Origin of the sequence: Embleya sp. NPDC050154 (genome assembly GCF_044460165.1) — a bacterium.
Classification (GTDB): Bacteria; Actinomycetota; Actinomycetes; order Streptomycetales; family Streptomycetaceae; genus Embleya.
In genome coordinates, this window is the sequence record NZ_JBITJP010000008.1 from 149513 (window position 1) to 263790 (window position 114278).

At 71.1% G+C, this 114278-nt stretch carries 106 protein-coding genes, 1 tRNA gene and 1 riboswitch (1 of these 108 cut by a window edge); of the genes, 45 read left to right on the top strand and 62 right to left on the bottom strand.

Annotation, left to right across the window (positions count from 1 at the left end):
- Nucleotides 1-135: 135 nt before the first annotated feature.
- The 6 genes from ACIBSV_RS18875 to ACIBSV_RS18900 form a co-directional block, all read right to left on the bottom strand.
- Nucleotides 136-1392, bottom strand: coding sequence for a TQO small subunit DoxD (locus ACIBSV_RS18875; RefSeq protein ID WP_395864335.1), 1257 nt, complete (start codon nucleotides 1390-1392; stop codon nucleotides 136-138).
- Nucleotides 1393-1475: 83 nt separating this feature from the next.
- Nucleotides 1476-2453, bottom strand: coding sequence for a 23S rRNA (guanosine(2251)-2'-O)-methyltransferase RlmB (rlmB, locus tag ACIBSV_RS18880; RefSeq protein ID WP_395864337.1), 978 nt, complete (start codon nucleotides 2451-2453; stop codon nucleotides 1476-1478).
- 142 nt (nucleotides 2454-2595) lie between these two features.
- Complete coding sequence (gene cysS, locus ACIBSV_RS18885; RefSeq protein WP_395864339.1) at nucleotides 2596-4005, bottom strand: cysteine--tRNA ligase; 1410 nt, start codon at nucleotides 4003-4005, stop codon at nucleotides 2596-2598.
- 83 nt (nucleotides 4006-4088) lie between these two features.
- Nucleotides 4089-4562, bottom strand: a complete 474-nt coding sequence (gene ispF / locus ACIBSV_RS18890) for a 2-C-methyl-D-erythritol 2,4-cyclodiphosphate synthase (RefSeq protein WP_395864341.1) — start codon at nucleotides 4560-4562, stop codon at nucleotides 4089-4091.
- Between the two features lie 19 nt (nucleotides 4563-4581).
- Nucleotides 4582-5346, bottom strand: coding sequence for a 2-C-methyl-D-erythritol 4-phosphate cytidylyltransferase (ispD, locus tag ACIBSV_RS18895; RefSeq protein WP_395864343.1), 765 nt, complete (start codon nucleotides 5344-5346; stop codon nucleotides 4582-4584).
- A 93-nt stretch (nucleotides 5347-5439) separates the two neighbouring features.
- A complete protein-coding gene (locus tag ACIBSV_RS18900; protein WP_020552233.1) occupies nucleotides 5440-5922 on the bottom strand; it encodes a CarD family transcriptional regulator in 483 nt (160 codons plus the stop codon).
- Between the two features lie 386 nt (nucleotides 5923-6308).
- Here ACIBSV_RS18900 and ACIBSV_RS18905 point away from each other — a divergent pair, with 386 nt between their 5' ends.
- Complete coding sequence (locus ACIBSV_RS18905) at nucleotides 6309-7001, top strand: hypothetical protein (RefSeq protein WP_395864345.1); 693 nt, start codon at nucleotides 6309-6311, stop codon at nucleotides 6999-7001.
- Between the two features lie 107 nt (nucleotides 7002-7108).
- On the opposite strand, the gene ACIBSV_RS18910 is transcribed toward ACIBSV_RS18905, so the two are convergent.
- The 5 genes from ACIBSV_RS18910 to mshA all read right to left on the bottom strand — a co-directional run bounded on the left by ACIBSV_RS18910 (nucleotide 7109) and on the right by mshA (nucleotide 12020).
- Nucleotides 7109-7789 (bottom strand): response regulator transcription factor, encoded by a 681-nt coding sequence (locus ACIBSV_RS18910; RefSeq protein ID WP_020552235.1) that lies wholly within the window; start codon nucleotides 7787-7789, stop codon nucleotides 7109-7111.
- Complete coding sequence (locus ACIBSV_RS18915; protein WP_395864347.1) at nucleotides 7786-8976, bottom strand: sensor histidine kinase; 1191 nt, start codon at nucleotides 8974-8976, stop codon at nucleotides 7786-7788. The genes ACIBSV_RS18910 and ACIBSV_RS18915 overlap by 4 nt, the downstream gene beginning before the upstream one ends.
- Nucleotides 8977-9329: 353 nt before the next feature.
- Complete coding sequence (locus tag ACIBSV_RS18920) at nucleotides 9330-10088, bottom strand: phosphoglyceromutase (RefSeq protein WP_395864349.1); 759 nt, start codon at nucleotides 10086-10088, stop codon at nucleotides 9330-9332.
- 66 nt (nucleotides 10089-10154) lie between these two features.
- Nucleotides 10155-10673, bottom strand: a complete 519-nt coding sequence (locus tag ACIBSV_RS18925; RefSeq protein WP_395864350.1) for a YbjN domain-containing protein — start codon at nucleotides 10671-10673, stop codon at nucleotides 10155-10157.
- A gap of 27 nt (nucleotides 10674-10700) precedes the next feature.
- Complete coding sequence (mshA, locus tag ACIBSV_RS18930) at nucleotides 10701-12020, bottom strand: D-inositol-3-phosphate glycosyltransferase (protein WP_395864352.1); 1320 nt, start codon at nucleotides 12018-12020, stop codon at nucleotides 10701-10703.
- 228 nt (nucleotides 12021-12248) lie between these two features.
- Here mshA and ACIBSV_RS18935 point away from each other — a divergent pair, with 228 nt between their 5' ends.
- Both ACIBSV_RS18935 and ACIBSV_RS18940 read left to right on the top strand, forming a co-directional pair.
- A complete protein-coding gene (locus ACIBSV_RS18935) occupies nucleotides 12249-13133 on the top strand; it encodes a class I SAM-dependent methyltransferase (protein WP_395864354.1) in 885 nt (294 codons plus the stop codon).
- Between the two features lie 313 nt (nucleotides 13134-13446).
- Complete coding sequence (locus ACIBSV_RS18940) at nucleotides 13447-14829, top strand: NlpC/P60 family protein (RefSeq protein WP_395864356.1); 1383 nt, start codon at nucleotides 13447-13449, stop codon at nucleotides 14827-14829.
- 59 nt (nucleotides 14830-14888) lie between these two features.
- On the opposite strand, the gene ACIBSV_RS18945 is transcribed toward ACIBSV_RS18940, so the two are convergent.
- Complete coding sequence (locus ACIBSV_RS18945; RefSeq protein ID WP_395864358.1) at nucleotides 14889-15404, bottom strand: O-acetyl-ADP-ribose deacetylase; 516 nt, start codon at nucleotides 15402-15404, stop codon at nucleotides 14889-14891.
- A gap of 61 nt (nucleotides 15405-15465) precedes the next feature.
- Between ACIBSV_RS18945 and ACIBSV_RS18950 the strand changes: the two genes are divergently transcribed.
- The 4 genes from ACIBSV_RS18950 (at nucleotide 15466) to ACIBSV_RS18965 (ending at nucleotide 19469) form a co-directional block, all read left to right on the top strand.
- Complete coding sequence (locus tag ACIBSV_RS18950) at nucleotides 15466-15930, top strand: MarR family winged helix-turn-helix transcriptional regulator (protein ID WP_395864360.1); 465 nt, start codon at nucleotides 15466-15468, stop codon at nucleotides 15928-15930.
- Nucleotides 15931-16048: 118 nt separating this feature from the next.
- Nucleotides 16049-17377, top strand: a complete 1329-nt coding sequence (locus ACIBSV_RS18955) for a PP2C family protein-serine/threonine phosphatase (protein WP_395864362.1) — start codon at nucleotides 16049-16051, stop codon at nucleotides 17375-17377.
- Nucleotides 17378-17421: 44 nt separating this feature from the next.
- Nucleotides 17422-19029, top strand: coding sequence for an ATP-binding protein (locus ACIBSV_RS18960; protein WP_395864364.1), 1608 nt, complete (start codon nucleotides 17422-17424; stop codon nucleotides 19027-19029).
- Entirely contained in the window at nucleotides 19026-19469 is a 444-nt protein-coding gene (locus tag ACIBSV_RS18965; RefSeq protein ID WP_395864366.1) for a response regulator, read from the top strand. The genes ACIBSV_RS18960 and ACIBSV_RS18965 overlap by 4 nt, the downstream gene beginning before the upstream one ends.
- 43 nt (nucleotides 19470-19512) lie before the next feature.
- Here the strand turns inward: ACIBSV_RS18965 and ACIBSV_RS18970 are convergent, their stop codons facing one another.
- The 4 genes from ACIBSV_RS18970 to ACIBSV_RS18985 all read right to left on the bottom strand — a co-directional run bounded on the left by ACIBSV_RS18970 (nucleotide 19513) and on the right by ACIBSV_RS18985 (nucleotide 21547).
- Entirely contained in the window at nucleotides 19513-19833 is a 321-nt protein-coding gene (locus ACIBSV_RS18970; protein WP_395864717.1) for a DUF2516 family protein, read from the bottom strand.
- A gap of 150 nt (nucleotides 19834-19983) precedes the next feature.
- Nucleotides 19984-20481: a hypothetical protein gene (locus ACIBSV_RS18975; protein ID WP_395864368.1), complete on the bottom strand. Its 498-nt coding sequence runs from the start codon at nucleotides 20479-20481 to the stop codon at nucleotides 19984-19986.
- 8 nt (nucleotides 20482-20489) lie between these two features.
- The gene (locus ACIBSV_RS18980; protein ID WP_395864370.1) at nucleotides 20490-20930 is read right to left on the bottom strand and encodes a helix-turn-helix domain-containing protein; all 441 of its coding nucleotides are present in this window, start codon (nucleotides 20928-20930) and stop codon (nucleotides 20490-20492) included.
- Nucleotides 20931-21025: 95 nt separating this feature from the next.
- Nucleotides 21026-21547, bottom strand: a complete 522-nt coding sequence (locus ACIBSV_RS18985; RefSeq protein ID WP_395864372.1) for an ABC transporter substrate-binding protein — start codon at nucleotides 21545-21547, stop codon at nucleotides 21026-21028.
- Between the two features lie 82 nt (nucleotides 21548-21629).
- Here ACIBSV_RS18985 and dtd point away from each other — a divergent pair, with 82 nt between their 5' ends.
- Nucleotides 21630-22055, top strand: coding sequence for a D-aminoacyl-tRNA deacylase (dtd, locus tag ACIBSV_RS18990; protein ID WP_395864374.1), 426 nt, complete (start codon nucleotides 21630-21632; stop codon nucleotides 22053-22055).
- Between the two features lie 145 nt (nucleotides 22056-22200).
- Nucleotides 22201-22389 (top strand): hypothetical protein, encoded by a 189-nt coding sequence (locus tag ACIBSV_RS18995; RefSeq protein ID WP_395864376.1) that lies wholly within the window; start codon nucleotides 22201-22203, stop codon nucleotides 22387-22389.
- Nucleotides 22390-22417: 28 nt separating this feature from the next.
- On the opposite strand, the gene ACIBSV_RS19000 is transcribed toward ACIBSV_RS18995, so the two are convergent.
- The 3 genes from ACIBSV_RS19000 to ACIBSV_RS19010 form a co-directional block, all read right to left on the bottom strand.
- The gene (locus tag ACIBSV_RS19000; RefSeq protein ID WP_395864378.1) at nucleotides 22418-23368 is read right to left on the bottom strand and encodes a YgfZ/GcvT domain-containing protein; all 951 of its coding nucleotides are present in this window, start codon (nucleotides 23366-23368) and stop codon (nucleotides 22418-22420) included.
- A 46-nt stretch (nucleotides 23369-23414) separates the two neighbouring features.
- A complete protein-coding gene (locus ACIBSV_RS19005) occupies nucleotides 23415-23840 on the bottom strand; it encodes a Fur family transcriptional regulator (RefSeq protein WP_395864380.1) in 426 nt (141 codons plus the stop codon).
- Between the two features lie 75 nt (nucleotides 23841-23915).
- Nucleotides 23916-24431: an FABP family protein gene (locus ACIBSV_RS19010; protein ID WP_395864382.1), complete on the bottom strand. Its 516-nt coding sequence runs from the start codon at nucleotides 24429-24431 to the stop codon at nucleotides 23916-23918.
- Between the two features lie 241 nt (nucleotides 24432-24672).
- Between ACIBSV_RS19010 and ACIBSV_RS19015 the strand changes: the two genes are divergently transcribed.
- Nucleotides 24673-25035 carry a DsrE family protein gene (locus ACIBSV_RS19015; RefSeq protein WP_360319300.1) on the top strand — a complete coding sequence of 121 codons (363 nt, stop codon included), beginning with the start codon at nucleotides 24673-24675 and terminating at the stop codon, nucleotides 25033-25035.
- Between the two features lie 24 nt (nucleotides 25036-25059).
- On the opposite strand, the gene ACIBSV_RS19020 is transcribed toward ACIBSV_RS19015, so the two are convergent.
- From ACIBSV_RS19020 to ACIBSV_RS19060, 9 genes are all read right to left on the bottom strand, one after another.
- Complete coding sequence (locus ACIBSV_RS19020; protein ID WP_395864384.1) at nucleotides 25060-25383, bottom strand: DMT family transporter; 324 nt, start codon at nucleotides 25381-25383, stop codon at nucleotides 25060-25062.
- Nucleotides 25384-25613: 230 nt separating this feature from the next.
- The gene (locus ACIBSV_RS19025; protein WP_020552259.1) at nucleotides 25614-25907 is read right to left on the bottom strand and encodes a DUF1416 domain-containing protein; all 294 of its coding nucleotides are present in this window, start codon (nucleotides 25905-25907) and stop codon (nucleotides 25614-25616) included.
- Nucleotides 25908-25949: 42 nt separating this feature from the next.
- Nucleotides 25950-26789: a sulfurtransferase gene (locus ACIBSV_RS19030; protein ID WP_395864386.1), complete on the bottom strand. Its 840-nt coding sequence runs from the start codon at nucleotides 26787-26789 to the stop codon at nucleotides 25950-25952.
- A gap of 228 nt (nucleotides 26790-27017) precedes the next feature.
- Nucleotides 27018-27101 (bottom strand): putative leader peptide, encoded by an 84-nt coding sequence (locus ACIBSV_RS19035; protein ID WP_360319360.1) that lies wholly within the window; start codon nucleotides 27099-27101, stop codon nucleotides 27018-27020.
- 104 nt (nucleotides 27102-27205) lie between these two features.
- Nucleotides 27206-28051 carry an anti-sigma factor family protein gene (locus ACIBSV_RS19040; RefSeq protein ID WP_395864388.1) on the bottom strand — a complete coding sequence of 282 codons (846 nt, stop codon included), beginning with the start codon at nucleotides 28049-28051 and terminating at the stop codon, nucleotides 27206-27208.
- A complete protein-coding gene (locus ACIBSV_RS19045; protein ID WP_395864389.1) occupies nucleotides 28048-28698 on the bottom strand; it encodes a sigma-70 family RNA polymerase sigma factor in 651 nt (216 codons plus the stop codon). Before ACIBSV_RS19045 ends, ACIBSV_RS19040 begins: the two co-directional genes overlap by 4 nt.
- A 116-nt stretch (nucleotides 28699-28814) precedes the next feature.
- On the bottom strand, nucleotides 28815-30416 hold the full coding sequence (locus ACIBSV_RS19050) for a hypothetical protein (RefSeq protein ID WP_395864391.1): 1602 nt from the start codon (nucleotides 30414-30416) through the stop codon (nucleotides 28815-28817).
- Nucleotides 30413-30673 (bottom strand): MoaD/ThiS family protein, encoded by a 261-nt coding sequence (locus tag ACIBSV_RS19055; RefSeq protein WP_395864393.1) that lies wholly within the window; start codon nucleotides 30671-30673, stop codon nucleotides 30413-30415. The genes ACIBSV_RS19050 and ACIBSV_RS19055 overlap by 4 nt, the downstream gene beginning before the upstream one ends.
- A 119-nt stretch (nucleotides 30674-30792) precedes the next feature.
- Nucleotides 30793-31551 carry an alpha/beta hydrolase gene (locus ACIBSV_RS19060; protein ID WP_395864394.1) on the bottom strand — a complete coding sequence of 253 codons (759 nt, stop codon included), beginning with the start codon at nucleotides 31549-31551 and terminating at the stop codon, nucleotides 30793-30795.
- A 244-nt stretch (nucleotides 31552-31795) separates the two neighbouring features.
- On the opposite strand from ACIBSV_RS19060, the gene ACIBSV_RS19065 reads away from it, so the two are divergent.
- The 10 genes from ACIBSV_RS19065 to pstB all read left to right on the top strand — a co-directional run bounded on the left by ACIBSV_RS19065 (nucleotide 31796) and on the right by pstB (nucleotide 43127).
- Entirely contained in the window at nucleotides 31796-32509 is a 714-nt protein-coding gene (locus ACIBSV_RS19065) for a winged helix-turn-helix domain-containing protein (RefSeq protein WP_395864396.1), read from the top strand.
- Nucleotides 32510-32675: 166 nt separating this feature from the next.
- Entirely contained in the window at nucleotides 32676-33695 is a 1020-nt protein-coding gene (locus ACIBSV_RS19070) for a LacI family DNA-binding transcriptional regulator (RefSeq protein ID WP_395864397.1), read from the top strand.
- 44 nt (nucleotides 33696-33739) lie between these two features.
- Nucleotides 33740-34681, top strand: coding sequence for a mycothiol synthase (gene mshD / locus ACIBSV_RS19075; protein ID WP_395864399.1), 942 nt, complete (start codon nucleotides 33740-33742; stop codon nucleotides 34679-34681).
- Between the two features lie 84 nt (nucleotides 34682-34765).
- Nucleotides 34766-36943: an RNA degradosome polyphosphate kinase gene (locus ACIBSV_RS19080; protein WP_395864401.1), complete on the top strand. Its 2178-nt coding sequence runs from the start codon at nucleotides 34766-34768 to the stop codon at nucleotides 36941-36943.
- Nucleotides 36930-37913 (top strand): CHAD domain-containing protein, encoded by a 984-nt coding sequence (locus ACIBSV_RS19085; protein WP_395864403.1) that lies wholly within the window; start codon nucleotides 36930-36932, stop codon nucleotides 37911-37913. The genes ACIBSV_RS19080 and ACIBSV_RS19085 overlap by 14 nt, the downstream gene beginning before the upstream one ends.
- Entirely contained in the window at nucleotides 37906-38718 is an 813-nt protein-coding gene (locus ACIBSV_RS19090; RefSeq protein WP_395864405.1) for an NUDIX hydrolase, read from the top strand. The genes ACIBSV_RS19085 and ACIBSV_RS19090 overlap by 8 nt, the downstream gene beginning before the upstream one ends.
- 288 nt (nucleotides 38719-39006) lie before the next feature.
- Nucleotides 39007-40152, top strand: a complete 1146-nt coding sequence (gene pstS, locus ACIBSV_RS19095) for a phosphate ABC transporter substrate-binding protein PstS (RefSeq protein ID WP_395864407.1) — start codon at nucleotides 39007-39009, stop codon at nucleotides 40150-40152.
- A gap of 37 nt (nucleotides 40153-40189) precedes the next feature.
- Nucleotides 40190-41185, top strand: a complete 996-nt coding sequence (gene pstC, locus ACIBSV_RS19100; protein ID WP_395864409.1) for a phosphate ABC transporter permease subunit PstC — start codon at nucleotides 40190-40192, stop codon at nucleotides 41183-41185.
- On the top strand, nucleotides 41182-42288 hold the full coding sequence (gene pstA, locus ACIBSV_RS19105) for a phosphate ABC transporter permease PstA (protein WP_395864410.1): 1107 nt from the start codon (nucleotides 41182-41184) through the stop codon (nucleotides 42286-42288). Before pstC ends, pstA begins: the two co-directional genes overlap by 4 nt.
- 62 nt (nucleotides 42289-42350) lie before the next feature.
- Complete coding sequence (pstB, locus tag ACIBSV_RS19110; protein WP_395864719.1) at nucleotides 42351-43127, top strand: phosphate ABC transporter ATP-binding protein PstB; 777 nt, start codon at nucleotides 42351-42353, stop codon at nucleotides 43125-43127.
- A 143-nt stretch (nucleotides 43128-43270) separates the two neighbouring features.
- On the opposite strand, the gene ACIBSV_RS19115 is transcribed toward pstB, so the two are convergent.
- Both ACIBSV_RS19115 and ACIBSV_RS19120 read right to left on the bottom strand, forming a co-directional pair.
- Nucleotides 43271-44266, bottom strand: coding sequence for an anion permease (locus ACIBSV_RS19115; RefSeq protein WP_395864412.1), 996 nt, complete (start codon nucleotides 44264-44266; stop codon nucleotides 43271-43273).
- Nucleotides 44267-44270: 4 nt separating this feature from the next.
- Entirely contained in the window at nucleotides 44271-44891 is a 621-nt protein-coding gene (locus ACIBSV_RS19120) for a DUF47 domain-containing protein (protein WP_020552276.1), read from the bottom strand.
- A 395-nt stretch (nucleotides 44892-45286) separates the two neighbouring features.
- Between ACIBSV_RS19120 and ACIBSV_RS19125 the strand changes: the two genes are divergently transcribed.
- Complete coding sequence (locus tag ACIBSV_RS19125) at nucleotides 45287-45667, top strand: metal-sensitive transcriptional regulator (protein WP_395864414.1); 381 nt, start codon at nucleotides 45287-45289, stop codon at nucleotides 45665-45667.
- A gap of 320 nt (nucleotides 45668-45987) precedes the next feature.
- Here the strand turns inward: ACIBSV_RS19125 and ACIBSV_RS19130 are convergent, their stop codons facing one another.
- The 10 genes from ACIBSV_RS19130 to ACIBSV_RS19175 form a co-directional block, all read right to left on the bottom strand.
- Complete coding sequence (locus tag ACIBSV_RS19130; protein ID WP_395864416.1) at nucleotides 45988-46863, bottom strand: hypothetical protein; 876 nt, start codon at nucleotides 46861-46863, stop codon at nucleotides 45988-45990.
- An 88-nt stretch (nucleotides 46864-46951) separates the two neighbouring features.
- Entirely contained in the window at nucleotides 46952-47671 is a 720-nt protein-coding gene (locus ACIBSV_RS19135; protein WP_395864418.1) for a GntR family transcriptional regulator, read from the bottom strand.
- 31 nt (nucleotides 47672-47702) lie between these two features.
- A complete protein-coding gene (locus ACIBSV_RS19140) occupies nucleotides 47703-48338 on the bottom strand; it encodes a phosphatase PAP2 family protein (protein ID WP_395864420.1) in 636 nt (211 codons plus the stop codon).
- A gap of 90 nt (nucleotides 48339-48428) precedes the next feature.
- Nucleotides 48429-49265, bottom strand: a complete 837-nt coding sequence (locus tag ACIBSV_RS19145) for an ABC transporter ATP-binding protein (protein ID WP_395864721.1) — start codon at nucleotides 49263-49265, stop codon at nucleotides 48429-48431.
- A gap of 13 nt (nucleotides 49266-49278) precedes the next feature.
- Nucleotides 49279-50199: an ABC transporter permease gene (locus tag ACIBSV_RS19150; protein ID WP_395864422.1), complete on the bottom strand. Its 921-nt coding sequence runs from the start codon at nucleotides 50197-50199 to the stop codon at nucleotides 49279-49281.
- A 57-nt stretch (nucleotides 50200-50256) separates the two neighbouring features.
- Nucleotides 50257-51093, bottom strand: coding sequence for a glycosyltransferase family 2 protein (locus ACIBSV_RS19155; protein WP_395864723.1), 837 nt, complete (start codon nucleotides 51091-51093; stop codon nucleotides 50257-50259).
- A gap of 77 nt (nucleotides 51094-51170) precedes the next feature.
- On the bottom strand, nucleotides 51171-51953 hold the full coding sequence (locus ACIBSV_RS19160) for a CDP-alcohol phosphatidyltransferase family protein (RefSeq protein WP_395864423.1): 783 nt from the start codon (nucleotides 51951-51953) through the stop codon (nucleotides 51171-51173).
- Nucleotides 51931-53001 (bottom strand): iron-containing alcohol dehydrogenase family protein, encoded by a 1071-nt coding sequence (locus ACIBSV_RS19165; protein ID WP_395864425.1) that lies wholly within the window; start codon nucleotides 52999-53001, stop codon nucleotides 51931-51933. The genes ACIBSV_RS19160 and ACIBSV_RS19165 overlap by 23 nt, the downstream gene beginning before the upstream one ends.
- Nucleotides 52989-53768, bottom strand: coding sequence for an NTP transferase domain-containing protein (locus ACIBSV_RS19170; RefSeq protein WP_395864427.1), 780 nt, complete (start codon nucleotides 53766-53768; stop codon nucleotides 52989-52991). The genes ACIBSV_RS19165 and ACIBSV_RS19170 overlap by 13 nt, the downstream gene beginning before the upstream one ends.
- Nucleotides 53765-55540: a DUF5941 domain-containing protein gene (locus ACIBSV_RS19175; RefSeq protein ID WP_395864429.1), complete on the bottom strand. Its 1776-nt coding sequence runs from the start codon at nucleotides 55538-55540 to the stop codon at nucleotides 53765-53767. Before ACIBSV_RS19175 ends, ACIBSV_RS19170 begins: the two co-directional genes overlap by 4 nt.
- 473 nt (nucleotides 55541-56013) lie before the next feature.
- Here ACIBSV_RS19175 and ACIBSV_RS19180 point away from each other — a divergent pair, with 473 nt between their 5' ends.
- Both ACIBSV_RS19180 and ACIBSV_RS19185 read left to right on the top strand, forming a co-directional pair.
- Nucleotides 56014-58857, top strand: a complete 2844-nt coding sequence (locus tag ACIBSV_RS19180) for a CDP-glycerol glycerophosphotransferase family protein (RefSeq protein WP_395864431.1) — start codon at nucleotides 56014-56016, stop codon at nucleotides 58855-58857.
- A gap of 11 nt (nucleotides 58858-58868) precedes the next feature.
- Nucleotides 58869-60035 carry a glycosyltransferase gene (locus ACIBSV_RS19185; protein ID WP_395864433.1) on the top strand — a complete coding sequence of 389 codons (1167 nt, stop codon included), beginning with the start codon at nucleotides 58869-58871 and terminating at the stop codon, nucleotides 60033-60035.
- Nucleotides 60036-60081: 46 nt separating this feature from the next.
- Here the strand turns inward: ACIBSV_RS19185 and ACIBSV_RS19190 are convergent, their stop codons facing one another.
- The 5 genes from ACIBSV_RS19190 to ACIBSV_RS19210 all read right to left on the bottom strand — a co-directional run bounded on the left by ACIBSV_RS19190 (nucleotide 60082) and on the right by ACIBSV_RS19210 (nucleotide 66456).
- Nucleotides 60082-61683 (bottom strand): glycosyltransferase family 2 protein, encoded by a 1602-nt coding sequence (locus tag ACIBSV_RS19190; protein WP_395864434.1) that lies wholly within the window; start codon nucleotides 61681-61683, stop codon nucleotides 60082-60084.
- A gap of 1 nt (nucleotide 61684) precedes the next feature.
- Entirely contained in the window at nucleotides 61685-63715 is a 2031-nt protein-coding gene (locus ACIBSV_RS19195; protein WP_395864436.1) for a hypothetical protein, read from the bottom strand.
- 168 nt (nucleotides 63716-63883) lie between these two features.
- On the bottom strand, nucleotides 63884-65107 hold the full coding sequence (locus ACIBSV_RS19200) for a hypothetical protein (protein ID WP_395864438.1): 1224 nt from the start codon (nucleotides 65105-65107) through the stop codon (nucleotides 63884-63886).
- Between the two features lie 226 nt (nucleotides 65108-65333).
- Nucleotides 65334-65765: a DUF2304 domain-containing protein gene (locus ACIBSV_RS19205; RefSeq protein ID WP_395864440.1), complete on the bottom strand. Its 432-nt coding sequence runs from the start codon at nucleotides 65763-65765 to the stop codon at nucleotides 65334-65336.
- A 4-nt stretch (nucleotides 65766-65769) separates the two neighbouring features.
- Nucleotides 65770-66456 carry a glycosyltransferase family 2 protein gene (locus tag ACIBSV_RS19210; protein ID WP_395864442.1) on the bottom strand — a complete coding sequence of 229 codons (687 nt, stop codon included), beginning with the start codon at nucleotides 66454-66456 and terminating at the stop codon, nucleotides 65770-65772.
- A 328-nt stretch (nucleotides 66457-66784) separates the two neighbouring features.
- Between ACIBSV_RS19210 and ACIBSV_RS19215 the strand changes: the two genes are divergently transcribed.
- Together ACIBSV_RS19215 and ACIBSV_RS19220 are read left to right on the top strand one after the other, a co-directional pair.
- Entirely contained in the window at nucleotides 66785-68116 is a 1332-nt protein-coding gene (locus tag ACIBSV_RS19215) for a lipopolysaccharide biosynthesis protein (RefSeq protein ID WP_395864443.1), read from the top strand.
- 33 nt (nucleotides 68117-68149) lie between these two features.
- On the top strand, nucleotides 68150-69055 hold the full coding sequence (locus ACIBSV_RS19220) for a glycosyltransferase family 2 protein (RefSeq protein WP_395864445.1): 906 nt from the start codon (nucleotides 68150-68152) through the stop codon (nucleotides 69053-69055).
- 118 nt (nucleotides 69056-69173) lie between these two features.
- On the opposite strand, the gene ACIBSV_RS19225 is transcribed toward ACIBSV_RS19220, so the two are convergent.
- The 3 genes from ACIBSV_RS19225 to rfbB all read right to left on the bottom strand — a co-directional run bounded on the left by ACIBSV_RS19225 (nucleotide 69174) and on the right by rfbB (nucleotide 72121).
- Nucleotides 69174-70136 (bottom strand): NAD-dependent epimerase/dehydratase family protein, encoded by a 963-nt coding sequence (locus tag ACIBSV_RS19225; RefSeq protein WP_395864447.1) that lies wholly within the window; start codon nucleotides 70134-70136, stop codon nucleotides 69174-69176.
- Nucleotides 70137-70175: 39 nt separating this feature from the next.
- Nucleotides 70176-71078, bottom strand: a complete 903-nt coding sequence (locus ACIBSV_RS19230; RefSeq protein ID WP_395864449.1) for a glycosyltransferase family 2 protein — start codon at nucleotides 71076-71078, stop codon at nucleotides 70176-70178.
- Nucleotides 71079-71143: 65 nt separating this feature from the next.
- Nucleotides 71144-72121: a dTDP-glucose 4,6-dehydratase gene (rfbB, locus tag ACIBSV_RS19235; protein ID WP_395864451.1), complete on the bottom strand. Its 978-nt coding sequence runs from the start codon at nucleotides 72119-72121 to the stop codon at nucleotides 71144-71146.
- Nucleotides 72122-72239: 118 nt separating this feature from the next.
- Between rfbB and rfbA the strand changes: the two genes are divergently transcribed.
- From rfbA to ACIBSV_RS19250, 3 genes are all read left to right on the top strand, one after another.
- Nucleotides 72240-73136 (top strand): glucose-1-phosphate thymidylyltransferase RfbA, encoded by an 897-nt coding sequence (rfbA, locus tag ACIBSV_RS19240; RefSeq protein WP_395864453.1) that lies wholly within the window; start codon nucleotides 72240-72242, stop codon nucleotides 73134-73136.
- Between the two features lie 13 nt (nucleotides 73137-73149).
- Entirely contained in the window at nucleotides 73150-73755 is a 606-nt protein-coding gene (locus tag ACIBSV_RS19245) for a dTDP-4-dehydrorhamnose 3,5-epimerase family protein (protein ID WP_395864455.1), read from the top strand.
- Nucleotides 73756-74020: 265 nt separating this feature from the next.
- Complete coding sequence (locus ACIBSV_RS19250) at nucleotides 74021-75610, top strand: hypothetical protein (protein WP_395864457.1); 1590 nt, start codon at nucleotides 74021-74023, stop codon at nucleotides 75608-75610.
- A 33-nt stretch (nucleotides 75611-75643) separates the two neighbouring features.
- On the opposite strand, the gene ACIBSV_RS19255 is transcribed toward ACIBSV_RS19250, so the two are convergent.
- A complete protein-coding gene (locus tag ACIBSV_RS19255) occupies nucleotides 75644-76927 on the bottom strand; it encodes an acyltransferase family protein (protein WP_395864459.1) in 1284 nt (427 codons plus the stop codon).
- Between the two features lie 205 nt (nucleotides 76928-77132).
- Between ACIBSV_RS19255 and galE the strand changes: the two genes are divergently transcribed.
- A complete protein-coding gene (gene galE, locus ACIBSV_RS19260; RefSeq protein ID WP_395864461.1) occupies nucleotides 77133-78101 on the top strand; it encodes a UDP-glucose 4-epimerase GalE in 969 nt (322 codons plus the stop codon).
- A 449-nt stretch (nucleotides 78102-78550) separates the two neighbouring features.
- A riboswitch (cyclic di-AMP (ydaO/yuaA leader) is annotated at nucleotides 78551-78772 on the top strand.
- Nucleotides 78773-78776: 4 nt separating this feature from the next.
- Nucleotides 78777-80132 (top strand): transglycosylase family protein, encoded by a 1356-nt coding sequence (locus ACIBSV_RS19265; protein ID WP_395864463.1) that lies wholly within the window; start codon nucleotides 78777-78779, stop codon nucleotides 80130-80132.
- 186 nt (nucleotides 80133-80318) lie between these two features.
- On the opposite strand, the gene ACIBSV_RS19270 is transcribed toward ACIBSV_RS19265, so the two are convergent.
- Complete coding sequence (locus tag ACIBSV_RS19270) at nucleotides 80319-82352, bottom strand: PIG-L family deacetylase (RefSeq protein WP_395864465.1); 2034 nt, start codon at nucleotides 82350-82352, stop codon at nucleotides 80319-80321.
- A gap of 119 nt (nucleotides 82353-82471) precedes the next feature.
- Complete coding sequence (locus ACIBSV_RS19275) at nucleotides 82472-83626, bottom strand: NlpC/P60 family protein (protein ID WP_395864467.1); 1155 nt, start codon at nucleotides 83624-83626, stop codon at nucleotides 82472-82474.
- 233 nt (nucleotides 83627-83859) lie between these two features.
- Here ACIBSV_RS19275 and ACIBSV_RS19280 point away from each other — a divergent pair, with 233 nt between their 5' ends.
- From ACIBSV_RS19280 to ACIBSV_RS19305, 6 genes are all read left to right on the top strand, one after another.
- On the top strand, nucleotides 83860-84168 hold the full coding sequence (locus tag ACIBSV_RS19280) for a hypothetical protein (protein ID WP_395864725.1): 309 nt from the start codon (nucleotides 83860-83862) through the stop codon (nucleotides 84166-84168).
- Nucleotides 84169-84482: 314 nt separating this feature from the next.
- Nucleotides 84483-85289: a hypothetical protein gene (locus tag ACIBSV_RS19285; RefSeq protein WP_395864469.1), complete on the top strand. Its 807-nt coding sequence runs from the start codon at nucleotides 84483-84485 to the stop codon at nucleotides 85287-85289.
- Complete coding sequence (locus ACIBSV_RS19290; RefSeq protein ID WP_395864471.1) at nucleotides 85279-86592, top strand: hypothetical protein; 1314 nt, start codon at nucleotides 85279-85281, stop codon at nucleotides 86590-86592. Before ACIBSV_RS19285 ends, ACIBSV_RS19290 begins: the two co-directional genes overlap by 11 nt.
- Nucleotides 86592-88103: an SCO6880 family protein gene (locus ACIBSV_RS19295; protein ID WP_395864472.1), complete on the top strand. Its 1512-nt coding sequence runs from the start codon at nucleotides 86592-86594 to the stop codon at nucleotides 88101-88103. Before ACIBSV_RS19290 ends, ACIBSV_RS19295 begins: the two co-directional genes overlap by 1 nt.
- Nucleotides 88104-88163: 60 nt before the next feature.
- Entirely contained in the window at nucleotides 88164-89507 is a 1344-nt protein-coding gene (locus tag ACIBSV_RS19300) for an ATP-binding protein (RefSeq protein ID WP_395864727.1), read from the top strand.
- Nucleotides 89508-89573: 66 nt separating this feature from the next.
- Entirely contained in the window at nucleotides 89574-89990 is a 417-nt protein-coding gene (locus ACIBSV_RS19305) for a hypothetical protein (protein ID WP_395864474.1), read from the top strand.
- A 212-nt stretch (nucleotides 89991-90202) separates the two neighbouring features.
- On the opposite strand, the gene ACIBSV_RS19310 is transcribed toward ACIBSV_RS19305, so the two are convergent.
- Complete coding sequence (locus ACIBSV_RS19310) at nucleotides 90203-90469, bottom strand: hypothetical protein (RefSeq protein WP_395864476.1); 267 nt, start codon at nucleotides 90467-90469, stop codon at nucleotides 90203-90205.
- A gap of 98 nt (nucleotides 90470-90567) precedes the next feature.
- Entirely contained in the window at nucleotides 90568-91488 is a 921-nt protein-coding gene (locus tag ACIBSV_RS19315) for a DMT family transporter (protein ID WP_395864478.1), read from the bottom strand.
- A gap of 254 nt (nucleotides 91489-91742) precedes the next feature.
- On the opposite strand from ACIBSV_RS19315, the gene ACIBSV_RS19320 reads away from it, so the two are divergent.
- On the top strand, nucleotides 91743-92210 hold the full coding sequence (locus tag ACIBSV_RS19320; RefSeq protein ID WP_395864480.1) for a DUF6328 family protein: 468 nt from the start codon (nucleotides 91743-91745) through the stop codon (nucleotides 92208-92210).
- Nucleotides 92211-92259: 49 nt separating this feature from the next.
- Here the strand turns inward: ACIBSV_RS19320 and ACIBSV_RS19325 are convergent, their stop codons facing one another.
- A complete protein-coding gene (locus tag ACIBSV_RS19325) occupies nucleotides 92260-92529 on the bottom strand; it encodes a hypothetical protein (protein ID WP_395864481.1) in 270 nt (89 codons plus the stop codon).
- Between the two features lie 74 nt (nucleotides 92530-92603).
- Entirely contained in the window at nucleotides 92604-93158 is a 555-nt protein-coding gene (locus ACIBSV_RS19330) for a MarR family winged helix-turn-helix transcriptional regulator (RefSeq protein ID WP_395864483.1), read from the bottom strand.
- Between the two features lie 382 nt (nucleotides 93159-93540).
- Between ACIBSV_RS19330 and ACIBSV_RS19335 the strand changes: the two genes are divergently transcribed.
- Nucleotides 93541-94800 (top strand): MFS transporter, encoded by a 1260-nt coding sequence (locus ACIBSV_RS19335; protein ID WP_395864485.1) that lies wholly within the window; start codon nucleotides 93541-93543, stop codon nucleotides 94798-94800.
- A gap of 214 nt (nucleotides 94801-95014) precedes the next feature.
- Here ACIBSV_RS19335 and ACIBSV_RS19340 read toward each other — a convergent pair whose 3' ends face one another.
- Both ACIBSV_RS19340 and ACIBSV_RS19345 read right to left on the bottom strand, forming a co-directional pair.
- The gene (locus tag ACIBSV_RS19340; RefSeq protein ID WP_395864487.1) at nucleotides 95015-96631 is read right to left on the bottom strand and encodes a SpoIIE family protein phosphatase; all 1617 of its coding nucleotides are present in this window, start codon (nucleotides 96629-96631) and stop codon (nucleotides 95015-95017) included.
- Between the two features lie 223 nt (nucleotides 96632-96854).
- The gene (locus ACIBSV_RS19345) at nucleotides 96855-98186 is read right to left on the bottom strand and encodes an NAD(P)/FAD-dependent oxidoreductase (protein ID WP_395864488.1); all 1332 of its coding nucleotides are present in this window, start codon (nucleotides 98184-98186) and stop codon (nucleotides 96855-96857) included.
- 219 nt (nucleotides 98187-98405) lie between these two features.
- Here ACIBSV_RS19345 and ACIBSV_RS19350 point away from each other — a divergent pair, with 219 nt between their 5' ends.
- Complete coding sequence (locus ACIBSV_RS19350; protein ID WP_395864490.1) at nucleotides 98406-99146, top strand: TetR/AcrR family transcriptional regulator; 741 nt, start codon at nucleotides 98406-98408, stop codon at nucleotides 99144-99146.
- A gap of 90 nt (nucleotides 99147-99236) precedes the next feature.
- Here the strand turns inward: ACIBSV_RS19350 and ACIBSV_RS19355 are convergent, their stop codons facing one another.
- The 4 genes from ACIBSV_RS19355 to ACIBSV_RS19370 all read right to left on the bottom strand — a co-directional run bounded on the left by ACIBSV_RS19355 (nucleotide 99237) and on the right by ACIBSV_RS19370 (nucleotide 105220).
- Nucleotides 99237-99689, bottom strand: a complete 453-nt coding sequence (locus tag ACIBSV_RS19355; protein ID WP_395864491.1) for a universal stress protein — start codon at nucleotides 99687-99689, stop codon at nucleotides 99237-99239.
- 95 nt (nucleotides 99690-99784) lie between these two features.
- Complete coding sequence (locus ACIBSV_RS19360; RefSeq protein WP_395864493.1) at nucleotides 99785-100825, bottom strand: phosphotransferase family protein; 1041 nt, start codon at nucleotides 100823-100825, stop codon at nucleotides 99785-99787.
- Between the two features lie 14 nt (nucleotides 100826-100839).
- Nucleotides 100840-101985 (bottom strand): acyl-CoA dehydrogenase family protein, encoded by a 1146-nt coding sequence (locus ACIBSV_RS19365; RefSeq protein WP_395864495.1) that lies wholly within the window; start codon nucleotides 101983-101985, stop codon nucleotides 100840-100842.
- A 1165-nt stretch (nucleotides 101986-103150) separates the two neighbouring features.
- On the bottom strand, nucleotides 103151-105220 hold the full coding sequence (locus ACIBSV_RS19370; RefSeq protein WP_395864496.1) for an albusnodin/ikarugamycin family macrolactam cyclase: 2070 nt from the start codon (nucleotides 105218-105220) through the stop codon (nucleotides 103151-103153).
- 310 nt (nucleotides 105221-105530) lie between these two features.
- Here ACIBSV_RS19370 and ACIBSV_RS19375 point away from each other — a divergent pair, with 310 nt between their 5' ends.
- A complete protein-coding gene (locus ACIBSV_RS19375) occupies nucleotides 105531-107060 on the top strand; it encodes an MFS transporter (RefSeq protein WP_395864729.1) in 1530 nt (509 codons plus the stop codon).
- Nucleotides 107061-107161: 101 nt separating this feature from the next.
- Here ACIBSV_RS19375 and ACIBSV_RS19380 read toward each other — a convergent pair.
- Nucleotides 107162-107235: transfer RNA gene (locus tag ACIBSV_RS19380), tRNA-Met, on the bottom strand.
- Nucleotides 107236-107519: 284 nt separating this feature from the next.
- Here ACIBSV_RS19380 and ACIBSV_RS19385 point away from each other — a divergent pair.
- From ACIBSV_RS19385 to ACIBSV_RS19405, 5 genes are all read left to right on the top strand, one after another.
- A complete protein-coding gene (locus ACIBSV_RS19385; RefSeq protein WP_395864498.1) occupies nucleotides 107520-108920 on the top strand; it encodes a cytochrome P450 in 1401 nt (466 codons plus the stop codon).
- Nucleotides 108921-109006: 86 nt separating this feature from the next.
- The gene (gene lhgO, locus ACIBSV_RS19390; RefSeq protein ID WP_395864500.1) at nucleotides 109007-110224 is read left to right on the top strand and encodes an L-2-hydroxyglutarate oxidase; all 1218 of its coding nucleotides are present in this window, start codon (nucleotides 109007-109009) and stop codon (nucleotides 110222-110224) included.
- Nucleotides 110225-110328: 104 nt separating this feature from the next.
- Nucleotides 110329-112524 (top strand): FGLLP motif-containing membrane protein, encoded by a 2196-nt coding sequence (locus tag ACIBSV_RS19395; protein WP_395864501.1) that lies wholly within the window; start codon nucleotides 110329-110331, stop codon nucleotides 112522-112524.
- A 24-nt stretch (nucleotides 112525-112548) separates the two neighbouring features.
- Nucleotides 112549-113277 (top strand): tRNA (guanosine(46)-N7)-methyltransferase TrmB, encoded by a 729-nt coding sequence (gene trmB, locus ACIBSV_RS19400; RefSeq protein ID WP_395864503.1) that lies wholly within the window; start codon nucleotides 112549-112551, stop codon nucleotides 113275-113277.
- Between the two features lie 137 nt (nucleotides 113278-113414).
- Nucleotides 113415-114278, top strand: the 5' portion of a protein-coding gene (locus ACIBSV_RS19405; RefSeq protein WP_395864505.1) for a PrsW family glutamic-type intramembrane protease. The gene runs 837 nt beyond the window's last position; only the first 864 of its 1701 coding nucleotides appear in the window; its start codon is at nucleotides 113415-113417; the stop codon falls past the right edge of the window.

A 114278-nucleotide genomic window follows, 5' to 3' on the forward strand; every position in this document is an offset into this window, starting at 1 on the left:
AATGTTCAACCCCGGCAAAAACCCCCACGGGTGGGCCCCCCCCCACCCCCCCCCGGCGGGCCCCCCCCCCCCCCGGGGGGGGGCCCCCCCCCCGGGGGGGGGGGGCCCCCCGCCACGTCGTGTGCGTCCGGCCGGTCAGCCGAGCAGGCCGCCCAGCGGCTTGCTCGCGGTGGCACCGGTCTTGGGTGCGCTGCCGGAGGAACCGGTGGTCGAGCCTGCGGCCGGCGCGGAGGGCGGCGCCGACTTCTTCTCGGCCGTGTCGGTCGGGGACGACTTGGCCGCGCCCGTCCCGGTCCTGGGAACGGCGCTCGGCGTCGGGGTGTTCGCCGCGCGCGGCGTGGTCTGCGGCAGGGTGCTCGGGCGGCCCGGTCCGGTCGCCACCGAGGGTTCGGCCACCGGCGGGCGCGGCTGGCCGGCCACCGCGCCGCCCTGCGGCCCGGCCGCCGGGACGACGGGAACGGTCGCGGCGGGCCCCTGGTCGCCGACCCGGCCGGTGTCGGACTCGTCGAGGTGCCGGTGGCCGCCGCCCAGCAACGAGCCCGCGAGCAGCGTCGCGCCGACCCCCGCGAACGCCAGCATCGAACCGTAGCCGAGCTTGCGCCGCCGGGCCCGCACGGGAGTGATGATCGGGCCGCGCCAGGTGCGCAGCGACAACCACGCGTCCGCCGAGTACATCGGCGCGCCCGCCAGGGCCAGCGGGCTGAACGCGGCCAGGAAGACCACGTAGGGCGCGTGGTAGGGCGAGGAGCCGGTGCCCACCGCGATCAGTACGCCCAGCGAGAGCAACATCCCGAGCAGGCCCGCGAGCCGGGTCCACAACCCCAGCATGACCGCGAAGCCGACCACCACCTGCCCGAACGCGAACAGCAGGCCCGCCCCGATCGCGTGATCGGCGGCCAGGTCCATCACCGACGGCGACAAACTGCCCTCGCGCAGCACACCGATCCGGTGCCCGAAGGAATCGGTCGAGCTCGGATCCAGGAAGCCCGGCGCGTAGAGCTTGCGCAGCCCCTCGACCAGGAACGCCCCGCCCAGGAACAGCCGCAGCGGCAACAACACCGTGCCGCCCTGGAGCGTGGCCCGGCGCGCGTGCGTGGGCGCCGGGGCCGAGGTGCCGTCCCGCTCGCGGCCGGCCGCGAGATCGCGACGCACGGGTGGCACCCGCCGCCGCGGTGCCTCGTCCCGGATCACCGGCAGCCGCGTGGTGGCGTCGTCCGCCGGGCCACGCGCTCCGGGCACGGGTCTGCCGCCGACCCCGGGGCCGCCGATCACCACCCGCAGGGTCTTCGTGGGGGTGGCGACCGTCGCCGGATCGCCGGGATCGCGCACTGCCGAGGGCGAGGGCAACAGCCCGACAGCACCGCCGTAGCTGCCTTCAGATCTGGTGTCCACGCATCAATAACCGCGCGAGGGCACCAGAGGATGCGGCCCTTCGCGTATTACCCGATGCGGGCCCCACGGCCCCCGGCGCGGCGTTACACTGCGCGACGCCTGGCCACCTCGTAGAGCACGATGCTCGCCGCGACGCCGGCGTTCAGCGACTCGTTGCCGCCCGCCATCGGGATCCGCACGGTGATGTCGCAGGTCTCCTGGACCAGTCGGCCCAGGCCCTTGCCCTCGGAACCGACGACCACCACGATCGGGTCGGTCGCCGCAGCCAGTTCCTCCAGCGAGATGTCGCCGTCGGCGGCGAGGCCGACCACGGTCAGGCCCGCCTTCTTGTACGCCTCCAGCGCACGGGTGAGGTTGGCCGCCCGGGCCACCGGGACCCGCGTGGCCGCGCCCGCCGAGGACTTCCAGGCGCCCGCGGTCATCCCGGCCGCGCGCCGCTCCGGCACGACCACACCGTGGCCGCCGAACGCCGCCGCGGAACGGATCACCGCGCCGAGGTTGCGCGGGTCGGTGACGCTGTCGAGCGCGACGATGATCGGCGTCTCGCCGCGGTCGTGCGCCTCGACCACGAGGTCGTCCGGGTGCGCGTACTCGTACGGCGGCATCTGGAGCACCAGACCCTGGTGGATCGCGCCGTCGGTCATCCGGTCCAGCTCGGGACGCGGGATCTCCATCAGCGGGATGCCGCGCACGTTCGCGATCTTCATCGCCTCGCGCACCCGGTCGTCGCTGTCGATGTACTGCGCGATGAACAACGACGTGGCCGGCGCGTCGGCGCGCAGCACCTCGAGCACCGAGTTGCGGCCCGCGACCAGCTCGTTCGAGCTCTTGCCGCCGCGTCCGGGACGACCGCCGGCGGCGCGTCGAGCGGCCGGCGCCGCGGCCTTGCGCTTGGCGGCGGCGTTCGCGGCGCGCTGCTTGGCGTGCCCCTTGCGCATCTCCGCGGGCGGCGTCGGCCCCTTGCCCTTGAGCGCCCGGCGGCTGTGCCCACCAGTACCGACCGAGGGCCCCTTCTTGCTTCCCTCGTTGCGCTTGTTACGGCGCTCCGTGTTGCCGGCCATGACGGGTACATCCCTTCGATTGCTTCATCATCAGCTGCGATAACAGCTCACATGCTTGTACAACCGTACGGCCGGCCCGCCACCTCGTGGCGATCCGGCCGTACGGCACGTCTTCGTCGGGCCCGGGTGGGCCCGATTCCCGTCAGTCCCGGTGCAGCGTCCACCGGGGCCCGTTGGGCGTGTCCTCCACCACTATCCCGGCCGCCGTGAGGCTGTCCCGAACCGCGTCCGCCGCGGCGTAGTCCTTGCGGGCCCGCGCCGCCTCGCGCTGCTGGAGCGCGAGTTTGACCAGGTGGTCGACCACCCCGCGCAGTTCGTCGGAGCGACCGGCGGAGGTGCCCGCCGTCCACTGCTCCGACAGCGGGTCCATGCCGAGCACGCCCAGCATCGCCCGGATGTCCGCCGCGTGCCGCACGACGGCGTCCTTGTCGCCCGCCGCCAGCGCGGTGTTGCCGTCGCGCACGGTGTTGTGCACGACCGCCATCGCCTGCGGCACACCCAGGTCGTCGTCCATCGCCGCGGCGAACACCGCCGGCACCTCCGCCGCCGGTTCGATCGCCCCGGTCTGCTCGCCCGCGCGCTCGAGGAATCCCTCTATCCGCCCGAACGACACCTCGGCCTCGCGCAGGGCCTCCTCGCTGTACTCGATCATCGACCGGTAGTGCGGGGTGGCCAGGTAGTACCGCAGGACGAGCGGCGACCAGCGCTTGAGCATCTCCGATACGAGCACGGAGTTGCCGAGCGACTTGCTCATCTTCTCACCGCTGAGGGTGACCCAGGCGTTGTGCATCCAGTAGTTGGCGAACGCGTCGCCCGCCGCCTTGGATTGGGCGATCTCGTTCTCGTGGTGCGGGAAGACCAGGTCGAGCCCGCCGCCGTGGATGTCGAACGCTGGCCCCAGGTACTTGTGCGCCATCGCGGAGCACTCCAGGTGCCAGCCCGGACGGCCGTTGCCCCACGGGGTCTCCCATGAGGGCTCGCCGGGCTTGGCCGACTTCCACAGCGCGAAGTCGCGGCGATCCCGCTTGCCCGCCGCACCCGCACCCGCGTCCTCCGCCTCGCGCATCGCGTCCGGCTTCTGACCGGACAGCGCGCCGTACGCGGGGAACGAGGACACGTCGAAGTAGACGTCGCCGCCGGATGGATAGGCGTGCCCGGTCGCGATCAGCCGGTCCATCATCGCGATCATCTCGGGGATGTGCCCGGTCGCCCGGGGCTCCACCGTCGAGGGCAGGCAGCCGAGCGCGGTGTACGCGTCCGCGAAGGCGCGCTCGTTGGTCTGCGCCACCTGCCAGTACGGAATCCCCTCCGTGCAGGACTTCGCGATGATCTTGTCGTCGATGTCGGTGACGTTGCGGCAGAACACGACGTCGTTGCCGCGGTGGGCGAACCACCGGCGCAGCACGTCGAAGTTCAGCCCCGATCGGATGTGCCCGATGTGCGGCGGCGCCTGCACGGTGGCACCACACAAGTAGATCGAGACCTGTCCCTCGACAAGCGGCACGAAGTCCCGGACCGTGCGGGTGCTGGTGTCGTACAGGCGCATGCTCACACGCGCAAGCTTAGAGCGTCGGGACGGCCCGGCGTTCCCCTGTTATTTGCCTGTTCGCGACGATCACCCGGCCGTGCCGATGATCAGCTCGACGTCGCGACCACGAGCGCGGTGGCGATCGCGGCCACCCCCTCGGCCCGCCCGGTCAGCCCGAGTCCGTCGGTGGTGGTCCCGGACACCGACACCGGCGCACCGACCGCGGCCGACAACGCGGCCTCGGCCTCGGCCCGGCGCCGGCCCACCTTCGGCCGGATCCCGATCACCTGCACCGCGACGTTGCCGATCTCGAAGCCCGCCGCGCGCACCAATCGCGCCGCCTCGGTCAACAGCGTCACTCCCGACGCCCCCGACCACTGCGGCCGGGACGTGCCGAAGTGCGCGCCCAGATCGCCGATACCGGCCGCCGAGAACAACGCGTCGCACGCGGCGTGCGCGACCACGTCGGCGTCCGAGTGCCCGGCCAGCCCGGTCTCCCCGGGCCAGTGCAGACCGGCGACCCACAACTCGCGGCCCTCCTCGAAGGCGTGTACGTCCACCCCGATCCCGGTGCGGGGCAAAACGACACGAGAGGCGTGCTCACCGGACAACGTCGGTCTCCGTACTCTCCACACCGATCGCCGCCCCTTCGGCCGCCTGTTCCGCGCGCCGCGCCAACAGCGCGCCGGCGAGCAGCAGGTCGAACGGTCGGGTCACCTTGAACGCCTCTTCGGAACCGGGCACCACCACGACCGCTCCGCCGAGGCGTTCGACCATGCCCGCGTCGTCGGTCGCGCCCTCCCCGCCGAAGCCGCCGGCCTCGGCGTGCGCGCGTGCCAGAACGGCCCGCCGAAAGCCCTGGGGGGTCTGTACGGCGCGCAAAGACGACCGGTCGACCGTGCGAACCACGGTCTCGGCGCCGTCGATCGAGGCGACCTCCTTGACCGTGTCCACCACGGGCAACGCGGGCACCACGGCGTCGGCCCCGGCGGCGACGGCGGCGATCACCGCCTCCACCACCTCGGCCGGCACGAACGGACGCGCGGCGTCGTGCACGAGCACGACGTCGTGATCGGCGGGGACCGCGTCGAGCGCGAGCCGCACCGATTCCTGGCGTGTCGCACCGCCCGCGACCACCCGTAGGGGTGATTTCGCCGGCAAATGCGCACGCAAAAGTTTCCGGACACCGGCGACACCGTCCGGCGGTGCGGCGACCACGACCGCGGTTACCCCGCGGGCGGCCAACAGCGACCGGACGGCGTGCACCAGCATCGGGATGTCCCCAAGCTCACGCAACGCCTTGGGCGCACCGGGACCAAGCCGTTCACCACGCCCTGCAGCGGGCACAAGGACCGCAGCGTTCAACGAAGTCCCCTCAAACCACCCGGGCGCCGACGCGGAATCGCGCCGACACCGCACCGGCGGATCCGTCCGTCACCGACGGGCGGATCCTACGGCTCAGGAAGCCAGAACTTCGTCGAGGATGGCCTCGGCCTTGTCCTCGTTCGTGTTCTCGGCGAGCGCCAACTCGCTCACCAAGATCTGCCGAGCCTTTGCCAGCATGCGCTTCTCGCCTGCCGACAGGCCGCGGTCACGCTCGCGGCGCCATAGATCGCGCACGACCTCCGCGACCTTGATAACGTCACCGGAGGCGAGCTTTTCCAGGTTCGCCTTGTAACGTCGTGACCAGTTCGTCGGTTCTTCGGTGTGCGGAGCGCGCAGTACCTCGAAGACGCGGTCGAGCCCTTCCTGGCCCACCACGTCCCGGACACCGACGAATTCCGCGTTGTCCGCAGGCACGCGGACGGTCAAATCACCCTGGGCGACCTTCAACACCAGATAGGTCTTGTCCACACCCTTGATCGTGCGCTGCTCGATCGCCTCGATCAGCGCGGCCCCGTGATGGGGGTAGACCACGGTGTCGCCAACCTTGAACGTCATGTGACAGGTACCCCTTCCGTGGCTTTCTAGGGTAACACGGGACACGCCCCTACTGAATGACGTTTCCGCAGGTCAGGGCCTTAGTCGGGGCTTGACAACCGACCTCCGGCCGTGCTGGGACAGGGAACCCCACACCCGCAGGACTCGAACAAATAGGACAAACAACTCCTCCGGGTGGCGAGCCGAGCGCTCTCGCGCGACCCATATGTCACACGGGCCCCACCCATGTCGGTCCCGTGTTCGAGATCATTCCGCCGCCTCGACCGGGCCGAAGCCGGCTGTCGGCGCGGTGAGCCGCGTACAAGTCGTCCGTCCGGGCTGAGTACGCTGTCCCCGGTCGTCCTGACCGGTCCTCGATCCAAGATCTTCAAGGAGATGCCGCCGCCGTGAGCCGCAGCCTTCGACGCGGCGCCCTCGCCGCCACCGTCGCCGTCGTCCTTCCCCTGGCCGCGGGCTGCGCCAGTGGCAACGACGCCGAGACCAACAAGATCAAGCCCGACACGGCCAACACGGCGTTCGGCGCGCTCAAGATCCAGAACGTGCAGTTGGTGACGAGCGACCCGGGCAAGGACCTGGTCGCGCTCGGTGGCGCGTTGTTCAACGAGGGCACCACGCCCGAGACCATCACCAAGGTGACGGTCGACGGCGCCGGCCAGGCCCTGGGCGGCCCGCTGACCATCCCGGCGGGCGGCTCGCTGTACCTGGTCGACCGCCCGCAGGGAATGGCCGCGGAGAGCCCGCAGGGCAAGACCTACCTCGGCCCGCTGGTCTTCCCGAACGCGGCGAAGGTGCAGGCCGGTTCGTGGCGCAAGGTGACCTTCGCGTTCGGCACCGCCGGCGAGACCTCGCTGGACGTCTCGGTGCACGGGCCGTCCGGCTACTTCGCACAGCTCAAGCCGACCCCGGCGTTCACCCCGCCGCCGCCGGCTCCGCCGGCCGCGCCGCCCACCACCGCGGCACCCACCAACTCCGCGGGCGCGACCTCGCCGCCCGCGACGGGCGCGACCGGTGCTGCGACCACCACCAACGCGGCGAACTCGACGCCGCGCAACAGCTCGTCGGCCCCGGCCGGCGGCTGACGACCTCGCGCGCACCTACGACGGCGCCCGCGCCGCCCCCGGAGTTCCGGTGGGCGGCGCGGGCGCCGTCGTCGCGCTGGGGGGCGGTTGCCGGCGCCCCGGGCCGATCAGGGCTCGAACTTGTAGCCGAGACCGCGCACGGTGACCAGGTAGCGCGGGGCGCCCGGGTCCGGCTCGATCTTGGCGCGCAGCCGCTTCACGTGCACGTCGAGCGTCTTGGTGTCGCCGACGTAGCCGACGCCCCACACCCGGTCGATGAGCTGCATCCGGGTCAGCACCCGGCCCGCGTTGCGCAGCAGCACCTCGAGCAGGTCGAACTCCTTGAGCGGGAGGTCGATCCGCCGGCCCTCCACGGTGACCCGGTGCGCCTCGACGTCCAGCCGTACCGGCCCGGCCTCGATCGCCCGGGGCTCGTCCGTGGGTTCACCGCCCTGGCGCCGCAGCACGGCGCGGATCCGGGCGATCAGCTCGCGCGTGGAGTACGGCTTCGTGACGTAGTCGTCGGCGCCGATCTCCAACCCGACGACCTTGTCCACCTCACTGTCCTTGGCCGTCACCATGATGACCGGCACGTTGGACTTGGCCCTGAGCCCGCGGAACACCTCCGTGCCGGGCAGCCCGGGCAGCATCAGGTCGAGCAGCACCAGGTCGGCGCCGCCCTGGTCGAACAGCTCCAGGGCCTCGGGTCCGGTGGCGGCGACGGCCACCTCGAAGCCTTCCTTGCGAAGCATGTACGACAGCGCGTCGCTGAAGGACTCTTCATCTTCGACGACGAGCACACGGGTCATCGTGAAGCCTCCATGGATGGGGTCGACGATGTCATCGACATCGATTGAGAGGTACTGGACTTGAAGGGCAGCACCAGGGTGAAGGTGGATCCCACACCCTCCAGGCTGCGCACGGTTACCTCTCCCCCGTGGCCCGCCGCGATGTGCTTGACGATGGACAGGCCCAAGCCGGTACCGCCGGTGGCCCGCGAACGGGCCGGATCGACGCGGTAGAACCGCTCGAAAATTCGATCCAGGTCGCGCTGGGGGATGCCCAACCCCTGGTCGGAAACGGTGATGACGGCCATCCGTGCCTCGGCTCTGACCTCGATGTCGACCCTCGTCCTCGCGGGAGAGTAGTTGACCGCGTTCTCGACGAGGTTGCCCAGCGCCATCACCAGTTGATTGTGGTCCCCGGGCACGATCAGGTCACGGTCGCCGCCGATCTCCAGGGTGATCTGCTTCGACTCGGCGGCCTGCCGGCAACGGTCGGCGGCCTCGGCCACCAGTTCGTCCAGCGGCACCGGGCCGACGTGGTGCAGCGGGTGGTCGTTCTGCACCCGGGACAGGTCGATCAGCTCCTGCACCAGGTTGGTCAGCCGGGCCGACTCGATCTGCATGCGACCCGCGAAGCGGATGATCGCCTCGGGGTCGTCACTGGCGTCCATCACCGCCTCGGCCAGCAGCGACAGCGCGCCGACCGGGGTCTTGAGCTCGTGGCTCACGTTGGCCACGAAGTCGCGGCGCACCGCGTCCACCCGGCGGGCCTCGGTACGGTCCTCGACCAGCAGCAGCACCAGCCGGGAGCCCAGCGGCGCGACCCGGGCGGACACCTCGAACTCGTGCGCCTCGCCGTCGGCGCGGGCCAGCAGCAGGTCCCGCTGCCTTATCTCGCCGTCGCGTCTGGTCTCCCTGGCCATCGCGAGCAGGTCCTCGGGCACCAATTGGTCGCCTCGGACCAAGCCGAACTTGTAGGCCGCCGAGCTGGCCTTCACGACGGTGTCGAACTCGTCCAGGACCACCGCCGAGGAGCGCAGCACGGACAACACCGTGGCCACTCCGGGCGGCAGCGACGGGGCCACGGCGGGCGCCGCGGCCGTGCCCCTGCCCTGGGCTCGCTCACTCCAGCGGAAAGCCAGGGTGCCGGCCACGCCCACGGCCAATCCGGATACGGCGGCCAAAGCGGCAGCAGCAACGTTCACGTCCACATGTTCCAGGGTAGAGCTGCTCCGAACGGGTGAAACCGTCCAGAGGGTCCATCGTGCAGATCTTCATGTGTCGTTCATCCGTGCGCCACGCCTGTCACCGGTGATCGTTCGGAGGTCGTCATGCCCGACCCGCAGACCCCACCACAACCTCAGGCCCCCACGCCGGGCTGCAACTGCCCGTCGAGTTGCGGCTGTGGCTGTAAGTCCGGTTCCGCGTGCAATTGCGGGGGCGGCTGCGGCCGCTGAGCCGGCACTCGGGCCGCCGAGCCCGGCCCGTGCGGGGCGCCCCACCCCTTCCGTGACAGGTGGGCGCCCCGCGCGGAGCCGATCGATGGTTCACCCGATGTTCGTGATCACTTGCGGCCCTGGTTCTTGACCGCCTCGATCGCGGCCGCGGCGGCCTCCGGGTCGAGGTAGCGCCCACCCGGCGTGATCGGGCGCAGGTTCGCGTCCAGCTCGTACAGCAGCGGGATGCCGGTGGGGATGTTCAGGCCCGCGATGTCCGCGTCCGAGATGCCGTCCAGGTGCTTGACCAGCGCGCGCAGCGAGTTGCCGTGCGCGGCGACCAGCACGGTGTCGCCGCCGAGCAGGTCCGGCACGATCGCGTCGTACCAGTACGGGAGCATGCGCTCGACGACGTCCTTGAGGCACTCGGTGCGCGGGCGGATCTCCACCGGCAGCGACGCGTACCGACGGTCGGCGAACTGCGAGTACTCGTCGTCGTCCGCGAGCGGAGGCGGCGGGGTGTCGTAGGAACGGCGCCAGAGCATGAACTGCTCCTCGCCGAACTCCTCCAGGGTCTGCTTCTTGTCCTTGCCCTGGAGCGCGCCGTAGTGCCGCTCGTTCAGTCGCCAGGAGCGGCGGACGGGCAGCCAGTTAAGGTCGGCCACGTCCAGCGCGAGCTGCGCGGTGCGGATCGCGCGGCGCTGGAGCGAGGTGTGCAGGACGTCCGGCAGCACACCCGCGTCGAGCAGCAGTTGCCCGCCGCGCGCGGCCTCCTTCTCACCCTTGTCGGTCAGGTCGACGTCGACCCAGCCGGTGAAAAGTCCGGCTTCGTTCCACTTGCTTTCGCCGTGTCGCAGAAGGATCAGTTTGTAGAGAGCATCAGCCATGGGCAGGAGCCTAATCGAGGCGATCGGGCGCCCGGGCACGGGCTTTTCCGGGGCGCCGGGCAGGGCCTAGCCGCGGTTCTCCGGAGCCGCGAAGCGGGCGAAGGCCTCCAGGTTCTTCAGGGATTCGCCGCGTTCGACGCGCCAGTCCCATTCGCGGCGGATCGAGGTGGCGAAGCCGATCTCCAAAAGCGTGTTGAAGCTCTCGTCGGCGGCCTGGAGCACGGCGCCCAGGATGCGGTCGACCTCGTCGGTGGTGACCGCCGCGATCGGCAGCCGGCCGTTGAGATAGACGTCGCCCGATGTGTCCACGGCGAACGCCACGCCGTACATCCGCACGTTGCGCTCGAGCAGCCAACGGTAGAAGGCCGCGTGGTTCTCGTCCGCGTGCCGGATCACGAACGCGCTCACCGCCAGGGTGTGCGCGTTGACCGTGAGCGCGACGGCCGTCTTGAGCTTGCGCGTGCCCGGCAGGACCGCGACGAACGTGTTCGTCCCGGACTGCTCCCACTCGACGCCGGCGTCCTTCAGGGCCGCGCGGACGGTCTCCGCGGCCCGATCCTGTTGTGCTCCCACGGGCCACTCCATTCGATTCGGCGTGCGAACGTCTCGACGCTACTGCCCGCCCACGACCCGGCCACGCGGGGCCGCGCTGCGGGCCAGCGTGTCGGCGTAGACCTCGGCCATCGACGCCGCCGCCGAGGACCAGCCGAACGCCGCCGCGTGCCGCACCGCGCCCTCGGCATAGTCCTCGCGCAGCCCGGGCGCGCGGATCAGGTCGCGCAGGGCCAGGCCGTAGTCCACCGGGTTGTGGCCTCGGACCAGGGTGCCGGAGACGCCGTCGCGCACCGCGGTGGGCAGGCCGCCGACCGACGCCGCGACCACCGGGGTCCCGCAGGCCTGGGCCTCGATGGCCACCAGGCCGAAGGACTCGTTGTAGGAGGGCACCACCGCGACGGTGGCCGCGCGATACCAGTCGGCCAGCACGTCCTGGCGGACCGGCCGCTGGAACCGGACCACGTCGTGGATGCCCAGCGTCGCGGCCAGCTTGTGCAGGTGCTCCGGCGCCGCCATGCCGTTGCCGCTGGGCCCGCCGACCACCGCGACCACGAGCGAGTCGCGCAGGCTCGGATCGGCCTGAAGCAGGTGGGCGATCGCGTACAACAACACGTCGGGGGCCTTCAGCGGCTGGATCCGACCGGCGAACAGGATCACCGTGGCGTCCGTCGGCACGCCCAGCCGGCGGCGCGCGTCGGCCATGTCGCCGGGGCAGAAGGTCTCCAGATCCACGCCGGGGTTGACCACCGCGACCTGGTCGGGGTCCGCGTCGTAGAGGTCGATCAACTGGTCCGCCTCCTCGACCGTGTTGGCGACCAGCCGATCGGCGGCCTCGACCACCTGGGACTCGCCGATCACCCGGGCCCGGGGTTCGGGCGCGTCGCCACCCGCCAGCGAGGCGTTCTTGACCTTGGCCATCGTGTGCATGGTGTGCACCAGCGGCACACCCCAGCGCTCCTTGGCCAGCCAGCCGACCTGACCGGAGAGCCAGTAGTGCGAGTGCACGAGGTCGTAGTGCCCTGGCTCGCGCATCGCCTCGGTGCGCAGCACCCCCGAGGTGAACGCGCACAACTGGGCCGGCAGGTCCTCCTTGGACAGGCCCTCGTACGGCCCGGCGGTGACGTGCCGCACCAGGACTCCCGGGGCCATCTCGACGACCGGCGGCAGGTCCCGGCCGGTGGCACGGGTGAATATCTCCACCTCGATGCCGAGCGCGGCCAGCCGCTTGCTGAGTTCGACGATGTAGACGTTCATGCCACCGGCGTCGCCGGTGCCGGGTTGGTGCAGCGGGGAGGTGTGAACGCTCAGCGTCGCGATTCGACGAGGTGCCCCCCGGCGCGCTCCCAATGTGATCGCGCGCTGGACGTGGTGGCTCACTCGTTGACCTCCCAGGCCGGCCCCGTGTCATGTTGTCCGGTGTACAGAGCTACCACGTGTACACAGAGCTACTAGTTGTACAGAGCTACTACCGATGCGTGGGCCGCCCGTCCGTGGTTCTCGGCCCAACTCAAGACCCAACCCATCGTGGTGGGAGGAGATTCCCCGGCGGAGTGTGATCCGGACCGCTCGCGGGGGCGCGTGGAGGTGTTCCCTTACGCTGCGAGCATGGGCACGCGCGGCAACTCGGGGTTCGGCACCCCGGGAGCGGGGACGAGGGCCGCGGCCCGGTCGCGGCCCAGTGGGGTGATCACCCGGGGCACCACCAACGCGAACCGGTTGCGCCGGGTGGACCGGTGGCTGATCGACGCACACGTGCGGCTGCTGCGCGGCGCGGCCGATCCGCTGGTGGTCGACGTCGGCTACGGCGCGTCGCCGGTGACCACCGTCGAGCTGTTCCGGCGGTTGCGCACGGTCCGTCCCGACGTCGCGGTGGTCGGCTTCGAGATCGATCCGGAGCGGGTGGCCGCGGCGCTCCCGTACGCCCGGGACGCGCTGACCTTCGCCCGGGGCGGCTTCGAGGTGCCGCTGCCGGCGGGCCGCTCGGCGACCGCGATCCGGGCGTTCAACGTGCTTCGGCAGTACGACGAGGACGCGGTGCCGGCGGCCTGGGCTCGGATGTGCGCCCGCCTGGCCCCGAACGGGGTGCTCGTGGAGGGCACGTGCGACGAGTTGGGCCGGCGCGCGGTGTGGCTGGGCATCGGGGCCGACGCGCGACCTCGCACGGTGACCTTCGCCGCCCGGTTGGCCGGCCTCGAGCGCCCGTCCGAGCTGGCCGAGCGGCTGCCCAAGGCGCTGATCCACCGCAACGTGCCGGGCGAACCGGTGCACACCTTCCTGACCGCGTTCGACCGGGCCTGGGACCTGCACGCGCCGCTGGCCGCCTTCGGTGCCCGGCAGCGCTGGCTCGCGGCGACCGCGACGCTGGCCCGGGACTGGCCGGTGTGCGACCGGCCGGCGCGCCGGCGGCAGGGCGAGTTGACCGTGGCGTGGTCGGCGGTGGCCCCACGCGGGTCGGCCGCGTCGGCCGGCCGGAGCGACGGAATTCGGTGACTCGTGTCCGACGGAATTCGGTGACTCGTGTCCGATCCGGAACGGCACATGAAATCTTGAACACACCACGTTCACTTGACCGTGGTCGGACCCGGCGTGTCGTCCGCAAATGGATACATTCGCCCGTTCCGATAAGTGGACGATCGTGAATTCTCCTCTGCCCATCGCCGCCGGAACATGCAAGGATCCGACGCTGAACCGGCCTTTGGGAACTGCCGTCCCGGAAGCACCGGTTCCGTTTCGAATCGACGTCGCCTGCCGGCATCGACACACCCGTCGCAGGAGAGCATTCGAGTTCCGAAAGGGCGAAAGCATGGTGAAACTCGGGGGCCGAAAAGGTCTGCGAACCCGGGCTGTGACCACCTGCGGCGCGGCGCTGTTGTGCGCGGCCCTGTTCGGCGGCAACGCGTGGGCGGACCCGGGCGTACCGCCCGTGCCGCCGGCCGGTACCGCGATCACGTCGGTGCAGGATCTGCTGGCCGCGCAGGCCCGGGTGCAGGAGCTGTACCGCCAGGCCGAGCAGGCCACCGAGCGGTTCAACGCCACCACCGAGCAACTGGCCCGCACCCAGGTCAAGGTCAACGACGTGAACGCGGGCGTGGTGTGGGCCCGGCAGAACGTCGAGAAGGCCCGCGACGACCTCGGCCGGCTGGCCCGCTTGCAGTACACCACCCGCGGCCTGGACCCGCTGCTCACCCTGATGCTGACCTCGGACCCGCAGGGCTTCCTGCGCGACGCGCCGGCGTACGAGCACATCTCGCAGACGCAGTTGGACACCATCAACCGGGCCAAGCAGGCCGAACTCCAGCTCACCGCGATGCAGAAGAGCGCGGACACCCAGCTCGCCGAGAGCCGTCGGCTGGAGCAGGAGGCGGCCGGCAGCCGGACCGACATCCAGACCCGGATCGCCGAGGCCGAGAAGATACTGGCCGGCCTCACCCCCGAGCAGCTCACCGAACTGGCCCGGATGGAGGCGCTGTCCGCGGAGGCCGGCCAGGCCCAGTTGAACACGCTGATCGGCAAGCCGGACCAGCAGACCACGCCCAAGGCCGCGTTGGCCATCGCGTTCGCGATCGACAAGATCGGCAAGCCCTACATCTGGGGCGGCGTGGGCCCGGACGGCTACGACTGCTCCGGTCTGACCTCGAAGGCGTGGGCGTTCGCGGGAGTGCCGATCCGCCGCACCTCGCAGGAGCAGTGGGCGTCGCTGCCGCGCGTGCCGCTCGCCGACATGCGCCCGGGCGACCTGATCGTCTACTTCTCCGACGCGAGCCACATCGCCATGTACCTGGGCAACGGCAAGATGGTGCACGCGCCCCGACCGGGCCGCACGATCACCGTGGCGAACGCCGGCTCGATGCCGATCCTCGGCGTGGTGCGTCCCGACGCCGGCGCCGGCACGGTGAACGCCCCGGCCATCCCGCACGTCCCGGCTCCGCCGACCACGCCCACGCCGCCGCCGGTCACGCCGCCGGTGACGACACCCCCGGTCACGCCGCCGGTCACGACGCCTCCGGTGACTCCACCGGTGACCACCCCGCCGGTGACCACCCCGCCGCCGAGCACCGAACCGCCGACGACGCCGCCGCCGAGCTCGCAGCCGCCCACGTCGGCGCCGCCGTCGACCGGGGCGCCGAGCAACTCCACATCGGGCAGCCCGTCCGGGAAGATCTCGGCCGTCCCGAGCGGCGGCTGAGCATCTCGACAACGCGTGTGGGTCGGGCCTCGCGGTCCGACCCACAGCCGTGTCCGGGTCTACAGCGCGGCGACCGCCTGCTCGAACGCGACGTAGGCGCGCGCCTCGAACAGCACGAAGCGCACCTCCTCGAGCGCGGACGGCGTCGCGTGCACGGTCTCGACCGCGATCCGCGCCGCGTCGTCCATCGGCCAGCCGTAGATGCCCGCGGAGATCGCCGGGAACGCCGCCGACGTCGCGCCGAGGTCGTCCGCCACCCGCAACGCCTCGCGGTAGCAGGACGCCAGCAACGCGGACCGGTCGTCGGTGTGGCTGTACACCGGCCCCACCGTGTGCACGACCCATCGCGCCGGCAGGCGCCCCGCGGTGGTGGCCACCGCGGCGCCGGTCTCCAGGCCCTTTCCGAGCTTTGCCGCGCGCAGCGCCCGGCACTCGGCCAGGATCTCCGGACCACCCCTGCGGTGGATCGCGCCGTCGACACCGCCACCGCCCATCAGGGACGAGTTCGCCGCGTTGACGATCGCGTCCACGTGTTGTTCGGTGATGTCGCCGCGAACAAGCGTTATCCGTGTCATGCGCCCAGCCTGCCGGCCCCCGACGTGGCGCTCCCGCTGCCTCAGCCGGCACAGTGGCCGAATGTCCGTGGCCCGAGGAGAAGGGGACCTACCCGCGGAACTGCTCGATCGTGTGGACGCACTGTGCGAGTGGCTGGCCGCGGTACGCACCCACGCACACGGCGATCTGGGCGGCCGGGTGTCGCCGTCCCAGTTGCGGGCCCTGCTCGTGATCGCCGGTGACGACGGCATCAATCTGAACATGCTGGCCGCCCGGTTGCGGGCCATCCCGTCCTCGGCGAGCCGCTTGTGCGACCGTCTGGAGGACGCCGGCCTGCTGGTGCGCGGGCTGAGCCCGACCGACCGCCGGGAGGTGGTGCTGCGGCTGGCGCCCGACGGGGTCAGGTTCGTGGAGGAACTGCGATCGGCTCGACGACAGGCCCTGGCCAAGGTCTTGATACATCTGGAGGCGGACGAGTTGGACTCGCTCGTGCGATCCCTCGCGGTACTGCGCGACGCGGCGCAACGAGCCACCGACCCGACCTAGCTTCGGCCGAACCCGCGCGCCGTCCGGTTACCCGCTCACACCCCGCCGCGCTATCGTCCTTTTTCGATTGCCGTACGACAACGATTCGTGCGGCGACATCAATCCCGGAGGTGGTGGCGTGCGCCCCGCGTACGGCGGCGACGGCAAAGCGGTCGAACGGACCGACTACCGCGCGGTACCGATGCCCGCCCCCGCGGCATCGGCCCCGGTCGCCCACGCCGCGCACCCGCTGCGCGTCCTGCTCATCGAGGACGACGCGGGCGACGCCTTCCTGGTGGAGGAGTTGCTCGCCGACTCCCCGGACCCGATGGAGATCGTCTGGGCCCGGTCGATGGCCGAGGCCATGGTCAAGCTCGGCGAGGACATCGGCTGCGTCCTGCTGGACCTGGGACTGCCCGACGCCGAGGGGTTGAACGGGCTGCACCGGCTGCTGCTGTTCGCGCCGCGGACCGCGGTGATCGTGCTCACCGGCCTGTCCGACGCGCACCGCGGTTCCGCCGCGGTCGCCGCCGGCGCCCAGGACTACCTGGTCAAGCAGGAGATCGACGGCTCGTTGTTGTCCCGGGCCATCCGCTACGCCCTGGAGCGCAAGCGGGCCGACGAGTCGCAGCGCCGGCTGGTGGAGTCGGAGCTGCGCGCGCAGGAGAACGCGCGCCTGGAACGCGGCCTGCTGCCCGCGCCGATCCTGCGCGACCCGACGCTGGACTTCCGCGCGCGCTATCGCCCCGGTCGCCAGCGGGCGCTGCTGGGCGGGGACCTGTACGACGCGGTGCAGACCGCCGACGGGCGCGTGCACGTGATGATCGGCGACGTCTGCGGACACGGGCCGGACGAGGCCGCGCTCGGGGTCAACCTGCGGATCGCCTGGCGCTCGCTGATCTTCGCCGGGCTCACCGGCGGCGAATTGCTCACCACGCTGGAACGAATCTTCGAACACGAGCGACGCTCGGACGAGATGTTCGCCACGTTGTGCATGACCATCATCGAGCCCGATCGTCGACGCGGCCAGGTATACCTCGCGGGCCATCCGGCGCCGCTGCTGCTCACGCCCAAGGGCGTCGCACCGCTGTCCGAGGGCGCGACCGGCCCGGCGCTGGGCCTGTTCCCGGACGGCCGCTGGGGCCACGAGTCGATGGAGCTGGGCACGGACTGGTCGCTCCTGCTCTACACCGACGGACTGATCGAGGGCCGGATCGGTCCGGGCCCGGAACGACTGGGGACCGAGGGACTGTTGCCCCTGATCGGGCAGCTCCTCGCGGCCGGACGCTCCGGTTACGACCTGATCGATTCCGCCGTGGCCGCGGTGGAAGACCTGCACGGGGGCAGTCTCAACGACGACGTGGCGGTATTGCTGCTGCGGCACGACCCCGATCGCCCGTTGCACGGCGTGCAGGGGGGACATCCGGTGCTGCCGGGCCAGACGACGGGCGAGGACGACACGGCGTGACTCAGGAGCGGACGCGGGAGCGGGAGCGGCGGGGCGGACCCCGCATGCGCCAGGTCGTCGGGCTGGGCCTGGGCCTGCTCGCGCTGGTGATCGTGATCTCCGCGGTGGTCGGTGCGCTGGCGATATCGCGCCTGAACGACTCGCGGCACACCGTCCTGGACCGCCTGGAACCGGCCGCCAACGCCGCTCTGCGGCTGGAGAACGCGCTGATCGACCAGGAGACCGGCGTGCGCGGCTGGATCATCGGCGGCGACCCGAGCCTGCGCGAGCCGTACACGCAGGGCCGGGCCGAGGAGAACCGGGCCTACGCGGACCTGGAGCGGCTGTTGCCGAAGTCGGACGAGGGTGACCGGCTGCGCGCCGACCTCGCCGAGGTCGGCACGCGGGCGCGGGCGTGGCGCACGGGCTACGCGGAACCGGCGCTCGCCGACCGGGCGGCCACCATTGGCGGCCTGCTGCCCGACCAGGGCAAGCGACTGTTCGACGCGGTGCGCGCGGCGACGGCCGCCCAGCAGGCCGACCTCGGCGACGAGCGGGCTCGGGCGCGGGAGGAACTCTCCCGCGACGCCACCACGCTGACCGCGACGCTGATCGCGGTGGCCGCGCTGTTCACCGGGCTGGTGCTGCTGGTCGCGCTGGTGTTCCGCCGGATGGTCACCCGCCCGCTGGAGCATCTCGGCGAGCAGGTCCGCAAGGTCACCGAGGGCCGTTACAACCAGGTGCTGACCGGCCGGGGGCCGGCCGAGATCACCGCTCTCGCCTACGACGTGAGCTCGATGCGCGACCGGATCGTGGAGGAGCTGCACAGCACCGAGGCGGCCCGGGCGCTGATCGACGAGCAGGCCGAGGATCTGCGCCGCTCGAACGCCGAGTTGGAGCAGTTCGCCTACGTCGCCTCGCACGACCTCCAGGAGCCGCTGCGCAAGGTGGCCAGCTTCTGCCAACTCCTGGAGAAGCGGTACAAGGGCCAACTGGACGAGCGCGCCGACCAGTACATCGCGTTCGCGGTGGACGGCGCCAAGCGCATGCAGACGCTGATCAACGACCTGCTCGCGTTCTCCCGGGTGGGCCGCTTGGACACCGAGCGCGGTGATGTGGACCTGCGCGAGTGCCTGGACCACGCGCTGCACGCGCTGGCCGCCGCACGCGAGGAGAGCGGCGCGAGCATCACCGCCGACCCGCTGCCCACGGTGCCGGGCGACGGGCTGCTGCTGGGTCAACTGGTGCAGAACCTGGTCGGCAACGCGATCAAGTTCCACGCCGAGGAGGTGCCGCGCGTGCACCTGGGCGCCCGCTGGGACGGCGAGCAGTGGGAGTTCTCCTGTGTCGACAACGGCATCGGGATCGAGCCGCAGTACGCGGACCGGATCTTCGTGATCTTCCAGCGGCTGCATCCGAAGGACGCCTACGGCGGCACCGGCATCGGGCTGGCCATGTGCAAGAAGATCGTGGAATACCACGGCGGCCGGATCTGGCTGGATGCCGAGGGCACCGGCGGCACCACGATCCGCTGGACCCTGCCGGGACCGCCGCCGGCCACGCTGCCGGAGCCGCGCGAATCCGAGCCGGAACCGGAGCGGCCGGAACCGAACACCCGCGAGCCGCAGTCCCAGGGACCGGCCGACGAAGCGGTACGAGGGAGCAACGCATGACCCACCCCATCGAGGGAGCCATCGAGGTCCTGTTGGTCGAGGACGACCCGGGCGACGTGTTGATGACGCGCGAGGCGTTCGAGGACAACAAGGTGCGCAACTCGCTGCACGTGGTCAGCGACGGCGTCGAGGCGGTGGCGTTCCTGCGCCGCGAGGGCGAGTTCGCCGACGCGCCGCGCCCGGACCTGATCCTGTTGGACCTCAACCTGCCGCGTAAGGACGGCCGGGAGGTGCTGGAGGAGATCAAGGCGGACGAGGACCTGCGCCGGATCCCGGTGGTCGTGCTGACCACGTCCGAGGCCGAGGAGGACGTGCTGCGCAGCTACCACCTGCACGCGAACGCCTATGTCACCAAGCCGGTGGACTTCGAGCAGTTCATCAGCGTCGTGCGGCACATCGACGAGTTCTTCGTCTCGGTGGTCAAGCTGCCCACGCGCTGAGCTCGGCCCGGCCGGTCGGGCACCGCGGGTCGGGCCCGGCGGTTCACCAGGGGCCGTACGGCCCCATGTTGCGACCGCCGCCTCGACCGCCGGCGACCTCCTTGAGCGCGGGCCGCACGTCGACGAGGTAGACGATCGCCGCGACCAGGCCCGCGAGCATCAGGATCAGACCCAGGCCGATCGGCAGCACGTCGACCACGACCGCGACACCGAGCACGATCAGCCAGAAGGACTTCTTCTTCTTGTCCGCCGCGCGGTAGGCGTCCTCGCGCCGGAAGGCGGCGTCGAACAGGCAGAACACCTTGAGCAGCAGGATGCCGAGGAACAGCCAGGTCAGCACCTGGTCGAACTTGGCCGTCAGCAGACCATCGGCCATGGCCAGTTCCATCGATCCTCCTCTGCGCGGCCGCCGTGTGCCGCCACGTGGTGCGGGGATTCCAGTCTGGCATGCCCGATGCCGCCTCGGCGGTTGCCGAGGCGGCATCGGGTGCGCCGGTGTGCGTGGGACCGAGGGTCAGGCCTTGGTGCCGGCGGTCGGCTTGGAGCCCGAGTCGCCGACCTTGCCGGCCGCCTGCTCGACGGCGTCGGCCGCCGCGTCGGCGGCCTTGGCGGCGGCGGTCGCCGCGGACTTCGCCTGCGCCTTGGCGTTCGCCGCACCACGCCGCGCCGCGGTCGTGGTGGCCTTGGCCTTGCTCTCGGTGGTGCTCACGGCCGCCTTGGCCCGCTTGGTGCTCTCCTGCCGGTCGACCCGCTTGACCAGCTTCTCGCCGCGCGCGGCGAGGTCCTCGTAGAGCTCCTTGGCCTTGTCCACCTGGGACTTGGCGAAGGTCTGGGTGCGGTCGGGCAGCGTCTGCAGACGCTCGCGCAGCACCTTGGGGTCGGTGGTGACCTCGACCCGGAAGCGCTCGGGCAACTCGCGCAGCTTCTCCACCACCAGGTCGCCGGCACCGGCGACGGCGTACAGCGGGGTGGTGTCGGTCAGGGTCTTCTTCAGTTCCGTGGCGATTGCCATGGTGTTCCTCACTCTTCGGGATCGAGGTTCTCGGTTGCGGCCCGGCCGGCCCTGCCGTTCTCGGTTCCGTCGGTGGCGCCCCGTTCGTCCCGCACGGCGCCGTCCTGCGCGTTCTCCTTGCGGAATGCCTCGTAGATCTCGATGAGGACCCGCTTCTGGCGGTCGTTGATCGTCGGATCCGCCATGATCGCGGTGCGCACCTCACGGTCACCCTCCTCGCGCTCGTCGAGGATGCCCGCCTGCACGTAGAGCGTTTCCGCCGAGATGCGGAGCGCCTTGGCGATCTGTTGCAGGATCTCCGCGCTCGGCCGCCGCAAACCGCGCTCGATCTGGCTCAGATAGGGGTTCGAGACCCCGGCCGCCTCGGCGAGTTGCCGAAGCGAATATTGCGCGTTGCGGCGTTGCTCCCGGATGTACTCACCCAGCGAGCCGACGTTCAGACCTGCCATGACTCCAGCATGCACAGATCGTGCTTGCTATTGCAAGCACCCTGCTAGCAACCGCATGCGGAGTCGATCGTGCCGCTTGTTCGGACCCGACGTGGTCATCGGCCCGACAGCAGGTCCTCCACCTTCGCCTCGCCCTCGCGGTAGCGGCGGGTGATCTCGGCTGCGCAGTCGTCGGCGGTGCGCTGGAGGCGGTGCCGGCGCGAGGACACCTCCTGCTCGTGGGCGCCGAGCTTGTCCAGCGCCTCGCCCAGTTCCGCGTCGGTGTGCGCGGCCAGGTCGGACAGGCCCACGTCGGCCAGCAGTTGCTCGATCCAACTCCGGTAGCGGTCGGTGCGCGGCGGCTGGACGTTGACGTGCCGCGCGCCCCGGGTGGGCGGTCTGGACTCGGACAGGATCTCGGGCAGCCGGCCCACCACCGGCGATTCGGGTTCGGCACCGTCCTGGCCGGACCGCCGGGCCAGTTCGGCGCGCAGGATGTCGATCCGCCCTTGCAGCAGTCTCCGCAGGTAGGACAGATCGTTCTCCTCGCGCTGGGCGTCACGCATGAGCTCGCGAACCCGACTCAGCGTGAGTGCGCGGATGGCCTCCGGGGCCACTCCGTCGGGAAGATCCACCATGAGACGCATCGTGTCATGTCGGGCAGACCGCCGCGTGCCACATGGCTCGGAATCGGTCCGGACGGGTGTGCAGAATGGGCCCATGCGTGCCGTCCTGCAGGTCGTGACCGAAGCATCCGTGACCGTCGAAGGGGAGGTCGTCGGCTCGATCGTGGGCCCCGGACTGTGCGTCCTGGTCGGCGTGACGCACACCGACACTCCCGAGATCGCCCGCCGACTGGCCGCGAAGTTGTGGAGCCTGCGCGTCCTGGACGGCGAGAAGTCCTGCTCGGACCTGTCCGCGCCGCTGCTGGTGATCAGCCAGTTCACCCTGTACGGCGATGCCCGCAAGGGTCGTCGACCGACCTGGAACGAGGCCGCGCCGGGCCCGGTCGCCGAACCCCTGGTGGCCGAGGTCGTCGCGGCACTGCGCGCGCTGGGCGCGCAGGTGGCCACCGGCGTGTTCGGCGCCGACATGAAGGTCGCGCTCGTCAACGACGGCCCGATGACCCTCGTCGTGGACATGTGACCGGCGCACGCGACCCCCACGACCCCCGCCGGTGAGCCGGACGCGCGCCCCGGCGATTCTCGTTCCCGGGGGTTCTCCCCATGTTCGCGGGCCCCGCGGGGAAGCAGAATGGGCGTCGGGTACACCGACCGAAAGGGGTTGGACCATGTCGCACCGCGGGCCGTACATCGCGGCCGGGATCGTCGTCGCCATCATCGCGCTGATCGTGTTGCCGTCGTGGATCGCCTGGACCGTCGTGGCGGTCGCGATCGGCCTGCCGGTCGTCGCCTACTTCACCCTGGACCGCTCGCAGCGGCGGCGCCTGCACCGCATCCGCCGCCGCGAGATCCGCTAGCCGAAGGGCCCGCCCGGGCCGACGAGGACTACGCGGGGACCACGATCTCCTGAGTGGCCGGCACGCCGCCGGCCAGGAGTTCCGCGTCCACCGCGGTGTTGCGCTTGATCAGCGCCAGCGCGATCGGGCCGAGTTCGTGGTGGCGCACCGCGCTGGTGACGAAGCCGACCTGCCGGCCCGCGAGTTCGACCGGCGCGCCGTGCGCGGGCAGCGCCTCCGGCGTGCCGTCCAGGTGCAGGAAGACCAGCCGGCGCGGCGGGCGGCCCAGGTTGTGCACGCGCGCGACGGTCTCCTGGCCCCGGTAGCAGCCCTTGTCCAGGTGCACGGCGGTGTCGATCAGACCCAGCTCGTGCACGATCGTGCGGTGATCGGTCTCCTGGCCCAGCCGGGGCCGGTACGCGGCGATCCGCAGCGCCTCGTACGCCCACATGCCGGCCGGGTGCGCGTGCTCGCGGCCGTACCGCTCCAGGCGCTCGCGCGGCAGGAACAGTTCGCGGCCGTGATCCGTGGCGCGCACCAGCACCTCCTCGGGCGTGTCGCCGGGGTCGCCCGCCTCGTGCACGATCGCGAAGTCGGCGGACACGTCCGCGACCTCGACCCGCAACATGAAGCGCATCCGGTCCAGGAACTCGACCAGCGCGGGCGCCTCGCCGGGCTCCAGGTGGGCCCAGAACGCCTCGCCGTCGTCCACCCCGTACAGCGCGTGCTCGATGTGCCCGTGCGGGCTCAGCACGAGGGTCAGCGTCGCCTCGTGCGGCTTCAGGTCGGTCAGGTGTTGCGTGGTCAGCGAGTGCAGCCAGCTCAGCCGATCCGGACCGCTCACCTTGATCACGTCGTGGTGGGAGAGGTCGACGAAGCCCTCGCCCGCCTCCAGCCGACGTTGTTCGCGCAGGGGATCGCCGTAGTGCGCGGCGACGCCGGCGTCGGGGGCTTCCGCCGCGACCGCGCCGGGCAGGGACAACAAGGGGCTCGTGGGCATGTCCCCACAGTACGAGACCGGTGCGGCCCAGTGCCGTTGCCCCGGTTCAGGGAACCCGGGCCGCGGTGCACTCTGCGCAGCGGCCGAAGATCGCGAAGTGCGCGAGATCGATGTCGAATCCGTGCTCGGCGCGCAGTTGCTCGCCCATCGCCGCGGCCACCTCGGTGCCCACCTCGATCACCCGACGGCAGTCCCGGCAGACCAGGTGCAGATGGCCCCCGACGTCGGCCGGGTGGTAGGTCGGCGCGCCGTGCCCGAGGTGGGTGTGGGTGACCAGGTCGAGTTGTTCGAGCAGTTCCAGGGTGCGGTAGACGGTCGAGATGTTGATCCCGCCGGCCGTCTTGTGCACCTCGGCCAGGATCTCGTCCGGCGTCGCGTGACCCAGGGTGTTCACCGCTTCGAGGACGAGTTGGCGCTGCGGCGTGAGCCGGTAGCCCTTCTCCCGAAGTTCGTGCTTCCAGTCAGTGCTCACGCAGGGAAGTTTACGAGTGCGGGCCGGTCCCCGGGCTCCTCGGCGCGGTCGCGTCCGGTTCGGCGCCGTCCGGCGCTATTCGGCCGCGAGGTCGGCGTCGACCCGCTTGAGCTGGGCGGAGACGTGGGCCTGGAGCGGATGCCCCATGGCGGCCATGTCGTACGCGTACATCAACTCGCTCTTGACCAGACCGTACAGCCGGTGGCCCGCGGTGTAGTCCTTCGCGTCCTCGGTGCGCGCGACCACGTCGGTGCGCATCTCCAGGCGCGGGCCGTCCACCTTCCCCAGCCAGATCTCCACGATCCCGGTGGGGTGCGCGAGGGTCACGTCGACCGAACCGTCCAGCTTCGAACGCCAGAAGCCGGTCTCGGTCGCCAGCGGGCGCACCCGCTCACCCTCCTCGTCGAGCAGCCAGGTGCGCGAGGTGTAGGTGAGGAACGGCTTGTTCGCGATGTAGCCGAAGGTGACCTGCTGACCGAAGCGGAACGCCTCGATGGTCGGGTAGTCGCCGACACCGGCGCCTTCCCAGGTGCCGAGCAGGAACGCGAGCGGGACGGCGTCGAAGTGCAGGTCGTCCGGGATTTCGATCATGGTGGGGCGGCCGCTTCCGGGGTCGGGTACGGCGAGTCAGCCTACCGGTCCCGCGCTCAGTTCTGGCCCTTGTACAGCTTGGACACGGTCAGGGCGGCGAACCACGCGACGAGGACGCCGACCACGGCCAGCAGCGCAATGAAGAAGATGTGCATCGCCCGGGTGCTCCTCGTGCTCTGTACGGGTGGGCCAGGTCGACCTGGCCGGGTGCCAAACGGCCTCAGTGTATAGGCTGCGGGCCGTGAAGCGATCTCTCGTGGTCAAGGTCACCGCAGGTCAGGACGCGCCGGAGCGCTGCTCCCAGGCGTTCACGGTGGCATCCGTGGCGCTCGCGTCGGGAGTGGACGTGTCGCTGTGGCTCACCGGCGAGTCGTCCTGGTTCGCCCTGCCCGGGCGCGCCGCCGAGTTCGAACTCCCGCACGCCGCGCCGCTGCCGGATCTGCTCGACGCGCTGATCGCGGGCGGTCGGGTGACGCTGTGCACGCAGTGCGCGGCGCGCCGCGAGATCACCGGCGACGACGTGTTGCCGGGGATTCGGATCGCGGGCGCGCAGGTGTTCGTTCAGGAGGCGCTCGCCGACGGCGCCCAGGCGTTGGTGTACTGACCGATCGGCCGCGCGGCTTCGCGGTCAGTGGCTGATTCCGGAGATGTTCAGGCCGATCACGCCGAGCAGGACCAGGCCGATCGAGATCAGTTTGAGCGGCGACGCGCCCTCGTTCAGGAGCCAGATGCCCACGAGCGCGGTGCCCGCCGCGCCGATCCCGGTCCACACCGCGTACGCGGGGCCCACCTCCAGGGATTTGAGCGCGTAGGTGAGCAGCCCGAAACTGCCCAGCGCGCACGCGGCGAAGCCGACGGTGGGCCACAACCGGGTGAATCCGTGGCTCTGCTTGAGCATGATGGCGAATCCGGTCTCCAGGACTCCCGCGATGATCACGATCACCCATGCCACGTGTGCCTCCCGGCGTCGCGCCCTGCTTCCGGTGCCCCGCCCCGAAAGATCCGCCCGAGGCGGATCCCCCGAAGATACGGAAACCTTTCTGCCCCGACGACCCGGGGCACACACCAAAAACGACCCCGCCCCTCCCCCGAGCACGTGGGGAGGGGCGGAGCCGTTCTTGCCACCGATCGGGTAGCGGGTTCCGAGGGTGTACGTCCGAAGGAGACCCGACCCGTCGGGGATCAGACCGCGATCTCGACCTCGGCGACGGTGCCCTTCTCGGACACCACGACGCTGCGGTCCACGGTCGCGCCGGGCACGAGTGCCCGCACGGTCCAGTTGCCCGGGGCCGCGAAGAACCGGAACTGGCCGGTCGCGGAAGTGGGCACCTCGGCGGTGAAGTCGCCACCCGCGTCGAGCAGGCGCACGTAACCGTTGATCGGCTGCCCGCCCTTGGTCACCGCCCCCTGAATGATGGTTTCCTTCGCCACGTCAACTCCTGCCAGATCCGGGCCGCCGGCCTTCGCACCGCACATCGTTCCTGCTCCCTGAAGTCGGGTTGGTCGGGTAGCCGTCGGTCACTTGCCGTCGCCGAGCTCGATCGGCACGCCGACCAGCGCGCCGTACTCGGTCCACGAACCGTCGTAGTTGCGGACGTTGCCCTGCTCCAGCAGCTCGTGCAGAACGAACCACGTGTGCGCCGAGCGCTCGCCGATCCGGCAGTAGGCGATGGTGTCCTTCGCCAGGTCCACGCCCTCGCCCTCGTACAGCGCGGTGAGCTCCTCGTTGGTCTTGAAGGTGCCGTCGTCGTTGGCGGCCTTCGACCACGGGATGTTCTTCGCGGTCGGCACGTGGCCGGCCTTCTGCGACTGCTCCTGCGGCAGGTGCGCCGGGGCGAGCAGCTTGCCGGAGAACTCGTCGGGCGAACGCACGTCGACCAGGTTCAGCGTGCCGATCGCGGCGAGCACGTCGTCGCGCCAGGCGCGGATCGACTTGTCCTGCTCCTTGGCCACGTAGGTGGTCGCGGCGCGCTCGGGCACCTCGACGACCAGCTCACGCGAGTCGAGCTCCCACTTCTTGCGACCGCCGTCGAGCAGCTTGACGTCGCCGTGGCCGTAGAGCTTGAAGTACCAGTAGGCGTAGGACGCGAACCAGTTGTTGTTGCCGCCGTAGAGCACGACGGTGTCGTCGTTGGAGATGCCCTTGGCCGACAGCAGCGCGGAGAAGCCGGCCTCGTCGACGAAGTCGCGCTTGACCGGGTCCTGGAGGTCGTCGCGCCAGTCGATGCGCACCGCACCGCGGATGTGGTTCTTGACGTAGGCGCTGGTGTCCTCGTCGACCTCGACGAGGACGACCTTCGGGTCGTCCAGGCGGGCCTGGACCCAGTCGGCGTCTACCAGAACGTCGGAGCGGCTCATGGGGATACCTCCGGTGCAGAAGTGCGCGGGATTGCCGCGGATGTGCGGTCTCGGGGTACACCCGGGCGTGCCGCGGCGCCGCGGCAGGCGGGGGTGTGGGTGTGTCCGTGGTTGCTACGCGGGGGCCGGGTGCCCGTTCCACCGCGTCGTCACACGGTTCGGGTCCCGGGTCCGACGGTCGGTCGCGATCCGCCTCGGGCGCATCGCCGATCGACGACTGTCGGCAAGTCAGTCAGCGCAACACAGGCAGGTCTGCGTGCGGCACAGGTCCACTGCGCGCCGCTTGGTGAGGTCGTCCGCCTGTCGCTTCACACCATCGATCGTAGGGAGGGTGAGCCACTCGTGTCATGCACGGCCCAAGATGTGAGACAAAATTGTCCGCCCATTGAGATGGGCGGACAATTGGCACCGCTTTGTCATGGTTGGGCGGGCGGGATCTCCAGCAGTTCCGCGCCGTCGCCGACGGTTTTGACGGCGAATCGGGTGATCTCCCCGACCGGGATGCTGGTCGCGCCCCGGATCGGGTCGCCGGGGCCGTAGTCGCCGTTCGGGACCACCCACGAGGACGCCGTCTCCACCCGCCCCCGGGTGCCGTAGACGTCGAGCTGACAACGGGTGCCCGGCCGGATGCCGGACAGCGACAGGTCCACGCTGCTGCCCCACGCGGTGGCGGCGTAGCGCAATTCGGCGCCCATGCCCGAGCGCGGGTCGCCGCCGCGGGCGATCCGAAGGCCCGGCAATCCGGGCGGCGCCGCGGTCCCGGCCGGACCGGCCGTCCCGGTCGGGCGCCCCGGGGGCGCGGTCGTCGACGGTGCGCCGGCCGCGTCGCCGGTGTCCGAGGAGTCGCCGAGGGCCCAACCGGTGAGCCCCGCGAGGACCATCAACACGGCCGCCGCGGCGGCCACCGCATGGCGCGACCGGCGGCGCCGATCCGCCTGTCGGGCCGCGGCGGACAACACGCGTGCGGGCACGACGCCGTTCGCGGCCGCGCCGCTTGCCTGCGCCTCGGCCGCGGTCAGCCGGGCGAGCAGGGTGGGCAGGCCCGCGAGTTCTTCGTACTCGGCCCGGCAGCGCGGGCACGTGGCCACGTGTTGACGGACCCGGGCGGCCTCGTTCTCGTCGAGGGCGCCGACCACGAACGCGCCGAGGTCCAGGCGGGCCACCGCGCAGCCCAGCCGGGCGGGTGGGCCCGCCGGCTTCGGCGGATGCGCGTCGGGAGCGGCGCCGCTCGCCGCCGCGTTCTCGTCCCCGGTGTCCGTCACGGGACCAACCCCCTTTCCTCCAAGGCCACGCGCAGCGCTCGCAGCGCGTAGTACGTCCGTGATTTGACCGTGCCCTCGGGTACTCCCAGGGCCTTGGCCGCGTCGGCCACCGAACTGCCCCGGTAGTAGGTCTCCAACAACACCGCGCGGTGCTCGGGGCTCAGCGCGGCCATCGCGTCGGCGACGTCCCACGCGAGCACGGCCCGGTCGAACTCGGCCTCGGCGCCCTCGTCCGCCACCGTCGCCAGCGCCGCGTCGCCGGTCTCGGGCGGGCGGGCCTTGCGGGCCCGCCCGACGTCGATCACCACGTTGCGGGCCACCGTGCACAGCCAGCCCCGGACCGAGCCTCGGGTGGGGTCCAGCGCCTCGGGGTGGCGCCACGCGCGCAGCAGCGTCTCCTGGACCACGTCCTCGGCCCAGGCCCGATCGCCGCCGGTCAGCCGCAGCGCGAAACCCAGCAGCGGGCCGCCGTGTTCGAGGTAGAGCGTGCGGATGACCGCCTCGTCGGCGGTGGATATTCGGGACGCCGAGTGCAGCGGGTCGGCGGCGGGACGGTCGTCCCCGCGAGCGGGACGGGCCAGGAAGGCCCGAGCCGCCGCCGGGTCCGCCTGCGCCTCGGCGCCGAGCAGTTCCGAACGATGCGTCACACCCGCCATACGGGCGGGCGGGTCCGGCGGTTCATCCCGGCTCCCGGGGCGGGACCGGCGGTATATCCACGGCATGGCCGCATCCTCCCGTGGCGGAGCCGCCGCCGTACGGTCAATCAGCCGATCATGACCCGTCCCAGCAGGTACGCGGCCGGCGCGGCGAGCGCGAGCGGCAGGGACACACCGGCGGTGAAGTGCACGAACCTGGACGGATGGTCGTAGCCGGCGATCCGCCGGCCGAGCAGCCCGAGCGCCGCGGCGCCGGCGCCGAGCAGCGCGGCGTACGGCGCCTCGCCGCCGAGCGCGATGCCCGCGCCCGCGCCGGCCGCGGCGCCCAGCAGCCAGGACGGGATCGGTGCCACGGCCGGCGGCAGCGGCACCGCCCGGACCAGCGTCGCGACACCGGCCGCGAACACCGCGGCGACCACGGCCGCGCCCGCGTCGATCGGCCCGCCCTCGAGGTCGCCCGCGACCAGGTAGGCGACGTCGAACGCGGCGATCAGCGCGGCGGACGTGGTCACGGTGAGCGCGGGCAACAACTCGCCCGGTCGGGCTCCGCTCCGGGCCTGGAGCGCGAGCACCACCAGCAGCGTGCAGGCGAGCACGGCCGGCACGCTCGCGAGCCCCTGCTCGCCCTTGGCGTACACCGCGATGTCGGTGGCGAAGGCGGCGAGCACGACCAGCGCGATGCCCTGGCGCGCGGGCCACATGCCGTTGAGCCGGAACCACCCGGCGGCGGTGAGCACTTGCAGGAACGCGACGCCGAGCACGAGGGCCGGCTTGCCGGCGATCGCGGTCACCGCCAGGACCGCGGCCAGGCCGACCGTGCACAGCGCCGGCAACATGCCCGGCGGATCCCAGATCGGCGTCCGGGGCGTCCGCGCGGCCCGCGTGGACGGCTCGCCCGTGCGCTGGGCGGGCACCCGCGCGACCCGACGACCGGTGCCGACGGCGGGCTCGAGGGCGGTGGCCCCGGCCGCGTCGAGGGCGTGGTCCGCGTCGTAGTCGGTCCCCGGGTAGTCGGTCCCGGAGTAGTCGGTCCCGGAGTAATCGGTCCCGGCGTAGTCGGCGCGCCCCTCGTCGTAGAGGTCGACCTCGGCCCCGTACCCGCCGGAGTGGTCCGTCCCGGCCTCGGGAAGCGGCTCGACGATCGCCGGCAGCACGCTCGTCGCGCCGTCCTGGTCCGGGTATCCCGAGCCGTACGCGTCGTCCCGGCCGGATTCGGCGAGCGCGGGCGACATCTCCGTCGCGTCCGGGTAGCCGTACCCCCCGCCGGGCCCGCTCGGGACCGGCTCGGCGTACGCCTGCGGAGGGGACTCCTGCGGATAGGACCCCTGCTGGGGGTAGGGCTCCTGTGCATAAGGCTCCGGCGCGTAGGACTCCGGCTCGTAGCCCTGCGCGGCGTAACTCCCGTGCGACCCGTCCGGCCCGGCGTAGGACTGTTGCGGGTAGCCGTGGCCGCCGTGCTCGACGGGCTGCGCGTACGGCCCGGGCTCGGCGTGGCCGCCGCCCGGGTGTGGCCCGCCGTACGCCTCGCCGGCCGGGGCGCCGTACGGCTCGCCGTAGTGCTCCCCGGCCGGTGCGAAGGCCGGTTCGCCGTAGCCGGGTCCCGACGCGCCCGGGTCGGCCTGCGGGTCGCCCTGGTACATCGCCGCCGGGTCGTACCCGCCCGGCTCCTCGTATCGGTCGCCCGTCGGGCGTCCGCGTCGCCCGCTCATCCGCCGGCGAAGGGGGGCAGGACCTCGACGGTGCCGCCCTCGGTCAGGGTGATCGCCGAGTGGTCGCGCAGTCCCACCGGATCGCCGTCCACGACGAAGGAGCAGTTCGCGACGACCGCGCCGAAGCGGGTCGAGTCACCGTGCCGCTCTCGGGCCCGCCGCAGCGCGTCGGCGAGGGTGACCGCGTCGTACGGCTCCTCGGGCGTGCCCGCGGCTTCCTTCGCCGCGGCCCAGTACCGCATGGTGCCGACCGCCATCGCGCGCCCTCCCGTGTGTCCGTGTGTGCGTCCGCGGCTGGTGTGCCCGAACGGCGCCGAAGTGTGCAGCATCCATGATGACGCCTCCCGACGGGCCGTTCGGTCCCCCGGCACCCGGATCACCCCTCGGCGTGCGCCCGGGCCCACCGCGCGATCCGGTCCACCAGGTCGGCGCCGACCGCGTTCTCGGCGTGGCCGAGGCCGGGCTCGATCCACAGGTCCTTCGGGGCTCCGGCCGCGTCGTGGATCTGTCGGGGGTGGTCCAACGGGAAATACGGGTCGCTGTCGCCGTGCACCACGAGCAGCGGCGTGGGCGCGATCGCCGCGGCGGCCTCGAACGGGGCGAGCGGCACCGGATCCCACGTTCGGGCGGAGATCCGGGTGCGCAGCACGAAGCGGGCCACCGCCCGCCCGGTCCGGCGCTCGATCGCGAAGTGCACCCGGCGCATCGGCGGGGTGTCCCGGTAGTACCAGCGGGCCGGCGCGCTCACCGCGACCACCGCCGCGACGCCGTCGTACAGCGCCGCGTGCCGCAGCACGACGCTGCCGCCCATCGAGAAGCCGACCGTGACCACCCGTCGGTAGCCGAGCCTGCGGGCCCATCCGACCGCCGCCTCCAGGTCGCGCACCTCGCGATCGCCCACCGTGCTCAGCCCCGTGGACGCGCCGTGGCCGCGGAAGTCGAAACCGATCACCCCGCCGTGCGCGCGCAGCCCGTCCAGCACCGCGCCGACGGCCGGCCGACGCCACGAACCGGTGAACCCGTGGGCGACCACGAAGACCCGATCGCGGGTGCCGACATCGGCTCCGGGTCGGTGGACGGCGCTGATCCGCACGTCGTCGTCGGTGATCAGGACGGCCTGCTCGGGTGCAGGCATTCCGGTGAAAGACGGACCCGAAGGTGTCCGCAGTGCGGGAAGATCCCCGGGTAGGTCGGTTCCTCGAGACATGTTCGCTATCCTGACCCCGCAGGCTCACCTCCGATGACGGGCACACCCCACGGACCCCAGAAGTGGTTCCCGAACGGTTACGGAATCGGACGAGCCGGCGACCAATGAAGGATCCGGGCGACGATGCCCCGGGTCCTTTCGTGTTTCTGTGCCTGTTTTGGGAGGTGTCCCGTTGAGTGCACTGCTGCTGCTCACGAACGCGCTCCAGCCGTCGGCCGAGGTGCTGCCCGCGCTCGGTCTGCTGCTGCACCAGGTACGCGTGGCCCCGGCGGAGGCCTCCGCGCTGGTCGACGCGCCCGCCGCGGACGTCATCCTGGTCGACGGCCGGCGTGACCTCCCCCAGGTGCGCAGCCTGTGCAGGGTCTTGCGCACCACCGGGGTCGGTGCCCCGCTGGTGCTGGTGGCCACCGAAGGCGGCCTGGCCGCGCTGACCGCGGACTGGGGGGTCGACGACGTCCTGCTGGACACCGCCGGGCCCGCCGAGGTCGAGGCCCGGTTGCGGCTGGCGATCGGCCGGCTCCAGGCGGCGCAGGGCGCGGAGGACGAGCCCACCGAGATCCGCAACGGCGACCTGAGCATCGACGAGGCCACCTACAGCGCGAAGCTGCGCGGCCGGGTGCTCGATCTGACGTTCAAGGAGTTCGAGCTGATCAAGTACCTCGCGCAGCACCCGGGCCGGGTGTTCACCCGGGCCCAGTTGTTGCAGGAGGTGTGGGGATACGACTACTTCGGCGGCACCCGCACGGTCGACGTGCACGTACGCCGACTGCGCGCGAAACTCGGGCCCGAGCACGAGTCGTTGATCGGCACGGTGCGCAACGTCGGCTACCGGTTCGTGGTGCCCGATCGGGGCGTGGGCGAGCCCGCGCTCGCCGACCGCACGTGATCCACCCCTCGGCGCCGGGCCCGTCGATCGACCCGACGGGGCGTCACATCCCTTGCCCACACGCACAAAGCAGACTTATCCGGAGCAACACGGAGGACCATCCCGTCCCGCGTCCAGGTTGTGAACTCCCGTGAGTCGCGCCGGTCGCCGTCCCTACAATGACCGGGTGCCCAAAGTGACCCGCGACGACGTCGCCCGCCTCGCGGGGACCTCCACCGCGGTGGTCTCCTACGTCGTCAACAACGGCCCGCGCCCGGTCGCGCCGGCCACGCGCGAGCGTGTGCTCGCGGCGATAGACAAGCTGGGTTACCGGCCCGACAGTGTGGCCCAGGCGATGGCCAGCCGCCGGACCAACCTGATCGGCCTGGTGATCCCCGACGCCCGACAGCCGTTCTTCGCCGAACTCGCGCACACCGTCGAGCAGGCCGCGTTCGAACAGGGCCGGTTGGTGCTGATCGGCAACTCCGACTACGAGGACGACCGCGAGCTGCACTACGTGCGCGCGTTCCTGGGCATGCAGGTGTCCGGACTCGTGCTGGTCAGCCAGGGCCCCTCCGAGCGCGCCGCGCGCGAGATCGCCACCCGGGACGTCCGGGTGGTGCTGATGCACCGTCAGCCCGACGCGCTGGGCGGCGACGCGGTCATCGTGGACGACGTGGAGGGCGCCTACACGGCGGTCCGCCACCTGCTCGACACCCACGGCTTCACCCGGGTGGACTGCCTGGGCGGCCCGCCCAGCACACCGGACTCGGGCGACCCGGTCACCGACCACGTCACCGGTTGGCGGCGGGCGATGGCCGAACGCGGGCTGCCCACCGACGGTCTGCTGCACGAGGCGCCGTTCGGCCGGTTCGGCGCCTACCAGGTCGCGCTGTCGCTGCTGACCGGCCCGGATCGGCCCCGGGCGCTGTTCTGCTCGACCGACGACCAGGCGATGGGTGTCCTGCACGCGGCGCGCGAGGCGGGCCTGCGGGTACCGGACGACCTCGCCGTGGTCGGCTTCGACGACATCGCCGAGGCGGCGATCGCCGATCCGCCGCTGACCACGGTGACCTCGGACCGGCCGGGCATGGCCCGCGCGGCGGTCGAGCTGGCCCTGGAGCGCGAACCGGCCGCGGCCGGCGACCCCAGGGTGCGTACCTTCCCGTCCACGCTGGTGGTCCGGCGAAGCTGCGGCTGCGGCTGACGGCGGCGCGACGACCCGAGGCGGCGCTCAGTACCGTAAAGGCCATGGACCTCGCGGATGTGTCGATCGAGACGGTGAATCGGGCCTCGGCGCAGGACGCCGAAGCCGTACTGGCCCTGGCGGAGACGGCGGCCGGCGTCGACGGTGCCTCGCCGCTGTCCGAACAGTCCCGGCTGGAGTTGCGGCACGGCGCGCCGGCGGCGCGCGAGGTGCTCGCCCACCACGGCGACACGATCGTCGGCTTCGCGCACCTGGACGGCTCGGACCCCGTGGACGGTCCGTCCGCCGAGTTGTTCGTCGCACCGCACGCGCGCGGCGGGGGCCTGGGCCGGGCGCTGCTGGAAGCGCTGGTGACCGAGGCCGCCCACATCGACGGGGACGGCAGGCTGCGGGTGTGGGCGCACGGCAAGCTGCCCGCGGCCGAGCGGCTGGCCGCGGCACTCGGCTTCACCGCGTTCCGTGAGCTGTGGCAGATGCGTCGCGCGGCCGGTACCGCGGTGCCCGACCTGGACGTGCCCGCCGACGTGCGGCTGCGCGCCTTTACCCCCGGCACCGACGACCGGGCCTGGCTGGCGCTCAACGCCAAGGCCTTCGCACACCACCCCGAGCAGGGCGCGTGGACCGCGGACGACCTGCGCCGGCGGTTCGCCGAGCCGTGGTTCGACCCGGCCGGCTTCTTCCTCGCCGAGGACACGAACAGCGGCGAACTGCTCGGTTTCCACTGGACCAAGACGCACCCCGCGACCGCGGACTCGGGCCCGCTGGGCGAGGTGTACGTGGTCGGTGTCGACCCGGCGGCCCAGGGCCGCGGGCTGGGCGCGCTGCTGACCTCGGTGGGTCTGCGGCACCTGGCCCAGCACACCGTCGACGGTCGTCCGCTTGCCGAAATACTGCTTTATGTGGACGCGGACAACGAGGCGGCGGTCAAGGTGTACACCCGTTTGGGCTTTCGCGTGCATACCGTCGATGTGATGTACCGACGCTGAACACCGTGTGAAACCTGGCGAACATCTGTTTCGGGTCGGGGTCGCACAGGTGCACATAGACCGTCGCGAAAAGACAATGGTCTGATGAACGCCGAAACTCCCGCCGCGCGATCCTCCCGACACCTGGCCGTGGCCGTGCCCCCGGCGAAGGCAGGCGCCACGGCCACGGTCACCGCGGCGGCGCCGCGAGTGGAGGCCGACCTGCCGCCGGACCGGTTCCTGGACCGCGAGGGCAGTTGGCTGGCGTTCAACGAGCGGGTCCTCGAACTGGCCGAGGACCCGAGCACGCCGCTGCTGGAGCGGGCGCGGTTTCTGGCCATCTTCGCCTCCAACCTCGACGAGTTCTTCATGGTCCGGGTGGCCGGCCTCAAGCGCCGGATCGCCACCGGCCTGGCGGTGCGCGCGGCCAGCGGGCTCCAGCCGCGCGAGGTGCTGGAGAACATCTGGTCGCGCAGCCGTGCGCTGATGGCCCGGCACTCCACGTGCTTCCACCACGACGTGCTGCCCGCGCTCGGCGAGGCCGACATCCAGTTGCTGCACTTCGACGACCTGACCGACGGCGAGCGGCAGTCGTTGTACGCGCTCTTTCGCGAGCGGGTCTTCCCGGTCCTGACCCCCTTGGCGGTGGACCCGGCGCACCCGTTCCCGTACATCTCCGGCCTGTCGCTGAACCTGGCCGTGATCGTGCGCAACCCGCGCTCGGGCAACGAGCACTTCGCCCGGGTCAAGGTGCCGCCGCTGCTGCCGCGCTTCGTGGAGACCTCGCCGGCCCGCTTCGTGCCGCTCGAGGAGGTGATCGCCGAATTCCTCGGCGACCTGTTCCCGGGCATGGACGTGCTGGGCCACCACGCGTTCCGGGTCACCCGCAACGAGGACCTGGAGGTCGAGGAGGACGACGCGGAGAACCTGCTCCAGGCGCTCGAGCGGGAGTTGATGCGCCGCCGGTTCGGGCCGCCGGTCCGACTCGAGGTCGAGGAGAACATCGACCCGCACGTACTCGACCTGCTGGTACGCGAGCTGGGCGTGGGTGAGAAGGAGGTCTACCCGCTGCCCGGTCCGCTCGACCTGACCGGGCTGCACGCGATCGCCGACCTGGACCGGCCCGAGCTCAAGTTCGGCCGGTACGTCGCCGGCACCCACCGCGACCTGGCCGAGGTGGAGACCGCGCAGGCCGCCGACGTGTTCGCCGCGATGCGCAAGCGCGACGTCCTGGTGCACCACCCCTACGACTCGTTCGCGACCTCGGTGCAGGCCTTCCTCGAGCAGGCCGCCTCCGACCCGCACGTGCTCGCGATCAAGCAGACGTTGTACCGCACCTCCGGCGACTCGCCGATCGTGGACGCGCTGGTGGACGCCGCCGAGTCCGGCAAGCAGGTACTGGTCCTGGTCGAGCTCAAGGCCCGCTTCGACGAGCACGCCAACATCACCTGGGCGCGCAAGCTGGAGCAGGCCGGCTGCCATGTCGTGCACGGCGTGGTGGGGCTCAAGACGCACTCCAAGCTGAGCCTGGTGGTCCGCCAGGAGGGCGACACGCTGCGCCGCTACTGCCACATCGGAACCGGCAACTACAACCCCAAGACGGCCCGGCTCTACGAGGACCTGGGCCTGCTGACCGCCGACCCGCAGGTCGGCGAGGACATGTCGAACCTGTTCAACCGGCTCTCCGGCTACTCGCGCGCGCAATCGTTTCGGCGGTTGCTGGTCGCCCCGCACTCGCTGCGCAACGGGCTGGTCGAGCGGATCGAGCGCGAGGTGGACAACCACGAGCAGGGGCTGCCGGCGTACGTGCGGCTCAAGTCGAACTCGCTGGTCGACGAACTGGTGATCGACGCGCTGTACCGCGCCTCGCAGGCCGGGGTCCCGGTCGATCTGTGGATCCGCGGCATCTGCGCGCTGCGCCCGGGTGTTCCCGGACTGTCCGAGACCATCCGGGTGCGCAGTATTCTCGGGCGATTTTTGGAACACTCGAGGGTATGGGTGTTCGCCGGCGGCGGCGAACCGGAGGTGTGGATCGGCAGTGCCGACCTGATGCACCGCAACCTGGACCGCAGGGTCGAGGCCGCGGTGCGGCTGCGCGGCGATCGACACCGCGACGAGATGACGTCCTTCATGGACCTGGGGATGAGCCCGGCGACCGCGTCCTGGCATCTGGACCGGGACGGCGTCTGGACCCGGCACGCGACCGCCGCCGACGGGACCCGGCTTCGTGACGTGCAGGAGCACCTCATCGAGACCCGGAGGCGCAGACGTGGCCCGGAGTAAGCAGGCGACGACCATCCCTCGGCAGCGCGCGGCGGCCGAGGACACCTCGGCCGGCGCGATCCTGCTCGCGCATCTGGTCGGGGAGGCCGGGGCGTTCATCGACGAGTTGCCCCGGTTGAGCGCGGGCGAGGAGGAGGCCGCACACAACGCGCGGGTGGCCGCCCGGCGCATCCGCAGCGCGCTGGCCACGTGCGGACCGCTCCTGGCGCCGGAGCCGGCCGCGCTGCTGCGCACCCGGCTGCGCGACGCCGCGGACGCGCTGGCGGGCGAGCGCGACGCGGAGGTGCTCCTCGAACGCCTGTCGGCCGACCTGGACGCGCTGCCCGAGCGGCCCGGCACGGCCAGGGCCCGGGCGATCCTCACCCGCCGGCTGCGCGGCGATCAGGGCGCCGGCCGGGCCCGCGCGCTGGACGCGCTCGGCTCGGGGGTGTTCACCACGCTGTCCGCGGACCTGGTCGAACCGGCCCTGGGCCTGACCTTCACCGAGCGCGCCGCGGCCCCGGGCGCCGAGGTCGTACCCAAACTGGTCGCCCGCACGCTGCGCCGGCTCGACCGCGCCGCAGGGGCACTGCCGCTGGAGGCGGCCGGGGTGCCCTATCCGCCGGACCACGCCGGGTTCACCCCGTACGCGGGCACCGACGACGAGGCCTGGCACCGGGTGCGGATCCTGGCCAAGCGGGCCCGCTACGCGGCCGACATGTGCGTACCCGCGTTCGGGCCGCCGGCAGCCCGACTGGCCCGGCGGCTCAAGGCGGTGACCGAGGTGCTCGGCGTGCACCAGGACGCGACCATCGCCGCCGACGCGATCGCCGAGCTCGCCGCCGGGCCCCGGGTCGGCGGGCCGGCCGCCTTCGTGTTGGGCGAGTTGTACGCGCACGAGCGGCAGGTCGCCACCGCTCGGCGGTACGCGTTCACGCGCGTGTGGCCCAGGGCCTGCACGCCGGACGTGCGGGCGTGGCTCGATGGATGACCCCGCTCGGGTCGCGCACACCGGGCGCGACCCGGTGCTCGCCGCGGGCGGGGTGTTGTGGCGCCGGTCCGGGGACGGCGTGGAGGTCGGGCTGGTGCATCGACCGCGCTACGACGACTGGTCCTTCCCGAAGGGCAAGCTGGAGTCCGGCGAGCCCGCGGTGGTGGCCGCCGTGCGCGAGATCGCCGAGGAGACCGGTTACCGGGCGATCCTGGGACGGGAGTTGGGCGTGCTCAGCTATCCGATGCACTCGCGCGATCGCCTCAAGATCAACCGCTACTGGGTCGCCGAGGCGGTCGCCGGCGAGTTCGCCCCCAATCCGGAGGTGGACCGGATGTGGTGGGGCCCGCCGGAGGAGGCCGCGACGTTGACCGGGACCCCGGACTACACCGCGTCGCTGACCGACGCGTTTCGCACCGGACCGCCGCCCGCGACGGTCCCGGTGCTGGTGCTGCGCGCGGGTCCGGCGTACGCGCGGGACCTGGTGCCGATGCTCGCCGCGTTCGGTCCGGTCGAGGTGCACGGCGCCACGACGCCGGCCGCGGTGGCGACGGTGGCGCCGTATGTCGCGGCGGTGGGCGCTCGGATGCGCTCTACCGCGTGCTCGGTGGCCGACGCGCTGCGCGGCGGCCGGCCCACGCTGCTGTGCGCGCCGGTTCCGGACCTGCCCGGCGGCGCTCCCGGGATGACCGCCGCGCGGCTGGCCGCCGAGCCCCTGCTGCCCGGGGAATTCGCCGTGTTGCACGCGTGGGCGGGCCGCGTGGTGGCCATGGGCCGGTACGCCCCCTACCCGACGGGGAGCTGAGCACTCGGTCAAGTCGTGATCACGGTTCACGGAACGTCACCCGGCGTGCATCTGAACAGCGGGTGAACGTGATTCGGCGTGCGCGACAAAGGGCCAGTTCACGGGCGGTAAATGGCTACATGAGCGGACAATTCATCCAGCGGTCGGCTTATCTGACTCGACCGTTCGAGTTCACCCTCGGTTCACTTTGCGCGGCGGATCGCTTCATTCTCACGGCCTAACTTCATGGATGACGGCGACCGTTCGGGTCGTCGCACCACGAGTCGAGTTCGATCGAAAGGGAGCGCCGTGACCATTCGGCCCCGCAGTGTCCGTCGCGGTATCGGCTTCACCGGCCTGGCACTCGCCGGCGCGCTCACGCTGGCCGCGTGCGGCTCCGACGACAACAGCTCGGGGGACGACAACAAGTCGTCGACGAAGGCGGCCTCGGCTCCCGGCGCAGAGGCGCCCAAGGGTGACTGCGGCACGGGCAAGCTCGCCGGCGCCGGCTCCAGCGCCCAGAAGAACGCGCTGGACGAGTGGATCAAGGCCTACCAGGCCAAGTGCTCGGGCGCCTCGATCGACTACGCGGGCTCGGGCTCGGGCGCCGGCCGCCAGTCGTTCTTCGACAAGCAGGTCACCTTCGCCGGCTCCGACTCGGCGCTCAAGCCGGAAGAGGTCGCCAAGGCCGGCGCCGCGTGCGCTCCCGGCCAGGCGATCAACCTGCCGATGGTGACCGGCCCGATCGCGGTGGCGTACAACGTCTCCGGCGTCAAGGACCTGGTCCTGGACGCGAAGACGATCGCGGGCATCTTCAACGGCAAGATCACCAAGTGGGACGCCGCCGAGATCAAGGCGCTGAACCCGAACGCGCAGCTGCCGTCGACCCCGATCCAGACCGTGCACCGGTCCGAGGCGTCCGGCACCACCGAGAACTTCACCAAGTACCTCAAGGCCGCGGCCCCCGCCGACTGGACCTTCGACGCCGCGCAGGACTGGAAGGCCCCGGGCGGCCAGGGCGCCAAGGGCAGCGAGGGTGTCGCGTCGATCGTCAAGCAGACGCAGGGCGGCATCAGCTACATGGAGCAGTCCTTCGCGGAGAACTCCGGCCTGGGCATCGCGCAGATCAACACGGGCGCGTCGGCTCCGGTCAAGCTCACCCCCGAGGCCGCGGGCAAGGCCGTCGAGGCCGCGAAGATCGCCGGTCAGGGCAACGACCTGAAGCTGACCGTGGACTACGCGACCAAGGCCGAGGGCGCCTACCCGATCATCCTGGTCACCTACGAGATCGTCTGCGAGAAGGGCACCCCGGCGGACAAGCTGCCGCTGCTCAAGTCCTTCCTCACCTACACCTCCAGCGCCGAAGGCCAGAAGGTCCTCGCGGGCATCGGCTACGCGCCGCTCCCGACGACGATCGCGGACAAGGTCCGCGCCGCCGTGGCCGGTCTGTCCTAGTCCGAGCCCGCTGAGCGACCGACTCGTACGGAGAGAGATGTCCACCACCACCCCCACCGCACCGGCGGAACCCGAGCGCAAGGCCCCCGCGGCCAAGCGCACCAAGGTTCGGCCGGGCGACCGGATCTTCTCCGGTGCCGCCCGCGGCGCCGGCATCAGCCTGCTCGCCATCATGGCCGCGATCGCGATATTCCTCGTGGTCAAGGCGACGGACGCGCTGTCGAAGAACCAGGGCAGCTTCCTGACCGACCAGGGTTGGGACCCGAACGCGGCGAAGCCCGCCTTCGGCGTCGTCACCCTCGTGTTCGGCACGGTTGTCAGCGCCACCATCGCGATGGTCATCGCGGTGCCGGTCGCGGTGGGGGTGGCGCTGTTCATCACGCACTACGCTCCCCGGCGGATCGCCCAGACACTCGGTTACATCGTCGACCTGCTGGCCGCCGTGCCCAGCGTGGTCTACGGCCTGTGGGGCTACATCTTCCTGGCCCCCAAGCTGCTCGGCCTGCACGCGTGGCTGTCCGACTACCTCGGCTGGATCCCGCTGTTCGACAAGGAGCAGGCGGGCGTCACCGCCCGCACACTGTTCACCGTCGGCATCGTGCTCTCGATCATGATCCTGCCGATCATCGCGGCGGTCACCCGAGAGGTCTTCCTCCAGGTGCCCCGCGCCCACGAGGAGGCCGCGCTCGCGCTCGGCGCGACCCGCTGGGAGATGATCCGGGTCGCGGTACTGCCCTACGGCAAGCCCGGCATCATCAGCGCCTCGATGCTCGGCCTGGGCCGGGCGGTCGGCGAGACCATCGCGGTGGCGATGGTGCTCTCCCCCAGCTTCGTGGTCTCGGTGCACATCCTGGACCCGGGCAACAACACGATCGCGGCGAACATCGCGAACCAGTTCGGTGAGTCCAACGACATCGGTCGCGGTGCGTTGATCGCCTCGGGCCTGGTCCTGTTCGTCATGACGCTGCTCGTCAACGGCGCCGCGCGCGTCGTCATCAACCGGCGCAAGGCGTTCTCTGGAGCGAACTCATGACCGTCCTCGACACGGGCGACAAGCGCCCGGGCATCGGTTCGGACGCGGTGGAGAGGGCCGGTGGTCTGCCGGATCCGCGCGCGGCCTCGCTGACCCGCCGGACCCTCCCGCGCTCGGTGCCGTGGGCGATCGCGGGCGGCGGCGTGGCGCTGACGGTCGTGCTGAAGCTGGTCCTGGACAACTGGGCCCTCGCGGTCTTCCTCGCGGGCGTGGCCTTCATCGTCGCCCTCTCCGCCGTCTCCTGGCGCTACGAGGACAGCCGTCGGGCCCGGGACCGGTTCGCCACGAGCCTGATCTCCACCGCGTTCGTGCTCGCCGTACTGCCCCTGATCTCCCTGCTCGGCTACACGATCCAGCGCGGCTGGGACAAGCTGACCCCTTACTTCCTGACCCACTCGATGCGCGGCGTGGGCGCCCGGGACGACACCGGCGGCGTCTACCACGCGATCGTCGGCACCCTGGAGCAGGTCGGCCTGGCCACCTTGATCGCGGTCCCGATCGGGCTGCTCACCGCGATCTACCTGGTCGAGTACGGGCGCGGCCGGCTGGCCAAGACGGTGACGTTCTTCGTGGACGTGATGACCGGGCTGCCCTCGATCGTCGCGGGTCTGTTCATCTACGCCTTCTGGATCATGATGCTGGGCTTCGAGGCGTCCGGCTTCGCCGGGTCGCTGGCGCTGATGATCCTGATGTTGCCGACGGTGGTGCGCTCCGCCGAGGAGATGCTCAAGCTGGTCCCGAACGAATTGCGCGAGGCCAGCCTGGCGCTGGGCATCCCGAAGTGGCGCACCGTGCTCAAGGTCGTGCTGCCCACCGCGTTCGGCGGCATCGTCACCGGTGTCATGCTCTCGATCGCCCGGGTCATCGGCGAGACCGCGCCGCTGCTGCTGCTGGTCGGACTCACCCAGTCGATCAACACCGACCCGTTCTCGGGCTGGCAGTCGGCGCTGCCGCTGTACGTCTTCGACCAGAACCACGCGGGCAACCAGTTCGCCGAGGAGCGGGCCTGGGCCGCCGCACTGACGCTGATCCTGATCGTCATGATCCTGAACCTGGCGGCGCGGTTGATCGCCCGCTGGAAGGCCCCGAAGGGGAGCCGATGAAGTCCTTGACGACCCGACCGGCCGACCGCGGCACCGACAACCGCACCGATTCCGAGGCAGGAATGACCAAGCGCATCGAAGTTTCCGGACTCAACGCCTACTACGGCTCGCACAAGGCCGTCGAGGACATCTCGATGACCATGGAGCCGCGTTCGGTCACGGCCTTCATCGGTCCCTCCGGCTGCGGCAAGTCCACCTTCATCCGCACCCTCAACCGCATGCACGAGCTGATCCCGGGCGCCTCCGTGGACGGCTCGGTCGCGCTGGACGGGCAGGACCTGTACGGCAGCGAGATCGACCCGGTCGCGGTGCGCCGCACGGTCGGCATGGTGTTCCAGCGGCCCAACCCCTTCCCGACCATGTCGATCTACGACAACGTCGCGGCCGGGCTCAAGCTCGCGGGCATCAAGCGCAAGGGCGACCTGGACGCGATCGTCGAGCGCTCGCTGCGCGGCGCGAACCTGTGGACCGAGGTCAAGGACCGGCTGAACAAGCCCGGCGCGGGCCTGTCCGGCGGTCAGCAGCAGCGACTGTGCATCGCCCGCGCGATCGCGGTCGAGCCACAGGTGTTGCTGATGGACGAGCCGTGCTCGGCGCTCGACCCGATCTCCACGCTCGCGATCGAGGACCTGATCGCGCTGCTCAAGGAGCGGTACACGATCGTCATCGTGACCCACAACATGCAGCAGGCCGCGCGCGTCTCGGACAAGACCGCGTTCTTCAACCTCGCCGGCCCGGGTCAGCCCGGTCGCCTGGTGGAGATCGGCGACACCGAGACGATCTTCTCCGCGCCGACCCAGGAATCCACGGCGGACTACATCGCCGGCCGGTTCGGCTGACGGTCGAAGCGTCGACGGACGTCGGGATGGACATGCGAGAGGGCCCACACCGGGACGGGTGTGGACCCTCTCGTTCGATATGTCGCCCGCGGGCCGGTTACCCCGTACGTCCTGCATCGCGTACGCGGCACACGGTCCGCGGATCAGCCCACGATCAGGTAGGTGATCCAGTACACGCAGGCCGCGACCAGGCCGGCGGCCGGCATCGTGGTGAACCAGCCGATCAGGATGTTCTTGGCGACGCCCCAGCGCACCGCCTTGACCCGCCTGGTCGCGCCCACGCCCATGATCGCCGAGGTGATGATGTGCGTGGTGGAGATCGGCGCCTTGAAGACGTACGCCGTGGTGTACAGGATCGAGGCGGCCGTGGTCTCGGCCGCGAAGCCCTGCGGCGGGTCCAGCTCGATGATCTTGCGGCCGAGCGTGCGCATGATCCGCCACCCGCCCGCGTAGGTGCCCAGCGAGAGCGTGACGGCGCAGGCGAGCTTGACCCACACCGGGATGCTGTCGCCCTGTTGATGACCGCTGATCACCAGCGCCATCACCACGATGCCCATCGTCTTCTGGGCGTCCTGGATGCCGTGCCCGAGCGCCATGCCGGCGGCCGAGACGGTCTGCGCCAGCCGGAACCCGCGCTTGGCCTTGTGCGGGTTGGACTTCCGGAACAGCCAGATGATCCCGACCATCACCAGGTAGCCGGCGACCAGGCCGACCACCGGCGACAGGAACATCGGGATGACGACTTTGTCGATCACCCCGCTCCAGTAGACGGTGCTGGAACCCGCGAGCGCGGCGCCGACCAGGCCGCCGAACAACGCGTGCGACGAGGACGAGGGCAGTCCGAAGTACCAGGTCAGCAGATTCCAGAAGATCGCGCCGACCAGCGCCGCGAACAGGATGATCAGACCCTGGTCACCTTCGGGGGTGGCGATCAGCCCCTCGCTGACGGTCTTGGCGACGCCTTCGCCGAGGAAGGCTCCCGCGAGGTTCATCACCGCTGCCATGGCCAGTGCCGCGCGCGGAGTCAGTGCCCGGGTGGACACCGAGGTCGCGATGGCGTTGGCCGAGTCGTGGAAGCCGTTGGTGTAGGTGAAGAAGAGCGCGACGCCGATGACGATGATCAGACCAGTGAGTTCCACTGGGTCAGGACTCCTTGACGGCGATCGTCTCGACCGTGTTCGCCACGTGCTCGAACCCGTCCGCGGCCTCTTCGAGCACGTCGACGATGCCCTTGAGCTTGAGCACCGTCAGCGCGTCGTACGCACCGCTGAACAGGTGCGCCAAGAGCTTGCGGTGGATCTGGTCGGCCTGGTTCTCGAGCCGGTTGATCTCGATCCAGTACTCGGTCAGGTCCTTCATCGTGCGCAGCCGGGGCATCGCCTCGGCGGTCAGCTCCGAGGCCCGCACCAGCACCTCGATCTGGTCCGCGACCTGCGGGGGGAGTTCGTCGAGCTGGTACAGCACGACCAGGTCGACGGCCTCTTCCATGTAGTCCATGACGTCGTCGAGTTGCGACGCGAGGGCGTAGATGTCCTCGCGGTCGAACGGCGTGATGAAGGAGGCGTTGAGCTGGCGCATGATCGCATGCGTGGTGTCGTCACCGGCATGCTCGGCCGCGCGCATCCGTTCGGCGATCTCCGGACGAGCGGAGACCTCTGCGCCGAGCAACTCCGTGAGGAGCTTGGATGCGGTGACCAGGTTGCTCGCCGCTGCGGCGAACATGTCGTAGAAGCTCGTCTCCCTGGGGGTCAGACGCAATCGCACTGGAGGTCTCCGGGATAATGAAAGTGGTCGGCGTCGATGCTAGGCGCTCCGGCAGTGCCGCACACAAACCGGGGAGCCGACGCGGACCCCGACCGTACCCGGCGGTAATGCGACGCGCGCGCAGAGCGACGAACGGGCATGCGGAACCGCCCGTTCCGCCGCCCATGGCGCCCGTCACACGGCCAGAGTATGGGTCCGGGCACCCCTCGAAGGACAGAGCGGCCTACGCTCGATCCATGTCGCCCACATCACACGAACCGGAATCGGCGATTCGGCATGACCGCCGGCGGATCGGGTCGACGGGTGCGGGCGGCGCCGTCGGTGCGTGATCGAATGCTTGCCGGATATACCCCCCGGGGGTAAATTTGGAACGTGGACGGTCACCCGATCGGGCCATGGACACGTGGGGAACGGCCACAGAGATACGGGAGACGACGGTGGAACAGGATCCGCAGGCACCGGAGATGGCGGCGACGCACGGCGCATCGGGGCACGGGCACGGCTACAGCGGGCGCAAGGACGAGCACCTCAAGCGACTGCGCCGGGTCGAGGGACAGATCCGCGGGTTGCAGCGGATGGTCTCCGAGGACGAGTACTGCATCGACATCCTGACGCAGGTCTCGGCGGCGACCAAGGCACTCCAGTCGTTCGCGCTGAGTCTGCTGGAGGAGCATCTGGGCCACTGCGTCGCGAACGCGGTGGAAAAGGGCGGACCGGAAGCGGACGAAAAGGTCAAGGAGGCGTCCCAGGCGATCGCACGCCTGGTGCGCTCCTGAGGCCGCGGCGACGGGGGCCGGCCCGGGTGTGGGTCGCCGTCCCCCAGCCGCCGACCAGCCCGAGCACGGCGTCGATCTGAGCCTGCGTCAGCGGACCCTCGCTCGCCGACGCCGCGATCATCAGGTCGCCGTAGAGTTCGATCTCGTCGAGGACGACGTGGTCGTGCACACCGCGATCGGAGAACCGTGACACCCACATCACCTCCTCGTGCGCACCCCGGACGGGCCTCGGCCCATCCAGCGTAGGGGCGGGTCCGCGGCGCGGACATGGCACGCCTGGGTCATATGGGGACCGCCCGGAACGACTCCGCGGGAGTGACTCAGCCGCGCTTGGCGGGTGTTCCCGGCGGGGTCGGCGCGACGTACAGGTCCTTGGCCTCGGGCGGCTTGACGTCGACCACGACCCCGAAGTCGTACAACTCGGCCGAGGAGTGCACCTTCGCGGTCGGCGGTGCCGCCTTGCCCTCCTCCGGGCCCATCACGAACGCGAACGACTCGTCGACCCGGCGCAACCGGCCCGCGTCGTCGAGGTAGGCGTCGAACGGGATCGGCGCGCCGTCGAAGGTCTTCAGCGCCGCGGCCAGCGGCCCGCGCACCTCCGGCGCGGTCAGGTCGTGCGCCTTGCGGATGTCCAGCGTGCCCCGATAGTGCCGCACGGTGTCCGCGCCCATCTTCTCGGTGCCCACGAGCACGACGTCGTCGTTGACCCCGCGCAGTATCTCGAAGGACGTCCCGGGGTCGGTCGCGCCGCCGCTGACCAGGTTGCCGTCGGCCAGCCCGTCGATCGCCAGTCGCACCCACTTGTCCTTCGGGATGCCCGGCGACCCGTTCTTCATGTAGAGCGCCTCGGGGGTGAGGATCTCCTGGAGCGGACCGGCGATGCCGGAGTCCTTGGGCGCGTCCACGGTGAGGGTGCCGATGTGCCGGACATAGTCGAACATGCCCTGACCGGTGAGCTTGACCACCCGGTCGTTGTTCTGCATGGTCATCGTGGTTCGGGTGCGCGAACTCTTCGCGCCAGTGGTGACGTCCGCCGCCTTGCGGACGGCCAGCACCGCCTCGGACGGGCCGCTCGCGGCCCCGCCGCCGCCCTCGACCCGCGCTCCCTGGGGCTGCACGTCGTCACCCTGACAGCCGGTGACCCCGGCCAGGACGAGGGCGCAGCAGGCACTCGTGAGCACGGTGCGGACCAACATGTGGGTTCTCCCGGATGCTCTGAATCCTCGCGTGACGGCCGGCCACGCGGCGGCGGCTCGACGGGACAACGAGCGAGGCGGCGCCGGGTTACGGCCGTTCGGGGGACCTCGGGTCCACGAGCGCCGGGTCCGGGACCGGGGCCGGGTTCGGTGTGCGCGACCACTCCAGGTGCCGGCGGGTCAGTTCCTCGGCGCCGGCCGGATCGCGTGCCTCGATCAGGTCGAGCAGCCGGTGGTGTTCGGCCGCGATCAGGCTCCGGTCGGCCGGCTCGGTCAGCGGACGCGGGCCGTACAGCCGGGCCTGGGCCCGCAGTTCGCCGACCATCCGGACCAGGCGCGCGTTGCCGGCCAGGCCGAGCAGGTGGGCGTGGAAGCGGTCGTCGGCGTCCACGTAGTCGAGCACGTCGGCGCGGTCGATCGCGTCGGCGAGTTCGTCCACCAGTGCGCGCAGGGCCGGCAGCGCGTCCGCGATGCCGTCCCGGGCGAGCCGCCCGATCGTGGGTATCTCCAGGAGTTCGCGCAGGTCGTGGATGTCCCGCAGGTCGGCCGCGGACACGGCGCGAACCCGGAAGCCCTTGTTGCGGACCGGCTCGACCAGGCCGTCCTTGGCCAGGTCGAGCAGCGCCTCGCGGACCGGGGTCGCGGACACCCCGAAGCGGGTGGCCAGGGCCGGCGCGGAGTAGACCACCCCCGGCTGCATCCGGCCCGCCACCAGCGCCGCCCGGACCGCGCGCGCGACCTGTTCACGCAGGCTCAGCCGCTCGCCCAGGCGTCCCGCGTCGCGGCCGCCATCGGTATCCGTTCCCATCGTGTGTCCGCCCCCCTCGGCCGCGTCGCCGTCAGCCGGCCGGGCGTGCTCGGTCCGTCACCAGCACCCGCAGCGGGCCGCGTTCCACCTGCCGCACCACCGGTTCCAGGACCCGTCCCACGACCATCGACCCGACCAGTGCGACCAGCGCGCCGAGCGCGAACCCGGCGAGCACGTCCGTCGGGTAGTGCACGCCCACGTACAGCCGGGAGAAGCCGGTGAACACCGCCGCGAGCACCGCCAGGATCCCCAGTCGCCGGTCCACCAGCAGGATCCCGACCGCCAGCGCCATCGTGGTCAGCGCGTGGTCGGAGGCGAAGGACGGGTCGGTCTTGCCCTCGACCAGCACGTGCAGCCCCTCGTGGCTGAGGAACGGACGCGGTCGATCGACCCAGTCGCGCAGCGGCGCGTTGGCCAGTTCCGCGACCAGGGCCGCCAGCGGGGCCCACACCAGGCCGGCCACGGCCGCTATGTGGTCGGGGCGGGCGCGGGCCCGCCACCACGCGAGCAGGCCCAGTACGGCGAGTACGGCGAACATGCCGTACTCGCCCATGAACTCCATGCCCCCGTGCGCCCATGAGGTGTGCTCGGTGAGTCCGTTGACGTCCCGCAGGACCTCGATGTCGAGGTTGTCGTCCGTACTCTCCGCCAGGACCTGCAAGGACACCGGTGAACCCCTTCGCGTGGTGCTGTTGGTGCTGTTGGTGCCGTCGGTGCCGTCGCAGCAGCGGACGGAACCGTCGGAGTGGTGTCGCCGCTACTTGCCCTCGTACGCGTTGACGACTTCCTCCATCGGACCATCCATCTTGATCACGCCCTGGTCGAGCCAGATCGCCCGGTCGCAGGTGTCCCGGATCGACTTCATGCTGTGGCTGACCAGGAAGACCGTGCCGGCCTCCTTGCGCAGCTCGCGGATCCGGGCCTCGCTCTTGAGCTGGAACTCGCGGTCGCCGGTGGCCAGCGCCTCGTCGATCATCAGCACGTCGTGTGTGCGTGCGGCCGCGATGGAAAAGCGCAGGCGGGCCGCCATGCCGGACGAGTAGGTCCGCATCGGCAGCTTGGTGAAGTCCTTGCCGTTGTAGTTGTTCAGCCCGGAGAACGAGGCGATCTGGTCGTAGTTGGCCTCGGCCTCGCGCTGGGTCATGCCCATCGCCAGGCAGCCCAGGATGATGTTCCGCTCGCCGGTGAGGTCGTTCATCATCGCGGCGTTGACGCCCAGCAGGGACGGCTGGCCGTCGCTGTAGATCTTGCCGGTGGTGGGCGGCAGCAGGCCGGCGATGCACCTCAGCAGCGTGCTCTTGCCCGAACCGTTGCGCCCGATCAGGCCGATCGCCTGGCCCTTGTAGGCGACGAAGCTGACGCCGCGCACGGCGTGTACCTCGGTGATGCCCGCCGCCTTCTTGCGCAGCGCGAGCCGGGACAGCGCGGACGTGGCGCTGCCCTTGCCCGAGGAGGCGCCGTGCACGCGGTAGATCAGGTGCACGTCGTCGACCACGACGGTCGGCGGGATCTCCTCCTGCGGCTGCGCGGGCTGCGGGGCGTTCTGCTCGGGCACCTCGACCTCGGAATTCGCGCCGGCCTCGGCCCAACTCATGATCGCGGGCTGCTCAGCCACGGCCGTACCTCTCTTCCGCCTTCCAGAAGTACACGTAACCACCGATGCCCATCACCAGCGCCCAGCCCACCGCGTAGCCCCACACGTGCAGCGGGAGCGTCTGGTGGCTTTCGATGAGCGAGTCGCGGATCACCTCGATGTAGACCGCTCCCGGGTTCGCCTCCAGCACGCGGGCCACCCAGGCGGGCGCCTTGTCGGTGTAGGAGTCCAGGCTGTAGAAGACGCCGCTGAGGTACAGCCAGGTGCGCAGCAGGAACGGCAGAAGCTGCTTGATGTCCACCAGCACCGCGCCGATCCGGGCCAGGACCAGGCTCAGGCCGACGTTGAAGACGAACTGCAGCACCAGCGCGGGCAGCACGAGCAGCCACTTCAGGGTGAGCGGCTCACCGGTGCCCAGCACGATCGCGCACAGCACGACCATCGAGAACATCAGTTGCTGGAGCTGCACGATCGTGAAGGAGATCGGCAGGCACGCCCGTGGGAAGTGCAGCGCGCGGATCAGGTTGAGCTGATCGCTGATCGCCCGACTGCCCGCGAGCACGGCGCTCTGCGTGAAGGTGAACACGAAGACGCCGGTGACCAGGAAGGCGACGTAGTTGTCGATGCCGTCCTTGGTCTGCACCAGGTAGCCGAAGATCAGGTAGTACACGGCCGCGTTCATCAGCGGTGTGAGTACCTGCCAGACCTGGCCGAGCTTGGCGGTGCTGTACGTCGCCCGGGTCTTGGCGTTGGCGAAGGCCACGATGAAGTGGCGTCGGGCCCAGAGCTGCCTGGTGTAGGAGAGCAGTCCGGGACGGGCCCCGCTGACCGTCAGCTTGTAGCGGGCGGCGAGGTCCGCCAGGGGTTCGGTGGAACCGGGGGGCGCCGACGTCCCCTGTGGGCTCAGGGTGTCGGCCTGCGCGCTGTTGGCCACGTTGACACTTTCGTCTGCGTCGGGTCGAAATCGAAACGGTACGGGGATTCCAGCCTGTCAGATGACCGGCGGACGGCCGAGCCTGGTCATCCGCCAGACCGTGCGCCAGGACATCGGCTTGCGCGGGCCACTCGGGGTCTTCCACCCCTCGCGGAAGCCGGCCAGCCAGGCTTGGGCGTTCTCCTTGGACGGCCGGCGGGCGGCGGTCAGGACGACCCACGTGCCCAGATAGGCGGGCACGATCGGCCACGGCAGGTTGCGCCGGGCCAGGTAGACGCGGTTGCGCGCGTTCATCCGGAAGAACGCCGCGTGCCGGGCCGGGCTGGTCTTGGGGTGTTCCAGCACGATGTCCGCGCGGTAGTCGATCTCCCAGCCGGCGTCGAGCGCGCGCCAGGCCAGGTCGGTCTCCTCGTGCGCGTAGAAGAAGTCGTCGGGCAGCCCGCCGACCTCGCGCAGCACCGCCGCGCGCACCGCGCTGGCGCCGCCGAGGAAGGTGGTCACCGGGCCCGAGCGCAGCGGGTCGCCGACCCGGATCCGGGGCACGTGCCGGCGCTGGGTCTCGCCGCTCTCCGGATCCACGATCCGGAAGCTGACGATGCCCAGGCGCGGGTTCGCCGCGAACGCCTCGCGCAGCAGTCGGCCGGCGTCGGTGCCGGCGAGTCGGCCGTCGTCGTCGAGGAAGAGCACCACGTCGACGTCGTCGGGCAGGCCGGCGGTACCCACGTTGCGGCCGGCCGGGATGCCCACGTTCTCCGGCAGGGTGATGCCCACCACGCCCTCGGGCAGCTCCGGCAGCGGGCCGCCGTTGGCCACCACGACCACCGTCATCGGCTCGCCGTGCTGATCGGCCACCGAACGCAGCAGCCGGTTCAGCTCGTCCGGGCGGTCGCCCATGGTCAGCACCACCGCGCCGAGCGCGATCGCCTGTGCCTTCGCCTCGCCCGCGCGCTGCCCCTCGGCAGCCTCGGCGGTCACCGGAGCCTGCTCGACATCAGCACGCTGACCAGGTGCAGCACGGTCTGCAGGAGCGCGATGGCGGCGAGCGCGCTCACCGCGATCCTGCTGTACAGCAGGCCGCCGTCGTCGGCCACCAGGTCGAGTACACCCGCCAGGAGCAGGAAGATCGACGCCTCGACGGCGCCGACCAGGCGGTGGAACTTGAGCGAGGCGACGATCTTGCGCGCCGACGCGGCGCCCGAGGAACGCGGCACGGCGGCGGCGTCCTGGACCGGCGGCAGGCCGCTCTTCGCCCGCGCGCCGTCGACCAGGTCGGTCTCCGACTTGATCAGGATCGCGCCCAGCGCGGCGACCACGCCCAGCGTCGCGTAGCCGTTGAAGCCGCCGCCGTCCAGGACACCCGCGGCATGCAGGCCCGCGCCGGAGAGCAGCGCGGCCTCGGAGAGGTAGTGGCCGACCCGGTCGAGGTAGACGCCGGTGACCGAGGTCTGCCGCCGCCAGCGCGCCACCTCGCCGTCGACGCAGTCGAGCAGCAGGTAGAGCTGCACCAGGAGCAGCGCCGCGAGCGGCCCCGCGATCCCGGGCAGGATCAGCGCGGCGCCGGCGGCGATGCCCGCGAGGATCATCATGTAGGTGAGGCCGTTGGGCGTCACCCGGGTCCCGACGATGCGTCGGGTGACCTGGAGGGAGATCTGCCGCATGTAGATGCGTCCGGCCCAGTGTTCGCCACTGCGCCGATCGAGCAGGCCCTCGGGGTGTACGACCGAGCGAAGCTCAGCCGCCGTAGGTGTGGACATATTCGGTCACCGAATCCCGGATGGCGTCATTGTCGAGGTCGAGATGTTCGAGGATGGTGAAGCGTCCCGGACGGGTCTGGGGCGCGTGACTCACCGCCGCCACGAATTCGTCGATGGTCAGGCCGAGATGCTCCGGCACGACCGGCAGCCTGTGCCGATCAAGGGCGCTCGTCAAGAGCTTCGTCAGTGCGGTGTCGCCACGCAGGTGGGTGGCGAACGCGGCGCCCAGGCCGACCTGTTCGCCATGCAGCCCGTCGTGGCCGTCGCGCTCGCCGTAGAGCAGGTCGATGGCGTGCGAGATCTCGTGACAGGCTCCGCTGCAGGGGCGGGTGGTGCCGGCGACGGACATCGCGATGCCGGAGAGTACGAGGCCCTCGGCCAGGGCCACGAGGAAGTCGTCGTCCTCGATGCCACCGGGGCGGTGCAGGATCGAGTCGCCGGAGGTGCGGGCCAGCGCGACCGCGAGGCCGTCCACCGGCTCGCCGGTCTCGCGCTGGGACAGCTCCCAGTCGGCCACCGCGCACAGATTGGACAGGGATTCGCCGATGCCGGAGCGGACGAAGCGCTGCGGCGCCGCGCGGACCAGGTCCAGGTCCACCACCAGGGCGATCGGTGTGGGCACGCCGTAGGAGCCGCGCCCCGCGTCGTTGTCCAGGATGCTCACCGGCGACGCGATGCCGTCGTGGGCGAGATTGGTGGCGACCGCGACCATGGGCAGGCCCACCCGCGCGGCGGCGTACTTGGTCGCGTCCAGGACCCGGCCGCCGCCCAGACCGACCACGGCGTCGTAGGCGCCGCCGCGCATGCGGTCGGCGAGGTCTACGGCGGCGGTCAGTGTGCCGCCGGCGACGGTGTACCACTCGGCGCCGGGCAGGTGCGGCGCGAACCGCTCGCGCAGCCGGGCCCCGGAGCCCTCGCTGACCACGACCGCTATCCGACCCGACGTGGAGACCCGGCGGTCGGCCAGGATGCCCGCGAGGTCGTCGACCGCACCCGCGCGGATGTCGACGGTGAGCGGGGTGGGGACCAGACGGGTCAGTACCGGCACGCGATCTCCCGCGCGACCATGAGGTCCTCGGTGGTGTCGATCTCGGTCCACGGCACCCGGGTGTCCGACGCGCTGATCGGCTGCACGTCGACCCGACCGCCCCGGTTCACCAGTTCCTGGTAGCCGTCCTCGTAGTAGAGCTGTGGGTCGCGCTCGAAGGTCGCGCGCAGCGCGTCGATCAACGCGGGCGCCGCGTGGCCCTCGATCAGCGTGACGCCGATGTACTCGCCGGCCGCCTCGGCCGGGTCCATCAGCTTGGTGATCCGGCGCATCCGGCCGTCCTCGCCGAGGGTGACCTTCATTTCCTCGTCGGCGAGCGGCTTGGCGGTGTCCAGGGCCAGGATGATGCCCTTGGCGTCGGCCCCGGAGGTATCGCGCGCGGCCAGCATCGTCTCCTGGACCGAGACCGGGTGCAGCGTGTCGCCGTTGGCCAGCAGCACGCCGTCCGCGAGATGGTCGCGCGCGCACCACAGGGAGTAGGCGTTGTTCCATTCCTCGGCCTTGTCGTTGTCGACCATGTGCAGCTTCAGACCGTAGCGGCGCTCCAGCAGGCCCTGCCGGTCGCGGATCGCGTCGCCGCAGTAGCCGACCACGATCGCGGCCTCGGTCAGGCCGACCGCGGCGTAGTGGGAGAGGGTGACCTCCAGGATCGACCGTTCGCTGTCCGGCGCACCGGGCGCGCCCACCGGCACCAGGGCCTTGGGCAGCGTGTCGGTGTGCGGGCGCAGCCGGCGGCCGGCGCCGGCGGCGAGAACGAGGCCGATCATGAGAGGTCTCCAGTTCGATCGGAGGCCGCCGCGGCGGCGGCCTCCAGGGGGCGGTACGGCGGCGTCGAGGCCGAGGGAGCCGGTCCCACCGGGGTCACGTCGTCGATGTCGGGGCGCGCGCCGCGCACCCAGAACACGACACTCTCGGTGAGCACGATCGCCGCGAGCACGACGGCCGTCGCGATCAGGCCGGTGCGCAGGGTGCCCGAGCCCAGTGCGGCCAGCAAGGTCACCAGGAGCACCCGCCCCTCGTGACCGAGCACCAGCCACACCAGCGCCCGGGGCGGGGCGCCGTAGCCACCGCGCAGGCGGTACACCGTGTCGTAGTGATGGTAGGCCGTGGCCGCGACCAAGCCGAACGCGGCGGCCACCGCGGTGGGCACCACCCGGGCCGCGAGGATGGTGATCGCGGCGTACTCGGCGGCCCGGAAGATCGGCGGCACCACCCAGTCGAGCCGGCGCACCAGTGGCCGGCCGATCGCGATCCCGGCGCACAGCGCGTAGGCGCCGGCACCGGCCAGGCCCCACCACTCGCCCGCGCCGCCCGCGAGCAGCACCGCGACCAGTGCGGCGGTGCCGAGCAGGGCGGCGGCGGGGGCCGGGACGCGCAACCGCAGCCGGCCCACCAGTTCGGCGAGCGGACCGCTGTCGGCGAGTGCGGCGAGGTGTTCGCCCACCTGCGGGACGAACGCGGCGCGGCGCGGCAGCGAGCGCAGGATCCGGCCCAGCGAGGTGTAGCAGGCGGCGAGCACGCAGCCGACGATCAGCACGACGAAGGTGATCCGCGGCGTGGTGGTGGCGGTGAGCACGGCGATCAGCGCCCAGCGCTCGCCGATCGGCAGGATGATCATCCGCCGGGCCCACACGGTCCAGCCGACCGAGTTCAGCTTGCCGGAGAGCTTGGCGCCCGCACCGCCGTCGGCGCTGTCGTCGTCTCCGCCGCCGATGCCGCGTCGGGTCTCGTTGAAGGCGAAGTCGACGATGTGCCGGGTGGTCATCACCACCATCGCGACCAGCGCGAGGGTCCACACGTCGTCGTCGTGCCGGGCCGCGCCGAGCGCGAGGCCCGCGTAGACCGCGTACTCCTTGGCCCGGTCGAAGGTAGCGTCCAGCCACGAGCCGATCCGCGAGTAGCTCACCGCGTAGCGCGCGAGCTGGCCGTCGGTGCAGTCCAGCACGAAGGAGAAGTACAGGCCCAGCGCCGCGGCGATGTATCCCGCGCGGGTGCCGGTCGCGGCCCCGGCCGCCGCCATCAGTGCGACGAACAGCGACGCGACGGTGACCTGGTTGGGGGTCAGCCCCCGGCGGGCGCACCAGCGCGCGAGATAGCGCGACCACGTGCTCACCGCGAACGTGGTGAAGAAGCCGTCCCGGGCCTTGACCGCCGAGTTCAGCCGGATCCGCTCGTCGTCCACGGCCGCCACCGCGGCCAGCGCCCGGGTGCGCGCGGCCTCGTCGTGGGCGACCTCGGCGACCAGGTCGCCCAGCGGGACCTCGCGCGGCGCGATGCCGGCCTCGGTCAATCGTTCGGCCAGCAGGTCGGGGACGCACACGTTCGCCGGCTGCCGGTCGAGCGCGGCCAGGATCCGGGCCGCCTCGGCGCGCGCCTCGCCCTCGAGCGCGAGCACGCCGGGCACGTGCGCGACCGGGAAACGCGTGTCGGCGATCACCAGGCGCAGCGCATGCCGGTGGCCGACGAAGCGCGCGTCGACGAGGGTCACCCGACAGTCGCCGCCGGCCAGGGCGCTCGCGAGGGCGTCCGCCGCGACCACCTCGATCTCGGGGACCCGGCGGTCGATCGCGGACAGCTCGGCGAGCAGCGGGGCGGGATCCGGCCGATCCGTCCGAGCCGTCGAACCGGTGGAGGTGGGCTCTGTGACGACCAGGGCAGTGGACAGGCGCCATCACTCCTTTGAGCAATCGCCGCAGCAACGCCGATCGAGCGGAGGGTGTGGGGAGTTCCCCGAAACAACGAGACAGGTTAACGGATCATCCGCCGTCGTCCGCCACCCGCGAGTGAGAACCGATTTCCGGCCGCCCTCGCGAGGCCGCCGGGCCGAACCGCGCGCACCGCGTTCGCGTCTCCATTGTCCGTGCGGTGTCCGTCCCGTGTCCGTCCCGTCGATGCCCGGCGGATGTGCCGCCGCCCGGCGTGTGGCGTCCCGCGACCGGGATTGGCCCGGCCCTCCGCAGCCTGACTAAGCTCGAAGCACCGTTCCCGAACCCCGCCCGCGGAGGTGGCCGCATGAGTGTGTCTCGCGCACCCGACGTGAGCGTGATCGTGATCGTCTACAACGACGCGGCCCGACTGCCGCGCGCGGTGGACTCGGTGCTGCGTCAGACGCTGGACAACCTCGAGATCCTGATCGTCGACGACGCCAGTACAGACGACAGTTTCGCGGTGGCGGAGCGGTTCGCGGCCGAGCACCCGGACAAGGTGCGAGCGATCCGGCTGCCGCACAACAGCGGCGGATGCAGCCGACCCCGCAACGAGGGCATCGACCAGGCCCGGGGCACCTTCGTGATGTTCCTGGACAGCGACGACACGCTGGACCGGCACGCGTGCAAGAACATGCTGGTGGCCGCCGAGGAGACCGGGTCGGACCTGATCTCCGGGCTGTGCGTGCGCGTGCACGAGAGCCGCAAGGGCAAGCAGACCCCGTGGTACCCGGAGCTGTACGCGGAACGCGCGGTGCTCGAGTCGCTGGACGAGCGCCCGGAGTTGCTCTACGACACGCTGTCCACCAACAAGTGCTACCGGCGTGCCTTCCTGGACGAGCACGAACTGCGCTTCCCCGAGGGCCTGCACTACGAGGACCTGCTGTTCTCGGCCCGTGCCTACCTGGCGGCGAACCGGATCACGCTGATCCCCAACACCGTCTACCAGTGGCGGGTGGTCGAGGACGCGAAGGTGCGTTCGATCTCCAACCGCCGCGGCGAGCTGCGCAACTTCGCCGACCGGCTGACCATCCACCGCCGGATCGACGAGGAGTTGCACGGCGAGGAACACCGGGCGCTGAAGCTGCGGAAGGACATCAAGTTCCTCCAGCACGACCTGGTGCTCTACCTGTGGGGCCTGCCGTTCCGGACCGAGGAATTCCGTCGCGAGTTCATCCCGATGGCCCAGGAGTACCTGGCCACGCTGGACCCGCGCGCGTTCCGCCAGGCCAAGCACATCCCGGCGCTGGCCGCGTATCTGGTGCTGCGCGACGACTGGCCGAACCTGCTCACCGCGATCGACATGGTGCTCAACCGCACCAAGGTGTGCGCGCCGCTGCACCGGCAAGACGGCCGGGTCTACTGGTGCGCGGAGCACCTGGACGACGAGCTCGGTCGCGCGGTCCTGGACGTCACCGACCTGGTGACCTGGTCCAAGCCGCTGAACCTGGTCTGGCTGGGCAACGACCTGACGCACTACTCCTCCTCCGGCGGCTCGCTCCGCCTCGCCGGGCTGATCGTCAATCCGCTGGACCGGATCGCGCCGACCGCGAAGCTCTCCGCCCGTCTGGAGTTCCGCTCCCGGCGCAAGAAGCTCGCGATGACCACGGTGCACGTCCCGGTGGACTCGATCCGGCACACGCCCGAGGGACTGGTGTGGGAGACCACCGTCGACCTCACCCGCACACTGCACCCGGTCGGGGTGCTGGACCCGGTGTGGGACGTGCGGATGGACCTGACGGTCGACGGCGTGGTGACCACGAGTCGTATCTTCGCCACCTCGCTGCCCGAGGACGCGCGGCGGATCCCGATCCGGCCCCGGCTGAGCAAGGCCGTCGGCGACCACGTGGTCCCGTTCATCACGGACAAGGGGCACCTGTCCTTCACCATCACGCACGAGGGCGCGATCGCGCGCAAGGGCCGCGAGTTGGTGCTGCGTACCGCAGACAGCCCGTTCGGTCACAAGCTGGTCGCCACCGCCCGCAAGCAGATCACCCGGACCGGGGCGCGCAAGCGGGAGGCGTTCCGACTGGCCCGGACCGCGCTGGCCAAGCTGCCGGTGCGCAAGGGTCTGGTCGTCTTCGAGAGCCACCTCGGCCTGCAGTACAGCGACAACCCGCGCTACATCCACGAGGAACTGCGGCGCTCCGGTGCCAGGTTCGAGGCGGTGTGGGTCTACGCGGAGAGCCGGGCGGGCTTCCCCAAGGACGCCACGCTGGTCAAGCGCGGCTCGTGGGCGCACTACAAGGCGCTCGCCCAGGCCGAGTTCTGGATCGACAACCAGGGCGTGCTGGGTGACGCGGTGAAGAATCCCGGCACCACGTACATCCAGACCTGGCACGGCTCCGCGCTCAAGCGCATGGGCTTCGACATGCCCTCGGTCAAGCAGTCCGACGCCGCGGCCCAGGCCCGGTTGCAAAAGGGCGTGGACCGCTTCGACTACTTCGTGGTCCGCTCCGAGCACGACGTCGACACGCTGATGGCCGCCTACCGGCTGCGCGCCGAGCCGCTGCGCGTGGGCTACCCGCGCAACGACGCGCTGGCCGACAAGGACGCCGGGACCGCCGATGTCGAGGCGCTGCGGGCCGAGTTGGGCCTGGTCGACGATCCGCGCCGGATCGTGCTGTACGCGCCGACGTTCCGGCCGCGCGGCGAGGACGAGGACTTCGAGATGCCGTTCGATCTCGAGCGCTGGGTCGCGGAGCTGGGCGAGGAGTTCGTGCTGCTGGTGCGTACGCACTACCTGGACGAGGTGGAACTGCCGCCGTCGCTGGCGGCGGACGTGCGCGACGCGTCCACCACGCACGACGTCACGCCGCTGTTGCGGCTGGCCGACGTGCTGATCACCGACTACTCGTCGCTGATGTTCGACTACGCGCTGCTGGATCGGCCGATGGTGTTCTACACCTACGACTACGACGCCTACACCCGGCAGTCGCGCGGTGCCTACTTCGAACTCGCCGAGCAGGCGCCCGGGCCGCTCGCCGGCGACCAGGACGCGCTGTTCGCGGCGATACGCGAGGTGGAGGGCATGCGCGAACGCTACGCGGACCGGCGCCGGGCGTTCGTGAAGTCCTACGGCGAATACGACCGGGGCACCGCCGCCAAGGAGATCGTCGCCCGCTTCTTCCCGACCGGGGGCGCGCAGTGAGCGAGGCAGCAGTGAGCGAGGCAATCGTGACGCGCACACCGCGCGACATCTTCATCGTCTGCAACAACATCGAGGAACTCGGCGGGCTCCAGCGCTGGGCGCACCACACGGCGGGGATGCTCCAGGCGAGCGGGCACACCGTGCACCTGATCGGCGTGGTGCACCCGGAGACCGTGCACGACTACGGCCGTGATCTGCCGTATCGCACCAGCGTGCTGCACCGCGTGCACCCGCCGTCGGCCTGGGGTCCGCGCACCGTGCGGGATCGGCTCAACGTCGGCGCGCAACGCCGCGAGATGTTGCGCAAGGCGTCGATGCGGCAGGCCGCCGACCGGCTGACCGCGTTGTTCCGCGCGGCCCGGCCGGGCGCGATCGTGATCGCGCCGCAGGTCTGGGCGATGGAGTGGGTCGCTCTCGCGGACACCTCCGGGTTGCGGGTGATCGGGATGAGCCACGAGTCGTTCGAGGCGTCCGCCAACTCCTCGCGCGCGCGCCGGGTGCGCCGCTGGTTCGCCGACGTGGACCGGTTGCTGCTGCTCACCGTCGAGGACGCGGACGCGTGGAGCCGGGACGGGCTCAACAACGTCGACGTGCTGCCGAACCCGCTGCCGATCAGGCCGCAAACGTCCTCCGAGCGGGCCGATCCGCTGGTGGTGGGGCTGGGTCGGCTCTCCTTCGAGAAGGGCTACGACCTGCTCCTGGAGGCGTGGGTCGAGGTGGCCCGGCGCAATCCCGAGTGGCGGCTGCGGCTGTACGGGTCGGGTCCCGAGGAGGGCCGGCTGCGCGCCCAGGCGGCGGCGCTCGGCCTGACCGGCACCGTCGAGTTCGCCGGGCAGACCGCCGATGTCGAGGGCGCGCTGCGCGAGGGCTCGGTGTTCGTCGCCCCCTCGCGCGCCGAGGGCTTCCCGATCTCGCTGATGGAGGCGATGGCGATGGGCGTGCCCAGCGTCGCGTTCGACTGCGCGCCGGGCGTGCGCGAGATCCTCACCCACGAGCGCAACGGTCTCCTGGTGCCGCGGGGCAACACCCACGAGTTCACCGCCGCGCTGGAGCGCCTGATCCGCGACCGCGACCTGCGCGACCGGCTCGGCAAGCAGGGGCTCGAGGACGTCACCCGGTTCGCGCCGGAGGCGGTGCTGGAGCGCTGGGAGCAGATCTTCGACTACGTCTACCGGTGAGCCCGCCCGGCGGGTCGACCCCGCCGGGCGGATCGGGTCGGTCGGGTCATGACGCCCGGCGGCGGCGGAGCCGGGCGCCCAACACCTCGCGCACACCGACCCCACCGCCCGCGTGGCGAATCGCCAGCGAGCGGCTCGCGGTCCGGTAGAACTGCACGAACGCGACTCCGTGCCGCAGGTCCGGGCGCAACCGGCGGCCCAGTCCCGTCCCGGCCCGAACCTTGGTGACCAGCGGCGGGCCCTCGGCCAGGTGCACCCGGGCCCACACGTCCCACACCGTGAAGGGCTCCGCGCCGGCCAGCACGGTTCCCTCGACGGTGACGGTCGTGGACCAGCCGGACGCGTCCGCGAGACCGCGCAGCAGCCCCTCGCGCACGCCCACGGCCCGGACCTCGATGCCGTGTCGATCGCGCAGTTCCAGGTCGAGCCGGACCGGGCCGGCCGCCGCGAGCCGGCCGTACAGGTCGTGCACCGTGACGTCCAGCGTGTTGCCGACCGTGCCGCGCACGTTCGCCTCCACGACCGCGGGCAGGTCGGCGGGCGCGATCTCCGCGAGCCCGTCCAGGACCACCTTCGGCCCGGTCTCGTCCCACACCGGCGTGCCCGCGTGCTCCGGGTACGGACCGATCAGGCGCGGCGGCTCGGCCGCCAGTTCGGCGAGCCGCGCGACGCCCGCGGGCGTCTCGTGTGCGGCGATCACGGCCGCGGCCCACCGAGCGGTGGGGAACGCCCGCGCGAACGCCTCGGGTTCGAAGGAGGCGAGGTGCGCCCGGCAGGCGCGCCACCACTCCTCCCGGTACTCGGCGGTGCGCGCGCCCAGGTCCCGCAGGTACAGCCGCAGGTCGTGCTCGAGGAACTTGGTCAGCGCCGCCGCCCGCAGCGCGGTGCGGCCGGCCTCGGTGAAGATGTCCACGACCTGTCGGTGCGCGTCGAGCCGGTCGAGCCAGTTGGCCACCCGGTCCCGGCGCAGCGAGATCGAGGGGTCGCCGCCGTCGCGGCGTACGTGCCACGTGTACACGTGGTCCGGCACCACCGCCAGGCGGGGCCCGGCCGCGTACAGGCGCGCCGTGAACACGAAGTCCTCGTAGTGCGCGGCGCCGTCGGGAAAGCGGATGTCGTGCTCGAGCAGGAACGCCCGGTCGTAGAGCTTGTTGACCGAGAGGGTGTCCCACACCGTCTCGGGTCGCAGCTCCGGGTCGGCGTGCACGGCCGCGGTCGTGAACAACTGCGGCTGCCAGGGCACATCGCGCACCCTGGGCAGTTCCCGGCGTACGCACAGCCCGGCCACGACCTCGGCGTCGTGCGCGTCCGCGGCGGCCGAGAGCACCGCCACCGCGCCGGGCGGCAGCACGTCGTCGCTGTCCAGGAACACGATCCGGGCGGCGCGCGCGGCGCGCACCCCGTCGTTGCGCGGGGAGCCGCATCCACCGCTGTTGTCCGCCCGGCGCACGATCCGCACCCGCGGATCCTCGGCCGCGAGCCGCGCGCACACCTCGGGCGTGGCGTCGGTCGAGGCGTCGTCCACGATCACCAGCTCACCCACCACCTCGCCCTGCGTCAGGGCCGAGCGCACCGCTTCGGCGAGTCGGTCCGCGTCGTTGTACACGATGACGACGACGCAGACCCGGAGGTCGAGGGGCTCGCTCATGTCACTTCCTGTCGGGCGCGTCTTGCGGGCTCTTGCAGCCGTTGGCGGGGAACGGGATCCGCGGCACCGACGCGAGACGCTCGCCGGGCTTGAGCATCGGCTGGGCCTTGAAGTCGTAGGTGCACCGGGTGGGGTTGCTGAACAGTACTTCCAGCCGCAGGTCGGGGCGGTCCCGCCGCAACGTCTGCAGGGTCGCCAGGGTCACCGGGTCGTCGGTGACCACTCGCATCGGCAGCTTGGGGAACTTGACCGCGATGCGCTGGGTGAGTTGCTCCGGGGTCTCCTGGTTGCCGTAGGTGGGCTTGGTCTGCCACGCGGTGCCGAGGTTGCGCGAGAGCACGTCGACCCACAGCGTCCCGTAGTAGTTGGCCTGCCAGTCGTTCTTCATCTGCACTATCGTCGCGTGGCCCTGGGGCTTGGGCTGGGCCTTCATCACGGCCAGGATCAACTGGGCAAGCCTGGGCTGGTCCATCTTCTTCTCGAAGTAGCCCACACCCCAGCTGAGATCCTTCGGCGGCTTGCGCCAGACCTCGCGGTCGGGGTTCGCGTTGTAGCCGATGGAGACCACCACGCACAGCGCCAGCGCGCTCGCGGTCAGCGGACGGGTGAACGGCTCGGCGACCCGCGAGCGGGCGGCGAAGTGGCCGGGCCGCCATCTCGGCGCCACGAACCAGGTACCACCCAGGCAGACCAGGCCGACCACGATCAACTGGTGCAGCAACTTCTCGTAGTAGTAGGAGGTCTCGCCCAGGATGCGGCTCTGGTAGAGGTACATCAGCGCGACGATCCCGGTCGCGCCGCCCAGCCACAGGATCGCCATCCGCCGGACCGGGTGGCGCCACGCGGACCGGGAGGCCAGACCCAGCGCGGTCACGAAGACCAGGACCACGATCAGGTGCCGGATGGTGGGGCTGATCCCGCCGCCCGCGTTCAACGAATCCGACTTCACCGACTCGCTGTTGAGGATCGGCAGGTACAGCGCGCCGACCGCGGTGACCACGACCGCGCCGACGGTCCACAGCGGCTGCACCCACAGTCGCTTGCGGTTGCCCACCACCCAGACCAGGAGCAGCACGCCGGCCAGCGGCAGGAACAGGTAGTAGGTAAAGGACAATCCGGTGGTCAGCGCGGCCAGCACGCACATCTGCTCGCGCAGCCGGGGAAGCGGTCGGGTGGTGACCGCGACCATCAGCGCGAGCAGGCCGAGCCCGACGAACTCGCTGGGGAACCCGCGCAGGAACATCGACATGCCGTCGCCGAAGTACAGGTACGCGGCGGCGGCGCCGCCGACCACGACATAGCGCCACGTCGACAACGCGGGTCCGGCGATCCAGCGCATCGACCACAAAACCGCGAAGACGAGGAAGACGAATGTGGCCGCGTAGAAGTAGACGAAATGGTTCAACGCGGTCGTGCCGGAACCCGCGGTGGTGCTCGAACGCAGGAAGTTGTCGAACAGACTCATCCCGAAGTGGCTGCCCTGCGGATAACCGAAAAGTTCATTCGTCAGTCCGGTTCGCGTTTCCGAGCGATTCAGGAACGTGTAACCACCGGCGGTCCTGATCGTGTCGTAGAGCGCGAAATGCCGGCCGAGGTCCTCGGCCACCGCGACCAGGGACAACCGGCCGACCAGGCCGCGACCGAGGTAGGGATAAAGGGTCCCGAAGGTGACCACCGCGGTCAGCGCCGCGGTCACCACATCGCCCGGGGCCAGGATCCGCGGCAGCGCCGGACGGCGGCCGGCGACCACCGCCACGATCGACACGGCACTGAAGCCGACTCCGGCCACCGGCACCGGGTGCAGGCCCCACGGCCACACCGAGAACACCAGCCCGGCCAGGCAGGTCGCGCCTGTGACCAGGGCGAACGCGATGACCAGCCGGTCCGTCACGGTCCGCCCCGAGCGCAGCAGCGACGCCACGAGGCCGACGAAGAGCACCGGCAACACGACCGCGACGTGGGCCGCGTAGGCCGCGATCGGCACCAGCCAGGACAGCGCCAGGGCGGCGAGCAGGATCAGCACTCCTCGCACCAGCCTTCCGGATCCACGGGGTCGAGGCGGGCCCGGCGAGGCGACCGAACCCATCGGTGGAGCGGTCGTCCGCGCGCTGTCTGAGACGGTCACGAATCCTCGTTCGGTCCGGGTGAAACACACGTCCTGGGCCGGGCAAGGATATCGCATGGCATAAACGAGCCGAATTCAGACCTTGATGAAGTCCCATTTTTGGGCGTCCCCGCCGCCGGGCGGTGCCTGAAATACATCTCCGCCCGGTGCGCGGGCTCCGGTGAGCGCCATACCGGAATGCGCGAACAGCAGGCCGAATCCGCCGGCGACATCGCCGCGCACGCGCAGCGCCTGCGCCGGGTCCAGGGCCCGCGCGGCCAACCGGGGCACACAATCGGCGGTCGTGGCGGCGCCGGGGATCGCCACGATCCGGTCGCCGGCGACCGGGAGCAGCCCCCAGCCGTACCGGATACCGGCCAGCCGGAACACGGTGCCCTCGTGGCCCTTGGCCGCCGCGGCGGTCAACGGGGCGTCGGGTTCCGGGCGTACGGTCAACTCCAGCCCGTTGCCGCGATTGCGGATGCGATATCGCGGCCCCAGATAGGGATGCCCGGCGATCGGGGCGGCCCGATCGGGAACCGGCATCGGGAGCACGAGATCACGGCGCCACGCGGCGTTCGCGAGATAGGACTTGTGCAGCCACGGACCGTATACCTTGCTGCGCTTGGCGTCCGCGTCGTATTCGGTGTAGATGGCGAATGCCTGCTTTTTCTTCGCCGCCTGTTCGGGGCTCAGATTCGGCGGTTCCTGCTGGATCGTGTAGTCGCGGTGATATACGACGGGCGACGCCGGAACGTCCTGCTCCAGGGCGTACATCACCATGCGGGCCACGGCCACGTGATCCTGGTGGAATCCGCCCACCGGATCCGGGTCGCCCTGGAGGTCGGAGGTCGGATCCAGCGTGTTGACCCGATCCGGCTTGAACTCGTCCCGCACCCCGCGCAGAAAGGCGGCCAAGCCGTCGCGGTCGAACTCCTGGGCCGGGAAGGCGTCCCCGGGGCGGGTGGCGATCCGGGTGTTGTCGGCGTACAGACCCCACATGCGTTTCGCGCCGAGCGGAGTGCGCATGAAGCCGTCCGGAATCCGGGTCTCGAGTATGGACACCCGATCCCCCAGCGTCCACAACGTCGCGCGCACGCCGCCCATGTCGTAGGGCTGCGCCTTCCACTCGCCGGGCTTGGCGCCCACGGTCTGCGCGTAGGCGTCGCGCAGACCCGCCTCGCGATCCTTCATGTACTTCGGATAGTCCGCGTAGTCCGAGGCGTTGAAGTACACCGTGCGCAGCGCGGCGCCCGCCGCCAGGTTGTCCAGCAACTCCGGACTGAGGAAAAGCAGATCGTCGTCGTGGTGCGCGACCACGTTGAGCACCCTCGATGCGCCGGAGCCCGCGGGCGCCGGGCGGACGGGCCGCGGCTTCGCGGTCCCGCCCCGGTCGAGCAACTCGACCGCCCCGATCGCACCCGCGCCACCGAGCGCGAGAGCGCAACCACCGACAAACACATTCCTGCGCGATACGACCATCTTCGGACTCGGGTCCACTTCCGTGTGCGTGCGGCGCGGCCCGGTCGTCCGCCCGAGAATCGAATCAGCTGGTCGAGATGTGCTCGGAGGCCGGAACCTCGGCGACCTCCGGCGGCTCGGCACCCTCCGTGAGCTCGACCCGAGCCGGCGCCGGCGGCCGGTTCGCGTTGAGCAACTGCGCCTCGCGGATGGCCACGCTGCGCGCCAGGTCGGTGATCTTCTTCTCCAGGGACCGGAACCGCATGAAGGTGTTCATCGCCATGAAGGCGACACCCACTACGAGGCCGTAGAGGATCAAGTCGGTTCCACGACCGACGCCCACCTTGTGCGCGAGCCACGTGGTGTCGGAGGGACGAATCACCGCGTAGGCGTTCACACCGACGAACAACAGGAACGCGATGCGCTTCCAGGCCCGGGTACGCACCTGGTCCCACTGGATGACGAACAGGGCCAGCAGGCCCGCGGCACCGAGGAGGAGAATTCCCTGGATCAACATACGATCATTTACCCCGCTGCCGAACCGACATGTCAAAGAGGATGTTCACGCCATTGATGAGCGATTGCCCCTTGGCTTTCGAGTACTCGGTGTAGATCACGGAGACGGGCATCTCCGTGATACGCAGACCCGAGCGCGCCAGGAAACCGACGATCTCCGACGCGTGCGCCATTCCGTTCATGCTGATGCGCAATCGCGCCGCAGCCTCTCGATTGAAGACGCGCAGTCCGTTGTGCGCGTCCGTCAAGCGGAGTTTGCGCGACGTGAGACTCAACGCCGCGACGGTGCGCAGAACGATTCGCTTTATCTTGGGGATCTCCGTGGTGGATTCCAGGAATCTGGATCCGAGCACGACGTCGACATCACCCACCCGCAGGCGTTCGATCATGGCCTGGGCATCCTCGACACGGTGTTGCCCGTCCGCGTCGAAGGTAACGAAATACCGGGCACCGGGTTGGGCGAGCGCGTAGGTCATTCCGGTCTGCAAAGAGGCGCCCTGGCCGAGATTGACCGGGTGCTTCACCAGATGGGCGACGGTTCCGAAGATCTCCCGGGCGGAGTTGTCCGAACTGCCGTCGTCCACGCAAACAATGTTCGGGAATACTAGAGATGCATCCGTGACGACTTGGGCGATGACCTGATCTTCATTGAAGACAGGAATCACCAACCATACGTCGCTGTAGTCCCGCACCAGACACTCCAAGAGATGAGTTTTCGCTACCGCGTCTGATTATTCCGAGCAACAATCCGAAGGGACGAACCGACGCGCACTCGGCCCGGCCCGCGCGGCCTCCGGTCGATCATCGGTCGAACCTGTCGCCTCGTATGTCCAGTAGACTCGCGAAGCTATGGGCCCATCACCTCAGAGGATCCTAACCGATCGGCTGCCTGGTAGGTCGCCCTTGATCGCCTGTACGGTCATGTCCTGAGGGCCCGAGCGGTCCGTCGAGCGGCGACGCGGGTGGGTCCGATCCCCCATGCCGCCCCATCCATCCCAACTTCGCATCGGCCGGGTCACCGTGAATCTCGTAGTACGCGCCGTCCGGGCCCTGCCCCCGGGCACGCTCCGAGTCGGCATCGGCGTCGTCGTCCTGGGCGCCGCCTCATATGTGCATCTCGCACTCGCCGGCCACACGCTGTCCTCCGACGGCATGGCAAATGTATCGGTTTTGTGGACGATCGCATTCTCGGTGGGATATGGATTTTATACCCCTGTCGAGCAGGAGATCACCCGAATCGTCGCCGCCCGGAAAATAGGGGGCGAAGGGGCCGCGCCCGTGCTGCGGCGGGGAATGATCCTCGCCGGCGCAATCCTGCTGGCCGTGCTCGTGGTGGTCGCCGCCGGGGCCGTGCCGATCTCCGATCGCCTGTTCGCCGGACAGCGCAGCATGCTCGTCGCGCTGGCGGGCGCGTTCCTCGGGCTCGCCGCGACCGCGGTCACCCGCGGAATCCTCGCCGGACTCGGCCTGTTCCGCGAGTACGGCGCGCAGCTCGCGATCGACGGCGGCCTGCGGATCGCCTTCGCCGTCGCCCTCGGGGTCGCCGACGTGCAGTCGGCGCTGATGTTCAGCCTGATCCTGACCGCGGCCCCGCTCCTGTCGGTCCTGGTCACCCTGCGACCGGTGCTGCGGCACGCGCTGCCGGGGACCACCGTGCCGTGGAAGGCGATGTACCAGGGCCTGGCCCTGTTGATCGTCTCGATGATGTTGTCCCAGATCGTGGTGAACATCGCGGTCATCAACGTCAAGCTGCTCGAACCCGGCGAGGTCGAGCTGGTCAGCGCGTTGCTGTCGGCGATCGTGCTGGCCCGGGTGCCGCTCTTCGTCTTCAGCTCGCTGCAGACCTCGCTGCTCCCGGGGCTGGCCGGCGCGCACGCGGCCGGGAATCGGGCCGCGTTCCGCCAACTGGTGCTGCGCAGTTGCGGAATCGTCGCGGTCCTGGGGCTGGGTGGCGGGCTCGTGGCCACGGTCGCAGGCCCGTGGCTGGTACCGACGCTGTTCGGCGCGCCCAGGGTCCTGGGCACCGCGGACTTCGCGTGGTTCTCCATGGGCACCCTGTGCTACATGCTCGCACTCGTGCTGGGACAGGCCCTGATGGCCCAGGGCGCCCACCGGCAGCAGATGTGGTCCTGGGTGGTCGGCGTCGCCGCGCTCGTGGCGGTGACCGCCTCGCCGGGTTCGATCCAGCTCCGGGTCGAGGCGGCCTACCTGACCGGCTCTCTGGTCACCACGCTGATGATGGCGTTCCTGCTGTGGAGTCTGGGAAAGCGCGATGTGGGGCACCATGTGAGCGATGCCCGACGGGACGACGCGTTGCGGGGTACGCCGTCCGACACAGTCGTGCAGGCCTGACAAGCACCTCGTTCACTCAACTCGGATCCGGAGATGGTGTTGGAAACGATCGACGTCGCGATGCCCTACTACGGCGACGTGGGCATGATGCAGCAAGCCGTCCGAAGCGTCATCGCCCAGACCGACCAGAACTGGCGCCTGATCGTCACCGACGACGGCTCCGAACCCGGTGTACCCGAGTGGTTCGCGAGCCTCGAGGACAGTCGTATCGACTATCGGCGCAACGACCACCGGTTGGGTGTGACGAAGAACTACCAGAAGGTCCTCTCGCTGGTCGAGAACCCGCTGTTGGTCTTCATGGGCGGGGACGACGTGATGCTCCCGCACTACCTGGCCACCGTGCGGGACTGCCTGCGGGAGTTCCCGGACGCGAAGATCGTGCAGCCCGGCGTGCAGGTCATCGACACCGCCGGCAACCCGGCGATGCCGTTCGTCGACCAGGTCAAGCGGCATCTGTTCGCGCCCAAGGCGCAGGGCCGCCGGCTCTACGGCGGTGAGGACCTCGCGGTCGGACTGATCCGGGGCAACTGGCTGTACTTCCCCTCGCTGGCCTGGCGCAGCGACATCGCCAAGAAGGTCGGCTTCCCGGACGACCTGGACGAGGTGCACGACCTCGCCATGGTGATCGACGCGCTGTGCATGCACGCGACCATGGTGGTCGACGACACGGTGTGCTTCCGCTACCGGCGGCACGCGGTCAGTCACTCGTCCGCCGCGGCCACCAGTGGTCGCCGGTTCGTCACCGAGCGGACCTACTTCACCGGCATGATCGAGCGCTTCGAGGCGCTGGGCTGGCACCGCGCGGCAGCCGCCGCGCGCAACCACATCGGCTCGCGGCTGCACGCGCTCACCCTGGTGCCCAAGGCGGTTCGCCGCGGGGACAAGGGCGGGGTGCGCAACCTGACCCGGCACGCGTTCGGCAACCCCCGCGCGCACTGACGGCACGAGCCCCCGACGACGCGGTCGCGTCGTCGGGGGCTCGTGCTGTCGGCGCTCGTGCTGTGCGGACGCCGGCGCGGTCCGTGCCGGGCGGCGGGGTCCGCGTCGCGGCGGCGGGTCAGGACACCCGCTCGCCGGCGTGGTGGGCCCACAGGCGTTCCATCGCGTGGCCGAGCGAGTGTCGCGGCCGCCATCCCAGCAGTTCGCTCGCGTGCTCCAGGGACATGCACTGCCACTGCTCGTCCGGGCCGGGGTCGGGCGATTCCTCGACCAGTTCGGCCGGCACGCCACTGGCCTCGATCAGCAGGCGGACCAACTCGCGGGCGGGCACGCCGGCGCCACCGCCGACGTTGACCACTCCGCGCGCGCTCGACTCCGCGGCGGCGACCGTGGCGGCCACGACATCGTCGAGGTCGACGAAGTCCCGGCGCGCGCCCAGCGAGGCGAAGGTCAGCCGCACCGGCTCGTCGAGCCCGGCGCCCGCCGACAACTTCGCGGCCACACCGCCGAGCAGGCTGTGCCCGGGTTGGCCGGCGCCCACCACGTTGCCCACCCGCAGCACGATCGCGTCCAGGCCGCGCGATTCGACCGCCGCGCCGATCCGCTCGGTGCAGCGCAACTTCAGCTCGCCGTAGGCCATCGCGGGCCGCGCCGGGGAGTCCTCGCGGAGCACCGTGCCGACCGGGACCAGACCGTATTCGTGCACCGTGCCGAACTGCACCAGCCGCGGGGCCGGGGTCAGCAGCGCGATCGCCTCGATCAGGTTCTCCACCAGGGTCAGGTTCGCGCCGACGAGTTCCTCGTCGTTCAGCCCCCACATGCCGCCCGCCGCGTTGATCACGTGGGTGATCCGATGCTCGCCCAACACCTCGGCGACGACCTGCGGTCGGGCCTCCTGGACGTCCAACGCCACGAAGGTCGCGGCGAGCGGTGTCGCCGGCTCGCGCCGACCGATCGCGACGACCTCGTGGCCGCGTTCGGTCAGGGCGGCGCACAGGGGGCGACCGATGAATCCGCTACCGCCGAGGACGGCGACCCGCGCGGGCACGGCCTGCGGGGCGGCGCCGGTCGGTTCAGCCATGGTGCGATTCTCTTTCCGTCGAGGCCGCCGAGACGCGGGTTATCGCGCCTGGCGCACCGAACCGAACGCGTGCGCGACGATGTTCGACACGCTCTCCTTGCGCCCCGTACGCACGGCGCCCGGCAGCAGCGTCAACGCGTGCAGCCGCGACGCGACGTGGAAGCGGGCCGCCTTGGCCGTGCGGGACCAACCGTGCTCCTGGGCGACTTTGGCCAGTTCCAGGAAGTAGCGGCGCTCCTCGGCGAACCGGGCACCGGTGCCGGCCGTGGTCGAGGAGATGCTGGCCGCGTGCCTGCGGTACTGGAAGCAGGTCGTGCTCGAGACGAGCAACTCCTCGCCGCGAAGCAGCAGTTCCATGACCAGCGCGAGGTCCTGGGTGACCCGCAGATCCTCGCGGAACGACACCGCCTTGAGCGCGTCGGCACGCCAGCACATCGACGGGAAGTACAACCAGTTGCCCCGCACCAGCCCGGTGGCCAACTCCTGGCCGCCCATCAGCCGATGGCCGTCCACCTTGGGTGCGTAGATCCGCCGCTTGGTCCCGTCCACCAGGGTCCGCAGCGGCTGGCCGAGGCCGTCGATGACCTCGACACCCGGCTGGATCATCGCGACGTCCGGAGCCACCGCGAGCGACGCGCGCATGCACTCGAGGTAGTTCGGCAGCATGATGTCGTCGGTCCCCATCAGGACCACCCGGTCGAACTCGACCAGACCGATGCACTTGCGGTAGTTGCCGGAGACGCCGAGGTTGCGTTCGTTGCGCTGGTACCGCACGCGCTTGTCGCCCAGCGCCTCGAACCACTCCGCGACGCCCTCCTCGCGGCCGTCGTCGACCACGGTGAGCCGCCAGTCCCGATCGGACTGCGTCATGACGCTCCGCACGGCGGCCTGCATCAGCGAAACGGGGCCGTAGTACGGCAACATGATGTCGAACGTGGTCATGGGATTCATACACCTAAGTGATCGGGCGACGGAGCGAGCGGTGGTGCGTCCACCATCGAGCCGGATCAGGCCCCGGATGCCCGGGCCTTCAACGGTTCCCACCAGGGTCGATTGGCCCTATACCAGGCTACGGTGTCCGCGAGACCTCGGTCGAAGGGTATGGCCGGAGCGTAACCGAGTTCGTCCTGGATCTTTTGGATGGACAACGAGTAGCGCAGGTCGTGCCCCTTGCGGTCCTCGACCCGGCGAACCATCCCCCAGTCCGCCCCGCACGCTTCCAGAAGCAGGCCGGTCAGTTCCTTGTTGGTCAACTCGACGCCACCGCCGATGTGGTACGTCTCGCCGGCACGCCCGAGGCGCATGACCTTCTCGATGCCCGCGCAGTGGTCCGACACGTGCAGCCAGTCCCGCACGTTCGCGCCGTCCCCGTACAACGGCACCGAGTGTCCGTCGAACAGGTTGGTCAGGAACAGCGGGATCATCTTCTCCGGGAACTGGTACGGCCCGTAGTTGTTGGAGCAGCGGGTGAGCACGACGTCCATGCCGTGCGTGCGGAAGGCCGCGAGGGCCAGCAGGTCGGAGCCCGCCTTGCTCGCCGAGTACGGCGAGTTGGGGGCCAGCGGCCAGCCCTCGGTCCACGAGCCCTCGGCGATCGAGCCGTACACCTCGTCGGTGGACACGTGGACGAAGCGGTTCACCCGGTGCTTGCGCGCGGCGTCGAGGAGGACCTGGGTGCCCACGACGTTGGTGGTCACGAACTCCATCGCACCGGAGATCGACCTGTCGACGTGGGATTCGGCCGCGAAGTGCACCACGACGTCGTGACCGGGCACGATCTGATCGACCACGTCCGCATCGCGAATGTCGCCCTGGACGAAGGTGTATCCCGGGTGTCCCGCGACGTCGGCCAGATTGGCGATGTTGCCCGAGTAGGAAAGCTTGTCCAAAACGGTGACCGTGTCGGACACGCTCGAACGGGACAACAAACCCCGAACGAACTCCGAGCCGATGAAGCCGGCCCCACCTGTAACCAAGATCTGCATAGAGAGGGGATTCTACACGCAGCCCCCCAAGCCTTTCCGGTGACCCCGCGAGTCGTTCGGGACCCACTCGTGATCCGACCGAACCTGGTGTTCACCCGCACCACGTAGGGTGTGCGCCATGCGCGGCATTCTTCTCGCGGGTGGCACCGGCTCCCGTCTGTGGCCTTTGACCCAGGCTGTCTCGAAGCAACTCATGCCAGTCTTCGACAAGCCGATGATCTACTATCCGCTGTCCACTTTGATCATGTCCGGCATCCGCGAGATCCTGGTCGTCACCACCCCGCACGACCAGCCGCAGTTCCGACGTCTGCTCGGGGACGGGTCGCGACTGGGCCTGCGGCTCGAATACGCCGTGCAGGAGCGGCCCGAGGGAATCGCGCAGGCTTTCGTACTCGGCGCGGACTTCATCGGCGACGAACCGGCCTCCCTCGTCCTGGGCGACAACATCTTCCACGGTGTCGGTCTGGGACGGCAGTTGCGCGGCCACACGAATCTGACGGGCGCACGCGTCTTCGCCTGCCCGGTCGCGAACCCGAGTGCCTACGGCGTGGTGGAGTTCGACGCCGAGGGTCGGGCGCTGTCCATCGAGGAGAAGCCCACTCGGCCCAAGTCCCGTTACGCGGTCCCGGGGCTGTATTTCTTCGACAACCGGGTCGTGGAGTTCGCTCGCGACCTCAAGCCCAGCGCACGCGGCGAGTTGGAGATCACCGAGATCATCGACGCCTACCTGCGCGCGGACGAACTGAGCGTGACGCTGCTCGATCGCGGCACGGCGTGGCTGGACACCGGGACCTTCGACTCGATGGTCCAGGCGTCCGAGTTCGTCCGGGTCATCGAGCAGCGCCAGGGGCTCAAGATCGGCTGTATCGAGGAGGCCGCCTGGCGGGCGGGCTTCATCGACGAGGACGCGGTACGGGCGATCGCGACCCCCCTGCTCAAGAGCGGCTACGGCAAATACCTGCTCGATCTGCTCGACTACGGTGAGGGCCTGTCCCCCAATCCCGACAAGCGTTGACGAGGAAGCTCGCATGGATATCCGCCCGCTCAGCATCGACGGGGTCTGGGAGATCACGCCGCGCCTGCACGGCGACCCGCGTGGCATGTTCACGGAGTGGTACCGGTTCGACCACCTGGCGAAGGTCGTGGGTCACCCGCTGGATCTCGCTCAGGCCAACATGTCGGTGTCGGCTCGCGGCGTGGTCCGCGGCGTGCACTTCGCCGACGTCCCGCCCGGGCAGGCGAAATACCTGACCTGCGTGCGCGGCGCCCTGCTCGACGTCGTGGTCGATCTGCGGGTCGGGTCCCCGACGTTCGGTCGCTGGGAGAGCGTGTTGCTGGACGATGTCGAGCGCAAGGCGCTCTACGTCTCCGAGGGCATCGGGCACGGATTCTGCGCGCAGTCCGAGGACGCGACGCTGGTCTACCTGTGCTCGGCCACCTACGCCCCCGAGCGGGAACACACCGTGCATCCGCTCGATCCCCGGTTGGCGATCGACTGGCAGACCGACGCGCCTGTGCTCTCCGCCCGGGACGCCGAGGCCCCTTCGTTCGACGACGCGACCTCCTCGGGGCTGCTCCCGCAGTACTCGATCTGCAAGGACTTCACCGACTCGCTCGGTTCCGTCGGCGCCTGATCCGGCGCGGTCGACGCCCCGTACGCGCAACCCGCGACGGGGTTGTGAACGTCTCGATTCCTGTCCTGCCGGTCCATCCGCGCGTGATCGCCCGCGGGTCGACCGGCAGGCCCTTGCCCGGCCCCATTGAAGGAGATACCAGGTGGAGTGCGCCCCGTCGCCCGACCTTCCCACGTCCTCACCACCGAAGACCCTGCCGACGACGGCGGCCTCGTCGCCGGCGCCCTGGTGGCGGCGCCCGCTGTTGGTCTGTGCGGAAGGCGCTGTGGCGGTACTCACCGCGGTGGTGTTCGCCGTGTGGGCTCGCAACATCCGGGTCAACCCGATCAACCGGATCGGCCAGGTCAGCGGTCTGGCCATGCTGCAACTGCGGATGACGCTGATCGCGCTGCTGGTCATCGCGGCGCTGGTGATCGCCTACCGGCGGTTCGGTCCGGACCTGCAGGCGCTGTTCGTGCGCCTCTCGTGCGCCGTCGTGGCCGGACTCGCCACCGGCTTCGTCGCGGGCGGCACCACGATCGGCCTGCGCGGCACGCCGTGGCCGATCAACGGCGTCGGCGGTGACGTGGGCACCCTCGCGAACTGGGCGGGGGCGATCAACCGGGGCGAGTCGATTCCCTCGGGCGTGTACCCGCCGCTGTTCCCGGAACTGCTCGCGCTGTGGGCGAAGGTGTTCCGGCACGGGAACACCTCGTACGCCCTCCAGGACCTGCAAATCCTGATCATGGCGCTGATCGGACCGGCCGCCTACCTCGCCTGGCGCCTGTGGTTCCAGCCGCTGTGGGCCCTGGCCATCGGCGTGACCAGCTCGATCCCGCTGTACGAGCCGGTCAAGCCCTACACCACGATCGTGCTGGTCGTGTTCGTGCCGATCATCGCAAAGTTCATCCAGGTCCTGCGCCGATCACCGCAGATGACGACACGCGATCGGGTGACCACCGGTGTGGCCTTCGGCGTGATGCTGGGCGTGATGGTGATCGCCTACTCGGGCTGGTTCGTCTGGTCCGCGGCCGGTGTGCTGGTGACCTGTCTGCTGGTGTTGCCGTGGAAACGCGGCTTCAAGGCGGCGATGGTCTTCGTGGTCGCGACGATCATCCCGTTCCTGATCATCGGCGGCCTGTACATCAAGGACCTGCTGCTCAAGGGCGGCGGCGAGAAGGACGACTACTTCTACTTCGACACCAAGGTCGACCCCGCGTACTTCCTGATGTGGCGCGGCGACTCGCCCGGCGAGGTGGGCATGTGGCCGCCGCCCGGCGAGCTCGGCGGCGTCGGCGTGTTCATGTTGATCCTGCTGCTGGGTCTCGCGGTCGCGCTCGCGCTCGGCATGCGTCGCTCGCTGGTGCTGGCACTCGTGGCCTGCCTGGCCAGCTCGTGGCTGATGCGATTCTGGTTCGCGTCGCACATGTTCCAGGACCAGGCGGTGCAGCTCTACCCGCGCACCTCGATCGAGCTCGCCTACGTGATGCTGCTCCTGGTGGGCGTGGCGATCCACCTGTCCGCGCAACGGCTGAAGTCGCTGTGGAACCGGTTCGTCGTGCACCGCGCGGACCCGGCCACGGACGCCGAGCCCAAGCACGTCGGCGCGCGCTGGCGCACGACTCCCGGGATGGCGAGCACGATCGGCGCGCTGGCCGCGATGGTCCTGCTGTTCGGCACCGCGGCCTCGTCGGTCGCCGACGACATCATGCCGGTGGACGACTCGAGCATCGGTTCGCTGACCTACCGCTCGCACCAGTTGCAGAAGGCCGGCGGCGAGTGCCCGCGCTACGCGAACAAGCAAAAGTGCCAGCGGTTGGGCACCCCGCCGTGGAAGCTCCCGGTCCGCAACACCCCGGGGGCGAACAACGGCTGAGCGGGGACCGCGGGACCCAAGGGCCGGGCGGTCCTAGCGGTTCACCGATACGGAGGGCGGCGTCGAGGTCGAGGAACCCGGCGCCGCCTTCGTCGTGTCCGGGGTGGCCGTGTCGGCTTGGGTGGGCTTGGGCTCCGGCAACCGGGACCGGAACAGGCCCGGGGTCCAGTCCTTCAACCGCATCGCGGGCTTCTCCACCAGGTACCACGAGGCGGCGGCCAGAACGAAGGTGCCGACCAGCGACAGGCCGAGGTAGGCCATGAAGCCGTGTCGGTTGTACCCGAGCACGACCAGGAACTGCTCGACGACGAAGCCGTAGATATAGATGCCGTACGACAGGTCGCGCTTGCGGCCGACCACCCGGAAGGGCTTGGGCAGGCGCACCGCGAGCCACATCAGCGCGTACGCGAAGGCCGGGAAGCCGATCACGAAGAAGCCGCCGAAGCGCATGCTCGCGAACAACGCGACGATCGAGACCACGCCGAGCACGTCGTTGACCGGGATGCGCTCCTGGTAGAGCTGGAAGAGCATGCCGACGCAGAACAGGAAGCTCAGGTAGATCAGGTACTGGCTGTGCAGCGGGCCGATGAACTCGCTCAGGATCGGCACGTGGATGTCGGTGCCGTTGGTGTTCTGCGGACCGCGCCAGCCGGGGGCGTTCACCAGGTCCATCACGATCCAGCCGTACAGCAGCGTGGTCACCAGCAGCACGAACCGGCGGGATCCGCGCAGCACGCCGGACCAGGCCATCGCCGCGACGATCACGTAGCAGGTCATCTCGTAGCTCAGCGACCACAGCGCGCCGTCGAAGCCGGGGTCGAAGGCGTGCCCCTCCTTCTTCCCGGTGGCCAGGATGTTGGAGATGTCCAACTGCCGCAGACCGGTCCACCAGTTCGCGCGGATGTAGTCGAACGGGCCTTCGCCATGGCGCCAGAAACCGTCCAGCGAACCCTGCTGGTGACGGAACATGATCGGCGCGGCCACCAGCGCGGTGAACAGCACGCAGACCCACAGACCGGGCAGGATGCGCAGCATCCGGTGCCAGAGGTAGCGCCCGGTCGTGGTGCGCATGCCGCTGCGGGTGATCAGGAAGCCGGACAGCACGAAGAAGCCGTACACGGACATCCGGCCGAGGCCGACCTGCATGCCGGTGAAGCCGTTGCCCGGCTCGTGCTTGCCGAAGCCGCCCAGGATGTGCGCGTGCGCCACCACGACCGCTGTCGCCAGCAGGAGCCGGATCAATCCGATGCTGTTGTCCCGGCCGGAGAATCGTTCGGCCAGCGTTCCTTGCCGACCCACTCCGAAGTCGCGTCGCACGCGCTTTACGCCCTTCCCGATGTGGCCGCCCGGAAGCGACGCAGGATCCCCCCTGGGCGAATATGCGCCCTGCCCACGAGATCCTGTGCATGGTAACGGTCGACCCGACCCCGGGTCAGGCACCCTGGAGGGCGGGCGCCGCGGGGGTCGCCACGCGCGATTCGCGCACCCTCCGCGAACCCGGGATGCCGGGTAGGGTCGCCTCATGAAGTGGCTTGTCACCGGCGGTGCCGGGTACATCGGGACGCATGTCGTGCGGGCGTTGCTCGCGGTCGGCGAGGAGGTGGTCGTCCTCGACGACTTCTCCACGGGCGCGCGCGAACGGGTTCCCGAGAAGGTGCCGCTGGTGGTCGGCTCGGTGCTGGACCGGGCGCTGCTGGACGAGACGTTCCGGGCGCACGCCGTGGACGGCGTGGTGCACATCGCGGCGAAGAAGCAGGTGCCCGAATCGGTCGCGCGCCCCCTCTACTACTACGAGGAGAACGTCGAGGGTCTGCGCGTCCTGCTCGCGGCCATGGTCGCGGCCGACGTCACGCGCGTCGTGTTCTCCTCCAGCGCCGCCGTCTACGGCATGCCCGACGTCGACCTCGTCGACGAGGAGACCCCGTGCCTGCCGATCAACCCGTACGGCGAGAGCAAGCTCGTCGGCGAGTGGATGATCAAGGCCACGGCGCGCGCGCACGGCATCTCGTACGCCGCGCTGCGCTACTTCAACGTCGCGGGCGCGGGCGCGCCGGAGCTCGCGGACGAGGGGGTGTTCAACCTCGTGCCGATGGTGCTGGAGAAGCTGACGGCCGATCAGGCGCCGGTGATCTTCGGGGACGACTACGACACCCCGGACGGCACCTGCGTGCGCGACTTCATCCATGTGGTGGACCTGGCCGAGGCGCACGTGGCGGCCACCCGTCGGCTCGGCACCGACCCGGACGCGCGTCTGGTGCTCAACGTCGGTCGCGGTGAGGGCACGTCGGTGCGCGAGATGGTGGAACTCATCCGCGAGGTCACCGGTTTGCGCGACATCGCGCCGGAGCTGCGACCCCGGCGCGCGGGCGACCCGGCCCGGGTGGTCGCGAGCGCCGATCGCATCACCACCGAACTGGGCTGGAAGGCCCGGCACGACACGGCGGACATGGTGGAGGGCGCGTGGGCCGGCTGGCGCGCGCAGCGCGGCTGAGTCCCGCACACACCGCCCGCGGCGCCGCGCATCAGCCGGCGCCGCGGGAGGTGTCGCGTCGCGATCCCGTGACGACGCAGAGTGAAGTCTCCTGGGGCAAATCGGACATGACGTGCTTCGTCTGTGGGCCGAATCACGTCGATCACGGGTGCGTACGCCCCTGTCGGTGGGCAGGGGCCCGGTCCGCGCGACGCCACACGCGATGCGGGTGTGACGAACGGGGCGTAGGTGATCTTTCCCGGGTGATCGGCGTACGCCGTGACCAAGGGCCGTTGTCACGCGTTCCCGGCCCTTCCACCACGGAACGCCAACTACGGTCCTTTCCGTAAGGGATCATCTACATTGCGCTCATCCGCAAAACGGATAATCGACGTCTATCCGACACAGACTTGTGATCTTCGGCGAGGCCTGCTTAGCGTTCGATCCGTCCGTATCCCACACGGACCCCGATCGCCGGTACGCCGAATCCTGTCGCCGGCCGTTCGGGAGGCTGACGAGCACCACACGACAGGAGCGGGGGAACCACAGGTGAACCGCCGCGAACGGCCCCGATCTCGATGATCGGACGCCGCGAACGGCTTGGGGTGAAGCCATGTCCTTCGGGACGTGGCCGGGCTATCGATCTCCGGCCCGAATCCGACAGCTCACCTCGTAGGCGTGGGAGAGGATCCAGCCATGCTGTCCGGAACCGGGCGTCATCGCCGTCGCAGCACCAGTAGGACCACGCGTCTGATCGCCGCGGCGGGTGTCGCCGGAGTCGGCGTCGCCATGCCGATCATCGGCGCGGGCACCGCCCAGGCCGCCTCCGTGAGCACCTGGGACAAGGTCGCCCAGTGCGAGAGCACGGGCAACTGGCAGATCAACACCGGAAACGGCTTCTACGGCGGCCTGCAGTTCACCGCGAGCACCTGGAAGGCGTTCGGCGGCACGGAGTTCGCCGCCCGCGCCGACCTGGCGACCAAGGGTCAGCAGATCGCGATCGCCGAGAAGGTCCTCAAGGGCCAGGGCCCCGGCGCGTGGCCGGTGTGCTCGGTCAAGGCCGGCCTGACCCGAGGCGGCGCCGCCGCCGACGTCGACACCGGCTCCTCGGCCGGCAAGACCGCGCCGAAGACCGCTCCCAAGACCGAGACCGCCAAGCCGGCCCCGAAGAAGACGGTCGCCGCGCCGAAGATCGAGGTCAAGACCGAGGCTCCGAAGACCGAGGCCCCCAAGGCCGAGGCCCCGAAGACCGAGGCGCCCAAGACCGAGACGCCCAAGACCGAGCCGGCCGCCGCGACCTCGTCCTATGTCGTGGTCACCGGCGACACGCTCTCCAAGATCGCGAACGCCGCGCACGTGCCCGGCGGTTGGCCGAAGCTGTACGAGGCCAACAAGTCCGTCGTCGGCGAGAACCCCGACCTGATCTTCCCGGGCCAGAAGCTCACGGTCGACGGCAAGGCCGCGCCGACCACCACCAAGACCGAGGCCGCCGCGCCCAAGGTCGAGGTGCAGAAGGCCGAGACGCCGAAGACCGAGGCCCCCAAGGCCGAGGCTCCGAAGGCCAAGACGGAGAGCAAGCCGGCTCCGAAGGCCGCGACCACCAAGACCGAGGCCGCCAAGACCGAATCGACGACGACCGCCTCCGGCTCGTACGTCGCCCCGGTCTCGGGCGCCACGCTCACCGCGAGCTTCGGCTCCGGCGGCTCGCGCTGGTCCAGCGGCAGCCACACCGGCCAGGACTTCGCGGTCTCGACCGGCACCACGGTGCGCGCGGTCACCTCGGGCACCGTCGTGTCGGCCGGTTGGGGCGGCGCGTACGGCAACGAGGTCGTCATCCGGCACGCGGACGGCAAGTACACCCAGTACGCGCACCTGTCCTCGATCTCGGTCAAGGCCGGGATGAAGGTGCAGACCGGCCAGAAGATCGCGCTCTCCGGCGCGACCGGCAACGTCACCGGCCCGCACCTGCACTTCGAGGTCCGCACCACGCCGAACTACGGCTCCGCGGTCAACCCGATGACCTGGCTGCGCAGCCACGGCGTCAGCGTCTGAGTCACCCGCTCCACCCGCTGCATCGAACGGCGGGCGTTCCCTCCAGGGAGCGCCCGCCGTTCGCGTGTTCGGACCGGTTCACGTGTGCGGACCGGTGCGCGTGTCCGAACGGTGCGCGTGTGCGGACGATTCACGTGTGCGGACGATTCGCGTGTGCGGACCGGTGCGCGTGTCCGGACGGTGCCGTCAGGGCAGCCGCGCGGTGCGCAGCGCACCGTCCGGACCGAGCCACAGGGCCACCGCGTGCCCGGCGCCGTCCGGCGCGCCGGTGGGATCGACCGCGACCGCGCGCTCGTCGAGCACGACCGGCGCCCCGGACGCGCCGAGGACGATCGGCCGGCCGTCGGCGTCCCGGGTCAGCGTCGCCGTCGTGCCGTCCGGTCGGGGCACTCGGCTCAACGCCTCGTAACCCGCGCCCGCGGCTCCCGAGTCGGCCGGCACCCACCCGTTCGGCCCGCCCTCGACCACGCTCGCGATCTCCGGTGTGCCGGCCCGCCGGTAGGCGACACCCACCCGGCCGTCGGCGCCCACCGACACGGCGGGCGGGCCCGCCGGTCGCTCGGCCGCGATCGTGCGCGGCGGCCCCGACCGCTCGCCGACCGGTTCCCAGTAGCGAATGCCCTCACGCGCCGTGCCGAAGACCACGACCCGGCCGTCCGGGCGGGTCACCGCGCCGGGCCCCTCGACGATCTCCCCGCCGCCCAGGTCCCGCCACGCCGACCACGTGTCGCTCCCGGCGGGCCGATGACGGCCGCTGATCCCCTTGTCCCGGTCGCGCACGAACAGGTACAGCCCGCCCGCGCCGTCCACCCCGACCACCGGTGTGCCCGGGCCGCGTCCGTCGCCGTCGGGGTTGCCCAGGCCGCGCCACGGCCCCAGTTCGCCGCCGGGCGTCGTCTCGGTCGCCGTGAGGATCTCGAACCGGTCCCGATCGGCCCGGCGGGCACCGCCGATGCGCAGCACGAACACCGCGATCCGGCCGTCCGCGATGCGCACCGCGGCGAGCCCCGGGGCCAGTTCGCCGTCGCCGGGGCCGGGCATCGAGTGCGCCGGCGACCAGTTCGGGCCGCCGACGGCGTCCTGGGTCCACCGGGTGACGCGCCCGCCGAGCACGGCCCAAGCGGTGAGCCGGCCGTCCGCGCCGAGCACCGGGCGCACTCCCGCGTTCGGGTAGCGATAGGTGGTGCTCTGCGGCCAGTTGGTCCCGGGCGCGGTGTCCCGCACCTTGAGGTCGCCGCAGTCCACCCGACCCGGGCAGTGCCGCACCCGGTCCGTCCAGCCGTACACCCGGATGATCCCGTCCTTGCGCTCGCGCGCCGCCGGCGCCAGATTGTGCGGCCAACGCTCGTTGTAGTAGCCCCGGTAGGCGATCGCGGCGGCGCTCGCGGCCGGTCGATCGGCGTTGTACCGGCGCAGCGCCTCCCACGTGAACTGTGCGGCGGCGGTGTGGTCCTGGTGGTCCGAGACACCACCGTTGTCGGCGTGTACGGGGTGCGCGCCATCGTGTCGCTGCCGGTCCGGCTCCGGGTCGAGCGTGCGCACCACGGTCGGCGTCTGGGCCCGCATCAGGTCCGCGAGCGAGTCGATCAGGCCGTCCCTGGTGTACGTGTAGGGTCCGCCCGCCGGCTCGTCCCGCGGTGCCAGCGTGTCCAGTTCGCGTTCCGAGCCGTTCCACAACGTGCGCAGCCGCCCGTGCGCGCCGATGCCCTCCTCCTTGCGGGTGTTGAGGAACACCAGCTTGATGTTCGGGGCGTCCACGAGTCGGTCGAGTTCGGCGTGCGCGCCGTCGCGCAGCCGTACGCTGTGCCGCTCCCAGCGCGCCGCGCGATCCCCGAGCGCCATGAACGCGTACGCGGCGCGTGAGCCGTTGTTGCGCGCGGCGGCGTACGCCTGGGGATCGGGCCGTCCGCCGGGGCCGTTGCGCCCGTCCGCCTCACCCGCGGTGAGGAAGACCGTGACGCTTTCCGTGCCCGCCCGCACCGCGCGGTCCACGTCGGGGTTCATGAAGTAGAGGTCGTCGTCCTGGTGCGCGACCACCTGCATCACCGCACCGGTCGTGCCGGGCCGCGGTGTCAGGGTCTCGATGCCGATCGGTCGGGTCGGCGCGTGGTACGGGGGCGAACCGTACGGACCGGTCAACTTCACCACCCCGAGCGCGAAGCCCAGCGCCAGGACGCCGACCACCGCGGTGAATCTTCCGGTGCCGGGGATCATCGCCATCTCGGCCGGTACCTTTCTGCCGTCGCGGGCGAACCGACCTCATCATCGCCGGTCGCCGGCGCCCGCCCGCACCCGGCACGGCCCGATCGGCCGGCGGGAATCGCGTGGCGCCCCGGCGGTCAGCGCGCCCGCGCGCCGCCCGCGTCCGCGCCGCGCGGCTCGGCCGCGGCCGCGGCCGGAAGTCGGGCCGGCACCTTGCCGCCCGACGCGGTGGAGCGGCCCGGGTCGGCGGCCGGACTGCCCGCGCCCGAATCGTTGTTCGCCGAGCCGGGGCTGCGGTCCGGCAGCGACTTCGCGCCCTCGGGCGTGACCCGGGTCGCACCGATGTAGTCCGGCTTGTCGATCGGGCCGAACTTGATCACCGTGCCGGTGTACGGCGCGTGGATCATCTGGCCGTTGCCCACGTAGATCCCGACGTGGTGGATGCTGCGCGGGTCGCTCAGGTCGGTGGCGAAGAACACCAGGTCGCCGGGCAGGAGTTGGTCGCGTGAGGGGTGCCGGCCGGCGTTCCACTGGTCGTTGGCCACCCGGGGCAGCTTGATGTTCACCGTCTCGTAGGCGGCCTGGGTCAGCCCCGAGCAGTCGAACCGGCCGCCGTCGGCCGCGGTGCCCTCACCGCCCCACAGGTAGGGGGTACCGAGCTTGGTCTGCGCCCAGTTGACCGCGCCCGCCGCCTGCGCCATCGGCTGGAGCGGGGCCTGCACCACGCCGAAGCTCTGCTCCAGCGAGCGGATCGACTTCACGTAGTCCTGGGTCTGGGTGTACGGCGGGATGCCCTTGTACTGCATCACCCGGTACGCGCCCGCGTTGTACGCGGCGAGCATGTTGTTGGTGCGGTCGCCGGGCACCGAGGCGACATATTTGGCCAACGAGCAGTCGTAGCGCGCCGCGGCCGGGATGGCGTCGGCGGGATCCCACGGGCTCGACTTGCCGTCCCCGTTGCCGTCGGTGGCCCACTCCGGCCACGTCGTGGGCATGAACTGGGCGATGCCCTGGGCGCCCACGTTGCTCACCGCGTTCGGGTCGAAGCCGCTCTCCTGGTAGAGCTGCGCGGCGAGCAGCGCCGGGGAGATCTCCGGGCAGAGCCGCCCCCACTTGTCGATCGCCGCCGCGTACGCGGCGGGCACCGTGCCGGGAGCCAGCGCCATCGTGCCGCCCACACCGGTCTGCGTACCGGACGCGGATTGCATCGCACCGACGCCTACAGTGAGAAGACCGACCAGACCGAAGGGAATCGCGAACGCGATGCCACCGGCGACCCAGGCTTTGCGCATGGCGGGCACCCCCGATTCTTCGCGGCCTGGACGGGCCGCGACGGACTCTCCGTCCACATTGTGCGTGCCACGATTGCTCAGCGCAATCACCCGTGATACACACAGTGAGCAGACACACTTGCCGAGGTGGTAGCCCGATCGGCTTCCCCACAGCACAATAAACGAACGACCACTCCTCCGGTCGAATGCGACCGGAGGCAACCAAAAGCCCGACCTCGGGGGCGGTGAACAACGTGTTTCTTGGCGAAGGCAATGGCGACATCAATACGATCATCGGCGGGATAGCTCCGGACTGGGGCCCGTTCGCGAAGCTGGGGGCGGAGGCCCGGATCATGGTCGAGGTGATCATGGCCGTCGCACTGCTGCTTTGTCTGGCCCTGGCCATCTGGGGCGCGGCGAAGCAGCGCATAGGTGCCACCGCGATGCGCGACACGTTCAGCGCGGAGCAGGGCAAGGGCCTCATCATCGCCGGCCTGACCGGTGTCTTCATCATCGGATCGCTCGGGACGCTGTTCACGATCGTGTACGGAATGGCGATCTAGACCGATTCGCACCCTGCCGTCCCAAGGTGGCGAATCCCGTGGTGTTTCATCCCGGGCGCGGCGCACTTCGGTGTGCCGTGCGCCCCGAAACCGGAATGCCCCATTCCGCATTCGAGGCAAAGCAGCAATTCCGGTTCCTTTACCGGACAATCGAGCCTGTGTTCACGCAACAGCGCGGTGCCACCGGAATGAGTTCCCGTCTGGGAAGATCGTTCCGGCTGCAACCGAACCCGGCGGCGCTCCGCCGCCGGGGACAGTGTTGTGCGCGCGGGTCGTCCGTATCTTCCGGCCTGCCGCGGTAAGGGGGACAGGCCATGAGCGACGAGGAACCGGTCACGCGTACCCGGCTGCCCAGACCCACCTCCTCACCGGAGGATCCGGAGCCCAGACGCAACCCCATACTGTCCGGGATCGGTGTGGTCGTGGTGGTCGCCGTGGTGATCGTTTCCCTGTTGTTCGCCGCCAACCGCTCGGACGAGGACGACGGTTCCACCACGGGGGACGCCGCGAAGACCTCCGCCGCGCCCGAGGCGTCGAGCGGACCACCGCTGTCCGCCGCCCAGTTGCCCGAACGCGTCGAGTCGGGTGTGCCGGTCGGCTACCCGCAGACCGCGGAGGGCGCCCAGTCCGCCGCGGCGAACTTCGTCGTCGCGTTCGGCTCGGACCGGATGTTCCGGGCCCAGCCGCGCACCGCGATCATCACCACGGTCACCGACCCGGCGGTCCGGGACGGTCTGCTCGCGCGCGCCGACCAGACCTACCGCACGCAGACCACGACATTCGGCCTGCAACCGGACGGCTCGCCGCCCAAGGGACAGACCTTCGTTTGTCGGGCCGTTCCGATGGGCACCAAGTCCGTTGTCTTCGCTGCCGCTTCGGCGACCGTCGAGGTCTGGAGTGTCGGCGTGGTGGGCCTGGCCGGACCCGGCTCCACCAAGCCGGTGGCCGAGGCGTGGAACACCACCACGATGAAGTTGTCGTGGGTGAACGGCGACTGGAAGCTGGTCGAGTTCAGTCAGAAGGAGGGCCCGACTCCGGTCTCCGGGCTACAGGATCCGTCCAGCGCCAACGACATCGCCAAGGCCGACGGGGAGTTCGGGGAATTGCGCCATGCACGCTGACCGGGAACGCCGCAGCCTTCGCAACCGATTCCTGACCCTCGGCGGGACACTGACCGCGGCCTGGACCGTCGTCGTGCTCGGCGCCGGCCGCGCGTGGGCCGAGCCCACACCGGGCGCCACCACACCGCCCGGCGGTACACCCGCTCCCAGCGCACCCGCGAGCAAGCCGGAGTGCGACCTGCTCACCGGCCCCGCCAAGGACATCTGCAACAACGGCGGCCCCAGCGCTCCGGGCACCGGCACGCTGGGTACCGTCACCGACCCGCTCGGCTCGATCGCCAAGGGCTGCGCCGACGCGGCCACCTGGATCATCGACAAGCTCGCCGGCGCGGTCAACGACACCACGCAGGTGGACTTCACCAACCCCGGCTTCCTGCGCCAGTACGCGGTGGTGTTCGCCGCGTCCACGTTCCTCACGCTGATCCTGTGGATACTCGCGGTCGCCAAGCGCGCCGTGCGCGGGGTCCCGATCGGCACCGCGATCAGCGAGGCGGTCGGCTACCTGTGGCTCGCGGTGATCGCGTCCGCGTTCACGCCGCTGATGCTGTATCTGGCCGTCTCGATGACCGACGCGGTCACCGCGGCCATCGCCACCGGTACCCAACAGGACACCAACAAGTTCCTCGGCGGCTTCTCCAAGGCGCTCGATCCCGCGAGCGACCTCGGCGGCGGGCCGGTGATGCTCATCTTCGTGTCCTTGCTCTCGATGGCCGCCGCGGCCGTGCTGTGGGTCGAACTCCTGGTCCGTGCCGCGATGTTGTACGTCGGCGCGATCCTGGGCACGGCGGTGTACTCGGGTCTGGTGGACAAGGCGATGTGGCACCACGTCCGGCGCTGGGCCGGGATCATGATCGCGGTACTGCTCGCCAAACCGGTGATCGTGATCGTGCTCGGATTGGCCACGGCGGTCACCGCCGGCGGCAAGGACGACGCGTTCTCGTCGGTGCTCTCGGGCCTGGCGATCCTGTTCCTGTCCATCTTCGCGAGCGTGCTCATCTATCGTTTCGTCCCCAGCATCGGCGACGACATGGCCTCGCTGCACAGCAGCCGCAAGGCGATGCAGTCGGCGGGTCCGGCGTCCATGGTCAACGGCCCGGCCACGTACGTGAAGCAGGGCATCCAGGCGCACGCCTCGCGGGGATCGACCGGTTCCGGCTCTGCCCCGGTGACCGCGAACGCCGTATCGTCGGGCATTGCGGCCCATGGCACCAGGGGCGGCGGATCGGGCGGCGCCCCGACTCCGGCACCGACGCCTCCGGCCAACCCCGCGGCAACGCCTCACGCGAGGAACGGTAAAGAGTAATGACTACGCAACCGGTCGCCCGACGGCGGACCTTCCTGATCGGCAAGGCCAAACCCACCGCCGTCATCGGCAAGAACCGCGAGCCCGGTGAGATCTTCCTGATCATCGCGGCCGGCGGACTCGCCCTGATGTGGGGCCTGTTGGTGCCCGTCCTGGTGATCCGCATCGCCGGTCTGGTCGGCTTCCCACTGCTCGCGTTCGGCGCCGTGTACATGCCGTACAAGAAGCGCACGTTCTACAAGTGGTGGGAGATCAACCGCACCTACAAGCGCACGCTCAAGCGCGGCGCGAAGTACCGGTCCGCGGTCACCGAGGCGGGCACCAGGCTGACCGGCCAGGGTGTCGCGGTCGGCGCCCCGCCCGGGGTCGGCCGGGTGACCTGGTCGAGTGTGCCGTTCGGCCCGGACGACCTGACCGTGCTGCTGCACCTGGAACGGCGCACGGTCACCGCCGCCGTCGAGATCGAGGGCCCGGGTGTGGGGCTGCGCGACTCGGAGGACCAGGAGGCGCTGGTCGAGCGGTTCGGCACGCTGCTCAAGCACGTGGCCAACGGCGACGGTTTCGTCACCCGGTTGCAGGTGCTGGCCCGGACGCTGCCCGCCGACCCGGACGCGCACGCCAAGGACGTGGCCCGGCGCGGCGACCACAAGGCGCCGCTGTGGGTCCAGGACTCCTACGAGCAGCTCCAGTCGATGGTCTCCACCTCCTCCGAGCAGCACCGGGCCTACCTGATCGCGTGCATGCACTACACCCGGGAGCTGGCCGCCGAGGCGAACGTGATGGGCAAGGGCGACAAGGGCATCGGCGTGGTGATGGCACGTGAACTCACCGACGTCTGCGCCCGGTTGACCGAGGCGGACATCCGGGTCCGGCAACCGCTGAACGAGGCCCGGCTGTCCTCGCTGATCCACTCGATGTACGACCCCGAGCACCAGATCGACGCGTTCGAGGGCATGCAGGCGCGCTACGCGTGGCCGGCCGAGCTGGACGCGACGCACCAGAACTACCTGGAGGCCAAGACCCGCGAGTCGGATTCGGCCGAACCGTGGTGCCACGCCACCGCGTGGATCAAGGAGTGGCCGCTGACCCCGGTCGGCGTCAACTTCCTGGCCCCGCTCCTGGTGCACACCCCGGACGTGATCCGCACCGTCGCCGTCACGATGGACCTGGAACCCACCGACGTGGCGATCGAGCGCATGCTCACCGAGAAGACCAACGACGACGCGGACGCGGCCCGCGCGGCCAAGATGAACCGGGTGGTCGACCCGCGCGACATGGCCCACACCGGCCGGGTCGACCAGCGCGGCGAGGACTTGGCGGGCGGCGCGGCGGGAGTGAACATCGTCGGCTACATCACGGTGTCCTCGCGCAATCCCGACCAACTCTCCCGGGACAAGCGCACGATCCGCGCGTCGGCGGGCAAGTGCTTCCTCAAGCTGGAGTGGTGCGACCGCGAGCAGCACCGCGCGTTCGTCAACACGCTGCCGTTCGCGACGGGCATTCGCAAGTGAGCGTCGGCGGCCACGACAGTGGCCGCGACCAAGGGATGAGGTGATCACGTGTCAGGTCTGATGTCCGCGTTGACCCAGGGCTTCTCCGGCATCATCTTCGGCCGCAACGAGACCCAGCGGCTGCCGGTGCGTACGTCCACCGGCCAGGCCCAGGCGGTCTACCTGCCCACGGCCGCACCCGGGCTGGGCGACTCGGGCGTGATCATCGGCCGCGAGGTGTACTCCGGCAAGGGCTACATCTACGACCCCTTCCAGCTCTACGGCCAGCAACTGCCCGCACCGCACTGGCTGGTCCTGGGCGAGTCCGGGAACGGCAAGTCGGCGCTGGAGAAGACCTACGTGCTGCGCCAGCTGCGTTTTCGCGACCGCCAAGTGGTGGTCCTGGACGCGCAGGGCGAGGACGGCGTCGGCGAGTGGAACCTGATCGCCGAGGCGTTGGGCGTCAAGCCGGTCCGACTGGACCCCAACGACCTCTCCGGCGACGCGGTCCGGCTCAACCCGCTGGACCCGGCGATCGCCGTCACCGGCCAACTGGCGCTGTTGCGCACCATCATCGAGGTGGCCATGGGCCACGCGCTCCAGGAGCGCGCCGGCTACGCGCTCAAGGCCGCGCACACGCACGTGATGCGCACCGTGCACGGGCGGCAGCCGATCCTCCCGGACATCGTCGAGGCGTTGCGCAATCCGACCCCCGAGTCGTGCGAACTGCTCAGCCTGGACGTCAAGGACGTCCGGGTCTGGGGTCTGGACGTCGCGCTGGTCCTGGACCGGCTCACCGACGGCGACCTCAAGGGCATGTTCGAGGGGCCGACCACGGACGGCATCGACCTGGACTCGCCGCTGATCATCTTCGACCTGTCGCACATCGACCGGAACTCGATCGCGATGCCGATCCTGATGGCGATCGTCGGCGTGTGGCTGGAGCACACCTGGATCCGCCCGGACCGGGTCAAGCGCATCTTCCTGGTCGAAGAGGCGTGGCACATCATCAACAGCCCGTTCGTGGCCCAACTCTTCCAGCGCCTGCTCAAGTTCGGCCGTCGGCTGGGTCTGTCCTTCGTCGCGGTCGTCCACCACCTCTCCGACGTGGTGGACGGCGCGGCGGCCAAGGAGGCGTCGGCGATCCTGAAGATGGCCTCGACCAGAACCGTGTACATGCAGAAGTCGGACGAGGCACGCGCGACCGGGAAGGTGCTCGGCCTGCCCCGGTGGGCGGTGGAGATCATCCCGACGCTGACCCCGGGTATCGCGGTGTGGGACGTGAACGGCAACGTACAGGTGGTCAAGCACCTGATCACCGACACCGAGCGGCCGATGGTCTACACCGACCGCGCGATGACCGAGGACGCGGTGGAGGAACGGGTGCGCGCCGAGGCGGCGTTGGCCGACGATCCGGCGGCGTAGATGGGCTCGCCCGGACAACCGCCGGAACCGCGCCTGCCCACGCCGGGCCGGGCGCCCTCGCGTGGCGTGCCGGACGGTCTGCTGATCGCGGGCCTGTTGCTGCTGATCGCGGGCACCGCGGTGATCTGGCTCTCCACCGGGTTGGCCGCGCTGGCGAGCGGCAAGGACTGGCCGGACGGGGTCACCTACCGCCGGTCGGCGCTCGCCATGCGCTCGGTGTTCGGCACGCCCGACGACCTGCCGCGCGCGTGGCCGGACACCCCGCCGGGGCAGTTGCCCACCCCCACCGCGTTCTGGGTGTCCTTCGGCTTCGTGGTGCTGCTCCTCCTGATCGCGGCGGGGTGCGTGTTCCGGTGGTGGTTGCGCCGGATGGCGGCGAGGGCCGCGCGTGCGCCGGCGGCGGCCGCGATCGCGAACGCACCGGCACAATCGCCGAATTCACTGGCCCCGAAACGGAATCAGCGGCTCCCCGACGGGGAATGATGCGCTTGCGTCCTCGTCGAGGACGCCCCCGAACGTGGCCGGGCCTGGTCGCCGCGTGGCCGCACGGTCACCCGGCGATCGGCCCGACCCACCATGTTCGTGGCCGCATGGCCCTGATGGGACTCGGCCGGCGGTTGGCTGGGCTGGTCGATGCCATGGAGTGGCCGCGGACGCCGGCCGGGCCGAGATGTCGCCAGCTCCGGGTGACGGTTTCAGTCCGTCCAGGTCATGCATTCTTCGCAGCGGTAGGCGCGTGGGCCGGACTTGTATTCCACCTTGTCGGATTTGCGGTAGTACTTGCACGCGCGGTTCTTGCAGACGATCGGGTGGCCGTCGACCGCCTCGGCCGGTAACGGCGCCGTCTCGTAGGTGCACGGCGTGGGTGGGAGCTTCTTGTAGTAACCCCCCGTCGCCGGCAGCGCGGTCGGGTCGAACGGTGAACACGCGGCCCCGTCGGACACATCCTCGGACACGTTCATGGCACCTCCTCCGTGTGCCGGCACGCTAGCCGAGAAACGGGTGCGGGGCGGGTGGTTCGGGATGGTTCCGCCCGAAGGGCCGACGGGGCCGCGTGGGTTCAGTCGCGGGCCGGCAGGCCGGCCGCGCGTCGGTGTACGGCGATCGAGGTCAGCACGAGGAGTGCACCGAGCAGTTGCACCGGACCGAGTCGCTCACCGCGCAGGAGCGCGGAGAGCACGGTCGCGGTCAGCGGCTCGAGCAGCACCGCCACGACGGCGCCGGCCGGGTGCGCGCGGCCGAGCGCGGTGAAGTAGGCCACGTACGCCGCCCCGGTGGGCAGCACGCCCAGGAAGACCACCGCGCCCAGGACGTCGGCGCGCATCGGCACGGTCATCCCGACCACCAGCCCCGCGGGCAGCAACAGACAACCCCCGAAGAGGAATCCGAGGCCGGTCACCGCGACCCGATCGAGCGTGGGCAGGGCCGGTCGGGAGTCCAGGGTCAGCACCGCGAACCCACCGGCGGCCACCAGCGCGAAGCCCGTACCGACGAGCGCGCCGCCCGCGCCGCCCGCGGGTGTGCCGAGCAGCAGGACCAGACCCAGCGCGGCGGCGGCAAGGCTCGCGAGCACGATCCGGCCGGGTCGGCGCCGCTCGCGCACGGCCGTGCCGACGGTGACCATGAGATGTACCGCGACCATGGTGGTGAGCGTGGCCAGACTCACCGAGCCGGCCACCACGGCCGCGAAGTAGGCGGCCTGGAACACCGTGAACAGCGCGCCGGCGCTCGCGATCCGGGCGAGCTCGGCCCGGCTCGGGCGGCGTACCCGCAGCCGCCCCGTGGCCAGCGCGTAGCCGGTGATCAGCAGACCGCCGGCGAGCAGCCGGTAGGCCGCGATGGCCACCGGGTGCAGGCCGGCGCGGCCGGCCAGGACCGCGCCGGCGATCCCGCCGGTGCCCCACAGGACTCCGGCGAGGACGAACAGATCGAGCCCGGATCGGGTGTTCCGGGCAGCGTGCACGAAGGTACGAACAGACATGGAATGGCTCCGACTTCGACGCCAACAGGACAACGTCGGAGCGGGGCGGCACCGGTTCGGGCCAGGTCGGGCAGGGGCCGCGACCCGGACTGTCGGATCGGACCCGGGGACACCCCGCTCAGTGGCGGGGCGGCGGGCAGATCGACCAGTCGCGGTGCATGGACGACACCCTAACGTCGCGCCGGCGCCGCGGGCAGGTGATTTCGCGGTGCCGGGAGAGGGTGTGAAACGTTTCTTCGGGGCAGCAGCCCACCATGGACGAAACGTCGAAGGAACGACTGGACCGCGAACTGAACGAGTTGCTCCAAGGGCTGCGCATCGCGCTCCCGGGTGTGCAGTTCATGTACGCGTTCCTGCTGACGGTGCCCTTCGCGCAGGGCTTCGCGCGGGTGACCGAGTTCCAGAAGGACGTCTTCCTGGTGGCGTTGATATCGACCGCGCTGTCCTCGGTGTGCTTCATCGCGCCGGCCGTCCAGCATCGACTGCTCTTCCGGGGCGGCCTCAAGGACGTCCTGCTCAGGCGGTCGAACCGCTACGGGATCGCCGGCGCGGTCGCCCTCGCGGTGGCCATGATCTCGGCGATCCTGCTGGTCGTGGACTACCTGTTCGGCCGTTCCTGGGCGTTGTCCGTGGCGATCCCGCTCGCGGTGCTGATCCTGTGGGTGTGGCTGCTCCAGCCGATGGTCACCCGTTTCCGGCGGGCCGGCGACCCGCTTCCCTGAAGCTTCGCGCACAAGACTTCAGAGCGGGTCGCGTCGGATCCGTATCGGGTCAGACCCATTCCAGGAGCCGGGCCGCGTGCGCCCGGACCGGGCACGGTACGGGCACGCCGCAACCGCACTCGCCGGCCTCGGCGGGCCGGTGCCGGATCAGCGTGCGGGTGACCACCAGGCGGTAGTCCAGCAGTGGGTCCTCGGCCGGGCGCGGGGCCCTCGGGCGCGGCGCGCGCAGGATGCGCGGCGCCGGTCTGGACAGTCCCTCGGGCAGCGGTCGGTCCAGCCGCTCGATGTCGCCGCGTTGCCTCGGAATGCGCACTCGCATGTATCCGGTCCCCTTCTCGTCCGGTCCCGCCGTGGCGGCGCACCCGAGCGTGGCAGCGCTCGGAGCCCGCCGGATCACTCCGTGTCCAGGCGCCCGCCCGCGTCCGGCTGGGATTCCTCGACCCGCGCGAGCATGCCGCGCAGGCCGGCCGCGAGCGCGTGCCGCTCGGCCGGACCCAGGTCCTGGAGCAGACCGGCCTCGAAGACCGCGGCCTCGCGCACCACGCGCAGCCACACATCCCGACCGGTCGTGGTCAGTTCGACGATCACCCGCACCCGGTTCTGCTCGTCCCGGGTTCTGGTGACCAGCGCCTCGGCGACCATCCGGTCCAGCCGATGGGTCATCGCCGCCGGGGTCAGGCCCAACCGGCGGGCCAGGTCGCCGGGGCTGAGCCGGTAGGGGCGGCCGACCAGCACCAGGGCCTTGAGCACCTCCCACTCGGCGTTGGTGATGCCCAGCGCGGTGAGTTGGCGGCCGTACGCGACGTTCATCCGGCGGTTGAGCTTGGACAGCGCCGCCACGATCGTCTCGACCTGCGGGTCCACCTCGGGGAACTCGCGCTGGAAGACGGCGAGGTACTCCTCGATGTCGCCTTCGTCCGCTGTTGCCTGCTCGGCCCCCTCTGTCATGCCCGGAAGTATCGCATCTTCGGCCCGCTCGGCCGCCGTCTCCGGGCTGTCGCGACACAAGGCGTTGGACGGCGACGCTATAGATCCGTATAGTTTAGCTCTGAAGTCTTCAGGCTTGAGGACTCGGACTCTTCGGATCAGGCACGGCGGCGACGCCGGCGTGGGCCCGGACCAGGCGCGCCCTGGACTCCGGTCGCCCCCGGCGCACCTGCCTCGACGCGGATACAGGCGGTCCCCCGCCGCCGGACTCGGGCATGCCCCGGGCCGGCGACGGTCGGCTCGGCTGCTCTCGCACGCCTCCGTACGCCCGAGCCCGGCCTGCGGACCGATCCCCGTGGGCCGGAGCGGCCGGCCCGCGCGACCGGTAGTCGGGAGGTGTGTGATGGCGACCCAGGGCGCTCTGCGTCGGATCCAGCTCGGTAACGCGCTCAGTGCGTTCGGCAGCGGTTTCACGGTGCCGTTCCTGTTCGTGTACGTGACGCGGGTACGAGAGCTGTCGGCCGGTCAGGCCGGCCTGATGTTCAGCGTGCTCGCCATCGCCGCGCTGTGCGCGCTCCCGATGGTCGGTCCGGCGATCGACCGGCGCGGCCCCCGCCCGGTGGTCGCGGTCGGCTCGGTGGTGGCCGCGCTCGGCGCGCTGACCCTGGGTCTGGCCCGCGGCGAGCTGCCGGTGATGGTGGGCGCCGCGCTGCTCGGAGCCGGCGTGGCCGCGATCCAGCCCGCGCTGGCGACGATGATCGTGCGGTGCACGACGGCGCCGACCCGCGCTCGCGCGTTCGCGCTCCAGTTCACCTTCAACAACCTGGGCCTGGGCATCGGCGGGTTGATCGGCGGCCTGATCGTCGACCCGTCGCGGCCGGCCAGCTTCACCCTGCTGTTCGCCATCGAGACCACGATGTTCCTGGTGCTCGGCGCGGTGTGCGGAACGGTCCGGCTGCCCGCGGTGCCTGCCGCGCCGGCCGGGACGGTGCCGGGCGCGGGTTTCCGGCATCTGCTGCGAGACCGCGCGATGGTCCGGCTGTGCGTGGTCAGCGCGGTCATCTTCTTCACCTGCTACGGCCAGTTCGAGTCGGGCCTGGCCGCGTTCGCGACCGAGGTCAGCCGGATCTCACCGAGCATGCTGGGCGTCGCGCTCGCGGCCAACACCGCGGTGATCGTGCTCGGTCAGCTCACCGTCCTGCGGATCACCCAGCGCCGCCGGCGCAGCACGGTGATCGCGGCCACCGGCCTGGTCTGGCTGCTCGCCTGGATCGTGACCGCGGTGTCCGGTCTGGTGCACGGCGACAAGGTCGCGGCGGCGGTCACCATCATCATCACGTTCGCGCTGCTCGGCGTGGGCGAGTCGTTGCTCGCGCCGACCCTGGGGCCGATGGTCGCGGACCTGGCACCCGCGCACCTGCTCGGCCAGTACAACGCGGCCCAGTCCCTGGTGAAGCAACTCGCCATGGCCGCGGGTCCGGCCTTCGCCGGCGTCATGGTCGGCGCCGGCCTGTACGGCCCCTACCTGGCCGCCCTGATGGCCTGCTCACTCCTGATCACCGCACTCGCCCTACGCATGCGCCACACCCTCAACCCCACCCAAAACGGCACAATAATCGCCGAATCCACCCCCCACCCCACCCCCCAGGCCCTCACAGCCTGACCACCAACCTCAACCCCGGCCGGCACATGACGCCAACTCAGCCCGGCCGGCGCATGAGGCCACTCAGCCCGGCCGGCGCATGAGGCCACTCAGCCCGGCCGGCGCTTGAGGCCACCCCAAAGCAACCCACCGCCCAAGGTCAGCCAAAACCAATCCAGCCCGGCCGGCGCTTGAGGCCACCCAGCCCGGCCGGCGCATGAGGCCAAAAACCCCATCACCCCAACGGGAACTCGCACCAGACCGTCTTGCCCTCGTCCGTGAGCCGACTCCCCCACGACTTCGCGATCGTCGCCACGATCGCCACCCCACGCCCACTCTCGTCGTCGGCCGCGGCCCGCCTCCGCCGCGGCACGTGATCGTCCGCGTCCGAGACCTCGACGATCAACCGCTTGTCGGTGCGCCGAAGGCGCAACCGCATCGGCGCGGCCCCGTGGGTGAGCGCGTTCGCGACGAACTCGCTGACCGCGAGCACGCCCAACTCGCGCAGTTCCTCGCCGACCTGCCAGCTCGCCAGCACGCCCGACGTGAACGCCCGGCCACGCGCGGCCACCTCGCTGCCGCCGAGCAGGTCCAGCGACGCGGTCCGGAACAGCCGGGCCTGGGCGCCTTCCCGACGCGGCAGTTGCAGCACGAGCATGGCCATGTCGTCGTCGTGTTCCTCGGGCAATTGCATGTGCGCGATCAGATGGTCGCGGACCGCCTCGGGTTCGCCCACCGACGACAACAGCGCGGCGCCCAGCGTGTCGATGCCCTCGTCCAAGTCCTCGCCCCGGCGCTCGACCAGGCCGTCGGTGTACAGCACCACCGTCGAGCCCGGGTCCAGGGTGATCCGGCCGGAGGTGTGCGGCCAACTCGCACCCGTGCCCAGCGGCGGCCCGTTCGCGTCGTCGAGCTTGTGGATCACGTCCTCGCCGTCGCGGACCAGCGGCGGAAGGTGGCCCGCCGTCGAATAGGTCAGCACGCCCTCCCCCGGGTCGTAGACCGCGTACGCGCAGGTGGCGATCTGGGTGGCGTCGATCTCCATCGCGGTCTCGTCGAGCAGTTGCAGGATCTCGTGCGGCGGCAGGTCCAACCGCGCGTACGCCCGGACCGCCGTGCGCAGTTGACCCATCACCGCAGCGGCGCGCACGCCCCGACCCATCACGTCGCCGATCACCAGCGCGGTGCGGCCCGCGCCCAGGGTGATCACGTCGTACCAGTCGCCGCCCACCGCGGCGTCCGTGCCGCCGGGCAGGTACTTCGCGGCCACGATCAGGTCGTCGGGGTTCTCCAGCCGCTGCGGCAGCAGGCTGCGTTGCAGGGTGACCGCGGCCTGCCGGTGCCGCCGCTCGCTCTCCCGCAGCCGGTCGGTGGCCTGCACCTGGTCGGTGACGTCGACCGCGAAGACCAGCACGCCCCGCGTGTCGCCGCCGCGCCCGGCCGCCTCGGGTCGTACCGGCGTGCAGACGAACGTGTAGTAGCCGTGCTTGCGCTCGCTCTCCGGCATGCCGGGATACGTCTCGCCGCGATGGTCGACGCGGCGGGCGCGCACCGTCCGCCCGCGCCCGGTCCGGTAGACCTGATCCATCAGCGTCAGCAGCCCGTGCTCGGCCAACTCGGGCAACGCGTCCCGGGCCGGAACGCCCGATCTGCGCGCGCCGAAGACCGCCCGGTAGGCGTCGTTGACGTAACACAGCTCGTGGTTCGACCCTCGGGTGACCGCGATCAGCGCGGGCGCGTGGGCCAGCACGTCGCGCAACGGGAAGGTGTCGTTCGATTCCTGGCTGCGTGCCGCCGGCACCGAGCGCCGCCGGTCACCGGCCAGCCGGGCGCCCCACCGAGTGATGTTCAACCGCTCGCTTCCTAGGGAGTTCGTTCACGCAAAGCGCATGGAGGTTTACCGCAGGTGACATCACCAGTGTGGGCGAAAGTCGGCCGTGAGGGAATCACGTCCCGTGACCGGGCCCCCGTTCGGGGTACCACAGGAGTGCGCTGTGGCAATGTACGGGACCCGGTCGCGAGACACTCAACCCTCGGGCACCACGGCAGCCTACGAGCCCGCCGGTCGTTCATGCCTACCTGGTGGGCTTGCGGTCGCCTCGGGTGGCGTACTCGAATTCGGCGCGCGGGTGTTCGATCGAACCCAGCGAGACGATCTCGCGCCGGAACATCAGGGACAGCGTCCACTCGGCCATGATCCGCATCTTGCGGTTCAGCGTGGGCACCCGGCTGAGGTGATAGGTGCGGTGCATGAACCACGCCGGAAGGCCCTTGGTCTTGATCCCGTACACCTGCGCGACGCCCTTGTGCAGGCCCAGCGAGGCCACCGAACCGGCGTGCTTGTGCCGGTACTGCCGCTGCGGCTGTTCACGCAGTGTGGCGATGATGTTGTCGGCGAGCACACGCGCCTGGCGCACCGCGTGCTGCGCGCTCGGGCCGGTGAACTCCTCGCCCGGCTTGGTCAGATCGGGCACCGCCGCGCAGTCGCCCGCCGTCCACACGCCGGGGACGCCGTCCACCTCCAGCGTCGCGCGCGCCTTGAGCCGGCCCTTGTCGTCCAGCGGCAGGTCGGTGGCGATCAACATCGGGCTGGGCTTGACGCCCGCCGTCCACACCAGCGTGCTCGCGTCGAGTTCGGTGCCGTCCGAGAGCACCACGTGCCGGTCGCGGGCCGACTCCAGCCGGGTGTTCAGCCGTACGTCGATGCCGCGCCGGCGCAGTTCGGCGACGGTGTACCGGCCCATGTCCTCGCCCACCTCGGGCAGGATCCGCGGCGATGCCTCGACCAGGATCCAGCGCATGTCCGCCGGAGTGATGTTGTCGTAGTACCGGCACGCGTAGCGGGCCATGTCCTCCAGCTCCGCGAGCGCCTCCACGCCCGCGTAGCCGCCGCCGACGAAGACGAAGGTCAACGCGTGGTCGCGGATCGAGGGATCCCGGGTCGAGGAGGCGGTGTCCATCTGCTCGAGCACGTGGTTGCGCAGAGCGATGGCCTCCTCGACGGTCTTGAAGCCGATGCCCCACTCGGCCAGGCCGGGTATCGGCAGCGTGCGCGCCACCGAGCCGGGCGCGACCACGAGCAGGTCGTAGGAGGCGTCGTAGGTCTCGCCGCCGAGCAGTTCGATGGTCGCGGTCCGCTTCGCGTGGTTCACGTGCTCCACGGTCCCGGTCACGATGCGGCACTTGGGCAGCACCGAGCGCAGCGGGACCACCACGTGCCGCGGCGAGATGGCGCCGGCCGCGGCCTCGGGGAGGAAGGGCTGGTAGGTCATGTACGACTGCGGTTCGACGACGGTCACCGTCGCCTCTCCCGCCTTGAGTTTCCGTTGCAGGCGAAGGGCCGTGTACATGCCGACGTAGCCGCCGCCGACGATCAGGATGCGCTCGGGCCGAGTCGAGGTCGTCATGCGTCCCACTCTGCCCCTTTCCGGCGGCCACAGACAGATGTTCATCGGGTTTGCGTGCCCCGCACGGTTGGTGACGAGACGTCAGCGGTCAGCGATATCTTCACAACCGTGCTGTCGGATTCCGCTTCTGGGGCGGGGTCGGTTCGGGTAGTCTCGACGCCCTGGGCAAAGCGGGGTCTGGTGGGGGAATCGACACACTTGCCTTTCGGGGGAGACGCTATGAGCGGCGCTTCGCGTACGCGTACCACGAAGACACAGGACACCGGCGACGGCATCGGGGGTCGGCACACGACGACGATCCCGCCGGCTCGCAAGCCGCAACGAAGCCGGCCGGCCGAGCCGTCGCCGCAGTTGCGCACCGACGCCCGACGCAATCTGGAACAGGTGCTCCGCGCGGCCCGCGAGGTGTTCGGCGAGCTGGGCTACGACGCTCCGATGGAGGAGATAGCCCGCCGCGCCGGGGTCGGGGTGGGCACCATCTACCGCCGCTTCACCGGCAAGGAGGCGCTGGTCCAGCGGATCATGATCGCCGAGACCAATCGGCTCACCGCCGAGGCGATCAACGCGCTGGACGAGGAGCCGGACGCGTGGTCCGCCCTCGCGCGCTACTTACGTCGCGCGGTCGGCTCAGGTGCCGGGCGGCTGTTCCCCGCGCTCAGCGGCCGGGTTCCGGTGACCGAGGAGATGAGTTCCTCACGTGCCGAACTGAACGACGCGGTAGGCGTATTGGTCGATCGGGCCAAGGCCGGCGGGTTGCTCAGGGCGGACGTCTCGGACGCCGACATCTCGCTGATGATGTCGTGCCTGTTGCCCCCGTCCGGGCTTCCGCATCCACAGCGGTTGACCATCGCCGGACGGTATCTGGAGATCCTGCTCGACGGCCTGCACGCGGGACACTCCTCCCCGCTGCCCGGGAAGCCGTTCACGCAGGACGAGTTGGACACCCTTTTCCTGAGCTGAGCCGCACCGCTTTCCTGAGCCGAGCCGCACCGCGCCGAGCCCGGTCTCCCGGGTTCGCTCTCTCCGGCCCACTCACACGCTTCGCGCCGGTCAGCCGCGCACCACGAGCACCGGGCACGCCGCGTGGTGCACCACCGCCGTGCTGACCGAGCCGAGCAGCAGGCGGGAGAAGCCGCCGGAACCGCGCGAGCCCACCACGACCATTTCGTGCCGCTCGGACATCCCGAGCAGCACCTCGGTCGCCGTCCCCGAGTACACCTGGACCTCCGCACGCCCGCCGAACGGCCGCTCGCGTTCGCCGTTCACCTCGGCGAACGTGGTCTCGGTACGGATCCGCAGTTCGGCGAGCACCCGCTCGAGGTCCTCCTGGAAGTTCGGGTCGGGCGCCGGGAGCACATACCCGGGGGTCGCGGGCTGCGCGGTCACCACGTACAGCGGCAGGCCGCGCAGCTCGGCCTCGGTCATCGCCCAGTCCAGCGCCCGCCGGGCGGGCTCCGACCCGTCCACGCCGACCACGACGCCCTTCGGCTCAGCGTCGGCCATGGGCCCTCCTCGTCACCGGATCCGGATGTGGAGGGCCCCATACCACCCGGATGTCGCGCGCTCACCTTTCCGCGGCAACGCCACCCGGACGGCGGTCAGGCGTGCGCGAGGATCTCCCGCGCGCGCTCGGCCAGCGCGCGCAGGCCGTCGGCGGTGAACCGGCCGGCCGCGTCCTGGTCGCCCATCGCGCCGGCGGTGTAGCGATCGAGCACGCCGGCCAGGATGCACGCGAGCCGCCAGCACGCGAACGCCTGGTACCAGCGGATGTGCGACAGATCCCGACCGGTGGCCGCCGCGTAACGCGCGGCGAACGCGGCCCGGTCGACGAAGCCCTCGCTCGCGGTGCCGTCGGCGGGCAACAACGCGCCGTCCTCGCCCGCCTCGACCCAGTACATGAGCGTGGTGCCCACGTCCGCGAGCGGATCGCCGAGCGTGCACAGCTCCCAGTCCAGGACGGCCCGCACCGTGCCGTCCGGGCCCAGGATCACGTTGTCGAGCCGAAAGTCGCCGTGCACGATCGTGGCGCCCTGCTGCGGCGGTACGGATGCCGCGAGCGCGTCGTGCACCTCGTCGATCGCCTCGATCCCGGGCACCCGGGTGGCCTCCCACTGGCGATGCCAGCGGCGCAACTGGCGCCCGATGTAGTCCTCGCGACGGCCGAGTTCGCCCAGGCCCACCGCGTCCACGTCCACCGCGTGGATCGCGGCGAGCACGTCCGCGAGCTGCTCTCCGGCCCGCTGTCGGGCCTGCGGCGTGAGCAGCTTCGTCGCGTCCTCGGCGGAGCGGATCACGTGCCCGTCGACGAAGTCCATCACGAAGAACGGCGCACCGTTGACCGTGTCGTCCGTGCAGAGGCCGAGCACCGGCGGTACCGGCACGTCGGTGCGTCCGGAACCGAGCGCGGCCAGGATCCGGTGCTCGCGGCCCATGTCGTGCGCGGTCGCGAGCACGTGCCCCAACGGCGGCCGACGCAGCACCCAGCGGCGCGCGTCGGCGTCCGAGACCACGTAGGTGAGGTTGGAGCGACCGCCGAGCACGAGGTCGAAGCCGAGCGGTGCGCGCACCTCGGTCCGCTCGGCCAGCCAGGCCGTGATGGCTTCCGGCCGCAATGCCTCGGCCAGGGGACTCTGCGTCATGTTCGCACTCCGCTTCAGATGCCGAGGGAGCGGCCGATGATTTCCTTCATGATCTCGTTCGTCCCCCCGTAGATCGATTGCACGCGCGTGTCGATGAACGCCTTGGCCACCGGGTACTCCAGCATGTAGCCGTAGCCGCCGTGCAGTTGCAGACATCGGTCGACCACGCGCTTTTGCAGGTCGGTGGTCCACCACTTGGCCTTCGAGGCCGCGACCGCGTCCAGCTCGCCCGCGATGTGCTTCATGACGCAGTCGTCGACATACGTGCGCGCGATGTCCAACTCGGTGTCCATCTCCGCCAATTCGAACCTGGTGTTCTGGAACGAGCCGATCGGGCGGCCGAACGCGGTACGGGTCTTGACGTACTCCAGGGTGTGCGCGAAGACCGTCTCGGCGCCGGCGACCGCCGCGCTCGCGATGCCCAGGCGCTCCTGCGGCAGGTTGTTCATCAGGTGGTAGAAGCCGCGGTTCTCCTCGCCGAGCAGGTTGGCCACCGGCACCCGGACGTCGGCGAAGAACAGTTCGGCGGTGTCCTGCGCCTTCATCCCGATCTTGTCCAGATTGCGCCCGCGCTCGAAGCCCGGCATGTCCCGCTCGACCACGATCAGGCTGATGCCCTTGCTGCCCTTGGCCGTGGGGTCGGTCTTGGCCACCACGATCACCAGGTCGGCGTTGATGCCGTTGGTGATGAAGGTCTTCGCGCCGTTGAGCAGGTAGTGGTCACCGTCGCGGATCGCGGTGGTGCGCACACCCTGGAGGTCGCTGCCCGCGCCGGGTTCGGTCATCGCGATCGCGGTGATGATCTCACCGGAGCAGAAGCCGGGCAGCCAGCGCTCCTTCTGCTCGTCGGTGGCCAGGTCGTTGAGGTACGGCGCGACCACCTCGTTGTGCAGCCCGAAGCCCACGCCCGAGGCGGCCACCCGGATCAGCTCCTCGGACAGCGTCGCGAAATAGCGGAAGTCGGACACTCCGCCGCCGCCGTAGCGCTCGTCCACGTCGATGCCCAGCAGCCCCTGCTTGCCGGCCTTGAGCCAGACCGAGCGGTCCACGATTCCGTCCTTCTCCCACTGGTCGTGGAACGGGACGACCTCGCGCTGGAAGAACTCGCGCGCGGATTCGCGGAAGGCGATGTGCTCGGGTTCGAGGTGGCGGTCCCTCATGTGTGTGCTCCCCCTGCGGTGTCGCGGTGGATCGAGCCGGATCGGACATTCCTACCGGTCGGTAGGTGCCACGTGCTCGCATGCTAGGTCCGCACCGAAAGCGGATCAAGGCCCCCACCCCGAATCCCCCACCAACCCCTCACCCCCGAAGCACCCCAAACAACGCACGCCCACCGCCCGGGCACGCGACCGGCCGCGTGGCGAGCGGGGACGCCTGCGGCGCGGGGGGCGACGGCGCGGCGAACGCGACGGGCGGCGCGGATGGGACGAGCGAGCGACGCCGGGCACGGGGCGGCCACGCGGCGAACGAGACGGGCCGCCCAAGCGGGGACGCCTGCGGCGCGGCGAGCCACGAGGCGGAACGGGCGCGGACCCGGTACGCGCCCGGGGAGCGGCTAGCTCTCTTGCAACACTGCGATGCTGAGGGGGCGGACCCGGTACGCGCGCGGGGAGCGGGAAGGGCGGCGCGAGTGAGGACGCCGGCGGTGCGGTGGGGGCCATGCGGCGAGCCACGACGTGAGGCGCCGGCATGGGCGCGCACCGGGCGAGCGGGCGGCGCCGGACACGCGCGGCCATGCGGCGGGTGGGATGGGCGGCGGGTGCGATTCCGTGGCCCGCGAGGCGGGCCGTGCGGTGGGGCAAGGGCGTGCCGGCCTCGTGTCGGGGGAAGGTGGCGGCCATGTCCGCCCAGGCTCGCTGTGCCGGGCGGTCGGGCTCCCGTGCACCGGATCCACCGCATCGCGCCGCGACCGGCGGGCACGCCGAAGCGATCGCGTCGGGCGACGGCGGCGGCCATGTCCGCCCGGCGGTGGCCATTCACGTACCCCGCGCGGCTGGGCGCCGTCTCCCGATCGATGGCGGGCCGGGCGGACAAGCGCGCGGTGGTGGCTCCAGAGGCCCCATGGCCCCGGGCCGGCGTGGCGGCCTCCGGGCGTGGCCGGGGTGCCGCGCCCCTCGGTGGCCGCGCCGAGGGTGCGGCGGACTGTGGTCAACGGCGTGCGATCCGGGTGCGGGCGGGCACGTGACCGTGCGAGGCGTGCCCGCCCTGTGCGCGACCGCGAGAAAGGCGGGCCCGTCGTCCACGCGGCCGGGCGAAGGCGTGCGCGCCCTCTGCGCGCTCGCCCGACCGCGCCCTTTGCGCAGCCGGGCGAAGGCGTGTGCGGGGTCAGGCGACGGCGGCCATGCGGATGCCGGGGGCGGAGCTGGGAGTTGCGTCCCAGCGCATTACTCGGCCCTCCCAGACGCCGCGCAGCCACAGTTCGGCCGAGACGATGTCGGCGAGCGCGCCCAGCGGCACGTCGGGTCGCACGACCGGTTCGCCCTTGCCGAGGTTCGGGCCGCCGATCGCCCGGTCGAGCGTGTGCCGCACCTCGACCGGATCGAGCACACCCAGCTCGGCCAGCAGCGGATCGGCGAACAGCTCGCGCAGCACGCGCGCGTTCAGCCGCAACCCGCGCCGCTCCGCCTCGGTGTAGTCGGCCCGATGCACCTCGCCCAGCGTGTGTCGGGGCAACAACCCCTGCACGGCCGCGGTGAGCAGCGCCCTGGGCCCGTCGTCCCGATCGCGCGCCCAGGCCGGCAGGGACAACCCCGCCCGCACCACGGCGGTGTCCAGGTACGGCGCCTGGACCCGCACTCCGATCCGCTCGGCGAGCTGCTGGCAGGCGCGTTGGCGCTCAGCCGCCCGGCGGACCGCGACCCATGCGGCGCGGTCCCCCGGACGGCCGTGGACCGCCGGGTCCGCGGCGACAACGGATCCGGCGGAGACCACCGACTCGCCCGCGAGGCGGCGCAGCGACACGGCAAGACGGCGGCGCATGTCCGGCGTCGTCCAGACCGCCGTCGGGGCCGCGGTGCACCACGCGATCGCGGCGGCCGGGCCCGGGGCCACCCGACCGGAACCCGCGAAGATCTCGGCGAGTTGGTCGAGCGCCTGGGGGAAGGTGGTGCGCGCGACCCGGTTCGCGGTGCTCGCGAGTTCGTGGCCGCTCATGCCCAGATTGCGCGCCCAGGTGCGGGCGTGTCGGGCGGTGGTCATCCGGCGGCGGTCCATCGCCAGGTCCGCGAGGTAGGCGAGCGGGGTGCCCAGCACCGCGTCCCCGCCGTAACCGGTGATGTGCATGTCGATGCCGGCTTCGCGAATGGCGTTGAACGTACGGGTGGTTCGGGCCATGCCGATCAGCGAGAAGCCCGGTTCGTCGGGCATCACCGCGCCGCCGAGCACGTCTTCCAGACCGGTGTAGGGCAGGTGGTCGACGCCACCCGGGATCACCAGGTGCCGCAGCCGCGCCGAGCGGGCGACGATGTCCGCGGCGGACTCCGGGTCGCCGGGGGCGCACGGCTCGGCCCAGGTGACCGCGAGCAGGTCCCGCGACTTGGCCATCGACACCGAGCGGGCGCCGAGCAGCGCGAGCACCGCCGAGTCCCGTCCACCGGACAGATCCGCGCCGGGGCGCTTGGATCCGGCCACCCGCCGGCCGACCGCGTCGTTCAGCGCACGACCCAGCGCGTCGGCGGCGCCCGGGAAGTCGAGCGGGGAGCGGTGCTGTTCGTACAGCCGGACCCGCGCCACACCGTGCGCGACGTCCAGCGCATGGCCTGGTTCCAGCCGGCCGACTCCGACGAACATCGAGCGTCCGGAAACCAGTTCGGGCACATCGGGGCAGGCGAGTCGGGCCGCGAACGCCTCGGTGTCCAGGCCCGCCCTGGTCAGGTCGGCGAGCGGGAGCGCGTGCGAGGCGTAGACCACGCCGTCGGCCGGCTCGGCGTGGAACACCTGGCGTACGCCCGCGAGATCACCGAGCACCACGGTACGCAGCCCGGTACGCAGCACGACGTGATAGCTGCCGGCCCACCCGGTCAGGTGGCGCAGCGCGCCGCCGCGGGCGACCGCGAGACCGACCTCGAGCTCGGCGTCGGTGGCGCCGCACACCCCGAGCACCGCCATCCGCATCCCGCCCCGGCTGACCACCCGGACCTCGTCCGCGGGCCAATCCCCCACCAGCCACAGCGGATCGGAGCCGTCCCACAGCGTCCTGGCCCCGGTCGGCCGGGTCACGCTCCGACTCTCGGACGTCCCTGCGAACCAGCGCATCTCGACCCCCTTCGGGTTACGGCTCCGCGCGAACCACCATGGATACCGGCCGTATGTGCTCCGACACTTCCATGAAACCAAGGTTAGGCAAGCCTGAGTAGAGCGCATCCGACGGCGCACGGGGACACACACCCGGCGCATGGTTCCTTTTGACCGTGCCTGGGTACTGACGCGCCGTCAAGTACGTTCTGTCAATGATTGCGACCGGGCCTTGGTGACGGCTTGGCCAAGCGTTGTCCCGGCGGCGGCTCGACCACGAACGACACGTGAAATCCCGTCGCACGACACCCCGGAATGGCGAATATCTCCCTTACCGACGGTGGCCGGTCCGGTTACGCTGAGGCGGACGGAGGGTTGCCTTTGGGGGCAAACTATGCGCGGCAGTCCCAAGCAGGATCAGTCGGGGCGTTGTGCTCCCGGCCACGGTGACCCGGAGGTCTCCGATCCGGGAGTGGTGAGCGGAGGCGTCGGCACCGGGTCCGACGGCTCCTTCGGCGATTCCCCGGCCGGCGCCGAGCAGGCGCCCTCCGACCGCGTCCGTCTCGTTCCCGCGCCCGACCACACCGGCCCGGAGGCCGTCGACCCCCGCCCTCGAACCCCGCGCGAGCGCGGACCCAACGGCCGACTCGGCGAACTGCTGGGCGTCGCCGGGGTGAGCAACGCCGGGCTCGCCCGCCGGGTCAACGATCTGGGCGCGCGGCGCGGCCTGTCCCTCCGCTACGACAAGACCTCCGTGGCCCGCTGGGTCGGCAAGGGGATGACTCCACAGGGCCCCGTGCCGCACCTGATCGCGGCCGTGCTCGCGGAGCGCCTGGGCCGCCCGGTGCCGCTGGAGGAGATCGGCCTGGACGACAGCCGGCCGGTGGATCCCGATCTCGGTCTGGCCTTCCCACGCGACGTCGGGGAGGCAGTTCGCACCGCCACCGACCTGTGGAGGCACGACCACGTGAATCGACGCGAGTTGCTCGCCGGGACGTTCGCCGTCACCGCCTACGGCACCCCGATGGCCCGATGGTTGATCACCCCGGCGGACGCCCGCGCCGAGCACCGCGGCACCGGGTCGCACGTCGGCCACAGCGACGTCACCAAGCTGCGCGAGGCGGCCGAGGAGGCCCGCCGGTGGGACAGCAAATACGGCGGCGGCGACTGGCGGGCGTCGATGGTGCCGGAGTGTCTGCGCTGCGACGCGACGCCGCTGCTGCGCGGCAGCTACCACGACGACGTGGGCCGCCGGCTGTTCGGCGCCACCGCCGAACTCTCCCGACTGGCCGGGTGGATGGCCTTCGACACCGGCCAACACGAGGTCGCGCAGCGCTACTACATCCAGGCCCTGCGGCTGGCCCGCGCGGCGGCGGACGTACCGCTGGGCGGCTATGTGCTCGCGTCGATGAGCCTTCAGGCCACCTATCGCGGCAACCCCGACATCGCGGTGGACCTCGCGCAGGCCGCCATCGAGCGGAACAAGGGCATCGCGACCGCGCGGGTGACCGGCTTCCTGCACCTGGTCGAGGCCCGCGCCCAGGCCCGGGCCGGCGACGCGGCGGGCTGCGGACGGGCGCTGAACGCGGCCGAGGCGCACCTGGAGCGGTCCCGCCCGGGCGACGCCGACCCGGAGTGGATCGACTTCTTCACGTGGGATCGACTGTGCGCGGACGGCGCCGAGTGCTACCGCGACCTCGGCGTGCCCGAGCGCACCCGCTACTTCACCGCGCAGGCGCTCGCGGGCCTGCGCGGCGAGGCGTTCCAGCGTTCGCACGGATTGCGGTTGGCCGTGGGCGCCCAGGCCGAGCTGCGCGCGGGCGAGATCGAGGCGGCGTGCGCGACCGGCCGACAGGCCCTGGAGATCGCCGACCGGGTGCACTCGTCCCGCAACGCGGCCTACCTCAACGATCTGATGGTCGGCCTCAAGCCGTACGCCGACGTGCGCGCGGTCAAGGACTTCACCGAACGCGCCAGGCTGGTCGGCGGAATCACCGTCTGAGCCGCTCCGGGAACGTCCCCCGACCGGCGCGGGCAACCGTGCGGCGCCGTCCCGGAAAACGCCGCAGGCCCGACATGTACATGTCGGGCCTGCGATCCAAGTAGCGGGGACAGGATTTGAACCTGCGACCTCTGGGTTATGAGCCCAGCGAGCTACCGAGCTGCTCCACCCCGCGTCGGTAACCCCAACTGTACGCCATCGCGACCGCGCCCACGACCAATTCCCGCGCGAGCCGGCTCGTTCGTTCGGGCGGGCCGCGCACCGGGTCCGGCCGGTCCTCCCGGGGCGAAGATCGATTCCCGTACGGAGAAAGGCCGTTCCTGTCCGATTCGAACCCGTGGCAAGCGGTCGCGGGCACGATATGGTTCCGGGCCGTAGAGGGGGCGGGTCGCCCACCGGGGGCGGGCCGATGTGCGCCGGCGACAGCCGTGGCAGCGGCGGAGCGGGATGTGTCCTGAGATGACCGAGAGATCCGGCTGCCCGTACGCGGCCTTGACCGGCCCGCGCTTCGAGACCGACCCGGCCGGCCTGTACCGGGAACTGCGCGAACGGCACGGTCCCGTCGCACCGGTCGTGCTCGAGGGCGACGTGCGCGCGTGGCTGGTCCTGGGCTATCACGAGGTGCTGGCCGTGCTGCGCGATCCGGTCCTGTTCTCGCACGACTCGCGGTTGTGGCGCGACCGGATCAAGGGCCTGGTCCCGGACGACTGGCCGCTGGCGCCGATGGTCGAGTATCGCCCGTCGGTCCTGTGCGCCGACGGGGCCGAGCATCGAAGGCGCAGCACGGCCGTCGCGCACAGCCTGGGCCGGGTCGACCGACGGGCCCTGCGGGGCGAGATCGAGCACATGGCCGACTCGCTGATCGACACGTTCGTCACCCGGGGCGAGGCCGACCTGCTCACCGAGTACGCGCAACGGCTGCCCCTGTTGGCGATGGGCCGGATGGTCGGCATGCCCGCCCCGGACGGACCGCACCTGGTCCGGGCGATCAACGGGATGTTCGACGGCGGTCCGGACGCGCTCGCGCATCAACTGGCCTTCCACACGATGATCACCGACCTGGTCGCGGCCAAGCGCTCCGCGCCGGGCGCGGACGTCACGTCCTGGCTGATCGCGCACCCGGCCGGGCTGACCGACGCCGAGGTGATCGAGGACCTGCTCGTGATCACCCCGACCGAGCCCACCGCCAACTGGATCGGCAACGCGCTGCGCATCCTGCTGACCGACCACGACCTGCACGCGTCCCTCACCGGCGGCCGGCACACCACCGACGAAGCGCTGGACGAGGTGTTGTGGCAGGACCCGCCGATGCAGAACGCGGCCGGTCGCTGGGCCACCGAGGACACCGTGCTCGGCGGCACCGTGATCCGCGGCGGCGACTTCCTGGTGCTGGGCATCGCGGCCGCGAACGCCGACCCGGCCGTGCGCACCGCCGGCACCGAACTCACGGGCAACCGCGCGCACTTGGCCTGGGGCGGCGGGCCGCACATGTGTCCCGCGCGAGACCACGCCCGGCTGATCGCCAAGACCGCCGTGGACACGCTGCTCGACCGGCTGCCCGATCTGCGCCTGGCCGTCCGCCCGGACAGGCTCACCTGGCGATCCTCCCCCTGGATCCGCGCCCTCGCCGCGCTGCCGGTCGCCTTCACGCCCGACCGACCGATCCACGGCGGTGCCCCCTGGCCGGCACCCGCCGCCCACCCCGACCCGACCCCCGAGCCGGCTCCCGCACCCATCCCCGCGCCGCCGATGCCCGAGCCCGTACCCGCACCACCCGTGCGGCAGGACCCGGTCCCCGCCCCGGCGCCGGTCGCGTCCACCGCGTGGTGGTCCCCGGCGAGGTGGCGCCGCGGCCGGTGAGCCGACCGGCGCACGACCGGCGTCCGCCGTCCGACGCTCCCTCCCGGCCCGCACCGTCTAGGGTCGAAGGCCGGAGGTGTGCTCTCATGACGTTGACCTACGACGTGGTGGTGATCGGCGGCGGGATCGTCGGCCTGGCCACCGCGTACGCGATCACCGAACGCGACCCCGGACGCACCGTCGCCGTAGTCGAGAAGGAGACCTCGTGGGCGGCCCACCAGACCGGCCGCAACTCGGGGGTGATCCACTCCGGCCTCTACTACCGCCCGGGCAGCCTCAAGGCACGGTTCGCCGTCGAGGGCGCCCGCCGGATGACGGACTTCTGCGCCCGACACGACATCGCACACGACGTCACCGGCAAGCTCGTGGTCGCCACCAGCGTGCACGAACTCCCGCGCCTGCGCGCGCTGTACGAGCGCGGCCTGGCGAACGGCGTGCCGGTCACCGAACTGGGCACCGAGCAGGTCCGCGAACGCGAGCCGCACATCCTGTCCGTCGGCGGCCTGCACGTGGCCTCCACGGGCATCGTGGACTACGCCGACGTGTGTCGGACCCTGGTCGCGCTGCTGCACGAACGCGGTGTCGCGCTGCGCACCGGCGCGGGCGTGGTCGACCTGGCCGTGCATCCGGACGAGGTGGTCGTCCAGACCCGGCTCGGCGAGCTGCGCGGGCGAATCCTGGTCAACTGCGCGGGCCTGTACAGCGACCGGATCGCGGCACTGGCGGGCGATCCGCCGCCGGTGCGGATCGTGCCGTTCCGTGGCGAATACCACGAACTGGTGCCCTCACGACGCGGGTTGGTGCGCGGGCTGGTCTACCCGGTGCCCGATCCGGCCTTCCCGTTCCTGGGCGTGCACCTGACCCGGGGCATCCACGGCGACGTGCACGTGGGTCCCAACGCGGTCCTGGCGCTGCGTCGCGAAGGCTACTCGTGGGCCCGGATCGCGCCGCGCGAGTTGGCCGAGACCCTGGCCTACCCGGGCATGTGGCACATCGCGCGCCGACACTGGCGCTACGGCGCGGGCGAGTTGCTGCGCTCGGTGGCCAAGCCCGCGATGGTGCGCGAGGTGCAGCGGCTGCTGCCCGAGGTCACCGCGAACGACCTGGTCCGGGCCCCGGCTGGAGTGCGTGCCCAGGCGGTGCGACCCAACGGCGATCTGGTCGACGACTTCCTGATCACCGGCGGCCCGCGCACGATCCACGTGCTGAACGCGCCCTCGCCCGCCGCGACCGCTTCGCTGCCGATCGGGGACGAGATCGCCACCCGGGTCGACGAACGCCTGGGCGCACTCGCCGGCCGCTGACCCCGGCCCGGGTCGAGTGCGCGGAAGGTCCGGGTGCGCTCGCCTGCCGCCGACCCGGCACGAGATCATGGGCGCGGGCCTGCGATCGGGGGACTGTTGTGGCCGTGAAATCCGCCTTGCCGCGGATCCTGTTCGTGGGTGCCGCGTTCGTGCTGGGCGTAATGGGCGTGCTGCTCGGCGGCTACCCGCCGGCGCACGCGGACGCCCCGGGGGCCCGATTGGTGATCTCCCCGGGCGGGCCGCTGCGCCCGGGCGACGTGGTGACGCTTCGGGGCACCGGGCACACCGGCTGTGCCACCGGGCGGGTCGACGTGATCGGGTACGACGCGCGACTGCGCACGAACGTGATGGGCGCCGACCGGCTGATCGCGGCGGACGTCCCGATCGACCCGGCACGGGATCACGGCTTCACCGTGCGCTTCACCCTGGACCCGCCGATCTACACCGGCGATCAGGGCTTCCGCACGGTGTGCACGAACCGGGGCTCGGTGATCCACCCCGCGCCGATGGCCCAGGCCACGTTCGCCTATCCGGAGAGCGAACCCGGCAATCCGAACGGCTTCCCGGCCCCGGGTCCGCCGCCGGCGACCCTGGCGAGCCGGCGACTGGTGGTCGAGCCGGCCGAGGCCGTGCCCGAGGCGCCGGTCACCGTGTGGACCGATCTGCGCTGCGGCCCGGCCTACGCGACGCACAGCGGCGCGCTCTTCTGGGACGGTCGCTTCGTCACCACGTTCCACGCCCCGGCCGAGTACGAGGGGCCCCGGGCACTGCGGGTACGCATCCCGCAGACGCCCGTGCGCGGCGGACACAAGTTCACCGTGTCCTGCCTGGCCGGCCGGGAAGGTTTCGGCGTCGTCGACGCGGACACCGTCCTGGGCGCCGAACTCGCGGTCGCACCCGCCACGTTCACCCTCTCCACGACCCGGGCCGGGGGCGGCGACCGGATCCGGGCGAGCGGAACCGGCTTCACCGGCTGCGCCGCACGGCTGGACGGCGCGCCGGCCGAGGTGGCGATCCGCCGAGGCGACCGGGAGCTGGCCCGGGTGCCGGTCGGCCCGGACGGCCGGGTGGAGGGCGAGCTGACCGTGCCCGCGGGGCTGCCCGAGGGACCGGCCGAGCTCACCGCGGCGTGCGCCACCGAGCGCCTGGACGGCAGCGTCCGGCTCGCGCTCACCGTGCTGCCGACCCGAAGCCCGGCCGAGGCCGCGGCGGAGGCGGGCCGACCCACCGACCGCGCCGACTCCGCGCGCCGCCTGCCCTCCCCCGACGATCTGCTCGATCATCCCGCGCCCCTGGCGGCGGCCGGTGTCGGCACAGCGCTCGCGCTCCCGCTGATCGGCTTCGCGGCCGAGTTGTTCAACAAGACCGTCGAGGAGAACCGGCTGCGGATCCGTCGCCGGCTACGGCCCGGCGCGGCCCGCCCGCGCTCGATGCCCCGAGCGCCCCGGCTCCAGGTACTCGCCTTCGTCGCGCTGTCCGCGCTCGGCACCGTCGCGGTCGAACCGAACGTCGCCCTGGACACCGGCACGTACACGCTCGCGCTGTCCCTGCTGATCGCGATCCCGCTCACCGTGCTCGCCTACTCCGGCGTGGCCGAGGCGTACCGCCGACGCGTCTCGCGGATCCGCGCCTTCCCGCACCTGGTCCCCGGCGCCCTGGTGGTCGCACTGCTCCTGGGGATCGGGTCCCGGCTCGGGCAGCTGGTGCCGGGCTACCTCTACGGGCTGTTCCTGGCCTTCACGCACGCCGGGCTGCGCCGGTTGTCCGTGCGCGAGGACGGGCGGGCCGGCGCGTTGGGCGCGTGGGCGCTCGCCGGGCTCGGCATGAGCGCGTGGGTGTGGCGGATCCCGGTCGAGCACGTACTGGCCGACGACGAGACGCCGGCCTTCGGCTGGGTACTGGCCGAGAACGTGCTCACCCAGACCTACGTCGCCGCGGTGATCGGCCTGGTCTTCGGCCTGCTGCCGATCCGCTTCCTGGACGGGCACCTGCTGTGGCGCTGGAGCCGCCGGGGCTGGGCGGCGGTGTACGCCGTCGCGGTGTTCCTGTTCCTGCTCACCCTGCTCGACCCGACCGGCGTGAGCACGGGCGCGAGCCGGGAGATGTGGCTGCGCGCGGTGTGGTTGTTCGGCGCCTTCCTGATCGCGTCCGTGGCGTTCTGGGCGGTGTTCCGGTTGCGCCCGGGACCGCCGCCGGGTCCACCGGGGCAGCGCCCCGCGCCGATCGCGTCGACGGTGCCCGGGCCCACGGGCGCGCCGCCGCCGATGCCCGGTGTTCCCCCGACGATCGGCCGATCGTAGGTTCGGCCGTAAAATCCTTGTCTTATGTCCCCTCTTCCCGGCGCCTCGACCGCCTCCGGCGTCCCGATCACCGATCGACCGATCCGACACCTCGCGACCGTGCGCAGCTTCACCCCCCGGCGGGGGCGGGTCACGCTCGCCCAGCGCGACGCGCTGGACCGGCTGTGGGAGCGGTGGGGATTCGACGTCGCGGACCGGCGGCTGGACCTGGGCGAGTTGTTCGGCGACGACCGTCCGGTGGTGCTGGAGGTCGGCTTCGGCATGGGCGAGACCACCGCGGCGATGGCCGAGGCCGATCCGGGCACCAACGTGCTCGCCATCGACGTGCACACCCCGGGCCAGGGCAGCCTGTTGCACGACGCCGAGCGCCGGGGACTGACGAACATACGGGTGGCCAACGGCGACGCGATCGAACTGCTCCGGGACATGTTGCCGCCGGCCTGCCTGGCGGGCATCCGGGTCTTCTTCTCCGACCCGTGGCCCAAGACCCGCCACCACAAGCGCCGGCTGATCCAGCCCGGCTTCGCCGCGCTCGCCGCGTCACGGCTGGTCCCGGGCGGGACGCTGCACTGCGCGACGGACTGGGCGCACTACGCGCAATGGATGCTCGACGTGCTCTGCGCCGAGCCCGAACTGGTCAACACCGTCGACGGCTACGCACCCCGGCCGAGTTGGCGACCGGTCACCCGCTTCGAACAGCAGGGGCTGGACAAGGGCCACGAGGTCGCGGATCTGCTGTTCCGCCGCCGCTGATCCGGCTCTCGGCCCGAGGCGACCACGCCCGAGGCGCGCCGGCCCGGCCCGATCTCGGCAAGGCACCCATACCGACCAAGTCACAGCCAAGCGAGAGAGGGGCGCCGCGGCACCGCGCGGCGTTATCGTCACCCCATATGGACGCTGAGCGAGGACCCGACGCGCCGGCCGGTCCGGTCCCCCCGGACCGGGCCGCTTACGAGTTCGCCCTGTACCGGCCCGGGCCCACGGAGAAGTCGGGGCTGCGCGCGCTCGCCGCGAACCAGACCGCCCGAATATCCGTGCTCGTCCTCGCGTTGCTCGGCTGCGCGGTCACCGTCGCGGTCATGCTCGGCGACACCATCGGCGCGCAGGGACTGCTGGTCGGCGCGCTGCTGGCGCTGGTGCCCGCCCCGCTGGTGGTGAGCGCGATCGTGTGGCTGGGCCGGGTCCGGCCGATGCCGTGGAAGAGCCTGCTCTTCGCGTTCGCGTGGGGCTCGTGCGCGGGCGCGCTGGTGGCGCTGCTCGCGAACAGTTGGTCGTTCGACAAGCTGATGGACCTCAAGGGTGAAGAGGACGCCGAGCTGCTCGGACTGACCATCGTGGCGCCGGTGGTCGAGGAATGCGTCAAGGGACTCGCGGTCCTGCTGCTGTTCGTGACCATCCGGAGCAGCTTCAAAGGCGTGTTGGACGGGCTGATCCCAGCCGCGGTCAGCGCGGCGGGCTTCGCGTTCACCGAGAACATCCTGTACTTCGGCCGCGAGTTCGCGGCGAGCGAGGACAGCGGCAACGGTCTGGGCACCACGTGGGGGACCTTCATCGCGCGCGGCATCATGTCGCCGTTCGCCCATCCCCTGTTCACCTCGATGATCGGCCTCGGCTTCGGCCTCTCGCTGTTGGCCCGGTCCCGCCAGGCACGGATCCTGCTCCCGCTCGGCGGGTACCTGTGCGCGGTCGGCCTGCACGCGGCCTGGAACGGCTCGGCCAGCCAGGGTCTGGCCTTCCTCGGGGTGTACTTCCTG

Coding starts and splice junctions, on each gene's coding strand:
- rlmB (WP_395864337.1), bottom strand. CDS start 2,453: ATGGCCGGCAACACGGAGCGCCGTAACAAGCGCAACGAGGGAAGCAAG.
- ACIBSV_RS18900 (WP_020552233.1), bottom strand. CDS start 5,922: ATGACGTTCAAGGTTGGCGACACCGTGGTCTACCCCCATCACGGGGCC.
- ACIBSV_RS18910 (WP_020552235.1), bottom strand. CDS start 7,789: ATGACCCGTGTGCTCGTCGTCGAAGATGAAGAGTCCTTCAGCGACGCG.
- ACIBSV_RS18920 (WP_395864349.1), bottom strand. CDS start 10,088: ATGGCTGATGCTCTCTACAAACTGATCCTTCTGCGACACGGCGAAAGC.
- ACIBSV_RS18925 (WP_395864350.1), bottom strand. CDS start 10,673: ATGGAGTGGCCCGTGGGAGCACAACAGGATCGGGCCGCGGAGACCGTC.
- ACIBSV_RS18935 (WP_395864354.1), top strand. CDS start 12,249: ATGGGCACGCGCGGCAACTCGGGGTTCGGCACCCCGGGAGCGGGGACG.
- ACIBSV_RS18940 (WP_395864356.1), top strand. CDS start 13,447: ATGGTGAAACTCGGGGGCCGAAAAGGTCTGCGAACCCGGGCTGTGACC.
- ACIBSV_RS18945 (WP_395864358.1), bottom strand. CDS start 15,404: ATGACACGGATAACGCTTGTTCGCGGCGACATCACCGAACAACACGTG.
- ACIBSV_RS18950 (WP_395864360.1), top strand. CDS start 15,466: ATGTCCGTGGCCCGAGGAGAAGGGGACCTACCCGCGGAACTGCTCGAT.
- ACIBSV_RS18960 (WP_395864364.1), top strand. CDS start 17,422: ATGCGCCAGGTCGTCGGGCTGGGCCTGGGCCTGCTCGCGCTGGTGATC.
- ACIBSV_RS18965 (WP_395864366.1), top strand. CDS start 19,026: ATGACCCACCCCATCGAGGGAGCCATCGAGGTCCTGTTGGTCGAGGAC.
- ACIBSV_RS18975 (WP_395864368.1), bottom strand. CDS start 20,481: ATGGCAATCGCCACGGAACTGAAGAAGACCCTGACCGACACCACCCCG.
- ACIBSV_RS18980 (WP_395864370.1), bottom strand. CDS start 20,930: ATGGCAGGTCTGAACGTCGGCTCGCTGGGTGAGTACATCCGGGAGCAA.
- ACIBSV_RS18985 (WP_395864372.1), bottom strand. CDS start 21,547: ATGGTGGATCTTCCCGACGGAGTGGCCCCGGAGGCCATCCGCGCACTC.
- dtd (WP_395864374.1), top strand. CDS start 21,630: ATGCGTGCCGTCCTGCAGGTCGTGACCGAAGCATCCGTGACCGTCGAA.
- ACIBSV_RS18995 (WP_395864376.1), top strand. CDS start 22,201: ATGTCGCACCGCGGGCCGTACATCGCGGCCGGGATCGTCGTCGCCATC.
- ACIBSV_RS19000 (WP_395864378.1), bottom strand. CDS start 23,368: ATGCCCACGAGCCCCTTGTTGTCCCTGCCCGGCGCGGTCGCGGCGGAA.
- ACIBSV_RS19010 (WP_395864382.1), bottom strand. CDS start 24,431: ATGATCGAAATCCCGGACGACCTGCACTTCGACGCCGTCCCGCTCGCG.
- ACIBSV_RS19025 (WP_020552259.1), bottom strand. CDS start 25,907: ATGTGCGGTGCGAAGGCCGGCGGCCCGGATCTGGCAGGAGTTGACGTG.
- ACIBSV_RS19030 (WP_395864386.1), bottom strand. CDS start 26,789: ATGAGCCGCTCCGACGTTCTGGTAGACGCCGACTGGGTCCAGGCCCGC.
- ACIBSV_RS19050 (WP_395864391.1), bottom strand. CDS start 30,416: ATGAGCGGGCGACGCGGACGCCCGACGGGCGACCGATACGAGGAGCCG.
- ACIBSV_RS19055 (WP_395864393.1), bottom strand. CDS start 30,673: ATGGCGGTCGGCACCATGCGGTACTGGGCCGCGGCGAAGGAAGCCGCG.
- ACIBSV_RS19060 (WP_395864394.1), bottom strand. CDS start 31,551: ATGCCTGCACCCGAGCAGGCCGTCCTGATCACCGACGACGACGTGCGG.
- mshD (WP_395864399.1), top strand. CDS start 33,740: ATGGACCTCGCGGATGTGTCGATCGAGACGGTGAATCGGGCCTCGGCG.
- ACIBSV_RS19080 (WP_395864401.1), top strand. CDS start 34,766: ATGAACGCCGAAACTCCCGCCGCGCGATCCTCCCGACACCTGGCCGTG.
- ACIBSV_RS19090 (WP_395864405.1), top strand. CDS start 37,906: ATGGATGACCCCGCTCGGGTCGCGCACACCGGGCGCGACCCGGTGCTC.
- pstC (WP_395864409.1), top strand. CDS start 40,190: ATGTCCACCACCACCCCCACCGCACCGGCGGAACCCGAGCGCAAGGCC.
- pstA (WP_395864410.1), top strand. CDS start 41,182: ATGACCGTCCTCGACACGGGCGACAAGCGCCCGGGCATCGGTTCGGAC.
- pstB (WP_395864719.1), top strand. CDS start 42,351: ATGACCAAGCGCATCGAAGTTTCCGGACTCAACGCCTACTACGGCTCG.
- ACIBSV_RS19125 (WP_395864414.1), top strand. CDS start 45,287: ATGGACACGTGGGGAACGGCCACAGAGATACGGGAGACGACGGTGGAA.
- ACIBSV_RS19130 (WP_395864416.1), bottom strand. CDS start 46,863: ATGTTGGTCCGCACCGTGCTCACGAGTGCCTGCTGCGCCCTCGTCCTG.
- ACIBSV_RS19135 (WP_395864418.1), bottom strand. CDS start 47,671: ATGGGAACGGATACCGATGGCGGCCGCGACGCGGGACGCCTGGGCGAG.
- ACIBSV_RS19145 (WP_395864721.1), bottom strand. CDS start 49,265: ATGAGTTGGGCCGAGGCCGGCGCGAATTCCGAGGTCGAGGTGCCCGAG.
- ACIBSV_RS19155 (WP_395864723.1), bottom strand. CDS start 51,093: ATGGGCGACCGCCCGGACGAGCTGAACCGGCTGCTGCGTTCGGTGGCC.
- ACIBSV_RS19160 (WP_395864423.1), bottom strand. CDS start 51,953: ATGTCCACACCTACGGCGGCTGAGCTTCGCTCGGTCGTACACCCCGAG.
- ACIBSV_RS19170 (WP_395864427.1), bottom strand. CDS start 53,768: ATGATCGGCCTCGTTCTCGCCGCCGGCGCCGGCCGCCGGCTGCGCCCG.
- ACIBSV_RS19180 (WP_395864431.1), top strand. CDS start 56,014: ATGAGTGTGTCTCGCGCACCCGACGTGAGCGTGATCGTGATCGTCTAC.
- ACIBSV_RS19190 (WP_395864434.1), bottom strand. CDS start 61,683: ATGAGCGAGCCCCTCGACCTCCGGGTCTGCGTCGTCGTCATCGTGTAC.
- ACIBSV_RS19205 (WP_395864440.1), bottom strand. CDS start 65,765: ATGTTGATCCAGGGAATTCTCCTCCTCGGTGCCGCGGGCCTGCTGGCC.
- ACIBSV_RS19220 (WP_395864445.1), top strand. CDS start 68,150: ATGGTGTTGGAAACGATCGACGTCGCGATGCCCTACTACGGCGACGTG.
- ACIBSV_RS19225 (WP_395864447.1), bottom strand. CDS start 70,136: ATGGCTGAACCGACCGGCGCCGCCCCGCAGGCCGTGCCCGCGCGGGTC.
- ACIBSV_RS19230 (WP_395864449.1), bottom strand. CDS start 71,078: ATGACCACGTTCGACATCATGTTGCCGTACTACGGCCCCGTTTCGCTG.
- rfbB (WP_395864451.1), bottom strand. CDS start 72,121: ATGCAGATCTTGGTTACAGGTGGGGCCGGCTTCATCGGCTCGGAGTTC.
- rfbA (WP_395864453.1), top strand. CDS start 72,240: ATGCGCGGCATTCTTCTCGCGGGTGGCACCGGCTCCCGTCTGTGGCCT.
- ACIBSV_RS19245 (WP_395864455.1), top strand. CDS start 73,150: ATGGATATCCGCCCGCTCAGCATCGACGGGGTCTGGGAGATCACGCCG.
- galE (WP_395864461.1), top strand. CDS start 77,133: ATGAAGTGGCTTGTCACCGGCGGTGCCGGGTACATCGGGACGCATGTC.
- ACIBSV_RS19265 (WP_395864463.1), top strand. CDS start 78,777: ATGCTGTCCGGAACCGGGCGTCATCGCCGTCGCAGCACCAGTAGGACC.
- ACIBSV_RS19270 (WP_395864465.1), bottom strand. CDS start 82,352: ATGGCGATGATCCCCGGCACCGGAAGATTCACCGCGGTGGTCGGCGTC.
- ACIBSV_RS19275 (WP_395864467.1), bottom strand. CDS start 83,626: ATGCGCAAAGCCTGGGTCGCCGGTGGCATCGCGTTCGCGATTCCCTTC.
- ACIBSV_RS19285 (WP_395864469.1), top strand. CDS start 84,483: ATGAGCGACGAGGAACCGGTCACGCGTACCCGGCTGCCCAGACCCACC.
- ACIBSV_RS19290 (WP_395864471.1), top strand. CDS start 85,279: ATGCACGCTGACCGGGAACGCCGCAGCCTTCGCAACCGATTCCTGACC.
- ACIBSV_RS19295 (WP_395864472.1), top strand. CDS start 86,592: ATGACTACGCAACCGGTCGCCCGACGGCGGACCTTCCTGATCGGCAAG.
- ACIBSV_RS19300 (WP_395864727.1), top strand. CDS start 88,164: ATGTCCGCGTTGACCCAGGGCTTCTCCGGCATCATCTTCGGCCGCAAC.
- ACIBSV_RS19310 (WP_395864476.1), bottom strand. CDS start 90,469: ATGAACGTGTCCGAGGATGTGTCCGACGGGGCCGCGTGTTCACCGTTC.
- ACIBSV_RS19315 (WP_395864478.1), bottom strand. CDS start 91,488: ATGTCTGTTCGTACCTTCGTGCACGCTGCCCGGAACACCCGATCCGGG.
- ACIBSV_RS19320 (WP_395864480.1), top strand. CDS start 91,743: ATGGACGAAACGTCGAAGGAACGACTGGACCGCGAACTGAACGAGTTG.
- ACIBSV_RS19325 (WP_395864481.1), bottom strand. CDS start 92,529: ATGCGAGTGCGCATTCCGAGGCAACGCGGCGACATCGAGCGGCTGGAC.
- ACIBSV_RS19330 (WP_395864483.1), bottom strand. CDS start 93,158: ATGACAGAGGGGGCCGAGCAGGCAACAGCGGACGAAGGCGACATCGAG.
- ACIBSV_RS19335 (WP_395864485.1), top strand. CDS start 93,541: ATGGCGACCCAGGGCGCTCTGCGTCGGATCCAGCTCGGTAACGCGCTC.
- ACIBSV_RS19345 (WP_395864488.1), bottom strand. CDS start 98,186: ATGACGACCTCGACTCGGCCCGAGCGCATCCTGATCGTCGGCGGCGGC.
- ACIBSV_RS19350 (WP_395864490.1), top strand. CDS start 98,406: ATGAGCGGCGCTTCGCGTACGCGTACCACGAAGACACAGGACACCGGC.
- ACIBSV_RS19355 (WP_395864491.1), bottom strand. CDS start 99,689: ATGGCCGACGCTGAGCCGAAGGGCGTCGTGGTCGGCGTGGACGGGTCG.
- ACIBSV_RS19360 (WP_395864493.1), bottom strand. CDS start 100,825: ATGACGCAGAGTCCCCTGGCCGAGGCATTGCGGCCGGAAGCCATCACG.
- ACIBSV_RS19365 (WP_395864495.1), bottom strand. CDS start 101,985: ATGAGGGACCGCCACCTCGAACCCGAGCACATCGCCTTCCGCGAATCC.
- ACIBSV_RS19370 (WP_395864496.1), bottom strand. CDS start 105,220: ATGCGCCGGGTGTGTGTCCCCGTGCGCCGTCGGATGCGCTCTACTCAG.
- ACIBSV_RS19385 (WP_395864498.1), top strand. CDS start 107,520: ATGACCGAGAGATCCGGCTGCCCGTACGCGGCCTTGACCGGCCCGCGC.
- lhgO (WP_395864500.1), top strand. CDS start 109,007: ATGACGTTGACCTACGACGTGGTGGTGATCGGCGGCGGGATCGTCGGC.
- trmB (WP_395864503.1), top strand. CDS start 112,549: ATGTCCCCTCTTCCCGGCGCCTCGACCGCCTCCGGCGTCCCGATCACC.